The organism is Geodermatophilus sp. SYSU D00814, from assembly GCF_054050055.1.
This window is the reverse complement of the sequence record NZ_JBJGYP010000016.1, coordinates 1-113871: the sequence shown is the minus strand read 5'-3', so window position 1 is coordinate 113871 and position 113871 is coordinate 1. Positions and strand designations below refer to the sequence as shown.

Genomic DNA, 113871 nt, shown 5'->3' with positions numbered 1-113871 from the left:
CGCAACACCGTCGTCGCCGGTGTGGAGGTCGGCGGGCTGTCGCACGCGGCCGCGGCCACCGAGCTCGAGGAGCGCCTCGCGCCACGGGTGTCGGCCGACCACGTCGTCGTCGCCGACGACGTCGAGACGACCCTCTCCCCCGCGGCGGCCGGGATCACCCTCGACGTCGACGCGACCGTCGACGCCGCCGACGACCAGCCGCTGAACCCGTGGACGCGCCTGGTCTCCTTCTTCGACGACCGCGAGGTCACCCCGGTCATCACCGGCGAGGAGACCGCGCTGGCCGCCCAGGTCGACACCATCGCCACGCAGGTCGACCGCGCGCCGGTCGACGCCACCGTCGCCCTCGAGGGCACCACGCCGTCGGTGGTCGAGCCGGCCGACGGGCGGACGCTCGACCGCGAGGGCGCCGCCGACGCCATCACCACGGCCCTGGCCTCCGGCGGGGACCCGCAGACCCCGATCGAGCTGCCGGTCGACGTCACCCCGGTCCGGGTCGGCACCGAGGAGGCGCAGCGGGTCCTCGACGAGACCGTCACCCCCGCGCTGGCCGCCCCGGTCACCGTGACCAGCCAGGACGGCGCGACGTCGGTGGAGATCCCGGTCGAGGCCATCGCGGCCTCGCTCACCTTCACCCCGCAGGACGGCGGCGAGCTCGCCGTCGCCGTCGACCCCGCCGCCCTGCAGACGGCGATGGGCGAGGACTTCGCAGCGTTCGGCACCGCGCCGCAGGACGCCCGCTTCGAGGTCGGCGACGGCGCGGTGCGCGTCGTCCCCTCGGTCGACGGCACCGGGGTGGACCCCGACGCGCTGGCCGGCCAGCTGCTCGAGGTGCTCCCCGACCCCGCGCCGCGGACGGTCACCGCCGAGCTCGGCGCCGTCCCGGCCGACCTGACCACCCAGGAGGCCGAGGCGCTCGGCATCCGCGAGGAGGTCAGCTCCTTCACCACCACGACGACGAACAACGCCAGCGGCACCAACATCCGCGTCGTGGCCGAGGAGGTCGACGGCGCCCTGGTGCTGCCGGGCGAGACGTTCAGCCTCAACGGCTACACCGGCCCGCGCGGCACCGCGCAGGGCTACGTGCCGGCCAACGTGATCAGCGGCGGCGAGCTCTCGACCGCCGTCGGCGGCGGCATCAGCCAGTTCGCCACCACCATGTTCAACGCGGTGTTCTTCGCCGGCCTCGAGGACGTCTACCACAAGCCGCACAGCTTCTACATCAGCCGCTACCCCGCCGGCCGCGAGGCCACGGTGTACGAGGGCCAGATCGACCTGCAGTGGCGCAACGACACCGACACCGGCATCTACGTGGACACCCAGTGGGCGCCCGCGGCCTCCGGCGGGTCGATCACGGTCACCTTCTACGGGACCAAGCGCTACGAGGTCGAGGCCATCGAGGGCCCGCGGACGAACTACCGCCAGCCCGCGGTGCAGGAGAAGGTGGACGACGGTGACTGCATCCCGCAGTCCGGCGTCCAGGGCTTCGACGTCACGGTCACCCGGGTGTTCCGCGACCTGCAGTCCGGCGCCGAGATCCGCCGGGAGAGGTTCGACACGACGTACGCCGCCGAGGCGGTCATCCGGTGCGTCGCGCCGCCCCCGGCCGCCCCGGCGCCGGCCCCGGACGGCGGCACACCCCCGGCGCAGCCGACGGCCTGAGCCCACGTCCCGGACCCGCGGCCCGCGGCGCGGTCGCTCCTCCGACCGGGGGATCGCCGCGCCGCCCGCTCCCGGACGGGAGCGGGCGGCGCGTCCGGGCGTGCACACTGGCCGGGTGAGCACCGTGCGGGCCGGCGGGCCGCCCCGCACCGGCGGGCCGGCCGGTGACGGCCGCCCCGTCGCCGTGCCGGACCCGCCCCCGCCCGGTCCCGACGGCGCCACGGCCTCGGGAGCCACCCGCGCCGAGGCACCGCACCCGGGCCGGCTCGACCACTGGCCGGCGGTGGTCCGGGTGCCGCTGCAGGTGCTCGGCCGCACCGTGGCCAAGGCGTGGCAGGACCAGATCCTGGGCCTGTCCGGTGAGGCGGCGTTCTGGCAGATCCTCTCGGTGCCGCCGCTGCTGATCGCGCTGCTGGGGTCGCTGGGCTACCTCGGGGACTGGATCGGTGCGGCCTCGGTGCAGACCATCGAGGACACGCTGGTCGACGCCTCCAGCCAGGCGCTCACCGCCGACGTCGTCGACACGCTGGTGCGGCCCACGCTCAGCGACATCCTGACCTCCGGCCGGCTCGACGTCGTCAGCCTCGGCTTCCTGCTCACGCTGTGGGCGGGGTCCTCGGCGACGGCGACGTTCATGAACACGATCGTGATCGCCTACGACCAGCGCGACGTGCGCGGGCCGATCGCCACGCGCCTCATGGCGCTGTGGCTGTTCGTCGTCGGCCTGGTGCTGGCGGTGCTCATGCTGCCGCTGCTGGTGCTCGGCCGGGGCGTGCTGGTGGGGCTGCTGCCGCAGGACTGGCAGCAGACCGGGAGCATGCTGGTCAACGCCGTCTACTGGCCGCTGGTGGTCGTGGGCCTGGTGCTGGCGCTGACGAGCTTCTACCACGTGGTCCTGCCCCGGCGGCTGCCCTGGCGGCGGCACCTGCCGGGCACGCTGCTGGCCGTCGGGTTCTTCGTGGTGGCCTCGACGGTGCTGCGGCTCTACGTCTCCGACATCCTGGTGGCCGCGCTGCCCTACGGCGCGCTGGCCACCCCGATCGCGGCGCTGCTGTTCCTGTTCTTCTTCGGCATGTCGGTGCTGCTGGGCGCCGAGCTCAACGCCGCCGTGCAGGAGCGCTGGCCGGCACCGCTGCGCCGGCACACCCGCCGGGCGCAGCGCCGGCGGGCGGCCGAGCTGGCGGCCGAGGCCAAGCGCCTCGGCCTCCGATGACGTCCTGGAACGGCTGGTGACGTGCTGGAACGGCCCCTCTGCAGGGTCCCGCCGCGAGCGTGCGAGCGGTGGGGGGCAGAGGGGTCCTTTCACTTCTTGAGCGACTCGTAGATCTCCTTGCAGGCGGGGCACACGGGGCTGCCGGGCTTCGGGGACTTGGTCACCGGGAAGACCTCCCCGCAGAGCGCCTCGACCAGCGTCCCCATGACCGCGCTCTCGGCGATCTTGTTCTTCCGCACGTAGTGGAAGACCTCGTTCGCGTTGCCGGTGTCGCCCTCGCGGACGTCGGGCTTCTCGAGGATGTCGGTGCTGCTCACGGCTGCTCCCAGGCTGGGCGACGGGTTCCGGCCGGGCGGCCGGCCACGAGGGTGCGGCCGGGCGCCGACCGCCTGCCCACCATGATGGCAGGGTGAGCGCCGAAGCCCGTCATGCCGCCGCCCCCGCCGACCTCGTCCTCTCCCCCGAGGTCGCCGAGGCGCTCGACGCCGGCGCCCCCGTCGTGGCCCTGGAGAGCACGCTGCTCGCCCACGGCCTCCCCCGGCCGGACAACCGGGCCGCCGCCGACGAGGTGGAGGCCGCCGTCCGCGCCGGCGGTGCGGTACCGGCGACGATCGCCGTCCTCGACGGCGTCCCGCACGTCGGTCTGACCGCCGCGCAGGTCGACCGGGTGTGCGCCGACCCGGACCTGGCCAAGCTCGGGGTCCGCGACCTGCCGGTGGCCGCGGCGCTGGGGCTGTCGGGTGCCACCACCGTGTCGAGCACCGCGCTGCTGGCCGCGGCCGCCGGGATCGGCGTGTTCGCCACCGGCGGGCTCGGCGGGGTGCACCGCCAGTCGGCGGAGACCTTCGACGAGTCCGCCGACCTCACCGCGCTGTCGCGGACGTCGCTGGCGGTGGTCTGCGCGGGCGTCAAGTCCATCCTCGACGTCCCGGCGACGCTCGAGCGGATGGAGAGCCTGTCGATCACCGTCGTCGGCTACCGCACGACCCGCTTCCCGGGCTTCTACGTGGCCGACTCCGGCTCGGCCCTCGACTGGTCGGTCGACAGCGCCGAGCAGGCCGCCGCGGTGCTCGCCGCGCGGCGCGACCTGACGCCGGGCGCGGTCGTCGTCGCCAACCCCCTGCCGGCCGACGAGCAGCTCGACCCGCAGCTGCACGACCGCGTCATCGCCGACGCCCTGGCCGCGGCGGAGTCGGCCGGGGTGCGCGGCAAGGCGGTGACCCCGTTCGTCCTGGACCACCTGCACCGCGCCAGCGGGGGCGCGACCCTGGCGGTCAACGTGCGGCTGGTGCTGCGCAACGCCGAGCTGGCCGGGCGGATCGCCGCCGCGCTGGCCGGGACACCCCGCTGAGCACCGGGCGCCCGGCCGTCGTCGTCGGGGACCTCGCCACCGACGTCGTCGCGGTGCTCTCCGGGCCGCCGGCGCCCGGCTCGGACCGGGCGGCGGTCATCCGCAGCCGCGGCGGCGGGGCCGGCGCGAACGTGGCCGTGCACCTGGCCGCGCTCGGGGTGCCCGTGGTGCTGGCCGGCTGCGTGGGCGGCGACCCCGCCGGCGCCGTCCTGGTGGCGGAGCTGACCGCCGCCGGGGTCGGGCTCGCGGTGCGCACGGTGCCCGGCGCGGCCAGCGGCACCATCGTCAGCCTGGTCGAGCCCGGCGGGCAGCGCAGCATGCTGGCCGACCGAGGCGCCAACCTCGAGCTGCGCGCCGACGACGTCCCGGTCCCCGCGCCCGGCGGCCACCTGCACCTGTCGGGCTACACGCTGCTCGACGAGCGGCCGCGGGCGGCCGGGCTGGCAGCGCTGGCCGCGGCCCGGGCGGCGGGGTGCACCGTCTCGGTGGACCCGGCCTCGACCGGACCGCTGGCCGCCTCCGGCGTGGAGCGGTGGCTCGCCGACACCGCCGGCGCGGACCTGCTGCTGCCCAACGCCGACGAGGCGCGGCTGCTCACCGGCTGCGCCGACGTCGCCGACGCCGCCCGCGCGCTGGCCCGCCGGCACCCCGCCGTCGCGGTGACCCTCGGTGCCGACGGCGCGCTGTGGGCCTCCGCCGGCACGCTGGTGCACCGGCCGGCGCACCCGGCCGACGTCGTGGACACCACCGGCGCCGGCGACGCGTTCACCGCGGGCCTGCTGTCGGTCTGGCTGGCCGGGGACGGCGGGGACCCGGCCGCGGCGCTCGACGCCGGGCTGGCGCGGGCCGCCGGCGTCGTGGGGCGGCCCGGGGCGCGGTGAGGCGGGGTCAGCCGTCGATGACCCGGCCGCCCTCGATGACGCGGCGCTCGCGCGCGGGGGCCTCGAGGATGCGGTCGGGCCGCGGCGGCACGTAGCGGTGCGCGTCGAGCTTCTTCTTCGGCGGCCGGTCGTTGGCCATGACGACGGCGATCCAGGGCAGGACCGTGCCGAGCACCGCGAAGAGGATCGCCAGCCAGAGGATCTGGTAGAAGGCCGCGGCCAGCACCAGGCTGACGGCGCGCACGGCCATGGTGATCACGTAGCGCTTCTTCCGGGCGGCGTGCTGCTCGACCAGGCTCGGCTCGGCCTGGGTGATCAGCACCGGCTCGGCCCTGCGGGGTCGCCCGGACTGCTGGCTCGAGGCCACCTGCACCCATCCCTCTCACGGATCGGGGCAGAGACGGCACGGTGTCGCCTGTGCAGGCCGGTTGCCCGTCATCCGGTGGCGGGCTCCCGACTTCCCCCGGTCCGCCCTCCATGGTGCCACCGCGGCAGGACCCGTGCAGGCGGCTGCGCGGACGATCGGGTGCCGGTTCCCGCACTGCTCAGCGGCTCGCCGCGGCCTTCGCGGCCTGCTTCGCCTCCTGCTTGGCGGCCCGGACCTCGGCCAGCGACCCGGGCCCGGTGACGTCGGCGACCGATCGCCGCGACCCCTCCTCGCCGTAGGGCCCGGCGGCCTCACGCCACCCGGGCGGCGTCACGCCGTACTGCTTGCCGAGAAGCGCGACGAGGATCTTCGCCTTCTGCGCACCGAACCCGGGCAGCTCACCGATGCGGCGCAGCAGGGTCGCGCCATCGGGGGCGTCGCCCCACAGTGCCTCGGCTCGGCCGTCGTGGCGTTCCACCAGCAGCCGGCAGACCGCCTGGGTGCGGGCGGCCATCGAGCCGGGGTAGCGGTGCACCGCCGGCGGCCCCTGGAAGAGCCGCGTCAGGTGCTCGGGGTCGGCGTCGGCGATCGCGGCCGCGGACAGGGTGTCCACCCCCATCCGGTCGGCGAGCAGCCGCGGCCCGGCGAAGGCGCGCTCCATGGGGAACTGCTGGTCGAACAGCATGCCGAGAAGCAGCGCGAGCGGGTCACGCGAGAGCAGCTCGTCGGCGGCGTCGTCCTGGGCGATGCGGAGGGTCGGCACGCTCGCCGATCTTTCCTCATCGACAGCCCGGTCGAGGTGCTGGTGAGCGGTACCGACGTGTGTGGGTGGACCGCCACGCACCGCAGCGTGAGGACGTGCACCGACGGGACCGGCGCTGAGGGGAGCTCGCAGGTCCGCCGGTGGGTCGAGCAGCCCTGTCGCGGATCCCGGTCGACGTGTCCGCCGACGTTCCCGACGACCAGCCACCGGGGGCACGAGGAGCGGCGGGAGGTCCGGGTCAGGGCCGGTGGTTGCGGCGTCGGATGGTGATGATCCCGGCCACGACCAGCAGCAGCGGAAGAACCAGGCCCCACATGAGCCAGCCGTTCATCGGTCGCTCCTCTCGCGCGTGTGAGCACGACGGCGCCCCGTGACGCGCCCCGCCCGTCACCGTCAGCCTGCGCCGGATCTCCGCGCGCGGCGTCACCCCACGAGGACGAGCACCGCGCTGCTCGCCGCGACCAGAGCGCATCCGGTCCTGGGACGCCTCCGGCTCGACGTCCCAGCGGTCGTCGCCACTGCGTCGTCGACGCACGTGCTGGTCGGACGCCATGCCCCGGACGAGCGGGAGCGGATAGCGGCCGAGCAGGTCGTCGGCAGCGTCGTCCTGGGCGATGCGGAGGGTCGGCCGACGGGAGTGTGCCGCACGGGGGCCGCGACGACCTCGGGCTCCTGCGGCGGCGGTGGTGCCCCGGGCCGTCGCCGGTCAGGAGGGGACGTGCTGCTCCCGCCCGACGAGCACCCGGACGACGGGGAGGACCACGAGCCAGCAGCAGACGGCCGGCACGAGACCGACGAACGCCGCACCCACCGAGGCGGCGAACACCGCGGTCGTCGCGAAGGCCCGGCGGGTGATGACGGCGGTCGACCGGTCGTCCAGGCGGGGGTCGAGGAGTCCTCGGCGGGCGGCGTACAGCCACGTCGCGGTCAGGGCCGCGCTCGCGAGGGTCAGGCTGGCGGCGTAGAAGACGACGGGGAACGCGTCGTCGGCGGTGGAGTGGGAGCCCAGCAGCGCCGCCGGGAACGGCATGAAGGCCACGGTCATGAGAGCCACCAGGTTGAACCACAGGAGGCCGTGGTCGGAACGGCGGACGTGGCCGAAGGTGCGGTGGTGGGCGATCCAGAACTGGCCGATCACCAGGAAGCTGACGGCGAAGGTCAGGACGGTCGGCCACAGGTCGAGCACCTGGCGGAACAGCCCCTCCTCGTTCTCCGGCAGCTCGATCTCGGCCGTGAGCGGCAGCACGAGCAGGGTGATGACGATGGCGTAGACGGCGTCGCTGAAGAAGACGAGCCGCTCGAAGCCCAGAGGGGACTCCACGAGCGGGGACCCGCCCGGAGGCGCGGTGCCGGGTGCGGGCGGACGGGGGCGGTGCGTGCGTGTCATCCTCGCTCCTCGGGTCGGTCCTCCGGCGCTGACCCGGCCGCGCGACCGGGCGACCATGCTGCCCCGCGACGGGGTCCCGCGGGGACGGACCGGACGCGGTCCCCGACGTCGAGCCGTTCGGCCGTGTCCCCCGGGTCCTCGGTCCCTCCTGGCCGCAGCCCGGACCGGCCACCGTCGGGGGTACCGCGAGCCCCACGGAGGTCGGGCATGGCCACGTCGAGCGACCCCCGCTCTCCCCTGCCGGTCGCCTCCCTGCCGGTGCACTCCGGCGAGGTCGTGCTGGCCGCCCGGCGGTTCGGGTCGTCGGGCGACGTCGTCCTGCTGCTCCACGGCGGACCCGGCTGCCCGGACTACCTCGAGCCGGTCGCGCGGCACCTGGCACCCCGCTTCCGCGCCGTCACCTTCGACCAGCGCGGTGTCGGCGCCTCGACCACCGACGGGCGCTACCGCCTCGACGACCACGTCGCCGACGTCGAGGCCGTCCGCGGGGCGCTGGGAGCCGACCGGGTGCACCTGCTCGGCCACTCCTGGGGCGGTCTGCTCGCACAGCTGTACGCCCGCCGGCACCCGCAACGGCTGCGGAGCCTCGTCCTCGCCAACTCCTCCGCCGGCGTCGGCGCCGACTGGACGCGCATGCAGCGCGAGGTGGTGGCCCACAACCGCCGGAGGAGCGGCCCCGCCGGGTTCGCCGCCCTCGGTGTGTGGTCGCTGGCCGCCCGCCTCCCCGGGCGCCCGGGCGACGCGGCCGGCCGCCGTGTGCTCGCCCGTGTCTGGGCCAACTACTCCCCCGATCCGGCGGCCGCGCCTCCCGCCGACCGCTCGTGGCTGCGCGGCGCGCACAACGCTCCCGCCCGCGGCACCGTCCGGTCGATCACCCGTACACCGGCCGGGGTGCTCGACGACCTCGGCACCGTCACGGACGTCCCCGTCCTCGTCGTCTACGGGGCCGACGACGTCTACGGGCCGAGCACCGACGCGGTCCGCCGCCGGCTGCCCGGAGCGCGGCACCAGGTCCTCGACGGCTGCGGGCACCTGCCCTGGCTGCAGGCACCGGACCGGTTCCTCCCGCTGCTGGACGACTTCTACGACCAGGTGACCCGCCGGAGCGCCACGTCGCGCAGCGAGCGCCGGGGACCCCGCTGAGGTCCCCGCGCACCGGAGGCTGTCACCGACGGACCTGCGAGCTGAGGCCCCTGCAGACCGGTGACCTGCGCGCTGTACACATCATCGTCTCTCTCGGCGGGCTGGTGCCGGGGTGGCTCTGCGCTCCGGCGCCCTCGACCGCACCGGGCGGGCGGCTGCGGTCGACCTCCCCACCGCCCGTAGACCTCGCTCGACCCGACCCTGTGCGGCGACGGCCGGGCACCTCCCGGTCCGTCGACGCGACAGCGCGTGCGGGAGCGAGAGCGGTCCACGGCACCCGGCAGCGTGCCGCACCTGCGCGGGGCCCGGGCTCCGGTGCTCGGTCCGTGGCACAGGGTGAGCGAACGGAGCCATCGGTGCGCCGCGTTCTGGACGGTCTGGTGCCGACCCTCCGGCGTCGGCATGATGCCAACCCCGTTCGCGGGCAACCGCACGAGGGCCGCGCGGGATCGGGCCTGAGACCCGGACCCGGTGCCGCACCGACCGCACCAGGGGCGGAGGGCTGGACATGACGCCGACGCGCGACACGACCGCACAGGGAGTGGGCCGGGCCGACCGGACCGGGATCCTCGCCATGTGGAGCGCCAACGGGATCTCCACGCTCGGCGGGCAGATGACCAACGTGGCCATCCCCTGGTTCATCCTGGAGACCACCGGCAGTGCGGCCAGGACCGGGCTGGTGGCCACGGCCATCACCCTCGGCGGGGTCCTGGCGGCGGTGTTCAGCGGTCCGGTGATCGACCGGCTCGGGTTCAAGCGGTCCAGCGTGATCACCGACGTGGGCGCCGCGGTCGGGGTGGCGGCCATCCCACTGCTGCACGCGGCCGGCGCCCTGCAGTTCTGGCAGATCCTCGTCCTCGGCTTCCTCATCGCCGGGATGCAGGCCCCTGGCGACACCGCCCGCTACTCGATCATGCCCGGCCTGGCGCGCCGCGCGGCGCTGACGATCGAGCGGGCCAACGCCGTGGACCGGGCGATCACCCGCGGGGCGATGCTGGTCGGCCCGATCGTCGGCGGAGTGCTGATCGCGATCGTCGGTCCCGCGAACGTGCTCTACGTCCAGGCGGTGGCGTTCGTCGTCTCCGCCCTGCTCGTGGCGGCTCTGGTCCGTCCCGGCAGTCACGAGGAGGGTGGGGCGGCGCCGGTCCAGGCGGGCCGGCACTACTGGGCCGAGCTCCTCGTCGGGTTGCGGTTCGTCCGGCGCAACAGCCTGCTGGTGTCGATCGTCCTCGTCGTCTCGGTCGCCAACGCGCTGGACGCGTCCCTGGTCACCGTCGTCCTGCCCGTCTACGCCCGCGACGTCTGGGACAGCCCCACCAGCCTCGGCGCGCTCACCTCCGCGATCGGGGCCGGCTCCCTGATCGGTGCCGCGCTCTTCGGCGTGATCGGGCACCGCATGCCCCGGCGGCTGACCATGTTGCTCGGGGGTGCCGGTGGAGCGTTGCTCCTGTACGGCGGCCTGGCGCTGACCCCACCCCTCGGGCTCATGATCGTGCTCGTCCTGCTCGGTGGCGTGGTCGCCGGCCCGATCGTGCCGCTGCTGTTCACGGTGGTGCAGACCGTCACCCCGGCGGAGCTCTACGGCCGTGTCTTCGGCGCGCTGCAGTCCCTGTCGTCGGCAGCGGCCCCGTTCGTCATCGCCGTCGTCGGCTTCGTCGTCGAGGGGGCGGGCCTCGTGCCCACCATCGTCGGCCTCGGCGTCCTCTACCTGGCCGTCACCCTCGGCATGCTGCTGAACCCCGCCCTCCGCCGCCTCGACGACGATCGCACTCCGGCTGCGCCCGCCCTGGTCGCAGACCAGTCGGCGGCCGACCGGAGCGAGCGGGTGTCGTGACCGGCCCCGACGAGGGGACCCCGCCCCTCGGATCACGACAGCCGGTTCTCCTCGTCGTCGGCGGGGATGCACAGGACCTCGCGATCACGGCGGGAGCGCTGGAGCACCGGTTCGCCCGGGACTACCGGGTGCTCACCGCCAGCTCGGCCAGGGCCGCACGAGCCGCCCTCCGTCGCCTGTCGGAGGCCGGAGACCCGGTCGCCCTCGTCGCTGCGGACCTGCACCTCCCCGACGGCGACGGCGTCGCCCTCCTGCAACAGGCCACGGACCTCCACCGCGGTGCTGCCCGCCTGCTGCTGTTCGACATGGACGAGAACCACACCCGGATCCCGTTCGGTGAACTGCCCGCCCTGCAGCGAGCGAGCGCGCTCGGACAGATGGACGCCTGGATGGTGAAGGGCTGGGTCGACCCCGAGGAGTGGCTCTACCCCCGGGTGCAGGAGGCCCTCAGCGCCTGGTCGAGGGCGTACCGCCCGGGCCACCTGGTCTACCGGGTCGTGGGTGAGCAGTGGGACCCGCGCTGCCACGACCTCCGGGACGGCCTGACGGTCAACGGCATACCGCACACGTTCCACCCGCAGGACAGCGAGGCCGGTCGCCGGCTCATCCGCGACCTCGGGCTCGACGTCGGGCGGCTGCCCGCGGTGATCCGCCACGACGGGTCCGTGCTGTACCAGCCGTCGATGGTCGAGCTCGCCCTCTCCCACGGCATCCGGGTCCGGCCCGCCGCCGACGACTACGACCTGGTGGTCCTCGGGGCCGGGCCGGCCGGCCTGGCCGCCGCCGTCTACGGCGCGTCCGAGGGGCTGGGCACCCTGCTGCTCGAGGAGCGGGCCATCGGCGGACAGGCCGGCACCAGTTCCATGATCCGCAACTACCTCGGCTTCCCCGGCGGCATCAGCGGTGGCGAACTGGCCCACCGTGCCTGGCAGCAGGCCACGCTGCTCGGCGCCGAGTTCGTCTTCACCCACCAGGTGTGTGCCTTGACCACCGACGGCGGCCGGCACGTGCTCGGCTTCTCCGACGGCGGTTCCGTGGCGGCCCGGGCCGTGATCCTCGCCGCCGGGGTCCGCTACCGCCGGCTCGGAGTCCCCGACCTGGACCGGCTCACCGGCGCCGGTGTCTTCTACGGAGCGGCCGGGGTGATGGCGCCGGCGGTCGCAGGCGAGGAGGTCTACGTCGTCGGTGGGGCGAACTCCGCCGGGCAGGCCGCCCTGCACCTCGCCCGGTACGCGGCCCGGGTCACCCTCGTGGTGCGCGGCGGGTCCCTGGCCGCCGGGATGTCGGACTACCTGGTCCGGCAGGTCGAGGTCACGCGCAACGTCGAGGTACGGCTGCACACCCAGGTGGTCGGGGGCCGCGGGGACGCCCGGCTGGCGGGCCTGACCCTGCAGGACCGGCGGACGCGGAGGACGGAGGACGTGGACGCGGCGGCCGTCTTCGTCCTGATCGGCGCCGAACCGCGCACCGACTGGCTGGCCCCCGTCCTCCGCCTCGACGAGCACGGCTTCGTCCTCACCGGCCGCGACGTCCCCTCCGCCGACTGGCCGCTGGCCCGCGACCCCTACCCGTTCGAGACGAGCCGCCCCGGCGTCTTCGCCGCCGGCGACGTCCGCTACGGCTCGGTCAAGCGGGTCGCCGGCGCCGTCGGCGAGGGTTCCGTGACCGTCGGATCGATCCACCGCTACCTGGCCCACCTGGCCGCCGGCCCGGAGCACGCGCGGGACCGGGCCCCGGTCTGAGGCCCCCTCCAGGTCGCGCCGGGACGACCCACGGCTCGTCGGCACCCAGGAGCGCCCCGTGTGCGACGAGCCGCTCGACCGGAGGCGACCTGTGCCCGCCCGACACCGGGAGACGCCCGTGAACACCACCGCCACGGATCTGGGGACCCTGAGCTGGGTCGAGCGCACCGGTGGGCAACTCACCCGCGCCGAGCGCCGCTCGCTGCTGGGTCCCCTCGTCCGGACCCACGCCGTCAACGCGGCCGGTCGCCTGTCGATGCTGATCCGTCTCGACCCCGGACGGCGGGCCGCCCCGGTGGCTCTCTCCGTGCTGGTCCCACCGGACTCGGCGCTCACGCGGGCCGCCGTGTCCGAGGCGCGCCGAAGGCTCAGCCCGGCGCTGCTCAACCACTCCTTCCGGACCTTCGCCTTCGGTGCCGTGCTGGGCGCGCTGGAGGGGCTCACCGTGGACACCGGGCTGCTGTTCGCCGCCGCCCTGCTCCACGACACCGGACTGCCCACCAGCGTCGAGCGCGTCGACTTCACCCGGAGCAGCGCCCGCATCGCCCGCGACGTCGCCGAGGAGGCGGGGCTGTCCCCGGCCGCCACCGAGACGCTGTGCACCGCGATCACGCTGCACCTCGGCCCGGACGTCCCGCTCGCGCACGGCCCGGTGGCCCACCTGCTGGCCGCCGGCGCCGGCGTGGACGTCGTCGGGGTGCGTGCCTGGCGGCTGCCGCCGGACCTCCGCTCCGGAGTGGTGGAACGGCATCCCCGGCTCGGGTTCGAGGACGAGTTCGCCGCGGCGCTGCGCGTCGAAGCGGCCCGCGTGCCCCGGGGGCGGGTGGCGTTCCTGCGCAGGTACGGGGCCCTCGACCTCGCGATCAGGCTCGCGCCCTTCCGCGGCTGACCCGCCGTGGCCCCGGTCCACCGCTCCCCGGGGGGGGCGCCGGAGCACTCACCGACCCGGACGGCACCCGCTCGTCGAGGTGGTGCCGGTGCCGGCTGGAGGACACCTCGTCCTCGTGTCCCGCCGCTCGGAGGACCGCTCGGGCGTGGCGTGCGCGAGTACGGTCGGCCCAGCCGACCGTGGGGTGGTGGTGGCCGTGGTGCGTGCTCCTGACGCCCGCGCCGCTGCCAGGAACGGTGCTGGAGCGAGCGGGCTCGGACTCGACGACCTGATCAGGACGGTCGACCTCCTGCCGTTCGGCGTCGCCCTGCTCACCCGCGATCTACGGGTCCTGCACGTCAACCCGGCGGGTCGCGCTCTGGCCGGCGCAGGGCACGACCCGCTGGTGGGACGGACGGCGCCGCCGCTCCCCACAGGGCCATCCCACCCCGGCGACGGACGACGCGTGGTCGACTCCTGCGACACCCCGGTCGACGTCCAGGGGCGACGCCTCGTGGTGCGCGTGTTCCGGGACGCCACCGCGGAACGGCGTGCCGTACGCGAGCGGGCCACGCTCGGCCACGTCGCCGCCCGGGTGGCGACGGCCGAGTCGCTGGAGGCCACGCTCGACACCGTCGCCGCCTGCCTGGTGGAGTCCACCGGGATGAGCGGTGCTGCCGCCATCGTCTTCGACGGTGAGCCGACCCGTCTGCGGGTCGCCGGGACCGCGGGCCTGCCGCCGGACTACGCCGAACGGTTCCAGCGGGCGCTGGCGTCCGGCATCGGCGTCCTGCCCGCGGTGTCGGCCTGGCGCAGCCGCCGCACAATAGTGGTGGACCGGACCCGCGACGAACCGGTCCTCCGGACGCTGGAGGACCTGGACGACGACCTGCCGTGGCGCAGCATCGCCTCCTTCCCGATGATCGCCCGCGGCCATCCGGTCGGTGCCGTCAAGACCTTCTGGCCGGGCCCTCCTCCGGACGGGGACGAGCTCCGCTTCCTCGCCGCCGTCGCCGACCAGGCCGCCACCGCCGTGGACAACGCCCGGCTGGTCGCCGACACCGCCGCGTCCTCCCGCCGGGACGAGGCCCTGATCGCCGCCGGGCTGGCGCTGGCCTCCGAGTTGTCCCTGCCCGCGGTGCTGACCAAGATCGTCGAACTCGCCTGCGAGGTGGCCGACGCCCGGTACGGCGCCGTGGGGGTGCTCGGACCCGACGGTCGCCTCGAGGACTTCATCACCCACGGCATCCCCGCGCAGCAGCGTGCCGCCATCGGCCCCCTGCCCATCGGCCGGGGCATCCTCGGCGCCCTGACCTCCGACGCCCACCCGATGCGGCTGGGCCGCATCCAGGACGGCCCGCGCTCGGTGGGCTTCCCGCCACACCACCCGCCGATGACCTCGTTCCTGGGGGTGCCGATCACCGTGCGCGGCCGGGTCTACGGCAACCTCTACCTCACGGAGAAGCGCGGGGAGTCGGAGTTCACCGACGACGACGAGCGCGCGGTGGTCACCCTCGCCGCGCAGGCCGGTGTCGCGATCGAGAACGTCCGCCTGTTCGACGAGGCGCAGCAGCGACTCGCCCTCGAGGCCCGGCACCGCCTCGCCCGTGAACTGCACGACTCGGTGTCCCAGGCGCTGTTCTCCATGACGTTGGAGACCCGGGGTGCCCAGCTGCTGCTGGAGCGCGCCGGCCTGGCCGCCGACGGGCCACTCGGGGAGCGGTTGGCCAACCTGCGGCAACTGACGCAGGGGGCGCTCGCGGAGATGCGGGCGCTGATCTTCGAGCTGCGCCCGGAGGCGCTGCGGGAGGAGGGTCTCACCGCCGCCATCCGCAAGCAGGCGGAGGGGATCAGCGCGCGCACCGAGATCACCGTCGAGGTCCGCCTACCGACGAGGCCCATCCCCCTGCCGGGCGATGTCGAGGAGCAGGTCTACCGGCTGGTGCAGGAGGCCCTCGCCAACGTCGCCAAGCACTCCGCGGCCCGCCGTGCCGTCGTGCGGCTGCGTTGCCGGCACAGCGGGCACGAGCTGCTGGTGGAGGTGACCGACGACGGCGTGGGCTTCGACGCGTCCTCCTCCCAGCCCGGCCATCTCGGCCTGCACACGATGGCGCAGCGCATGGAGCAGCTCGGTGGCTCCCTCCTGGTGGACTCGCGTCCCGGACGGGGCACACGGATCTCCGCCACGGTCCCCCTGTCCCCCGAGGGACCCGGATGGCCGTGACGGCCGGGACGCCACCGGCGGAGGGACGGCCATGACCGGACCTGCAGGGTGCGGCGACCCCATCCGGGTCTGCCTCGTCGACGACCACGCGGTGGTGCGGCGGGGGCTGCGCGGCTACCTCGAACTCGTCGAGGACGTGGAGATCGTCGGCGAGGCCGCCGACGGACGCGCGGCCCTCGATCTGGTGGCCGCACTGGTCGCCGGCGGAGGAGCTCCGCACGTGGTGCTGATGGACCTGCTGATGCCCGGCACGGACGGGGTCACCGCCACGCGGCTGCTCACCCAGCGGTACGACGGGGTCGCCGTCGTGGCCATGACCAGCTACAGCGAGGTCGACCGGATCCGCAGCGCCCTGGAGGCCGGTGCCTCGGGCTACCTGCTCAAGGACGCCGAGGCCGACCAGGTCGTCGACGCCATCCGCCAGGCCCACCGCGGTGAGATGCCGCTGGGACCGGCGGTCGCCCGCCAGCTCGCCCGCGCCGTCAGCGCACCCGGCCGGACGGCACTCGACACCCTCACCGCCCGCGAGCACGAGGTTCTCGTCCTGCTCGCCACGGGGCTGTCGAACCGGGAGATCGCCCGCCGGCTGTCCATCAGCGAGCGCACTGCCCGCACCCACGTCAGCAACATCCTGGACAAGCTGGGGCTGCGGTCGCGCACGCAGGCGGCGCTGTACGCGATCCAGCACGGCCTGGCACCCGCGTCCCCGTAGTCCGCCTCCGACATTCCTCCCGGCCTTGGCAGGACATTGCGCCGATGTCGCCTGCCCTGGCGCGTGGTGGGCTCGTGGCAGGCACTCCGGTCCAGGGGGCAGTGTGAGGGTGCTGATCGCCGCTCGGGACGTCCGCGTCCGGCGGGCCCTGTCCAGGCTGCTGGAGCTGGGTGGAGGCCACATCGTCGGCGCGACCGACGCGCTGCGCACGTTGCCGGAGCTGGACGCCCGGGTCGGCCCCGACGTGGTGGTCCTGGAGCTGGACCCGCGCGAGGCCCCGCGGGACCTGCAGGTCGTCGAGGAACTCGCCCGTCGGGGGCGCGCGGTGATCGCCGTGTCCAGCGGGTCGGCACGGTGTCCCGACGTCCTGGCCGCCGGTGCCCGGGCCTGTCTGGACGAGGACGTCGACTTCCCCGACCGGCTCGCCCAGGCGGTCCGGGCGGTGGCCGGACAGCCGTCATCCCCTCCCCCGGCGTGAGGGACGGGTCCACGGGACTACGTCAAAGATCCCCCTCCGGTCCGGTCATCACGCCGATGACCGGCCACGGTCGCAGCTCCAGACTGCTGCTGGACACCAGAGCGGACCCCAGGTCACGAGGACCGCCTGCGGCCACTCGCCCTCCGGAGGGCCGGCATGACACGACCGACCGGCGGGCCCCGGTACGACCCCTCCCCCGACCAGCTGATGGACGTGATCGTCGTCGGCGGAGGCCAGGCCGGACTGGCGATGGCCTGGCACCTGGCCCGGCAGGGTCTGCGGTTCGTCGTCCTGGAGGGCGCCGACGAGGTGGGCCGGTCCTGGCGCGACCGGTGGGACTCGCTGCGCCTGTTCACCTCGGCACGGTTCGACTCCCTGCCCGGTATGGCCTTCCCCGCGCCGGCCGACACCTACCCGGGCAAGGACGCGGTCGCCGACTACCTGCAGGCCTACGCGGCCGCCTTCGGCCTCCCGGTCCGCACGGACAGCCGCGTCCTCCGCCTGGACCGGACCGCCGAGGGGTTCGAGCTGCGGACCGCCGACGCGGTGTGGGGGGCCCGCCAGGTCGTGGTCGCCACCGGGCCGTTCCAGGTGCCCGCCGTGCCTCCGCTGGCGGCAGGGCTGGACGCCGCGGTGACCCAGCTCCACAGTGCGGACTACCACCGTCCGGCGCAGCTGCCGGATGGAGCGGTGCTGGTGGTGGGCGGCGGCAACTCCGGCCTGCAGATCGCCGAGGAGCTCGTCGCCGTGCGCCCGGTGGACGTCGCGGTGGGCGCCAGCCTGCCGATGCTGCCCCAGCGGGTCCTGGGCCGGGACCTGTTCTGGTGGCTCACCCGCCTCGGCGCGATGCGGGTGACCACCGGCTCCCGGCTCGGCCGGCGGATGCAGGCGCGCGGTGAGTTCGTCATCGGCACCGACCGCGACCGGCTGCAGCAGGCCGGGGTCCGGTTCCGGCCCCGGCTGACCGGCGCCGACGGGCGCACCGTGCGGTTCGCCGACGGCAGCGCCCTCGACGTCGACGTCGTCGTCTGGGCGACCGGCTACCGCAGCGATCACACCTGGATCCAGGTGCCGGGGGTGTTCCACGACGGACGGATCGTCCACCGGCGCGGCGTCACCGACGTCCCGGGGCTGTACGTCCTGGGCCTGCCCTGGCAGCACACCCGCGGCTCCGCGCTGCTCGGCTTCGTGCAGGAGGACGCCGCCCACCTCGCCGAGCACATCCGCCACTCCGGCACCAGCCGACGCGCGGCGCCGGCGGACGCCCGGAGCCGTCAGCCCCACCCCTGAGAAGGAGAGACGCCATGACCGCGACCATCACCGCCCGGATGCTCGACACCTACCCGAAGGACCTCGGCGGGGTCGACCGGGAACGGATGCGGGTCTGCATCGACGCGTGTCTCGAGTGCGCCGAGGCGTGTACCGCGTGCGCCGACGCCTGCCTCAGCGAGGACATGGTGGCGGAGCTGACCACGTGCATCCGCACCTGCACCGACTGCGCCGACGTCTGCGGGACCACCGGCCGGGTGCTGTCCCGTCACACCGGCTACGACGCCAACCTGACCCGCGCCGTGCTCGCGGCCTGCGCGACCGCCTGCCGCGCCTGCGGCGACGAGTGCTCGCGGCACGCGTCCATGCACGACCACTGCCGCATCTGCGCCGAGGCGTGCCGCCGCTGCGAGCAGGCCTGCCGCGACCTCATCGCCGCGCTGGGCTGACGCGGACGACGCCTTCGTTCCGGACCTGCTGAGAGAGGAACGAGCCGTGACAGAGAACCGAACGCCGTACCCGGTCCGCGTGGACGCGTCCGAGGGCTCCGACGCCTCCCGGGGGCTGTGGCTGGTCAAGTGGTTGCTGCTCATCCCGCACTACGTCGTGCTGGCCTTCCTGTGGTTGGCCTTCTCGGTCGTCAGCGTGATCGCCTTCTTCGCCATCCTGATCACCGCGCGCTACCCGCGTGGCCTGTTCGACTTCAACCTCGGCGTGATGCGCTGGAGCTGGCGAGTGCACTACTACGGCTACGGAGCCAACGGCACCGACCGCTATCCGCCGTTCACCCTCGCCGGCGTGCCCGACTACCCCGCCCACCTGGACGTCGCCTACCCGCAACGGCTCTCGCGGGGCCTGGTCTTCGTGAAGTGGCTGCTCGCCGTCCCGCACTACCTGGTGCTGGCGGTCTTCGTCGGGGGCGGGCTGTGGTTGACCACCCGCGGCGGAACGGACGATGCCTGGGACGACTGGAGCGCCGGCGGCGGCCTGGTCGGCCTGCTCGTGTTCATCGCCGCGGTCGTGCTGCTGTTGACCGGTCGCTATCCGCGGCCGCTGTACGACTTCGTCCTCGGCATGGACCGGTGGGCGGTGCGGGTGGCGGCGTACGTCGGGCTGATGACCGACCGGTACCCGCCCTTCCGCCTCGACCTGGGCGGACCGGATCCCGGCTCCGTCCCCGCGGCGCCGCCCCCGCCGCCGTCACCGGCCGGAGCCCCGGCCGCACCCGGCGGAACCCCGGCCCCCCCGGCCGCGGCCACCCCGGGTGCGACCGGTCCCACCGCCGGCATCCGCGCCTAGCACCCTGCGGGTGGCGCCGAGCGCCGCCGCCTCCGGCGGCGGCCACCGGGCGACCGGCGGCCGCCGCCCACCCCAGGAGAACCACGACACCGGAGGGCTGCGGCATGAGCGCCCCTGTCTCCATCCCGCCGTCGGCGGCACCCGCGACGGACGCGATGCGGCGGACCTCCCTGGCCGCCGGCGTCCTCTACCTCGTCACGTTCGTGTCCGTGCCCACCCTCGCGCTGTACCAGGACGTGCGGGGAGAGGCCGGCTTCGTCCTGGGCGCCGGCAGCGACACCGGGGTGCTCCTGGCGGCCTTCACCGAGGTCGTCGTCGCCCTCGCCGGCATCGGCACCGCCGTGGTGCTGTTCCCGGTGGCGCGGCGGGTCAGCGAGGCGGCCGCCGTCGGCTTCGTGGCCTCCCGGGTCGTGGAGGGCGCGCTGATCGTCGTCGGCGTCGTCAGCGTGCTGACGCTGCTCACCCTGCGCGCCGACGTCGCCGGCACGGCCGGCGCCGACCCGGCCGCGCTGGTCACGACCGGCCACGCCCTGAGCGCGGTCTACGACTGGACGTTCCTGCTCTCGCAGAGCCTGATGCCGGTGTTCAACGCGCTGTGCCTGGGCTACGTGCTGTACCGCGCCCGGCTGGTGCCGCGGGTCCTGCCCGTCCTCGGACTGGTCGGCGCGCCGCTGCTGATGGCGTCCGACGTCGCGGTCTTCTTCGGCGTGTACGACCGCGCGGCGCCGATCGCCGTCCTCGCCGCGCTGCCGATCGCGGTCTGGGAGTTCTCCCTCGGCGTGTACCTGACCGTCCGGGGCTTCCGGCCCGCCGCGGTCACCGCGCTGCGGTCCGCGCCGACCGCCGACCTCGACGATCCCTCCCCGATCCCTCCCCCGCGGACCGGCGAGGAGCCCCTCGCTGAGCGAGGTGCCGTGACCGGATAACGGCGATGAGCCACCCGACGCCGCGGTGGCCGTCTCGCGCTCCCGGCTCCTGGTGTCCCGGGACCGGCGACCACACCGGCCTCCACCCCTGCTCGCTCGACGAGGGGAGACCCGCACCATGATCAGCGCCGGGGACCACGCCGTCCGGGTGACCGGGTCCACCGCCCACGATCCGTGGACCGACGCCCCCGGCGGCGGCACGGTCGAGCGTCCCCTCGCCGACAGGACCGGCGGCGGACGGCGATGACCGCGTCCGCTCGCGCCTCGGACGTGCAGGGGCCGGGAGCCGGCCCCGCCGTCCACGGCCGCGGGCTGCGTACACCGGTGGCCTGGGGCGTCGTCTGGGGCGGCCTGCAGGCCGCATCCCCACTGGGCCTTCCCTGGCTCGACGCGGCGACCGTCTACGCGCTGGGGCTCGTGCTGATCGCCGCGGTCTACATCGGCTTCGCCGTCGCCGACGGGCATCGGCACGTCCTGGTCGTCGAGACGGCCGTGACGGCTTCCTTCGTCGTCGTCGCGGCGGCAGGGGTGACCGGATCGGCCTGGCTGCTCGTGGCCGGTCTGGCCGCCCACGGCCTCAAGGACCTCGGGCAGCACCGCACCGGCTTCGTCGCGAACACCCGCTGGTGGCCACCGTTCTGCGCCACCGTCGACTTCGTCGCGGCCGCCCTCATCGCCGTCGCCCTCATCGCCGACATCCGGATCGGCTGGTGACCCGCACGCCCCGGCCACGACGGCGCCGCAGCACCGCACCACGGAAGGAACAGGACCGCCATGACGACCACCGCACGTCCCGCCCGCCGTCCCCCGTCTCCCGACGGCCCTCCCGCCGTGGGCCACGGGGTGCACACCGGACCCACCCGCCGGATCGTCGCCGGCTCCCACGTGCACCGGCTGGGCGGTGCTCGCCGTGCTGTCGACCCGGATGACCGACCAGCCCCAGCGATGGGCCTCCGTCCCGGCGGCCGGGTGCGGGCGGGCACGGCTCTCCCCACGGCCTGACGCCAACGACCAGGACGGAGTGTCGCCATGACCGACCAGCAACTCAGCAGGGCCCCGCGGCCCTCCGGCGACAACGCCGGCGCCACGATGACCGCGATCGTCCAGGACCGCTACGGGCCGGCCCCCGAAGACGTCCTGCGGATCGCCCGCCTCGCGGTTCCCTCGGTCGCCGACGGCGAGGTCCTCGTCCGGGTGCACGCCGCCAGCGTCGACCGCGGCACCTGGCACGTGATGGCCGGCCTGCCCTATCCGATCCGCCTCGCCGGCTTCGGGCTGCGCCGGCCGAAGTACACCAACCCGGGCCGGGCGCTGGCCGGCACGGTCCAGGCCGTCGGAGCCGGCGTGGACGACTTCGCCCCGGGCGACGAGGTCTTCGGCATCGGCTACGCCACCTTCGCCGAGTACGCCCGCGCCCCGGTCGGCAAGCTGGCCGCCAAGCCGGCGACACTCTCCTCCGCCCAGGCGGCCACCGTGCCCATCTCCGGGCTGACCGCGCTGCAGGCCGTCCGCGACCACGGCCGCGTCCAACCCGGCGAGCAGGTCCTCGTCATCGGGGCGTCGGGCGGCGTGGGCAGCTTCGCGGTGCAACTCGCCAAGTCCGCAGGTGCCGAGGTCACCGGCGTGAGCAGCACCGGGAAGGTCGACGAGGTACGCGCCCTCGGCGCCGACCACGTCCTCGACTACACCCGCGAGGACATCACCGACGGGCGCCGCCGCTACGACGTCGTCCTCGACATCGGCGGCAACCGGCGACTCTCCCGGCTGCGCCGAGTCCTTGCCTCCCGGGGACGGCTGGTCATCGTCGGTGGGGAGAACGGCGGACGGTGGCTGGGCGGGACCGACCGGCAGATCCGGGCCCGGCTGCTGTCGGTGTTCGTCCGCCAGCAGCTGGGCACGTTCATCAACAAGGAGAACGCGCGGGACCTCCACACCCTGCGGGAGATGATCGACGCCGGCACCCTCACCCCGGCCGTGGACCGGGCCTACCCGCTCGACGAGCTCCCCGCGGCCATCCGGTACCTGCTGGACGGCCACACCCGCGGCAAGATCGTCGTGGCGGTCCACGACCCGGACGGGTCCTGACGCCCGACTGGAGCGCCCGGCCGCGGATCGGCCCGGTGCTGACGAGGGCGCGGGGAGTCCTGGTGCTCCGCCGGGTGGATCCACCGCGTGCTTCCCACTGCGTCGACGCCTCCGCCGTCGACCGGCTGCGCCGCGGTCGTCCCTGGGGTGCCCGGGACCCGGGCTGGCGACCCGGATCCCCGACGCAGGCCGTGCGGACGGTGGGGCTGGTGCAGTCCTCCGGGGTCCGGAGCGGGGCCGCCGCCGATCGGTGTCCGGCGTGCACCGACGTGCGGTTCGTCGACGGTGAGCCCGCCTTCTCCCTCCACCGGGACGAGCTCGAGGAGGTCGAGGTCGAGGTCGCGGTCTCCCGGTACCTGGGCAGCTGACCGGACCGGTCCGGGACCCATGCGGGCCGCCCCGGGACAGTTCCTGAACCCCCAGGTCAGGACAGCCTCAGTTTGCTGGCGGGGTCCGCCGGGGGCTGTCACCCTGAGGTCCATGACGACGATGCAGGAACTCCCCCAGGTCCAGGACTGCTCCGTGGCCAGCTGTTCCTACAACGCGGGATCCAGCTGTCACGCCGGGGCCATCACCGTCAGCGGCGACCACGCCCACTGCGGCACCTTCGTCGAGATCTCCTTCCGGGGCGGCCTCGACCGCACCGGCATGGTGGGCGCCTGCCACCGCTCCGACTGCCGACACAACCAGCAGCTCGAGTGCACCGCGCCGGGCGTCCGCGTCGGCCCGGGTGCCGACGCCGCGGACTGCCTGACCTACGAGGCCAGGTAGTCGAACCCGCCCACCGGCTCGAGGGACAGCGCTCCCCCGGCGGAGCGCAACGCCCCGTCGGCGAACGACAGCGCGGCCACCGGGTCGGCGTCGTCCACGAGGACGGCGCGCCCGGGGGCGGCGACCGAACGAACGGCGCTGAGCACCGCGCGCCGGTCGGTCGACGACAGCCCGTCGGTGAGCCGGTCGACCAGCACGATCGAGGCGTCGCCGCGACGGGCCTCCTCCACCGCGGCCAGCCGCGGGCCGACGCCCTCGCCCGGCGTCGGCGACAGCCGCTGGACCGGGACGGAGCCGTGCCCGGAGGCGCAGCGGCCGGTGCTCTCGTCGAGAGCGGTCATGACCTGTCGCCGGGCGTTCTCGGAGCCCATGAGCACGGTCATCTGACCGAGCGGCAGCCGCAGTCCCATCGAGCCTCCACGAATCGGGATAGGCAAGCCTAACCTGCTCTCCGCGGAGGCGTCCAGCGCCCGCCCGGTCACCCGCGGGCGCCCGCGAGGAGTCGGCATGGCACGGGTCCTCCTCGCCGGTGGCACCGGCGCCGTCGGCCGCCCGGTGCTGCCGCTGCTGCTCGCCGCCGGCCACCAGGTCACCGCGACCACCCGCTCGCCCGAGCGGGCCGGGGCGCTGCGCGCCGCCGTCACCGCCGCCCGCCCGGACGTCGTCGTCCACCAGCTCACCGCGCTCGCCACCCCGGCGCGGGACTACGGCTCCTGGCTGGTCGACACCAACCGGCTGCGCGCCGAGGGCCGCTACCCGTTCGTCCACGTCGACGACGCCGCCGCCGTCACCGTCACCGCCGTCGAGCGCGGGGGGCCGGGGGTCTACGACGTGGTCGACGACGACCCGGCGCCGATGCGCGAGTGGGTGCCCCACCTCGCCCGGCTGCTCGGTGGCCCGGAGCCGTCGGTCGTGCCCGCCGACGTCGCCGAGCGGGAGATCGGCCCGCAGGCGGTGTACTACGGCACCCAGCTGCGCGGCGCGTCCAATGCGCGGGCCCGCCGCGAGCTCGGCATGCAGCCGCGCCACCCGAGCTGGCGGGAGGGCTTCCGAGCGGTCTTCGGCGCGGCCTGAGACGGGCGGTCAGGGGCGCAGCACGTGGCCGACGAAGGTGTCCAGCCGCCGGCGCAGCTCGGCGACCCGCTCGGGGACGACCTCCTCGGGGTCGCGCTCGCGCAGCCACGGCGGGATCTCGGTCCGGACGCGGGAGGAGCAGCCGAGGTCGGCGCAGACGTACTGGCCGACCGTGTTGCCGTTGCGGCCGGCCTCCCCGACGCGGCGGGCGGTGAACAGCGAGACGTCCGCGCCGGTCTGCGTGGTCTGGCAGAGCAGGCACATCGCCGACGTGCGGGCGGACATCGCCGTGTCGGCGGCGCGCAGGGCGATGCCGAGCGGGCGGCCCTCCCGCCACAGGACGGCGTAGCCGCGCAGCGGGGCCCGGGCGTCCCGCCAGCCCAGGAAGTCCAGGTCCGCCCACGGCAGGTCGGACAGGCCGGCCGGCAGCGCGGCCGCCGCGGCCTCGCCGCGTGAGCAGTTGACGAACGAGCGCCGGATCTGGGGCTCGGTGAGGGGGTCCACGGTGGTCCTCCGGACGTGGGTCGTGCGCGGGCCGGCCCCCGCGGGGCGGTGCGGCGGGCCCGGTCGGGTCTCCCCCAGGGTGCGGCGCCCCGCTGCGCCGGTCGTCCTCCGCGCGTGCCGTCCTCCCCTCCTCCCCGCGGAGGACGGCGCGGCGCGGCCTCCTGCGCGCGGGCGGCTCAGGAGGTGGAGGGCCGGACGATCCCCCGCTCGTAGGCCAGCACCACGGCCTGCACGCGGTCGCGCAGGCCGAGCTTCATGAGCACGTTGCTGACGTGGGTCTTGACGGTGGTCTCGCTCAGCACGAGCTCCGCGGCGATCTCGGCGTTGGACATGCCCCTGGCCACCAGCAGCAGGACCTGGTGCTCGCGCTCGGTGAGCCCGTCCAGGGACGGCGGGTCCTGCCCGGCGGCCGGCAGCAGCCGGGCGAAGCGGTCGAGCAGGCGGCGGGTGACGCGCGGCGCGACGACGGCCTCGCCCCGGTGGACGACGCGCACGGCGTCGACGAGGTCCTCCGCGGGCACGTCTTTGAGCAGGAAGCCCGAGGCGCCGGCCCGCAGGGAGTCGACGACGTACTCGTCGAGGTCGTAGGTGGTCAGCACCAGCACGCGGGGCGGGTCGGGCAGCTCGGCCAGCCGCCGGGTCGCCTCGACGCCGTCCATGCGGGGCATGCGGATGTCCATGAGCACGACGTCGGGGCGCAGCGCCCGCACCTGGGACAGCGCGACCTCGCCGTCGCCGGCCTCGCCGACGACCTCGACGTCCGGCTCGGACTGCAGGATGAGCCGGAAGCCGGTGCGCAGCAGCGGCTGGTCGTCGACCAGCAGCACCCGGATGGTCACGCGGCACTCCTCGACGTCGGCAGGGTGGCGGTGACGGTGAACCCGCCCCCGCCGCGCGGTCCGGCGCACAGCCGCCCGCCGTAGGCCGCGACGCGCTCGGCCAGCGAGCGCAGCCCCCGGCCCTCGGACTCCCCGTCCCGCGCGCCGCGGCCGTCGTCCTCCACGGCCAGCGACAGGCTCCCGGGGCGCCAGTGCAGCACGACCGTCGCCGCGGCCCGGCCGGCGTGCTGCTGGCAGTTGCGCAGCGCCTCCTGCACGAGGCGGTAGGCGGTCAGGGCGACGCCGGGCTCGACCTCGGCCGCGGTGCCGACGGACACCAGCTCCACCGGCAGGCCGGCGGCCCGGGCCGAGGCCACCAGGTCGTCGATGTCGGCCAGGCCCGGCTGCGGCCGCAGGTCGGCGGCGTCGTCGCTCGGGCGCAGCACGCCGAGGATGCGCCGCATGTCGGCGATCGCGTCCTGCCCCGTCCGCTCCACCGTGCGCAGCAGGTCCTCGGCGGTGTCCGGGTCGCTGCGCAGCAGGCGCCGGGCGGCGGCGGTCTGCACGGTCAGCGCCGTCAGGCCGTGGGTGACCAGGTCCTGCATCTCGCGGGCGACGGCGGCCCGCTCGTCGACCTCTCCGGCCCGGCTGCGGGCCTCGCGGGCCTCCAGCAGGGCGCGGTTGCGCTCCTCCAGGCCGGCGGTGTGCTCCCGCCGCAGCCGCACCGAGCGGCCCACGCCGAAGCCGGTGCCCAGCAGCAGCCCGTTGCCGAACCAGTCCGCCAGCGAGGCCTCGAAGGGGCCGGTGACCAGCACGACGGCGGCCAGCAGGCCCGCACCCGCGGTGGCGACGGCGCTCTGCCGCAGCGGGCGGCCGGCGGCGACCGTGTAGGTGACCAGCAGCGGGGCGAGGGTGGCCACGCCCTGCGCGTAGCCCTGCTGTACGGGCAGCAGGGAGGCGACCGAGGCCACCGCCAGGGCCGCCAGCGGCCAGCGGGTGCGGACGGCCACCGCCGCGCCGGAGAGCACGGCCAGCCCGACGCTGAGGGCGTCGGGCTCCCGGAAGTCGTAGTCGACGAACGTCGGGGCCGACCACAGCGCCAGGGTCGCGAACAGGGCGACCAGCGCGCCGAGGACGACGTCCTCCCGAGCGCCCCAGTGCCAGCGCGGGGTGCCGGGGCGGACACCGGGAGGCTGCACGCGGCCACGCTAGGCGGCGACCGCGCGCCGGCGCCTCCTCCGTGCGGACCGGATCCCCCGCCGGCCTCGTCCCCGAGGAGGAGGCCGGCCGTGTCGAGGTTTCCGTCCGGTGCTGTTCCGCTGGCTATCCTGTGCGGTCGTGGACCACCGGGGCGCCGCCGCGCCCGAGCAGCAGCAGCCGGCGGCGGCCATCCCCGCGCCCCGGACCGGGTCGCCGGCTCCCGACCGCACCGACGGCGGGGCCGTGCTCCGCGCGCTGGGACTCGACGCGCTCGTGGACCTCCTCGAGTCCGCGAACTACGGCGTCTGCATCACCGGGGAGGACCACAGCTGGGTGTACCTGAACCCGGCGGGTGCCGCGGTGATCGGCCGACCGTTCGCCGAGCTGGCCGGTCAGGACTACCTGCAGTCCTTCGCCGAGCACGAGCGGGCCGCGCTGCTGGAGCTCGAGCACGACCAGCGGGCGGGTGACACCGGTTTCTACGCCAACACCGTCGTCCGGCCGGACGGGACCGAGGTCGGGATCACCTGGTCGGGCTCGGTGCTGCGCGTCGGCGACCGGGAGCTGGCCCCGGCGGTGTTCCACCCGACCTTCGGGCTGGGCCCGTCCGACGCCGACGCCGTCGTGCCCGGCGCGGCCGCGGCCGGCATCGCCGAGGGCGCCCCGGTCGAGGAGGTGCTGGCCAGCCTGGCCCGGGAGGCCGTCGACCGCTCACGCGCCCTGGGCTGCCTGCTGCTCGCCGAGGCCGACGAGTCCGACGAGGGCCGGCTGCTGCTGCGCGCGTCGGCCGGCCTCCCGCCGGGGACCGCCGACGCCGTCGCCGAGGCCGGCCCGAGGACGGGCGACCTCCCGGGCGGGGAGCTGCTGACCGCCGGCCGCCTGCTGCTGCTCTCCGACGGGCGGCAGCGGCTGGAGCGCTCGTCGCCCCGGCTGGCCGAGCACCTGGCCGGGCTGTGCTGGCAGGGCGCGGCCGCCCTGCCGCTGCACCGCGGCGGGCGCACCGTGGGGTGCCTGCTGCTGCTCATGCCGGCGTCGGTGACCGCCCCGACCAAGTCGGAGCTGACGTCGTGGTCGGCGCTGGGCGCCCACGCCTCGGTCGCGCTGGCCGACGAGCAGCTGCGCGCCCAGGCCGCCGAGCTGGAACGCCGGCGCCTGGGCCGGGACCTGCACGACTCGCTGAGCGCCTCGCTGTTCTCCCTGCACGCCCGTGCCCAGGCCGTGCGGCGCGGCCTGGCGGCCGGGGACGCAGAGCTCGTCGCGGCGGCGGCCCGGGACCTGGAGGAGCTGTCCCGCCAGGCGGTCGCCGAGCTGCGGGCCACCGTCACCGGTATCCGCGGGGGGTCCCCGGACCTCGCCGGCGCGCTGGGCGACCTGGCCCGCACCTGCACCGCCCGCGACGGCCTGCCCGTGCGCCTGCGGGTGGCCGCGGACCTGCCGGCGGTGGGCGCCGGGCCCACCGAGCACCTGGTGCGCATCGCCGCCGAGGCGCTGCACAACTGCGTCAAGCACGCCCGGGCCGGCAGCGCCGAGCTGGCGCTGGAGGTGCGGGGCTCGGAGCTCGTGCTCACCGTCGCCGACGACGGCCGGGGCTTCCACCCGGCGGCGCCGCGCGGCGGCGGGCACGGGCAGCGGACGATGCGGGAGCGGGCGCTGCTGTGCGGCGGGTGGCTGCACGTGGACAGCGCGCCCGGGCGGGGCACGCGGCTCGTCGTCCGCGTGCCCCTCCCGGGCTGACCCACCTCAGCAGGACCGCCTCAGCGGGACCGGCTCACGCCGTGGCGATGGCGTCGAGCACCTGCAGCCGCGCCGCCCGCCGGGCCGGCCAGACCGCGGCCACCACGCCGATGAGCGCCCCGAGGACCAGGGAGCCGGCCAGCTGAGCACCGGGGACGACCAGCTCGGTGATGCCCTGGTCGGCCAGCGCGCGGGTCAGCCCCACCCCGAGCACCAGGCCCAGGCCCAGACCCAGCACCGCCCCGTACACCGAGATGAGCACCGCCTCCAGCCGCACCGTGCGGCGCAGCTGCCTGCGGTCCATGCCGACGGCGCGCAGCAGGCCGATCTCCCGCGTCCGCTCCAGCACCGACAGCGCCAGGGTGTTGACGATCCCGAGGACGGCGATGAGGACCGACAGCACCAGCAGCGCGTTGATGAGCATCAGCACCTGGTCGACCTGCGCCTTCTGCTCACCGGCGAACTCGTCGCGGTCCTTGAGGCCGACGACCGGGTAGGCCTCGACGACCGTCTCCAGCGCCGCGCGGGCCGCCGCCACGTCGGTCCCGTCGGCGAGGACCACGTAGACGTAGCGGTCCAGGGCCGGCCCGCCGAGGGCGGCGTCGGTGTCCAGGGACAGGACCATCGAGCCGACCGCCTGGTTGGCGGCGTAGACCCCGCCGACGCTGAGCTCGGTCCGCTGCCCGCCGGCCGACTCGGCCGCGACGGTGTCGCCGACCTCCCAGCCGTGCTCGGCAGCGGTGGCCTCGTCGACCAGCAGGCCGCGCCCGGCCAGCCCGTCGCTGCCGCCGGTGAGGTACTCCAGGGTGAGCCCGCGGTCCAGGGTGGCCGCGTCGACGGCGGCGGCGAAGGTCTCCTCCCCGTCCAGTCGCACCTGGGTGAACCGCTGCTGCAGGACGGCGTCGACCTCCGGCAGCCGCCGCAGCCGGTCGGCGACCTCGGGGGTGAACGGCTGACCCACGGCGGTGGAGACGACGTAGTCGGCGAGCACCGTGTCGTCGACGAGGGCCTCGACCGAGGCGTTGGCCGACGCGCCGAGGATGCCGAAACCGGTCACCAGCGTCAGCCCGACCATCAGCGCGGACGCCGTCGCCGCGGTCCGGCGCGGGTTGCGCCGGGCGTTGTCGCGGGCCAGCCGGCCGGCCGTGCCCGCCAGCCGCGGCAGCGGCGCACCCAGCACCCGGACGACGGGCCGGGCCAGGACCGGGCTGAGCGCGACCGCGCCCAGCACCAGGGCCAGCCCGCCGACCCCGACGAACGCCGGGGCGTCGCCGCTGTCGCCGGTGGCCACGCTGCCGGCCAGGGCACCGGCGGCGACGGCGACCAGCGCGACGCCGACCCCGGTCCGGCGGCGCAGCGACCGCTCCACCGCCACGTGGTCGTCGCGCATGGCAGCGACCGGCGGGGTGCGGGCCGCCCGCCGGGCGGGCACCCAGGCCGCGAGCACGGTCACGACGACGCCGACGGCGTAGGACCACACCACCGTGCCCGCCGACAGCACCAGGTCGCCGTCGAGCGTGAGCCCGAACGTGCCGAACAGCGCCCGCAGCCCGGTCGCGATGCCGAACCCGCCGGCCAGGCCGGCCGTGGCGCCGACGACACCGAGGACGACGGCCTCCAGCAGCACCGAGCGGGTGACCTGCCCCCGGCCGGCGCCGAGGGCCCGCAGCAGCGCGAGCTCCCGGGTGCGCTGGGCGACCAGCATCGAGAACGTGTTCAGGATGATGAAGCTGCCGACGAACAGGGCGATGACGGCGAAGGCGGTGAGCAGCACGGTGATGAACGACAGCCCCTCCTCGAGGGCCGCGGACTGCTCGTCGGCCTGCTGCTGCGCCGTCTGGACCGTGTAGCCGTCGCCGACCGCGGCGGCGACCCGGTCGGCGAGCTCGTCGTGGGAGACGTCCTCGGCGGCGGCCACCTGGATACCGCTGAAGCCGTCGCCGACGCCCGTCAGCTGCTGGGCGGTGGCCACGTCGAAGGCGGTGAGCGAGGCGCCGGCCAGGCCGCCGTCCTCCCCGAAGGTGAAGACGCCGACGACGGTGGCCTCGACCCGGGGACCGGGGGTCAGCAGCGTCACCCGGTCGCCGACCGCGTAGCCGGCCTCCGCGGCGCTGCCGCTGTCGAGCGCCACCTCGCCGGCGCGCTCGGGGGCCCGGCCCGCGGTCAGCTCGCCGGTGTCGAGCCCCGGCGCGCTGGTCCAGCTGATCCCGATGCCGGGCGCGCCGCCGGTGTCGAGCACCTCCCCGGCGGGGGTCAGCAGGTAGACGCCCTGGGCCTGCACGTAGCCCTCGGCGGCGGCCACGCCGTCGACGGCGCGCACCTGCCCGACCAGCGCCCCGGGCACCGACAGCGTGCCCGCGGGGCCGTCGACGCCGTCGGTGCCGCCCTCCGGGGTCACGGCGACGTCGGACGCGGTGCTCTCGAAGAGGTCGGTGAAGGTCCGGTCGAGGGTGTCGGTGAAGATCATCGTGCCGGCGACGAAGGCGACGCCGAGCACGATCGCCACCGCCGACAGAGCCAGGCGCAGCTTGTGCGCCAGGAGGCTGCGCAGGGTCGCCCGCCGCATCTCAGCCCACCTCGACGATGCGGCCTGCGGCGTCGAACGCCTTCATGCGGTCGAGGACGCGCTCCGCGGTGGGGGCGGCCATCTCGTCGACGATGCGCCCGTCGGCGAGGAAGAGGACCCGGTCGGCGTAGGAGGCGGCCGCGGGGTCGTGGGTCACCATGACGACCGTCTGGCCCATCTCGCGCACCGAGGTCCGCAGGAAGGACAGCACCGCCGCGCCGCTGCGGGAGTCGAGGTTGCCGGTGGGCTCGTCGGCGAAGACCACCTGGGGACGGCCGGCCAGGGCGCGCGCGCACGCCACCCGCTGCTGCTGCCCGCCGGACAGCTCGGCCGGCCGGTGGCCGAGCCGGGGGCGCAGGCCGACCGCGTCGACGACGTGGTCCAGCCAGGCCTGGTCGGGGGTGCGCCCGGCGATGTCCATGGGCAGCGTGATGTTCTCCAGCGCCGTCAGCGTCGGCAGCAGGTTGAACGCCTGGAAGACGAACCCGATGCGGTCGCGGCGCAGGCGGGTCAGGCCCCGGTCGTCCAGGGCCGAGAGCTCGGTGTCGCCGATCCAGGCGGAGCCGGAGGTCAGGGAGTCCAGGCCGGCCATGCAGTGCATGAGCGTGGACTTGCCCGAGCCGGACGGGCCCATGATCGCGGTGAACTCGCCGTGGTGGAAGTCGACGTCGACGGCGTCGAGCGCCGTGACCCGGGTGTCGCCGCGGCCGTAGACCCGGGTCAGGGCCCGGCCGCGGGCGGCGGGCGTGCCGGCCGCCGTGGCGGGGACGGCCGGGGACGTCTGCTGGACCGGTGTCACGGTCTGGCTCCTCGAGGTGGTCGGGTGCCGCACCTGCTGCGGCGTCCCGAGCCTGGGGGAGCCCGCGCCGGTGCGGATCGGCCTGCGGGACGGTCGCCGGAGGGGTCCTCGAGGAGGAGGGCCGGTCCCCGCTCCTCCTCGCGCAGGAGACCCGGCCGGTCCGGCGGTCCGAGGCGTCCGGCGCACCCGCGGCCGGAGCATCGGGGTCGTGCCCTCCTCCGCTCCCCGGTTGCGGCCGTTCCTGGTGCCCGCCGCCCTGCTGGTCGCGGCCGCCGTGCTGCTGGTCGTGAACGACGTGCCGGGTCCCGACCTGGCCCGCTCGGTGGTGCGGGCGGTGGCCGACCGGCCCGGCTGGGTCCACCGGGGCGTGGAGGTGGTCAGCGAGGGCGGCCTGGTCGCCCTCGCCCTGCTGCTGGCCGCGGCGGCGTGGCGCCGGCGGACCCGGGTCGAGCCGGTGGCCACGGCGCTGCTCGCCGGGGTCGCGGTGGTCGCGGCGCTCGGCGTCAGCGAGGCGCTCAAGGCGGCGGTGGCGCAGGACCGGCCCTGCCGCACGGTCCCGGGACTGACCGCGCTGGTCGAGTGCCCGCCGCCGGGCGACTGGTCGCTGCCGAGCAACCACGCCACCCTGGCCGCCGCGCTGGCCACCGCGGTCGTGCTGCTGGCGCCCGCGTGGTGGCGGGTCGCCGTCCCGCCGGCCCTGCTCGTCGGCGCGTCGCGGGTGGCGCTGGGCGTCCACCTGCCGCACGACGTCGTCGACGGGCTGGTCCTCGGGTCGGCGGTCGTCCTGGTCGTCGTCGTCGCGCTGCGGTGGCCGGCCGTCCGGCTCGCCGGCGCCCTGGCAGGGTCGGCCGGGAGGTCCCCGCTGCGGCGGGCCGGGACGGGGAGGGAGCCGTGACGGGCGCGACGGTCCGCCGCGCGACGACGGCGGACGCGGCGGCCGTGGGGGACGTCCTCGCCGAGGCGTTCGACGCCTACCCGTGGACCCGCTGGGCGTTCGGGGAGCACCGCAGGCGCGAGCGGCTGCGGGAGCTCTACCGGCTGCAGGCCGGGCTGGCCGGTGCCGAGACGGGCGGCACGTGGGTCGCCGAGCGGGACGGCGCCGTCGTGGCGGCCGCGTGCTGGGCGCGGCCGGACGACCCGCCGCCGTCGGAGGCGACCCGGCGGCTCCTCGCCGAGCGGGTCCCCCTGCTGCTCGGCGACCGCGCCGCCGCGCTGGAGGAGGCCGAGACCGCCGCGGCGAGGGCGCGGCCGCCGGGGCCGCACTGGCTGCTGGGCTGCGTGGGCACCCTCCCGCGGGAGCGCGGGCGGGGCACCGCCTCGCAGCTGCTCGCCCCCGGGATCCGGGCGCTCGACGCCGAGGGTGCCGCCGCGGTGCTCGAGACGTCGTCCGCGGCCAACGTGCGGCTCTACCGGCGGCTCGGCTTCGGCGTCCGGGCCGAGCTCGACCCGCCCGGCGGCGCACCGCACGTGTGGGTGATGGAGCGTCCGCCCGGGCGCGGGCAGGCGCCTCCCCGCTGAGGGCGGCCGCGGTCCGCGGCGCAGGATGGGCCGGTGCGCGCGGTGGTGAGCAGGGTGGCCTCGGCGTCGGTGACCGTCGACGGCGCCGTCGTCGGGGAGGTCGGCCGGGGCCTGCTGGCGCTGGTCGGCGTCGGCCGGGACGACGACGCCGACCGCGCCCGCGTCCTGGCCCGGAAGGTCCACGAGCTGCGGGTGTTCCCCACCGACGACGGCGCGCGCTCGGCCGCCGACCTCGGGCTGCCGGTGCTGGTCGTCAGCCAGTTCACCCTCTACGCCGACACGCGCAAGGGCCGCCGCCCGTCGTGGGACGGCGCGGCGCCCGGCGAGGTGGCCGAGCCACTGGTCGGCCAGGTGGTCGCGGAGCTGCGGCGGCGCGGCTGCGAGGTGGCCACGGGGGTGTTCGGCGCCCGCATGGCGGTGGCCTCGGTGAACGACGGCCCGATGACCTTGCTGCTGGAGGTCTGATCCGGCGACGGACCGGGTACGGGTGGTGACAGAAGACACGCTCTGTGCGTTGCCTGTGAAGTCGGGCCGCGCGGAACACCAGGGCCCGTCGGGACCGTTGCACGGGGCGTAACACAACGGACGACAACGGACAACAGCGGGGTCCCGCCCGGACAGCGGCGCCCCACCCCAGACGCGGACGCACCACCGCCTCCGACAGCCGGCCGGTGCATCCGAACCACAGGCAAGGACGAAGACATCCCGTGACGCTCCTGCAGTCCTCCCCCAGTGACGCCCTCGAGGTCCGCTCGCCGCGACGCGAGCCGGACACCAGTGGCCTGGTGTCGACCGACCTGGTGCGCGTGTACCTCAACACCATCGGCAAGACCGCCCTGCTGACCGCCGAGCAGGAGGTCGAGCTGGCCAAGCGCATCGAGGCCGGCCTCTACGCCGAGCGGCTGCTCGCCGAGCGGCAGCTCACCCCTGCCCTGCAGCGGGACTACAAGGCGCTGGCCGTCGACGGCAAGGCCGCCAAGCGGCACCTGCTCGAGGCCAACCTGCGGCTGGTCGTCTCGGTGGCCAAGCGCTACACCGGGCACGGCATGACGTTCCTGGACCTCATCCAGGAGGGCAACGTCGGCCTCATCCGCGCCGTCGAGAAGTTCGACTACACCAAGGGCTTCAAGTTCTCGACCTACGCGACGTGGTGGATCCGCCAGGCGATCACCCGCGCGATGGCCGACTCCGGCCGCACCATCCGGCTGCCCGTGCACCTGGCCGAGCAGGTCAACAAGGTCGTGCGGACCCGCCGGCGGGTGCACCAGGAGCTCGAGCGCGAGCCCACCGCCGAGGAGCTCGGCCTCGAGCTGGACATGACCCCCGAGCGGGTCACCGAGCTGCTCGAGTACAGCCGCGACCTGGTCAGCCTCGACCAGACCGTCGGCGCCGACGAGGAGTCCCGCCTCGGTGACTTCATCGAGGACGCCGACGCCGCGGTGGCGGAGGACGCGGTCGCCTTCCAGATGATGAAGGGCGACGTGCGCACCGTCCTGTCCACCCTGGAGGAGCGCGAGCGCGACGTCGTGGTGCTGCGCTTCGGTCTCGACGGCGGCCAGCCGCGCACGCTGGAGCAGATCGGCAAGCAGTTCGGTCTCTCCCGCGAGCGGGTGCGCCAGATCGAGCGCGAGACCATGGCCAAGCTGCGCGACCCGCAGCGCGCCGACGCCCTGCGCGACTACCTCGCCTGACACCCGGCGACGTCGAGAGCCGGCTCCCCCACGGGGAGCCGGCTCTCGGCGTTGACAGACCCGTGTCGCCGGGCCACGCTGGTCTTCAACCGTTCGGTTGAGGAGGCTGGTCGTGGCGACGACACGGGAACGCTGGCGGCACCTGGCCGACGACCTCGGGCGGCGGGTCGACGGCGTGCCCGCCGGCCGCTGGGACGACCCGGCGCCGTGCGAGGGCTGGGTCGCGCGCGACGTCGTCCGGCACCTGGTGGAGTGGATGCCCGCGCTGTACCTCCCGGCCGTGGGCCGTCCCGTGCCCGCGCTCCCCTCGGTGGACGACGACCCGGCCGCGGCCTGGCGGGCCACCGACGCCGCGATCTCGGCCCTGCTCGCCGACCCGGACCTCGCCCGACGCCCGACCAGCACCCGCGCGGGGGACATGCCGCTCGAGGACCTGGTCGCCATGACCGGGCTGATGGACCTCCTGGTGCACACCTGGGACCTCGCCCGCGCCACCGGGCAGGACGAGTCGCTCGACCCGGAGGAGGCGGCGGCGTTCCTCGCCGGGATCGAGCCGTGGGACGCCGCGCTGCGCGGCAGCGGCCACTACGGCGCGCGCGTCCCGGTCCCCGACGACGCCGACGCCCAGACGAAGCTGCTGGCCTTCACCGGCCGCCGGCCCTGAGCAGGTCCTCCCGGGCCGATGAGTTCCGGCGCCGGCGCCGGTCTCCCCGTCGACACCGAGGAGGACGACGTGGCGCAGTTGCTGAGGGTCCAGAACTTCACCGTCTCGAGCGACGGGTACGGCGCGGGTGAGGGGCAGAGCCTCGAGCGGCCGTTCGGGCACGCCGACCCGCGGGAGCTGATGGCCTGGGCCCTCGCCACCGCGAGCTTCCCCGGGCGCAGCGAGCCGGGCGGCAGCCGCGGCCTCGACGACTACTTCACCCGGGACTTCGCGCACGGCATCGGCGCCGAGATCATGGGCCGGAACAAGTTCGGGCCCCAGCGCGGCCCCTGGCAGGACCACGAGTGGCAGGGGTGGTGGGGGGAGGAGCCGCCGTTCCACACGCCGGTGTTCGTCATGACCCACCACCTGCGGCCGTCGTTCACGCTGTCGGACACCACGTTCGCCTTCGTCGACGCCGACCCGGCCACGGTGCTGGAACAGGCCCGCGCGGCGGCCGGCGGTCTCGACGTCCGGCTCGGGGGAGGCGCCTCGGTGGTCCGGCAGTTCCTCGAGGCCGACCTCGTCGACACGCTGCACGTCGCCGTCGCGCCGGTCGAGCTCGGCGCCGGCTCCCGGCTCTGGACGTCGCCGGACGAGCTGCTCGACCGCTTCTCCCGCGAGGTCGTCCCGAGCCCGAGCGGCGTCACCCACCACCTCTACTGGAGGAGGTGACCGGCTCTGCTCAATCGCGCATGCGGCGCGGGCCCGGCTCCACGCGGGCGGTGGGCGGCCCGACCCGCACCGTCCCGCCCGCGACCACCAGCGAGCGGCCGCCGTGCCAGGGATGGGGCGGGCCGGCGATGACCGGGGACAACGTCAGGCCGAGCACCTCGGGCAGGTCGTCGGCCAGCCGGGCGACCCGCAGCAGCAGCTCCTCCAGCGCGGCGACGTCGACCCGCTCGGCCCCGCGCCAGCCGTCGAGCAGCGGCCACGCCCGCGGCTCGCGCACCAGCTCGGCGGCGTCGAGGTCGGTGAGCGGCAGCGTGCGGTAGGCGCGGTCGCCGAGCAGCTCGGTGGCCACGCCCCCGAGGCCGAAGCTGACCAGCGCGCCGAACGACGGGTCGTCGACGACCTCCACGACCGTCGCCACCCCGGGCGCCGCCATCTCCTGCACGATCACCGGGTCGCCGGCGGGGATCGCCTCGAAGGCGGCCCGGACGGCGTCGGCGTCGGGGAGGTCCAGCCGCACCCCGCCGAGGTCGGTGCGGTGCCGCAGCCACGGAGCGGTGGACTTGAGCACCACCGGGTAGCCGACGGCGTCGGCGGCGGCGACGGCCTCCTCGGCCGTGGTGGCCAGCCGGGTGCCGAGCAGCGGCACGCCGTAGGCGGCCAGCAGCGCCAGCGTCTCGTCGTCGGTGAGCTGCCGGCCGCCGGGCGACTCCAGCAGCGCCCCGCGCACCACCGACCGGGCGTGCTCGGCGTCGACGTCGGGCAGGTCGGGCACCGTGCCCACCGGCCGCCGCCGCCAGCGGGCGTACTCGGCCACCCGGGCCAGCGCGATGACCGCCCGCTCCGGCGAGGAGTACGACGGCACCGAGCCGCGGGCGGGCATGCCGTTCGCGTCGGTCACCGTGAGCTCGGGCGGGAAGCCCTCGGCGGAGAGGAAGGTGGCCAGCACGGGCTTGGCCGACCCGCGCGACACCTCCACCAGCGCCCGGCCGTACTCGTCGGGCGGCGTGTGCACCAGCGGCGGGAGGAACACCGCGACGACGGCGTCGGCACCGTCGTCGTCGACGGCCTCCTGCAGCGCCGCGCGGAAGGCCTCCGGGCTGCCGGTGGCGCCGATGTCGACCGGGGCCTCGTGGGCCAGCGCCAGTCCCTGGTCGAGGACGGCGTCGGCGACGAGCACACCGAGCGCGGTGGAGTTGCCGACGACGGCGACCCGGTCACCGGCCGGCAGCGGCTGGTGGGCCAGCAGCATGCCGACCTCGAAGAGCTGCGCGACGGTCTCCACCCGGATCACGCCCGCCGAGGCGAACAGCGCGGCCACCGACTGCTCGGGCACCGACACCGACGTGCCGGCCAGGCCCGGCGTGAGCCCGCCGTGCCGGCCGCTCTTGACCGCCACCACCGGCTTGGTGCGGCCGACCGTGCGGGCCAGCCGGGCGAACTTGCGCGGGTTGCCGAAGCTCTCCAGGTGCAGCAGCACGACCTCGGTGCCGGGGTCGGTGGCCCAGTACTGCAGCAGGTCGTTACCGCTGACGTCAGCCCGGTTGCCCGCCGAGACGAAGCTCGACAGCCCGATGTCCCGCGAGCGGGCGCGCTCCAGCAGCGCCACGCCCAGCGCGCCGGACTGGGCGAAGAAGCCCACCCGCCCGCGGCCGGGCACGTGCGGCGCGAGGCTGGCGTCGAGCCGGATCGCCGGGTCGGTGTTGACCACGCCCAGGCAGTTGGGGCCGACCACCCGCATGCCCGAGGCCCGCGCCTCGGCGACCAGCCGCCGCTCGGCCTCCCGCCCCTCCGGCCCGGTCTCGCCGAACCCACCGGAGATGACCACCAGGCCGCGGACCCGCTTGCGCCGGCAGGCCTCGACCACCCCGGCGACCTCGTCGGCCGGGACGGCGACCACCGCGAGGTCGACGTCGCCGGGGATGGCCTCGATCGAGGCGTAGGCGGGCACACCGCGCACGTGCCGGGCGCCGGGGTTGACCGGGTACACCGGGCCCTCGAAGCCGTGGTCGAGCAGGTTGCGCAGGACGAGGTTGCCGATCTTGCCCTCGTCGTTGCTGGCGCCGACGACCGCGACCGACGACGGCGTGAGCAGCCGCGCGATGGACCGGGACTCGCTGCGCTGCTCGCGCTCGTAGGCGACCGCCAGCGACGTCTGGGTGGGCGCGATCGGGAAGGTCAGGTGGACGACGCCCTCGTCGTAGGTGCGCGTGGCCTGGTACCCGGCGTCGAGGAAGACCCGGACCATCCGGGCGTTCTGCGTCAGCACCTCGGCGACGAAGTTGGTGATGCCGCGCTCGCGGGCGGCGGCGGCCAGGTGCTCGAGCAGCACCGACCCGAGGCCGCGGCCCTGGTGGGCGTCCTCGACCAGGAAGGCGATCTCGGCGTCGGTGGTGCCGGGCAGGCGGTCGTAGCGGCCGACGGCGATGAGCTGGTCGCCGAGCAGGACCACGAAGGCCACTCGGTCGGAGTGGTCGACGTGGGTGAAGCGGTGCAGGTCCTTGTCGCTGAGCCGCTTCATCGGCCCGAAGAAGCGGTAGTAGCGGGTCTGGTCGGAGCTGCGCTCCATCAGGCCGACCAGCCCGTCGGCGTCCTCGGGGCAGATCGGGCGCAGGTGCACCGTGCCGCCGTCGGCGGCGACGATGTCGGCCTCCCAGTGCGCGGGAGGCCGCGGCGCCTGCTCCTCGGGCGCGGGCGGCGCGGTCCGCTGCTCAGTCACGGGGGTCGTCCGGGTCGAGGCCGAACAGCGGGTAGGACGCCCGCCGGGTGCGGGCGACGGCCCGGTCGACGCGGGACTCGGTGAACGGGTCCCACGCGGCGAAGCCGGTGTAGCCGCCCTCGGTCATGTGCGTCGGCGGCCGGGCGCGCAGCCCGCGGGCGACGACGTCGTCGCGCCAGGACTGCGGGATCGCCGTCACCGGGTCCAGCGGCGCGCCCGCCGCCTCGGCCAGCAGGTGCGTCCAGGCCCGCGGCACGCAGCGCACCAGGCCGTAGCCGCCGCCGCCGAGGGCGATCCATCGGCCGTCGCACAGCTCGTGCGCCAGCTCGTGCACCGCGCGGTAGCTGGCCCGCTGGCCGTCGATGGTGAGCGCGAGGTCGGCGAGGGGGTCCTCGTGGTGGGCGTCGCAGCCGCACTGGGTGACCAGCACCTGCGGCGCGAAGGCCCGCAGCACGCCGGGGACGACGGCGTGGAAGGCGCGCAGCCAGCCGGGGTCGTCGGTGCCGTTGGGCAGGGCCACGTTGACGGCGCTGCCGTGCGCCTTCTCCGGGTCGCCGGTCTCCTCCGGGTAGCCGGTCCCGGGGAAGAGGGTCAGCGGGGTCTGGTGGATGCTCACGGTGAGCACCCGCGGGTCGTCGTAGAAGGCGGCCTGCACGCCGTCGCCGTGGTGGACGTCGAGGTCGACGTAGGCGATCCGCTCCAGGCCCTGACCGAGCAGCCAGGCGATCGCGATCGCGGCGTCGTTGAACACGCAGAAGCCCGACGCCCGGTCGCGCATGGCGTGGTGCAGCCCGCCGGAGATGTTCACCGCGTGCTGCGCGCGGCCGGAGTGCACCAGCTCGGCGGCCTGCACGCTGCCGCCGGTGATGAGCGCGGCAGCCTCGTACATGCCCTCGAACACCGGGTTGTCGGCGGTGCCCAGGCCGTAGCGCTCGTCGGGGTCGGTGGGGGCGCGCCGCACCGCCTCCAGGTATGCCTCGTCGTGCACCAGCGTCAGCAGGTCGGTGCCGGCGGGCGCGGGCCGCACGACGTCGACCCGGTCCGACGCCAGGACGCCGAGGGCGTCGGCCAGGCGCATGGTCAGGTCCAGCCGCACGGGGTGCAGCGGGTGGTCACCGCCCAGCGTGTAGCCGAGCAGCGCGTCGTCCCAGACGACGGCCACCGAGTCGCTCACGGGGCCCTCCTGTCCGCGTCGGGACCCCCCCGCCGGGCCGTCGTCGTCCCGGGGTCGTCCCTGGCCGGGACGCTACCGCCGGTGCCCGGCGGGCGCCCTCCCCCCGGCTCCCGGTCCCGGCCCGGACCTGCGCCGCCACCCCGCGCGGTCCCCGCGGCGGCCGGGCCCGGTCGCTGGTGGCCCGTAGGATCGGGGGCGACACGGAGGAGTGCCAGTGAACGACCTCATCGACACCACGGAGATGTACCTCCGCACGATCTTCGAGCTGGAGGAGGAGGGCATCGTCCCGCTCCGGGCCCGGATCGCCGAGCGGCTGCACCAGAGCGGTCCCACCGTCAGCCAGACCGTCGCCCGCATGGAGCGCGACGGGCTGCTGACCGTCGAGGGCGACCGGCACCTGCAGCTGTCGGAGTCCGGCCGTGCGCTGGCCACCGCGGTCATGCGCAAGCACCGGCTCGCCGAGTGCCTGCTCGTCGACGTCATCGGCCTGGAGTACGCCGACGTCCACGAGGAGGCCTGCCGCTGGGAGCACGTCATGAGCGAGGCGGTGGAGCGCAAGTTGCTGACGCTGCTCGGCAACCCGACGGTCTCCCCGTTCGGCAACCCGATCCCCGGCCTGGACGCCCTCGGCGGGGAGACCTCGGCGGTGCTCGACTCCCTCACCCTGCTGTCCACCACGGCCACCGCCGAGGGCCGCCGGGTGACGATCCGGCGGATCAGCGAGCAGCTGCAGGAGAACGGTGAGCTGCTGCGCCAGCTCGCCGAGCAGGGGGTGCGCCCGGGCGCGACCGTGGTGGCCCGGTCGACGAACGGCACCGTGACCGTCGACGACCACCCGCTGCCGGCCGGCGTGGCCCAGCACCTGTTCGTCGCCGCGGTCGACGAGGAGCTGACCCCGGCGGAGGCCGCCGCCCAGCTCTGACGGCGGGGCCTGCGGCAGGCCCTCCCCGCACGTCACCGGCGCCCGGTGCCCGCTCCCGCGGGTGCCGGGCGCCGCTCGTTACGGTGGGCGGCGTCTGCGCCACGACCCAGCGTCCGCGACCACCCGCGAGGAGTCCCGGTGAGCGAGCCCGACCACCCCACCGACAGTCCTGCGGACGCTCCCCCGGCGTCGCCGTTCGAGCGGCCGGCCGACGTGGCCGCGATCCCGCGGGTGAGCGGTCTGGCACTGTCGGCCGACGGCACCCGGCTGGCGGTCGCGGTGCAGACGCTGAACGGCGAGGGCACGAAGTGGCAGTCGGCGCTGTGGGAGGTCGACCCCGCCGGGCAGCGACCGCCGCGGCGGCTGACCCGCAGCGCCCCCGGCGAGTCCGCGCCGGCCTTCGGCCCCGACGGGACCCTGCTGTTCGTCTCCGCCCGCCCCGACCCCGCGGCCGGCAAGGACGCCGGTGACCCGAAGCCGGCGCTGTGGGCACTGCCCCCCGGCGGCGGGGAGGCACGCCCGGTCGTCACCCGCCCCGGCGGCGTGGCCGGCTTCGCGGTAGCCGCCGACAGCGGCGACGTCGTCGTGGTGGCCGCCACCCACCCCGGCGCGGGGGACGCCGCCGACGACGAGGCCCGGCGCAAGGCGCGCAGCGACGCGGGGGTGTCGGCGATCCTGCACGAGGCCTACCCGGTGCGGTACTGGGACGCCGACCTCGGCCCCGCCGTGCCGCACCTGTTCTGGGCCGGAGCCCTCCCGGCCGAGGACGCGGCGGGCGGGGTGCCCGAGCCGGTCGAGCTGCGTGACCTGACCCCCGACGCCGGCCCCCCCATCGGGGCCGGCGAGTCGGTGACCCTCTCCCCCGACGGCCGCCTCGCGCTGCGGGAGGAGCAGGTGCCCGACGGGCCGGCCGGCCGGCGCACCCGGCTGTTGCTGGTGGAGACGGCGACCGGGAACAGCCGGGTGCTGGTCGACGACCCGCTGGCCGACGTCCACTCCGCCGCCTTCTCCCCCGACGGCGCCGCGGTCGTCTGCGTGCGCGAGACCATGACCACCTACGCCGAGCCGCCGGACTACACGCTGCTGCTGGTCGACGTCGACTCCGCCGAGGCCCGGGAGCTGACCGCCGGCTTCGACCGCTGGCCCAGCGCCCCGCAGTTCGCCGCGGACGGCACGGCGGTGTACTTCCTCGCCGACGACGACGGCCGGCACGCGCTGTTCCGGGTGGAGGTGGCCGGCGGCGAGCCGGTGCGGCTGACCGCCGACGGCGCCCACAGCGACCTGCAGGTGGCCCGCGACGGCAGCGCCCTCTACGCCCTGCGCTCGGCCTACGACGAGCCGCCCGTCCCGGTGCGGCTGGACCCGCGGGCGACCGGCCAGCACCCCGAGCCGCTGCCCGCACCGGGGGCGGTCGGCCGGCTGCCCGGGACGTTGACGGAGGTCCGCGCCACCGCCGCCGACGGCGCGCAGGTGCAGTCCTGGCTGGTGCTGCCCGAGGGCGCCTCCGCGGAGAACCCGGCGCCGCTGGTGCTGTGGATCCACGGCGGCCCCCTGATGAGCTGGAACTCCTGGTCGTGGCGCTGGTGCCCGTGGGTGCTGGCCGCCCGGGGGTACGCCGTGCTCCTGCCCAACCCGGCGCTGTCGCAGGGCTTCGGCCAGGACTTCGTGCGGCGCGGCTGGGGCGAGTGGGGCGGAGCGCCCTACACCGACCTGATGGCCGCGGTGGACGCCGCCCTGGAGCGGCCCGACCTCGACCCGGAGCGCACCGCCGCGATGGGCGGCTCGTTCGGCGGCTACATGGCCAACTGGGTGGCCACCCAGACCGACCGCTTCAAGGCGATCGTCACCCACGCCAGCCTGTGGGACCTCGACAGCTTCGTGGGCACCACGGACGCGGCCTACTACTGGGAGAAGGAGTGGGGCGACCCGCTCGCCACCCCGAAGCGCTACGAGCAGAACTCGCCGCACCGCTTCGCCGACGCCATCCGCACGCCGGTGCTGGTCATCCACGGCGACAAGGACTACCGCGTGCCGATCGGCGAAGGGCTGCGGCTCTTCTACGACCTGCAGAAGCGGGGCGTGCCCTCGCGGTTCCTCTACTTCCCGGACGAGAACCACTGGGTGCTCACCCCCGGCAACTCGACGGTCTGGTACGAGACGGTGCTCGCCTTCCTGGCCGAGCACGTGCTCGGCCAGGAGTGGCAGCGCCCCGCCCTGGTCTGAGGAAGGACCTCCTCGCCCCCACCGCTCGCGAGCTCGCGGCGGGGCCCTGCGAGGAGGCCGTTGCAGCACCTCACCCGGCGCCGGCGCCTGCCTCACCCGGCGGCCGAGCGCGGGTCGGGCGCGAGGATCTCGCTGATCAGGGCGCGCAGCCGCGCGGGCGGCAGGCAGGCGGCCAGGCCGTCGGCCAGCAGCTGCGGCAGCGGCGCGTCGGGGTCGGCCGCCAGCGCCCGGTCGAGCGCGACGTTGGCCGTGGCGCCGTCCCCGCGCAGCCACGCGCTGACCGCCAGCAGCGTCGCGGGTGGCCCGTCGAGCGGTACGGGCGCGCGGCGGGTGCACTCGGTCCACAGCACCTCCGCGGCCGGGGCGTCGTCGCCGAGCGCCAGGCCCAGCGCCCGGTCGCGCACCTCGGAGAGGGTCAGCGCCCACAGCACCTCGGCGACTCGGGTGTCGGGCAGCCGCGCCCCGGCGGTGGCCGGTCCCGGCCGGCAGGCGGCCGCGGCGTCGACGACCAGGGTGGTCGCCTCGGCGGCGACGGCGGCCCGCCCGCGGGCGCGCAGCCGGCCGGCGTGCACCCGCCCGGCGGACAGGCACGCCTCGGCCATCGCCGCCGCGGCCGGCCCGTCCGGCGGCGCGATGCGGGCGGCCAGCGCCGCGCGGTCGGGCGCGAGCACCGCACCGCCGGCCACCGCCGCCGCGGCCAGCGGGCTGGCCCCCTCGGGGACGGGCGTGCCGGCGCTGGGCTCGCAGCAGGCGTACGGGCAGTCGTAGTCCCACCACCGGCCCCCGCGGACCAGCAGCGCCTCGCGGACGGGCACGTCGTGCGCGTCCAGGGCCAGCACCACCTCGTGCACGACGTCGCGGTGCGGCAGCTCCGGCCACGCCTCGACGGCGCCGGACCCGACCGGGAGCACCGGCGGGAGCTCGCGGTCGGGGGTCTCGGAGACCACCGCGAGGAGCACGGCGTCCGGCTCGTCGGTGACGACCCGGGCGGCGAGGGCGCGAGCCAGCGCGGCGGCCGAGCCCGGCGGCGGGAGGTCGGCGCGCACGGTCAGGCCGACCCGGCTGCCGCCGGGTCCGCGCAGGCTGACCAGCACCACCGACTCGGCCGGCCGGAAGCCGAGCAGGTGCGGCAGGGCGGCGGCGACCTCGCCGGTGTCGCCGAGCCGGATGACGGGGATCGGGGGTCTGTCCACGCCGTCGACCCTGCGGTCGCGCACGGTGCGGGAGGCTCCCCGGCGACGGCCTGTGGACCGGGCCGCCCCTGTGGACGGCCGGGTCGCGGAGTGTCAGTGGGCCGCGGCCTCCGCCGGGGGCACCCGGTCGCGCCGCGCGTTCCACGGCAGCCGGCGGAGCTCCTCGGCGAGCGCGCGGACCCCCGACTCGCCGAAGCGACGGGCCCAGTGGGTCAGCCAGTCCTCCTGGTCGAGGAAGAACTTCCAGTCGCCGACCACCCCGTGCCGCACGAACAGGAACGGCACGGGTGACTGGAACGGGCGGAAGCCGTCGTTGTAGATCGCCGTCGAACGGTTGCCCTCGTAGAACGGCCCGAAGACGATCCCGTCCTCGACGTAGGACGGCACGGCGATCTGCTGCAGGACCTCACCGAAGACGCCCTCCGCACGCTCCGCGGGCAGGTCCGGGAAGACGACGACCACCACGTCGTACGTGTCGTCGTCCGCCGCGGCCTCGAGCAGCCGGCGCTTGTGGTCCTCCACCACCTCGACGACGCGCGGCGCGCCCCCGTCGCCGACCTGCTCGGCGGCGAGCCACAGCCGCTGCCGCGCCACGGACGTGGGAACGAAGGGGCAGACGGGCCCGGGGCGGCCGAGTTCCTCGTGCGGCTCGACGACGAAGGTCCTGATCCAGTCGGCGACGGCGCGCAGCGCGTCGCGGTCGCGGTCGGTCAGGCCGCCGGTCCGCCCGTCGGTGGCGAGGTCCTCGAGGAGGAAGAGGTCAGCGGTCCGTGTCGTCATCGGGACCTCCGGGGAGAGGAGCGGGCACCGGTCCTGGCGTCCCGGAGCGTGCCCACCCCCCGCCGGGGGTCGCGCCCGTCAGGAGCCCTGGTCCGCTCCCCGGGCCGGTGACGGTCACCGGGGCGCGTCGGCCACCGGTCGACCGCCGGACCGCGTCCTCCCTCACCGCAGGGCGTCCTCCCTCACGGTGGGCCGTCGGGGAGGACGCCCCACGATCAGGTCACCTGATCGTGGCCCGACCCGCCCGACCGCACCCGACCGGTTCAGTCGAGGACGGCGGCCTGGGTGTCGTGGGCCCGCGCGAGCAGGTCGGTGAAGGCCGTGGGGTCCAGCCGCCCGCCGGAGGTGTCGGTGGTGAGCAGCACGAGGACCTGCTCGCCGTCCTGCACCATCCCCACCAGCGCCGGCACGGTCACCTGCTGCCCGTCGGGCCCGGTCGCGGTGGTGCTGAACGTGACGCCGGCCGAGCCGTCGCCGAGCTCGGGCACGGCGAGCTCGTCGAAGGCGATGGTCACCGTGCCGGCCTGCGGGGAGGTCACCTGCACCGAGCGGCACGCGTCGAGCTGCTGCCCGAAACCGGCCAGCGCGTCCTCGGCGGGGCCGCCGGAGGCCAGCGCCTGCACGGTGGTGACCGTCCCGAGGACGGCGACCTGGGCGGCGACGTCGTCGTACTCGTCGAACGACGGCTGGGTCCCCTGCACCGCGGGCCCGCACTCCGGCGGGGTCACCTCGACGCCCTCCGCGGCGCTGCCGGCGGCCGCCGCGCCCTGCGCCAGCTGGGCCTCGGTCAGCGGGGTGACCTGCGCGCCCGCCCCGAAGGCGTCGGCGGGCAGCAGCCCCGGCGCGAGGTCGGTGCCGGAGGCGGGCGACGACGAGGACGAGGACGACGACGACGCGGGCGAGGCCGTGCCCTCGACGTCGCCGCCGCCGCACCCGGCGAGCAGGAGGGCGGCCGCCAGGCCGGCGGCGGTGCGCAGACGACGGCGGGCGCTCATGCCCGGACGGTAACCGCGGCGCGACGCCGGCGCGGGCCGGTCACCCCGATCGGGTCACGGCTCGTACTGCACGGCGCTGCGCGCGGCGAGGTACGGGCGGACGTGCTCGGCGATCACCGCGAGGTGCACCGGGTCGGTGGCGTAGCGGCGGAACGCCTCGGCGTCGGCGAAGTCGGCGACCAGGACCGTGTGCGCGTTGCCCTCGACGAGGCCGGCGTCGGGGGCGACGGTGAAGGCCAGCGTCCCCGGGACCTGCTCGGGCAGCCGGCGCAGCGCGGCGACGGTCTCGGCCCGGCGGGCCTCGTCGGCGTCGTCGGACCAGCTGAAGTGCACGACGTGTCGGATCACGCCGGTCACCCTGTGAGGCGGGCGGACCGCGGGGGGTCGGTAGTGTCCGGCGCATGGGACGACGGCTGCGGATCGCACTGCTGTCGTACCGGAGCAAGCCGCACAGCGGCGGGCAGGGCGTCTACGTGCGGGCGCTGTCGCGCGAGCTGACCGCCCTCGGCCACGCCGTCGAGGTGTTCAGCGGCCAGCCCTACCCCGAGCTCGACGACGGCGTCCCGCTCACCCGGGTGCCCAGCCTCGACCTGTACCGGGAGCCCGACCCGTTCCGCATGCCGCGGCCCGCGGAGTTCCGCGACTGGATCGACGTCGCCGAGTGGGCCGCGATGTGCACCGCCGGCTTCCCCGAGCCGCTCACCTTCACGCTGCGCGCGGCCCGGCTGCTGCTGCCCCGCGCCGCGGAGTTCGACGTCGTGCACGACAACCAGAGCCTGGGCTACGGGCTGCTGCGGCTGGTCCGCGCGGGGATCCCCACCGTGGCCACCGTGCACCACCCGGTCGCCATCGACCGGCAGCTCGACCTCGCCGCCGCGCCCACCCTGCGCCGCCGGCTGACGCTGCACCGCTGGTACGGGTTCACCGCGATGCAGGCCCGCGTCGCCCCGCGCCTGGACGCGGTCACCACCGTGTCGGAGAGCTCGCGGCGCGACATCGAGACCCACCTGCGGGTGCCCGCCGCCGGCGTCGAGGTCGTCCCGGTCGGCATCGACCCCGACGTGTTCACCCCGCCGCCGGCCGGCCGCCCGCGCGAGGCCGACTCGATCGTGGTCACCACCAGCGCCGACGTGCCGCTCAAGGGCCTGGTGCACCTGCTCGAGGCGGTGGCCAAGCTGCGCACCGAGCGGCCGGTGCGGCTGACCGTCGTCGGCACCGCCCGTCCCGGCGGGCCGGCCCAGTCGGCGCTGGACCGCCTCGGCCTGCGCGACGCCGTCCGGTTCACCGGCCCGCTGCCCGAGGCCGACCTCGTGCGGCTGCTGCAGTCGGCGGCCGTGGCCGCCATCCCCTCCCTCTACGAGGGCTTCTCGCTGCCGGCTGTGGAGGCCATGGCCTGCGGCACCCCGCTGGTGACCACCGACGCCGGCGCGCTGCCCGAGGTCGTGGGCACCCAGGCGGGCCTCCGGGTGCGGGCCGGCGACGTCGACGAGCTCACCGCCGCGCTGCGGATGGTGCTCGAGCAGCCCTCGCTGCAGGACCAGCTCGGCCGCGCCGGCCGTCGCCGGGTGCTGGCCTCCTACACCTGGCGGTCGACCGCCGAGCGCACCGCCGACTGGTACGCCCGCGTGCTGGAGGAGAAGGGGTGCCCGTGCTGACGGTCGACTACGACCTGCTCGACCTGCGGCCCGGCGCCACCGTCCTCGACCTCGGCTGCGGCGAGGGCCGGCACGCCTTCGAGGCCTACCGCCGCGGCGCGCACGTGGTCGCCGTCGACCACGGCGCGTCCGAGGTGGCGACGACGAGACAGTGGCTGGGGGCGATCGCCGAGGCCGGCGAGGCACCGGCGGGCGCCCGCTACGAGGTGGTCCGCGGCGACCTGCTGCACCTGCCCTTCCCCGACGCCAGCGTCGACCGGGTCATCGCCTCGGAGGTGCTCGAGCACATCCCCGACGACGCCCGCGCCATGGCCGAGATCGTGCGGGTGCTCAAGCCCGGCGGGCGGGTCGCCGTCACCGTGCCCCGGTACGGCCCCGAGCGGGTCTGCTGGGCGCTGTCGGACGCCTACCACGCCAACGAGGGCGGGCACGTGCGCATCTACCGCGGCGACGCGCTGCGGGCCCGCCTGCGGGTCGCCGGCCTCGCGCCCGGGCGCAGCCACCACGCGCACGCGCTGCACGCGCCCTACTGGTGGCTCAAGTGCGCGGTCGGCGTGGAGCGCGACGCCGCCGTCGTGCGGGCCTACCACCGGCTGCTGGTCTGGGACCTCACCCAGCGGCCGCTGGTCACCCGGCTGGCCGAGCGGGTGCTCGACCCGCTGATCGGCAAGAGCCTGGTCGTCTACGCGGACAAGCCGGCGGTCCCCGTCGGCGCCCTGCCGGAGCGGGAGAAGACCGCTGCCGCCCGCTGAGCCCCCCGCGCTGCCCGAGCTGCCCGGCGTCCTCGATCGCGCCGCGGTGCGGCAGACGGTGGCCGCGATCGCCGCGGAGCAGGCCGCCGACGGCGCGCTGCCGTGGTTCCGCGGCGGGCAGCTGGACCCGTGGGACTCGATCGAGGCGGCGATGGCCCTGGACGTGGGCGGCGAGCACGCCCGCGCGGTGGCCGCCTACCGCTGGCTGGCCGGCCGGCAGCGCCCGGACGGCTCCTGGGCCGCCGAGTACCGCGGCGGCGCCGAGACCTCCCCCGCCGTCGAGAGCAACCACGCCGGCTACCTCGCCGTCGGCGCCTGGCACTCCTGGCTGGTCACCCGCGACGAGGCGCTGGTCGGCGAGCTGTGGCCGGTCGTGCGCCGCGGCCTGGACCTCGTGGTGCGCATGCAGCTGGCCAGCGGCGCGGTCGGCTGGGCGCTGCGGCCCGACGGCACCCCCGACGGCACCGCGCTGCTGACCGGCAACGCCAGCCTGTTCCAAGCGCTGCGCTGCGGCATCGCGCTGGCCGGGCTGGTCGGGTCGCCGCAGCCGGACTGGGAGCTGGCCGTCACCGACCTCGGGACGGCGCTGCGCAGCGACCCCGCCGCCTTCGCCGACCGGTCGCGGTACTCGATGGACTGGTACTACCCGGTGCTCGCCGGTGCGGTCACCGGCGAGGCCGCCCGCGCCCGGCTGGCCGCCGACTGGGACCGCTTCGTCGTCCCGGGCCTGGGCGCCCGCTGCGTGGCCGACCGCCCGTGGGTGACCGGCGCGGAGACCTGCGAGCTGGCGCTGGCGCTGGTGGTCGCCGGGCAGCCGGAGGCCGCGCGCGAGCAGGTGGCGGCGGTGCAGCACCTGCGCCACGGCGACGGCTCCTACTGGACCGGGCTGGTCTACGCCGACGACGCCCGGTGGCCGGTGGAGCGCACCACCTGGACGGCGGCGGCGGTGGTGCTCGCCGTCGACGCGCTCTCCGGGGCCACGCCGGCGTCGGGGCTGTTCGCCGACCCGGCCGCGCTGCCGGCGCCCGGCACCGTCGACACCCCCGGTTCGGCGGCGCCGTTGCCGGGCAGTCGACGTCCGTGACCAGCACCACCGAGCACCCCGGCGCGACCCCGTCCCCGACCGCCGGCGGCGTCACCGTCGTCGTCATGAGCCGCGACCGCCGCGAGGACCTGCTCGCGACGCTCCCCCGGCACGAGGCGCCGGTGGTGCTCGTCGACAACGGCTCCACCGACGGCACGGTCGACGCCGTCCGCGCCGGGCTGCCGGGGGTGACCGTGCTGGCACTGCGGGAGAACGTCGGCGCCCGGGCGCGCACCATCGGCGCCGGGCACGCCGGCACGGAGTTCGTCGCGTTCGCCGACGACGACTCGTGGTGGGCGCCCGGCGACCTGGCCCGCGCCGCGGCGCTCATGCGCGCCCACCCGCGGCTGGCGGTGCTCAACGCCCGGGTGCTGGTCGGCCCGGAGGAGCGGCTGGACCCGCTGTGCCCGGAGCTGGCGGCCAGCCCGCTCGGCGCGCCGCCGCACCTGCCGGGCCCGCGGCTGCTCGGGTTCATCGGCTGCGCGGCGATGGTGCGCACCGAGGCGTTCCTCGCCGCCGGCGGCTTCGACGCCGTGGTGCGCTTCCCGGGCGAGGAGGAGCGGCTCGCCCTCGACCTGGCCGCCGCCGGGTGGGACATCGCCTACGTCGACGCGGTGACGGTGCACCACCACCCCTCGACCCGGCGGCACGACCCCGCGGCCCGCCGCACGGCGATCTGGCGGTCGCGGCTGCTCACCGCGGTGATGCGGCTGCCGTGGCGCGACGTGGCGCGCACCCTCGCCGCCGGGGCGCGGGCCGGTGCCCCCGAGCGGCGCGGCCTGTGGCGGGCGGTGCCGGACCTGCCGGCCGCGCTGCGCCGCCGTCGCCGGGTGCCGGCGCACGTGCTGGCCGACCTGCGGCTGCTGGAGGCCGGCTCGTGACGGCGACCGCCGGCCGGCCGGTGGACGTGGAGGCGGGGCCTGACGCGCGGATCGCCGTCGTCGTCATCACCCACGAGCGGCGCGAGGAGCTGCTGGTGGCGCTGTCGCGGCTGGTGGAGCTGCCGGAGCGGCCGCACGTGGTGGTCGTCGACAACGGCTCCACCGACGGCACGGCGGAGGCGGTCCGCGCGCGGTTCCCCGCGGTGGAGCTGGTCGCCAGCCCGGTCAACCTCGGGGCGGTCGGCCGCAACGTCGGCGTCGCGCGGCTGTCGACGCCCTACGTCGCCTTCTGCGACGACGACACGTGGTGGGAGCCGGGGTCGCTGCGGACGGCGGCGGACGTCCTCGACGCCCACCCGCGGCTGGCCGTGGTGACCGCGCGGATCCTCGTCGAGCCCGGCGGCCGGGAGGACCCGATCGTGCCGGAGCTGCGCGACTCCCCCGTCCCCGGCGCCGCCTGGCTGCCCGGCCCGGCGCTGGGCTCGTTCCTCGCGGGCGCCAGCGTGGTGCGCCGGGAGGCGTTCGGCGAGGTCGGCGGCTTCTGCGAGCGGCTGTGGCTGGGCGGGGAGGAGGAGCTCATGGCCGGCGACCTCGCCGCCGCCGGCTGGGAGCTGTGCTACCTGCCCGCCCTGACCGTGCACCACCAGGCCTCCCGGGCCCGCGACTCCCACCGCCGTCGCCGCGACGGCATCCGCAACACCCTGTGGACGACGTGGCTGCGCCGTCCCCTGCGCCCGGCGCTGCGCCGCACGCTGCACCTGCTGGCCACCCTGCCCCGCGACCGGGTCACCGCGCAGGGGCTGCTGGCCGCCGCCCGCGGCGTGCCGTGGGTGCTGCGCGAGCGGCGGGTGCTGCCCGCCTCCGCCGAGGCGCGCTTCGCCGCCCTCGACGCCGTCCAGCGCCGCAGCTCGGCGCGCCGCTACGTCAGCTGAGCCCGGGAGGGACGCCCGTGACACCACCGGACCGCCGCGACCAGCCGCCGACCACCGCGGACGAGGCAACGACCCTGACGGCCTTCCTGCGGTACCAGCGGCAGACGCTGGAGTGGAAGTGCGCCGGCCTGACCCCGCAGCAGCTCGCCACCCGGGCCGTGCCGACGTCCGAGGTCACGCTGCTGGGGCTGGTGCGTCACCTCGCCGCCGTCGAGACCGGGTGGCTGGTCGGCTTCGGCGGGCTGCCGTACACGATGTGGCCCGACGTCGTCCGCGACCGCGACGAGCAGTTCCGCGTGGACCCCGTCACGGTGACCGCGGACGACGTGGAGGCGGCCTGGGCCACCTGGCGGGCGGTCGCCGACGCGGTGGGCTCGGTCGCGCGGCAGCTCCCCCTCGACACCACCGACCGGCCCTGGGGGCGCGACGACGGGTTCTCGCTGCGCTGGATCCTGGTGCACCTGGTCGAGGAGTACGCGCGGCACAACGGCCACGCCGATCTCCTCCGCGAGGCGGTCGACGGCGTCACCGGGGAGTGAGCCGCACCCGCACGGGCAGCGTGTGCGCCGCCGAGGCATAGGAAGCTCTCCTCACGTCCGGGGCCCGGATACGTGGGGAGAGCTTCCTATGCCTCAGGGGGTCAGGTCGCGCAGGCGATGCAGGTCCGAGTCGTGGGACGGGCCTCGAGGCGCTCGGGCGCGATCGGCGCGCCGCAGGTCTCGCAGCGCCCGTAGGTACCGGCCTCGACGGCGGTGACCGCGGCGTCGACCTCGGCCAGCCGCCGCCGCGCCTGCTCCAGCAGCGCCGCCAGCTGCTGGCGCTCGAAGGCGATGGTCGCGCCCTCCGGGTCGTGCTCGTCGTCGGCGTTGGACGCCTGCGAGGCGGCGACCACGGCGTCGAACTCGCGGGTCAGCGCCGCGATCTGTGCCAGGGCGGCGGCGCGCTCCGCCCCGAGCCGGTCAGCGCTCACGGCGCAGCAGCCGCAGCGACCCGGTGCCGGGCAGCTCGGTGAAGTCGCCGCCGGCCAGCACCCGCGTGTAGACGCCGAAGGGCGCCTGGCCGCCGTCGGCGGGGTCGGGGAAGACGTCGTGGATGGCCAGCGTGCCGCCCACGGCCAGCTTGGCCACCCAGGCGTCCTGGTCGCGGCGGGCGGACTCCTCGGTGTGGCTGCCGTCGAGGAACAGCAGCGCCAGCGGCGTCGACCACAGCGGCGCGAGCACCTCCGACCGCGCGACGACGGCGACGACGACGTCCTCGGCCCCGGCGTCGGCGACGGTGCGGCGGAACCGCGGCAGGGTGTCGACGAGCCCGACGGCGGGGTCGACCAGCGACGGGTCGTGGTACTCCCAGCCGGGCTGGTGCTCCTCGGACCCGCGGTGGTGGTCGACGGTGACCACCTGCCGTCCGGTCTCGCGCGCGGCGGCGGCGAGGTAGAGCGCCGACTTCCCCATCCACGAGCCGACCTCCAGCAGCGGCCCGGGGACGGCGACGGCGCGGGCGGCCTCGTACAGGGCGCGGCCCTCGTCGTCGGGCATGAAGCCGGGGGCGGCGCGGGCGGCGGCCAGCAGGTCTGAGCTCACCGGGCGAACCTCGCACGCAGCGCCGACATCCGCTTCTCCGGGGCGGCGCCGGCCGCCGTCCCGGCCGCGGTGGCGAAGAACGCGCCGGCCGCCGTCGTCACCGGCACCGCCAGCACCAGCGCGATGGCGCCCACCAGCGTCCGGATGACCTCCTCGGCCAGCGCCGAGCTGGTCAGCACGACCCCGGCCGGCTGCGCGTAGAGCTCGAACAGCAAGAGCAACGGCAGCGCGGCCCCGGCGTAGGCGAACACGATCGTGTAGACCGTCGAGGCGATGTGGTCGCGGCCCACCGCCATGCCGCGGCGGTAGAGGTCGCGCCACCCCATCGCCGGGTCGACCTCCTTGAGCTGCCACAGCGCCGAGGCCTGGGTGATCGTCACGTCGTTGAGCACCCCGAGCCCGGCGACGACGACCCCGGCGATGACCAGCCCGGAGAAGTCGAGCGTCGGGTCGAAGGTGGCCAGCTGGATGGTCTCCTCGTTGGTCAGCCCGGTCAGCCGCGCGACGCCGACCGACACCGAACCGAGCACGGTCACCAGCGCCAGCCCGAACAGCGTGCCCACCAGCGCCGTCGTCGTCCGGGCCGAGAAGCCGTGGGCGAGGTAGAGGACGACGAACATGATCGCCGCGGAGCCGACGAGGCTGACCAGCGTCGGCGAGGACCCCGCCAGCAGGGCGGGCAGCACGAACTGCAGGAGCACGAAGAAGGCGAACGCCAGGCCCACGAGCGCGGCCAGCCCGCGCAGCCGGGCGACGGCGACGGTGACGAGCGCGAAGGCGACGGCGAGCACCAGCATCGGCGTCGCCCGCGCGAGGTCGTAGAACTGGTAGCTCGCGCCGCCCTCGGCACCGGGATCGCGGGTGAGCACGACCGTGTCGCCCTCGGCGACCCCGTTGGCGACGACGTCGGCGGCGAGGTCGACCTGCTGGTACTCCCCGGCGCCGGGCCCCTCGAGCACCTCGACGACGGCGGTCGCGCAGGTGGCCTGCGCGGTGCCGGGGTCCCCGCAGGGGAAGGTCTGCAGCGACACGATCCGGCCGTCGGGGTAGGTGGTGCCCGGCGGCAGGAAGGTCTCGGCCACCTGCTGGGCGCGGGTGGGCTCGTCAGCGGGCCAGAGCACGACCAGGCCGACGACGGTGGCCAGCCCCGCCGGGACCAGGAGCAGCAGCATCAGCCACACCGCCCGGCGACGGCGGGTCAGCGTCTCCGGGGTCGGCGGCGGCGCGTCGGGGTCGGCACCGTGGGAGTGACCGTGGGAGGGAGGTGGCACCCGGTCAGGCTAGGAGCCGCGCCGCTGCGGACCCGGTCCGACACCGGGTCAGGCGCTGCGCCCGTCGGGCCCGTCCGGCCGCCGGGTCTGCGCGCCCGACGGCGGGGAGCCGCCGGCGTCGGCCGGCCCGGCCTCGGGGTCGACGACCTCGAAGCGCCGCCACAGGCCGGTCAGCTGCAGCGGCCGGGCGACCGCGGCCGGCGGGGAGACCAGGGCGACGGTGACCGCGCGCGGCTGCGTCATGCGCTGCAGCTGCACCAGCACCGCCATGCCGGCGGAGTTCATGAACGTCACCCCGCCGAGCAGCAGCTCCAGTCGGGACAGCGTGGGCACCGACAGCAGCTGGTCGGTGACCGCGCGGACCAGGGGGCGCCGGGCGGCCTCGGTGAGCTCCCCGGTGACCGTCACGCGGCTGACGTCGCCGTCGAGCTCGGCGGTGACCTCCGGGGCGGTCCCGTCGGGCGGCTCGGCAGCCTCTTCCTCCTGGGGCGGTACGGACTCGCTCATGTACGCGCACTGCCCGCTGCCCGCGGATCCCATGCCCGGGCCCGCGTCCCGGAGCGCCTCACACGAGCCCGTGGGCGTGCACGGCCTCGGCGACCTGCAGGAAGCCGGCGACGTTGGCGCCGAGGACGAGGTCGCCCGGGGAGCCGTACTCCTCGGCGGTGGCGGCACACCGCTCGTGGATGCCGCGCATGATCTCCTCCAGCCGCGCCTCGGTGTGCTCGAAGGTCCAGCGGTCCCGCGAGGCGTTCTGCTGCATCTCCAGCGCGGAGGTGGCCACTCCCCCGGCGTTGGCGGCCTTGCCCGGCGCGAACGCCGCCCCGCTCTCGCGGAGGACCCGCACCGCGTCGGGGGTGGCCGGCATGTTGGCGCCCTCGACGACGTGGCGGCAGCCGTTGCGGGCCAGCACCACCGCGGCGTCCCCGTCGAGCTCGTTCTGCGTCGCGCTGGGGATCGCGACGTCGCAGGGCACGTCCCAGATGCTGCCGCCGGCGACGAACGACGCCGACGGGACGCGCTCGGCGTAGGCGCCGATGCGGGCCCGCTCGACCTCCTTGACCTGCTTGAGGACCTCGAGGTCGATGCCCTTCTCGTCGACGACGTAGCCGCTGGAGTCCGAGCAGGCGACCACGGTGCCGCCGAGCTGGTGCACCTTCTCGATGCCGTAGACGGCGACGTTGCCCGAGCCGCTGACGGTGACCCGCTTGCCGTCGAAGGACTCCCCGGCGGCCTCCATCATCGCCTCGGCGAAGAAGGCCGCGCCGTACCCGGTGGCCTCGGTGCGGACCAGCGCCCCGCCCCAGCCCAGGCCCTTGCCGGTGATGACCCCCGACTCGTAGCGGTTGGTGATCCGCTTGTACTGGCCGAACAGGTAGCCGATCTCGCGGGCGCCCACGCCGATGTCACCGGCGGGCACGTCGGTGTACTCGCCGAGGTGCCGGTAGAGCTCGGTCATGAAGGACTGGCAGAAGCGCATGACCTCGGCGTCGGAGCGGCCCTTGGGGTCGAAGTCCGAACCGCCCTTGCCGCCGCCGATGGGCATCCCGGTCAGCGCGTTCTTGAACACCTGCTCGAACCCGAGGAACTTCACGATGCCGAGGTTGACCGAGGGGTGGAAGCGCAGCCCGCCCTTGTAGGGCCCCAGCGCCGAGTTGAACTCGACGCGGAAGCCGCGGTTGATCTGCACCTCCCCGGAGTCGTCCTGCCACGGCACCCGGAAGATGACCTGCCGCTCGGGCTCGCAGATCCGCTCCACGGTCTTCATCTCGGTGTACTCGCTGTGCCGGCGCAGCACGACGGCCAGCGACTCGAGGACCTCGCGGACCGCCTGGTGGAACTCCGGCTCCGCGGGGTTGCGGCGCAGCACCTCCTCGTGGATGCGCTCGACCACCGGCGGCAGGCTGTCGGTCACGGGTCCCTCCGCTCTGCGACCGGACCCGTTCCGGATCCGCGACGGGGCCATGATGTCGGGCCGGGGACCGGCGGCCGCGAGGGGGGCCGGTCCGGTCCGGAGGCGGAACACCACGGAGGAGAGGATGTTTACAAAGGTGCCCGAGGGAGGTAATCTCCAGTCACCGCTTGAGGTTCATCCCGAGCGGAGCACACACACCGGATCTCCCAGGAGGTTCCCGAGATGCTGACCGCGTACGACCCGTTCGCCGCCACGTCCGCCGCCTTCCGCGCACTGGACCAGCTCGCCGGCCGTACCGGCACCGCCCGTGCCCTGTCGGGCATGCCCATGGACGCCTACCGGGTCGGCGACAAGTTCGTCGCCCACTTCGACCTGCCCGGCGTCGACCCCGGCTCGATCGACCTGTCGATCGAGGGCACCACGCTCACCGTCAGCGCCGAGCGCTCCGTACCGCAGCTGGAGAACGCCGAGTGGGCCGTCGCCGAGCGCCCCTACGGTGCCTACACCCGCCAGCTGGTGCTGGGCCGCAGCCTCGACACCGACCGGCTCGAGGCCAGCTACCACGACGGTGTCCTGACCGTGAGCATCCCGGTCGCCGAGAAGGCGCGGGCCCGCAAGATCACCGTCACCCGCGCCGACGTGCCGACCCAGGTCGAGGGCCGGACCATCGAGCACGACAGCGAGCAGCGCGCCGTCGAGAGCTGACGGGTGCGCTGATCGGGCGACCCGCACGCGGGGCCGGGCCGGCACGGCCCGGCCCCGCGCCGTTCCCGGGACACCCCCGGCACCCACCCCCACCCGACACCCCCGGCCGACGAGGAGCCCCCCGTGAGCAGCGACGCACGGCCCGGTGCCGACGACGGCGCGCCCGGGACTCCTCGGCCACAGGACACCGCGACCGACACCGCGTCCGACGCCGTCCGCCGGCTCGACGACCCCGACTTCCCCGCGCTCACCATGAGCCAGGCCGCCGCGCTGCTGGGCGTGCAGGCGGCCTTCCTGCGCAGCCTCGACGGGTCCGGGGTGCTGCACCCGCACCGCTCCCCCGGCGGGCACCGCCGCTACTCCCGCCACCAGCTGGTGCTCGCCGCCCGTCTGCGCGGCCTGCTCGACGAGGGGCACCCGCTCGCCTCGGCCGAGGTGATCGTCGGCCTGCAGGACGAGCTCGCCGACGCGCGGGCCTCCAACGACCGGCTGCGCGACACCGTCGACCGGCTGCGCTCGGACAGCCCGGAGAGCCCCACTCCGGACGGGGATCTGCACACCCCTGGGGGGTAGGGGTACAGTGATGGTGTGAGCGACGCGGAGACCACCCCCGGCCACGTCCACGGCTATCTCCACCGCAAGGACGACCACCTCAAGCGGCTGCGCCGCATCGAGGGCCAGGCGCGCGGGTTGCAGCGGATGGTCGAGGACGAGAAGTACTGCATCGACATCCTCACCCAGGTCTCGGCCATGACCTCGGCGCTGCAGTCGGTGGCGCTGAGCCTGCTCGAGGAGCACCTGGCGCACTGCGTCGCCGAGGCCGTCGCCACCGGCGGCCCGGAGGCCGACGCGAAGGTCCGCGAGGCCTCCGCCGCGATCGCCCGGCTCGTCCGCTCCTGACCCGACCCTCCCGGAGGACCCCCGTGAGCACCGCCAGCTACACCGTCACCGGCATGACCTGCCAGCACTGCGTCGCCGCCGTCACCGAGGAGGTCGGCGACCTGCCCGGCGTGACCGGCGTGCAGGTCGACCTGTCCAGCGGCGGGCTGACCGTCACCAGCGAGACCCCGGTGGACGACGACGCCGTGCGCGCCGCCGTCGAGGAGGCCGGGTACGAGCTCGCCGCCCGCTGAGCCGATCCCCCCGAGGAGCACCCCCGTGCGCACCCCCGTCCGGCTCGCCGCCACGACCCTGGGCCTGGCCGCCGTCCTCGGCGCCGGGTGGGGCGTCGGCGCGCTCGTGGGACCGGTGGCCGCCGCGCCGGCCGCCGCGGAGCACGCCGGGGAGACCCCTCACGCCGAGGGCGGGCACGCCGGGGCGGTCCCGGAGGAGCCGCACGACCAGCCCGCCGGCCTGGCCGTCTCCGCCGAGGGCCACACCCTCGACCTCGCCGCCGACGCGCTGCCCGCCGGGGACGCCGTCCCGCTGTCGTTCCGCCTGCTCGGCCCCGGCGGCGCCCCGGTCACCGCGTACGAGACCGTGCACGAGCAGGACCTGCACCTCGTCGTCGTCCGCCGTGACCTGACCGGCTACCAGCACCTGCACCCGGTCCTCGCCCCCGACGGCACCTGGACGGCGACGGTCGCACTCACCCCCGGCCCGTGGCGGGTGCTGGCCGACGCCACGCCGACCGCGCACGGCACCGGGCTGGTGCTGGGCGCCGACCTCGCCGTCGGCGGCCCGTGGGAGCCGGTGCCACCGCCCGACCCGTCGGCGACCGCCGAGGTCGACGGCTACACCGTCACCCTCGACGGCGAGCTGGTGGCCGGGCGCGAGTCGGAGGTCGTCCTCACCGTGACCCGCGACGGCGCGCCGGTGACCGACCTGCAGCCGTACCTCGGCGCGCGCGGCCACCTGGTGGCACTGCGGGCCGGGGACCTCGGCTACCTGCACGTCCACCCGACCGGCGGTGCCGGCGGTGCGGTGCGCTTCGCCGTCGAGGTGCCCGCGGCCGGCGAGCACCGGCTCTTCCTCGACTTCCGGCACGGCGACGTCGTCCGCACCGCCGTGTTCCCCGTGACCGCCCGGAGCGCCCCGTGACCACCCCCACGCAGATCGAGCTGTCGATCGGCGGCATGACCTGCGCGTCCTGCGCGGCCCGCATCGAGAAGAAGCTCAACCGGCTCGACGGCGTCACCGCGACGGTCAACTACGCCACCGAGAAGGCCCGCGTCACCTTCGGCGGCAGCGTCGTCCCCGAGGACCTCGTCGCCACCGTGGAGAAGGCCGGCTACACCGCCGCGCTGCCTGCGCCGCCGCGGGAGGACGTCCCGGAGGCCGACCCCGACGCCGCGTTGCGGCAGCGGCTCGTCGTCTCGGCGCTGCTCAGCCTGCCGGTGGTGCTGCTGGGCATGGTCCCGGCGCTGCAGTTCGAGTACTGGCAGTGGCTGTCGCTCGCGCTGGCCGCGCCGGTGGTCGTCTGGGGCGGGCTGCCCTTCCACCGCGCCGCGTGGACCAACCTGCGCCACGGCGCGGCCACCATGGACACCCTCGTCTCGCTGGGCACCGGCGCGGCGTTCCTGTGGTCGCTGTACGCGCTGTTCCTCGGCACCGCCGGCGAGCCCGGCATGACCCACGGCTTCTCCCTCGCCGTCACCCGCACCGACGGCAGCGGCGACGTCTACCTCGAGGCCGCCGCCGGGGTGACCACCTTCCTGCTGGCCGGCCGGTACGCCGAGGCCCGCGCCAAGCGCCGCGCCGGCTCGGCGCTCCGCGCCCTGCTCGAACTCGGCGCCCGCGAGGTGTCGGTGCTGCGCGGCGGCGCCGAGACCCGCGTCCCGGTCGAGCAGCTGCACGCCGGCGACCTGTTCGTCGTCCGGCCGGGCGAGCGGGTGGCCACCGACGGCGCGGTCGTCGAGGGTTCCTCGGCGGTCGACGCCTCGATGCTCACCGGCGAGTCGGTGCCGGTGGAGGTCGGCCCGGGCGACCCCGTGGTGGGCGCGACGGTCAACGCCGGCGGCCGGCTGGTCGTGCGGGCCACCCGGGTGGGCTCGGACACCCAGCTCGCGCAGATGGCCCGGCTGGTCGAGGAGGCGCAGAACGGCAAGGCCCAGGTGCAGCGCCTGGCCGACCGCGTCTCCGGCGTCTTCGTGCCCGTGGTGCTGGCGCTGGCCGCCGCCACGCTCGGGTTCTGGCTGGGCACCGGCGCGGGGATGACCGGGGCGTTCCCCGCCGCCGTCGCCGTGCTGATCATCGCCTGCCCGTGCGCGCTCGGGCTGGCCACGCCGACCGCGCTCATGGTCGGCACCGGCCGCGGCGCGCAGCTGGGCATCCTGGTGCGCGGCCCGGAGGTGCTGGAGTCCACGCGCCGGGTCGACACCGTCGTCCTCGACAAGACCGGCACCGTCACCATCGGCCGGATGAGCCTGACCGGCGTCGTCGCCGCCGACGGCGAGGACCCCGACGAGGTGCTGCGCCGGGCGGGCGCGCTCGAGGACGCCTCCGAGCACCCGATCGCCGCCGCCGTCGCCGCCGCCGCCCGCGCGCGGCTCGGCGCACTGCCCGCCGTCACCGGGTTCGGCAACGAGGCCGGGCGCGGCGTGCGCGGCGCCGTCGACGGCGTGCCCGTGGTCGTCGGGCGCCCCGCGCTGGTCGGCCCGCTGGCCCCCGAGCTGGCCGGGGCCGTGGCCGCCGCGGACGCGGCCGGCCGCACCGCGGTCGCCGTCGGCTGGGACGGCGCGGCGCGCGGCGTGCTGGTCGTCGCCGACACCGTCAAGCCGACCTCGGCCGCGGCCGTGCGGCAGTTCCGCGACCTGGGGCTGCGCCCGGTGCTGCTCACCGGCGACTCCGCCGCCGCGGCCGCCGCGGTGGCCGCGGAGGTCGGCGTCGACGACGTGGTGGCCGAGGTGCTGCCGCAGGACAAGGTCGAGGCCGTCCGGCGGCTGCAGGCGCAGGGCCGCACCGTGGCGATGGTCGGCGACGGCGTCAACGACGCGGCCGCGCTGGCCCAGGCCGACCTCGGGCTGGCCATGGGCACCGGCACCGACGTGGCGATCCAGGCCAGCGACCTCACCCTGGTGCGCGGCGACCTGCGCGCCGCGGCCGACGCCGTCCGGCTGGCCCGCCGCACGCTCGCGGTGATCAAGGGCAACCTCTTCTGGGCGTTCGCCTACAACGTCGCGGCGATCCCGCTGGCGATGGCCGGGCTGCTCAACCCGATGATCGCCGGTGCCGCGATGGCGCTGAGCTCGGTGTTCGTCGTCACCAACAGCCTGCGGCTGCGGCGGTTCGCGCCGCTGCCGGGCAACGCGAGCTCCGCCGTCCCGGACTGACCCGCGCTCAGCGGGGCCGCAGGCCCTCGAGGAGGGCGTCGACGGTCTGCACGAGCAGCGCGTCGACGTCGCCGCCGCGCAGCACGCCGCTGACCGACAGCGCGGCCACCCCGTGCAGCGCGGCCCACAGCGCCGTGGCCAGCGCGGCCGGGTCGCCGGCGCGCACCTCGCCCCGGGCCTGCGCGTCGGCGACCACCGCGTCCGGCCCGGACAGTCCCGGGCCCTCGTGCGACTCGCCGGCGGCCTTGCCCGCGAACATCAGCTCGAGCAGCGCCGGCTCCCCGGTGGCGAAGTGCACGTACGCGCGCCCCAGGGCGAGCAGCCGGGGGCGCAGCCCCGCGCCGGCGCCGGGGTCGGCGGTGGCCAGGGCGGTGTCGAGCCGCTCCCACCCGGCGCGGGCGAGCGCGGCGAGGAAGGCCTGCCGGTCGGGGAAGTGCCGGTTCGGGGCCGCGTGGCTGACGCCGAGGTCGCGGGCCAGCGCCCGCAGCGACAGGTCGGCCACCGTGCCGGTGCGCAGCTGCTGGGCCGCCCGGTCCAGCAGGGCGGCCCGCAGGTCCCCGTGGTGGTAGGGCTGCTCGGCGGTGCGCACGTCGCGGGAGCGTACTCGGAGTAGACGTTGACCACATTGTTGACGGCGACTACATTCACTCGGCATGACGATCCCCTCGTTCCCCATCCCCTCCCAGGCCGGCCGCACCGCCGTGGTCACCGGCGCCACCAGCGGGCTGGGCCTGGCCACCGCCCGCGCACTCGCCGGCGCCGGCGCCCGCGTGGTGCTCGCCGTCCGCGACGTCGCCCGCGGCGAGGCGGCCGCCGCCGGCCTGCCCGGCGAGGTGGAGGTGCGGCGGCTGGACCTCGCCGACCTCTCCTCGGTGCGGGAGTTCGCCGCCGGGTGGCGCGGCCCGCTCGACCTCCTGGTCAACAACGCGGGGATCATGATGGTCCCCGAGGGCCGGACCGCCGACGGCTTCGAGCTGCAGTTCGGCACCAACCACCTGGGGCACTTCGCGCTCACCGTGCAGCTGCTCCCGCACGTCACCGACCGGGTGGTCACGGTCGCCTCGACGGCCCACCGGGTCGGCTCGATCGACCTCACGGACCTGAACTGGGAGCGCCGCGGGTACTCCCCGGAGCGGGCCTACGGCCAGTCGAAGCTGGCCAACCTGCTGTTCACCCTGGAGCTGCAGCGCCGGCTGACCGCGGCCGGCTCACCGGTGCGCGCGATGGCGGCCCACCCGGGCTGGTCGGCGACCAACCTGCAGGGCCGGACCGGGAACCGGGTCAAGCACGCGGTGATGGCGCTGGGCAACCGCGTGATCGCGCAGTCGGCCGCGCAGGGCGCGCTGCCCACGCTGTTCGTGGCCACCGCGGACCTCCCCGGCGGCAGCTACGCCGGCCCGGACGGCGCCTTCGAGGTCCGCGGCGAGCCGACGCTGGTCGGGCGCACCCGCGCGGCCAGCGACCCCGACCTCGCCGCCCGGCTGTGGGCGGCCTCGGCCGAGCTCACCGGCGTCGACCTCCCCGCCGTCCTGCCGGCCGCCGTCTGAGCACGTCCGCGGACGTGCACGGCCCACCCCGCCCGCCGGCCGGGCACGTCCGCGGACGTGCACGCTCACAGCGCCGGGAGGAGCAGCAGGGCGGTCGGGACGAGCAGCAGCAGGCCCGCGCACAGCAGCGCGCCGGCGCGGGCCGCGGGCGGCAGCGGCGCCGACGGGGACAGCAGCCGCACGACCCGGGCGCCGACGGCGCTGCCGCCCACCGACAGCGCCCCGCTCGGCACCCCTCCGCCCGCGCCACCGGCCGCGACCACGATCGCCTGGGCCAGCGTCCGCCGCGGGTCCGGGCCGCGCAGCGAGGCCAGCGCCCGGTCGTCGGCGCGCATCTCCACCAGCTCCCGGACGGCGGCGTGCGCCCGGGCCGCCGCCGGGAGCACCGGCAGCGCCGCCTCCCAGGCCACGAACGGCAGCAGGTAGAGGTGGTGGTGCTCGGCGAGGTGGGCGCGCTCGTGGGCGACGACGGCGGCGAGCTGGTCGTCGTCGAGCTCGGCGACCATGCCCGAGGAGAGCACCAGCAGCGGCCGGGCGCCGGGGATGCAGAACGCCACCGGCGCGGGGTGCTCGAGCAGCCGGGCGTCGGGGACGGCGTCGGCGGGCCGCACGACCAGCTCGAGCAGCGCGCGGTGCCGGCGGCGGGTGCGGGCGGTGCGGGCCCAGGACAGCGCGAGCACCCCGAGCAGCTCCACGGCCAGGACGGCGGCCAGCGTCAGGGTGACCCAGTGGTCGCCGCGGACGGGGTCGCGGGCCGGGTCGCCGGTGAGCACCGCCGCGCCGGCCTCGGGCAGCGAGTGACCCCACGGCGCCAGTCCGTGCACCAGCAGCGCGCCGATGATCGACAGGCCGCCGGCCAGCCCGATCGCCTGCCAGCACACCAGCGCCACGAGCGGGTCGCGGCGGGGCCACCGGGCGCGGCCGAGCAGCGCCGGCACCGGCCAGGCCAGCGCCGCGGCGAGGACCGCGAGCGCCGCGGCGGTGGCGGGCAGCACGTCAGCGGGAGCCGGCGTCCGGCGCGCTCCCGTCCAGCAGCTGCCGCAGCATCCGGGCCTCCTCGGGGTCGACGCCGCCGACGAACCGGGCCAGCACCGCCTGCCGGTCACCGGAGCGGCCGAGCACCTCGTGCATGAGCTCGGCGGCGTGCTGCTCGCGGGTGGCCCGCGGGCGGAAGCGGCGCGGCCGGGCGTCGTCGTGCTCGACGAAGCCCTTGCCCTCCAGGCGGGACAGGACGGTGTGCACGGTGGTCAGCGCCAGCTCGCGGTCGGCCAGCGCGTCGCGCAGCTCCGCCGCCGCGACCGGCCCCTCGGCCGCCCACAGCACGTCCATGACGGTGCGCTCCAGGTCCCCCAGCGACGCCACGACCCCTCCTGTCCGACGGTTCTACCCAGCGTAGAACGCGCCCGCCACCGGGTGCACGCACCCTGTCGCGCACATCACCCCCGACCTCTTCTACGGGTCGTAGAGAAGTAGTTCTACGAGGCGTAGAAAGGAGGTGTCGCCGGGGGTACCGGCAGGTGAGGAGCAGGTGGCGTGGACGTCCTCGACATCGCCCGGTGGCAGTTCGGCATCACGACCGTCTACCACTTCCTGATGGTCCCGCTGACCATCGGCCTGGGCATCCTGGTCGCGGTGATGCACACGATGTGGGTGCGCACCGGCAAGCCGGAGTGGCTGCGGATGACCCGCTTCTGGGGCCGCGTGTACCTGGTCAACTTCGTGCTCGGCGTGGCCACCGGCCTGGTCCAGGAGTTCCAGTTCGGCCTGGCGTGGAGCGAGTACTCGCGCTTCGTGGGCGACGTCTTCGGCTCGCTGCTGGCGATGGAGGCGCTGCTGGCCTTCTTCCTCGAGTCGACGTTCCTCGGCCTGTGGATCTTCGGCTGGGGCCGCATCCCGAAGAAGCTGCACCTCGCCGCCCTGTGGGCCGCGGTGATCGGCTCGATCGTCAGCGCGTACTTCATCATCGCGGCCAACTCGTGGATGCAGCACCCGGTCGGCGTCACCGTCGGCGCCGACGGCCGCCCGCGGCAGGTCGACTTCCTCGCCGTCCTGACCAACAACACGGCTCTGGCCGCCTTCACCCACGCGATCGTCGCCGCGCTGATGGTCGCCGGCGCCCTGCTGGTCGGCATCGGCCTCTACCAGCTGCGGAAGCGGAAGCTGGCCCAGGCGCCCACCACCGACGTCGACCACTCGGTGTGGCGCCGCTCGGTCCGGCTCGGCGGGTACGTCTCGCTGGCGGCGTTCGTGTTGGTCGCCGTCACCGGTGACTGGCAGGGCAAGCTCATGTACCACCAGCAGCCGCTGAAGATGAGCTCGGCCGAGGCCCTGTGCGAGACCGAGGCACCGGCGCCGTTCTCCGTCTTCGCCTGGGCCAAGCTCGGCAGCAACGAGTGCGACGACGTGCACAGCTACACCATCCCGGGGCTGCTGTCCTTCCTGGCGCACGGCGACCTCTCCTCCCCCGTCCCCGGCATCGAGGAGCTGCAGGAGGAGTACGCCGCCGTCTACGGCGAGACCTACCCCGACGACCCGTCCTTCGGCGACCGCGCCGGGCAGCCGATCGACTACACCCCGGTGCTCGCGGCCACCTACTGGAGCTTCCGCCTGATGATCGGCATGGGCGGGGTGTCGGCGGGGGTGGCGGCCTACGCCCTGTGGGCCACCCGCCGCGGCCGGGTCCCGACGTCGCGGATCGGGGTCTACGGCTCGCTGGCCGCCGTCGGCGCGCCGTTCGTGGCCAACGCCGCGGGCTGGGTCTTCACCGAGATCGGCCGCCAGCCCTTCGTCGTCTACCCCAACCCCGACGTCCCCGTGGCCGAGCAGGTGTGGTTCTTCACCGCCCAGGCCGTCTCCCCCGGCGTCACCGCCGCCGAGGTGTGGACCTCGCTGATCAGCCTGGCCCTGCTCTACGGCGTGCTCGCCGTCGTCGAGCTGGCCATCCTCGTCCGGCTGTTCCGCCGCGGCGTCACCACCGGGGACACCACGGCGACGCCACCGGCTGTCGGGTCGTCCCGGGAGGACGACGACCGGCCCGACGACGACCGCAGCGACGACGACGTCCTCTCCTTCGCGTACTAGGAGCTCCTGACCATGGACCTGCAGACCCTGTGGTTCGCCGCCGTCGCGGTGCTGTGGACCGGTTTCCTGCTGCTCGAGGGGTTCGACTTCGGCGTCGCGGCGCTGCTGCCGGTGCTCGGCCGGCGGACGGCGGACCGCCACCTCATGCTGCGGACGATCGGCCCGGTGTGGGACGGCAACGAGGTCTGGCTGATCACCGCCGTCGGCGCGGTGTTCGCCGCCTTCCCCGGCTGGTACGCGACCTGGCTCCCGGCCCTGTACCTGCCCTTCGTCGTGGTGCTGCTCGGCCTGATCGTGCGGGCGGTGGCCTTCGAGTGGCGGCACTCCTCGCACGACCCGCGCTGGGACGCCGCCTGGACCCGCGTCATCACCGGCGGCTCGCTGGTGGCCGCGGCCGGCGTCGGCGCGGCGCTGGGCGCCACCACGCTGGGGCTGCCGATCGACGGCGACGGCGCCCGGGTCGGCGGGGCGTTCGCGGGCCTGGGCTGGTCCTCGCTGCTCGGCGCGGCCGCGGTGCTCGGCTTCTCGGCGGTGCACGGCGCGCTGTTCCTCGCGCTCAAGACCGACGGCCCGGTGCGGCTGCGGGCGCGGGCGTTCGCGCTGCGCTGGTCGCCGGTGGCCGCGCTGCCGCTGCTGGCCTGGGCGGGGCTGGTGCAGCTGCGCTCGGGCACGCCGGTCACCGCGGTGCTGTGGCTGCTGGCCGCGCTGGCCGTCGTCGTCACCTGGACCCGGGTGCGGCTGGACCGCGAGGGGCAGGCCTTCGCGGGCTGGGCCACCGTGCTGCTGGCCTCGGCGGCCACCCTGTTCGGCTCGGCGTTCCCGGTGGTCGTGCCCTCGACGCTCGACCCGGCGTTCGACGTGACGATCGCCGCGGCCTCGGTCAGCGACTACACGCTCACCGTCATGACCTGGGTGGCCGCGGTCGGCCTGCCGGTGGTGCTGGCCTACCAGGCGTGGACGTACTGGGTGTTCCGCCGGCGGCTGACCGCCGAGCCCGTGCACGAGCCGGTCGCCGCGTGACCGCGCGGGGTCCGCTGGCGCCGCTGGCCGGTGTGCCGGGGCTGCCCGGCGCGCTCGCCCGGGCGGCGGCCGCCGCCCTCGGGTCGACGGCGGGGCTGGTGCTGCTCGCCGCCGGCCTGGCGCACGCCGTCGCCCGGGCCGCGGGGTACGCCGACGGCGCGGTGACCGGACCGCTCGCGCTGGCCGCCGCCGGGGCGCTGCTGCGCGCGGTCGCCGGGACCCTCGGCGAGCGGGCCGCCGCCCGCGACGCCCGCCGCGCCGAGGACGCGCTGCGCCGCTCCCTGCTCGACCGGCTGGCCGCCTCCCCGGCCGCGGTCGCCGCCGCCGGCGGTCCCGCACCCGCCGCGGTGCTGGCCACCACCCGGCTCGCTGACCTCGCGCCCGGCCTGGCCGGCTACCTCCCCGCGCTGGCGCAGGCCGCCGTCGTCCCGCCGGTGCTGCTGGTGGTGCTCGCCGCCACCGACCTGCTCTCGGCCGGCCTGGTCGCGGTCACCCTGCCGCTGGTGCCGCTGTTCCTGGCGCTGGTCGGGCTGGCCACGCGCGACGGCACCGCCGGCGCCGCCCGGGCGCTGGACCGGCTGGCGGCGCACGTCGCCGAGCTGGTCCGCGGGCTGCCGGTGCTGGTGGGCCTCGGCCGCGCCGCCGAGCAGGTGGCCGCGCTCGCCGAGCTGGGCGAGGCCTCGCGCCGGCGGACCCTCGCCACGCTGCGGCTGGCCTTCCTCTCCGCGCTGGTCCTCGAGCTCATCGCCACGCTGTCGGTCGCGCTGGTCGCGGTCACCGTGGGCCTGCGGCTGGTGCACGGCGACCTCGACCTCGCCGTCGGGCTCACCGCGCTGCTGCTGGCGCCCGAGGCGTTCGCCCCGCTGCGCGCTCTCGGCACCGCCCACCACGCCGGGGAGGCGGCGACGCTGGCCGCCGCCGAGGCCCGGGCGGTGCTCACCGCGCCCGCCGGCCGCTCGCCGGTGACCCCGGCCGACGGCGGGGACCCGCGCGGCGCCGACGTCGCCGTCACCGGGCTGACCGTGCGCCACCCCGGCCGGGCGGTACCCGCGCTGCCGCCCACCGACCTCGCGCTGCACCCCGGCGAGCTGGTCGTGCTGCGCGGCGCCAGCGGCTCGGGCAAGTCGACCCTGCTGGCCGCCCTGACCGGCGCCCTCGACCCGGCCGCCGACGTCGCCGGCACGGTCACGGGGGTCCCCGACGGCGGCGTCGCGCTGGTCGCCCAGCACCCGCGGACGACGGCGCCGACGGTCGCCGACGAGCTGCGCCGGCACGGGGCCGGCGCCGACGACCTCGTCGCCGAGGCCCTGGAGCGGGTGGGCGCCGCCGACCTGGCCGGCCGCGACTGCACCACCCTCTCCCCCGGCGAGCTGCAGCGCGTGGCGGTGGCCCGGGCGCTGGTGCGGGTCCGCCGCGGCGCCCGCCTGCTGCTGCTCGACGAGCCGACCGCGCACCTCGACGGGGCCTCGGCCGCCCGCGTCGCCGCCGTCCTCGCGGGCCTCCGCGGGACCGTCACCGTCCTGCTGGTCACCCACGACCCGGCGCTGGCCGGGCTCGCCGACCGCACGGTTGCGCTGCCCGCGGTGCCGGCCGTCCCCGCCGCTGCGCCCCCTGCCCCCGCGAGATCGGCGGTCTCGTGGCGATCAGCGCCCGATGGCCACGGGAGCGCCGATCTCGCGGGGGACGCAGCCGGGCCGACGACGGCGCTGGGCTGGCCGCGGCGGGCGCTGCTGCGCGCGGTCGCGGCCGGCACCGCCTCGGCCGGCGCGGGCGTCGCGCTCACCGCGGTGAGCGGCTGGCTCATCGTGCGCGCGGCGGAGATGCCGCCGATCCTCACGCTGCTGGTGGCCATCGTCGGCGTGCGGGCCTTCGGCCTGGGGCGGGCCGGGATGCGCTGGGTCGAGCGGCTCACCGCGCACGACGCCGCGCTGCGGATGGCCGCCGACCTGCGGGTGCGGGTGTGGCGGGCGCTGGCCGCGCAGGGCGTGGCCGCCGACCGGACGCCGGGCAGCGCGCTGGCGCGGGTCGTCGGCGACGTCGGGCTGGTGCAGGACCTCTCGGTGCGCGTCGTGCCGCCGGCCCCGGTCGCCGCCACCGTCCCGGCGCTGACCGTCGCCGCGCTGGCGCTGGTCTCCCCCGCCGCCGCGGGCGCCGCCGGTCTCGTGCTGGCCGGCACCGCCGCGCTGGTGCTGCTGGTGCACCGCCGGGTCGACGCCGGCGCCGCCCGCGCGGAGGGCACGCTGCGGGTGGCCGCGCTGCGCGACGTCACCACGGCGCTCGAGGGCGCGGCGGACCTGCGGGCCCACGGCCTGGCCGCCACCACCGCCGCCGACCTCGCCGCCGTCGCCGCCCGGCGCTCCGCCGTCGCCGCCACCGGCGCCCGCGCCGGCGCCCTGGGGAGCGGGCTGGTCGTCCTCGGCACCGGCCTGGCCGCGGTGCTGGCGACCGCGGTCGGTGCCGGTGCCGGGCTGCCCGGCCCGCAGGTCGCGGTGCTCGGCCTGGCGCCGCTGGCCCTGGCCGAGCCGCTGGCCGGGCTGGTGTCCGCGCTGCAGCGTCGCGGCGCGCTGACCGACGCCCGCGGCCGCCTCGACGCCGTCCTCACCGCCCCGGTGCCCGCCGACCCCGCCGAGCCGCGGCCGGCCCCGGCGCCGGTGCGCGACCTCGCCGTCACCGATGTGACCGCCGGCTGGCCCGGGGGGCCGGACGTGCTGCGCGGGCTGACCGCGTCGGCGGCGGCCGGCGGCGGCTGGCTGGTCGTGCGCGGCCCGTCGGGCGCGGGCAAGTCGACGTTCCTCGCGGTGCTGCTGGCCGCCCTGCGCCCGCGCGGCGGCCGCTACACCCTCGGCGGGGTCGACACCGCCGCGCTGACCGGGGACGCCATCCGCTCGCGGGTGGCCTGGCTGCCGCAGGAGGCGCACGTGTTCGCCTCGACCGTCCGCGCGAACCTGGCGCTGGCCGCGCCGCGCGGCGAGCTGACCGGCGCCGACGGCGAGGCGCGGATGACTGCCGCGCTCACCGCCGCCGGCCTCGGCCCGCTGCTGGCCGGGCTGCCGCAGGGCCTCGACACCCCGGTCGGCGCCGGCGGCACCGCGCTGTCGGGCGGGGAGCGGCGGCGGCTGGCCGCGGCCCGGGCGCTGCTGGCCGACCGCGACGTCGTCCTGCTCGACGAGCCCACCGCGCACCTGGACCCGCCGACGGCGGCCGCGCTGGTCGCCGACCTGCGCCGGGCGCTGGCCGGCCGGGTGGTGGTGTGCGTGACCCACGACGACGCCGTCGAGCGGGACGGTGACACCGTGCTGCGGCTGGGCGCCGGGGCCGCGACTCCGGCACTCGTCTAGCGCGGCGGGACCCGGCGGACCTCGAAGCCGGGGCTGCGGGGCAGGCCGGCGTCGGCGACCAGCGGCACCCCGGCGGGGTCGCCGAGCAGGCCGGGGGCGCCGCCCCCGAGGTGCGCGGCCAGGCGGTCGAGCAGCTCGGGGCGCACCCGGATCTCCCGCGGCGGGGCGGCGCCGGGCTCCCAGGCGACGGCGAGCAGGTGCCGGCTCAGCAGGTCGCCGGCGGGGCGCAGCGGAGGGAGCGGAGCAGCCGGGGCGGTGCTGCGGACGGCGAGGGTGGCGGTGGCCATGGCGAGCCTCCTGGGCGGTTCCCCGTGCTCGGTGCAGCTGTCTTCTCTGAGGTCCTGCCTACCCCTGAGGTGTGACGGTTCCGGGCTGATACCGGGTCAGCCGGCGGGGGCGTCGACCGGGACGTCGACCGGGACGTCGACCGGGATCTCGGCGCCGAGCGTGGCGCCCTGCAGCAGCCGCAGGTCGTCGCCGGACCAGAAGCTGCCCGGGTCGTACCAGTTGCGCGGCCGGTCGGCGGGCAGCAGCCCCATCGCCGTGTAGGTGGCCGCGACCAGCTCGGCGCAGAACACCGTCTCGGCCGCCGTGCCCCGGCGCAGCCGCCCGTTCAGCCAGCCGCCGACCAGCCCGCGGGTGGTCGGGAAGGGCCGGCCGTCGAAGCGCGCGACCGTCCGCAGGACGGCGTCCTCCATCTCCCGGGTCACCCCGCCGTCGTCGGCGGGGCCGACCAGCTGCCGCAGCCAGGCGCGCTGCCCGTAGCGCTGCCGCCACGTGAGGACGGCGTCGCGCAGGTCGTGCAGCTGCACGCCGCGCTGGTGCTGCCCGGTCCAGGCGTCGGGCAGCGAGCGGCCGAGCTCGGCGTGCCACAGCAGCGGCGGGAGGTCGTCGAGGACGACGGCCATGCCGACGTGGTTGACCGGTGCGTTGGTCAGCGCCCGGATGGCGCGGTCGGCGACCGAGGCGCCGCGGAAGACCCAGACGTCGCCGGTGCGGGTGAGCTCGACCGCCTCGTCGAGCGGCAGGGGGCGCGGCGGGGTCACGCGGCTACGGTAGGCGACCGTGCACGTCCCGAAGCGGCTCTGGAAGGTCCTCGGCCTGGCCGGGCTGGCCGGTGTCGCGGCCACCGGCGCGGTGCTGGTCCGCGACGAGCGGCAGCGCCGCGCCCACACGCCCGACGAGGTCCGCGCCCGGCTGCACGAGCGGCACGCCGCGGCGGGCGGCGGTCCCGACGACGAGCCGCCCGGCCCGGTCGAGGTGCCGCCCCGCCGCCGGCTCCCCCGCCTGCCCCGGCTCAGCCGGCGCCGGGCGGCAGCGCCGGGCCCTCGTCCTTGAGCACGACGCCGGACGCCCCGAGCTCGCGGGCGGCGGTCAGCAGCGCGGCGACGGTGTCGGCGGCCTGCGCGTAGGACATCCCGTGCGGCGGGCGGACGTTGGACACGCAGTTGCGCTCGGAGTCCACCCGCCCCGGGCGCGGGTCCCAGGTCAGGTAGACGCCGAGGGAGTCCGCCGACGACAGTCCCGGCCGCTCCCCGACGAGCACCACGACCGCGCGGGCGCCGAGGGCCTCCCCCACCGCGTCGCCGAGCGCCACCCGCGCCTGGGTGGCGACCACCGGCGGCGCCAGCGACCAGCCGGGCAGCCGCTCGCGCAGCGCGGCGACCAGCCCGGGCCCGTGCTCGTGCACCGCGCGGGGGGAGAGCCCGTCGGCCAGCACGACGGCGAGGTCGGCGTCGACCCGCGGCAGCGCCGTCCCCTCGGCCGGCCGGCGACCGAGGTCGGGGCGCTGCAGGTAGGTGGCCCGGTCGGGCGCGGCGGAGGCGACCACGAGCACCTCGCCGCCCAGCTCCGCCGTGAGCGCCTCGACGTCCAGCGGGGAGTGCACGGCGTCGCGGGCGGCGGCGTGCGCGGCGCGGAACTCCAGCTCGCGGTGCGTGGGCAGCGCGTCCCCGGCCCGGCCGAGCGCCACCCGCGCGCGGGTGGCCGACCGCAGCACCGACCACGGGTCGTCCCCGACGACGGTCACGGCGTCGCTCACGGGGTCGCCGCCGCGAGCAGGGCCCGCGCCGCCGGCGCGTCGGGGGCGAGCTCGCGCACCCGGCCGGCGTCGTCGAGCAGGTCCATGCGGGCCAGCCACGCCTCGAACTCCGGCGCCGGCCGCAGCCCCAGCACCGAGCGGGTGGTCAGCACGTCGGAGAACGACAGCGACTGGTAGTGCAGCATCACGTCGTCCATCCCGGGGACGGCGATGAGGAACGAGCAGCCGGCCGTGCCGAGCAGCAGCATGAGCGAGTCCATGTCGTCCTCGTCGACCTCGGCGTGGTTGGTGTAGCAGACGTCCACGCCCATCGGCAGGCCGAGCAGCTTGCCGCAGAAGTGGTCCTCCAGCCCCGCGCGCAGCACCTGCTTGCCGTCGTAGAGGTACTCCGGGCCGATGAACCCGACGACGGTGTTGACCAGCAGCGGCGAGAACTGCCGGGCGACGGCGTAGGCACGGGTCTCCAGGGTCTGCTGGTCGACCGGCCGCCCGCCGATGCCGAGGTGCGCGCCGGCCGACAGCGCCGAGCCCTGCCCGGTCTCGAAGTACGTGACGTTCTCGCCCACGGTGCCGCGGCGCAGCGCCAGCGCCCCGGCGCGGGCCTCGGCGAGCAGGTCGAGGGTGACGCCGAATCCGCGGTTGGCCTCCTGGGTGCCGGCCACCGACTGGAACACCAGGTCCACCGGTGCCCCCTGCTCCAGCGCCCGCAGCGTGGTGGTGACGTGGGCCAGCACGCACGACTGGGTGGGGATCTCGTAGCGGCCGATCACCGCGTCGACCAGCTCCAGCAGCGCCACGGTGCGGGCCGGTGAGTCGGTGGCCGGGTTGATGCCGATGACCGCGTCGCCCGAGCCGTGCAGCAGCCCGTCGAGGATGGAGGCGGTGACCCCGACCGGGTCGTCGGTGGGGTGGTTGGGCTGCAGCCGCGACGCCAGCCGGCCGGGCAGCCCGATCGTGCTGCGCAGCCCGGTCACCACCCGCGTGCGCCGGCCGACGGCGACCAGGTCGGCGTTGCGCATCAGCTTCGACGTCGCGGCCACCATCTCCGGGGTCAGCCCGGGCGCCAGCGCGCTGATCGCCGCCTCGTCGCCGGCCGCCGCCCAGGCCAGCAGCCGGTCGCGGAACTCCCCCACCGTCAGCGACGCCACCGGCGCGAAGGCCGCGGCGTCGTGGGTGTCGAGGACGAGGCGGGTGACGTCGTCCTCGTCGTAGCCGACCACCTGCTCGTCGAGGAAGGTGGCCAGCGGCAGGTCGGCGAGCACGGTCTGCGCGGCCACCCGCTCGGCGGCCGACCCCGCCGCGCACCCGGCGAGCACGTCGCCGGAGCGCAGCGGGGTGGCCTTCGCCATCAGCTCGACCAGCGTCGGGAACTCGTACGTGTGCCCGCCGAGCGTCGTCCGGCGGATCACCGGACGTCGTCCTCGGCCTCGGCGAGCAGCTCGAACTCCTCCTCCGGCGCGGAGGCGACCAGGTGGTGGCGGCTGTAGAGCGCGAACCAGGCGAGGAAGACCACGTAGGCCGCGAGCGTCCACAGCGCGGCGGTCACGTCGACGAGGAAGGTGGCCACCACCGCGGCGGCCGCCAGCACGAGCGCGACGCCGGTGGTCGCCGTCCCGCCGGGGGTCCGGTACGGGCGCGGAAGCGCGGGCTCGCGGCGGCGCAGCACGATGTGGCTGACCATCATCAGCACGTAGGAGACCGTCGCCCCGAAGACGGCCATGTTGAGCAGCATCGCGCCCTGGCCGGTCAGCGACAGCAGGAACCCGATCGCGCCGGGGACGAGCAGCGCCAGCACCGGCGCCTTCCGGGAGTTGGTCACCGACAGCGCCCGCGGCAGGTAGCCGGCGCGGGACAGCGCGAAGGTCTGCCGCGAGTAGGCGTAGATGATCGAGAAGAAGCTGGCCACCAGGCCGAACAGGCCGGCGTAGTTGACGACGTCGGTCAGGCCCTCGGAGGCCCCTGCCCCGGCCAGCGAGTCGACCGGCGGGTTGCCCGACTCCATGATCGCCGACGAGCCGGCCGCGCCCGGGGTGAACACCAGCATGAGGACGGCGAGCACGACCAGCACGCCCATCGCGGCGACGATCCCGCGCGGCATCGACCGGGCCGGGTCGCGGGCCTCCTCGGCGGCCAGCGGCACGCTCTCCACGGCGAGGAAGAACCAGATCGCGAAGGGGAACGCCGCCCAGATCCCCATCAGCCCGTACGGCAGGAACGACGAGGCGCCGGCCGCGTCGGTGGGCGCGATGTCGAGCAGGTTGCCGGCGTCGAACTGCGGGACGGCGCCGACGAGGAAGACCACCAGCCCGGCCAGGGCGACGACGGTGACGGCGAACATCGCCTTGAGCGCCTCGCCGACGCCCATCAGGTGGATGCCGATGAACAGCGCGTAGACGACGAGGTAGACCCACCAGCCGTCGGTGATCCCGAACAGCCCGAGGGACTCGACGTAGGCGCCGATGAACGTGGCGATCGCCGCCGGCGCGATGGCGTACTCGATGAGCACCGCGACGCCGGTGGCGTACCCGCCCCAGGGGCCCAGCGCGCGGCGGGCGAAGGTGTAGCCGCCGCCGGCGGTCGGCAGCGCCGAGCCGAGCTCGGCCAGACCGAAGACCATCGCGGTGTACATGACCGCCATGAGCACGACGGCGACCAGCAGGCCGCCGAAGCCGCCCTCGCCCAGGCCGAAGTTCCAGCCGGCGTAGTCACCGGAGATGACCGCCGACACGCCGAGCCCCGCCAGCAGCAGCCAGCCCGCCGTGCCGGTGCGCAGCCGGCGCTTCTCGAGGTAGCCGGCGTCGACCCGTTCGGCCTCCACGCCGCCGTGGGCCGGCCGGGCGGAGGTGGAGCGGGCGGTGGGATCGGCGGTCATGGGCGCTCCCGCGGTCGGCCCGCCGTCGGCGGGGAGCGCCAGCCTGGCGCTGCGCCGGGCGCCCGGTCAACGGGCTGCGACGGAACGGAACACCCCGTTCACCAACGCCGGCTCACGGGATGCCGTGCCACCGCCCCTCCTCGGCGTTGCCGGCCGGCCGCGACTCGAACACGTTGCCCTCGGTGGGCTCGGTCCGGTGGTCGTCGGCGAGGGCGAACACCCGCAGCAGCGGCCCGACGAGGGCGTCGTAGACCGCGGGGAACAGCCGGAAGCCGAGGATGACGACCGGGTTGGCGAACCCGGACTGGACCAGCCGCCGCGGCCGGTCCAGCCGGGCGACGACCGAGCGGGCCACCCGCTCCGGGGAGTAGATCGGGATCGGCGGCCGGCCCTTGAGGCCGATGTAGCTGCCGGCCTGCGAGTAGATGGGGGTGTTGACGCCGCCGGGCGCCACCGCCGACACGGAGACGCCCGGGACGTCGCGGGTCTCCTGCTGCAGCACCCGGACCAGGCCCAGCTGACCCCACTTGGCGGCGATGTAGCTGCCCATGAGCGGCGTGGTCACCGACGCCAGCAGCGAGCTGACGACGACCAGGTGCCCCTCCTCCTGGCGGCGGAACACCGGCAGGACCACGCGGGCGAGGTTGGCGGTGCCGTGCAGCGCGGTGTCGACCACCCGCTCGTAAACCGCCCTGGGCACGTCCTCGACGCGGCCGTAGGCCACCACCTGCGCGGCGTGGACGACGACGTCGAGGCGGCCGAAGCGGGTCACCGCGCCGTCGACGGCGGTGCGCAGCGCCTCCTCGTCGAGCACGTCGGCCGGGCACACGACGACGTCGGCCGCGCCCTGCTCCTTCACCTCCGCCGCGGTCTCCTCCAGCGCCTCGCGGCCGCGGGCCAGCAGCAGCAGGTGCGCGCCCCGCTGGGCGAAGAGGCGGGCGGTGGCGCGGCCGATGCCGCTCGAGGCACCGGTGATCAGGACGGTCTGCGGCATGCGGGGCGTCTCCTCGGCTCGGTGGACGGCTCCCGGCTACCCAGGTCCGTTGTCCGCCATGCGATCGGGCACGTCGAGCCGGTCGAGGACGTCGAGCAGCCGGCCCGGTCCGGTCACCGCCGTCCCCTCCGCCAGCCGGGCGCGCAGCCCCCGGTCGGCGGTCACCGCGAGCACCGCGCGGCCCCGCGCGACCAGGTCGGCGGCGGTGGCGGCCAGGGCGTCGTCACCGCTGCCGGGTGCGCGCACCAGCCGGACGCCCCCGGGCGCCTCGACGTCGCGGGCGGCGCCCTCCACCACGACCACGACCTCGTCGACGACCGCGCCGTCCACGCGCCGGCCGGGCACGCGGGCCAGCCGCCGCAGCAGCCGGGCGGTGGCGCCGGCCCGGTCCCGCCACCAGCCGTCCGGGCGGGCGCCGACGACGTTGGCCGCGTCGACCAGCAGCACGGTCACGGCGTCCTCCTGTCGGGTGGACCGGGCGCCGCCCGGTTCGGGGTGATCACGATCGGGTACCCGCAGGTGAGACGCACGTTTCCCGAGACGAGGAGGACCGGTGGCGAGTTCCGACCGCACGCAGTACGACCACGACGCGACGGTGACCAGCGAGGGGGCGCACGCCACCCGCGGCCCCGCCCGCGACGCCGTCGACGCGCAGCGCGACCGCTTCGGCGGTATCGCCTGGGGAGCGGCGTTCTTCGGCTGGCTGTCGGCCAACGGGCTGGCCGTGCTGCTCATCGCCCTGGTGTCGGCGGCCGGGGTGGGCCTGGGCCTCGCGCAGGGCGTCGACAGCGTCGACGAGGCCACCGACCAGGCGGCCGGCATCGGCCTCGGCGGCGGGATCGCCGCGCTGGTGGTGCTGTTCCTCGCCTACCTCGCCGGCGGGTACGTCGCCGGCCGGATGGCGCGCTTCGACGGGATCAAGCAGGGGCTGGCGGTGTGGGTGATCGGCCTGCTGGTCGTCGTGTTGCTGGCCGGGCTCGGGTACGCGTTCGGCTCGGAGTACAACGTGCTGCAGCAGCTGGACCTGCCGCGCATCCCGGTCGACGAGGGCACCGCCACCACCGCCGGCATCGTCACGCTGGCCGCGATCCTGGTGGCCACGCTGGTCGGCGCGCTGCTCGGCGGCAAGCTCGGCACCCGCTACCACCGCAGGGTCGACCGCGTCGGCTACCGCGCCTGAGGTCCCGGAGGGCCCGGTCCCCGGATCGGGCCCTCCGGTCCTACCCCGGTCATACGCTGCGGGCATGTGCCGCAACATCCGCCCGCTGTCGAACTTCGAGCCGCCGGCGACCCACGACGAGGTCCACGCCGCGGCGCTGCAGTACGTGCGCAAGATCAGCGGCTCGGCCAAGCCGTCGCGGGTGAACGCCGAGGCCTTCGACCGCGCCGTCGCCGAGGTGGCCGCCGCCTCCGCCCGGCTGCTCGACGCGCTGGTCACCACGGCCCCGCCGAAGGACCGCGCCGTCGAGGCGGAGAAGGCCCGCGCCCGCGCCGCCCTCCGCTACGGGACCTGACGCGGCAGCGGGTCGTGCACGACCCAACTGCCGTCCGCGGGCATGGGGCGGGTCGGAACGGGTAGGTCGGGAACTCCGATCCCCCGAGCACCTGGAGTTCCGACATGGCCCGCAACACCCTGTCCCGCGCGCTGCACGACCTCGGCCTGTCCGCCTGGTTCGGTGGCACGCTGGCCAACGCCGTCGCCCTGAACGCCGCCGCGGCCGAGGCCGGCAAGGACACCGGCCGGGTCGCCAACGAGGGCTGGAACCGCTGGACGCCGGTCAACGCCGTCGCCATCGGCGCGCACCTCGTCGGCAGCGTGGGCCAGCTGATCGGCAACCGCGGCCGGGTGGCCCAGCAGCAGGGCGTGGCCGGCATGTCGGCGGCCAAGACGCTGCTGACCGCCGCCGCCCTGGGCGCCACCGCCTACAGCCGCTCGCTGGGCATGGTCGTCAACAGCCAGGACAACCCCTCGGCGAAGTCGGGCACCAAGCCGACCAAGCGCACGAAGGCCGAGATCGCCGCCGCGCAGGAGCAGCTGCAGACGCTGCAGTGGGTCATCCCGGCCCTGACCGGCGCGCTGGTGTGGGTGAGCTCCTACGCCGGTGAGCAGCAGCGCCCGAGCGAGGTCCTCAAGGGCGTCTCGCGCTGACCGCACCGCACACCGCACCGCGACCCACCGGGGGGACCGTGGACCGCACCGACACCCGCAGCGTGACCTTCGCCGGCAACCGGGCCGACGACCGGACCGACCACGGCAGGCGCCACGACGACGGCCCGCGCGGGGCGACCCGCTGTCCCGACTGCACCGACGGGTTGGGCCAGCCGCGTCCGGTGGAGCCGGGCTCGTGGCGCGACCGGGTCCGGAAGAACCCGGCGCTGGCGCTGCCGTACCGGATCGCCGTCTTCGTCGTCGGCCTGCTGTTCGTGCTGCTCGGCCTGGCGCTGACGGTGCTGCCCGGCCCGCTCACGATCCCGCCGATCCTGGTCGGGCTGTGGGTGTGGTCCACGGAGTTCGAGTGGGCGCGGCGGATCTTCGCCACCTTCCGCCGCAAGGCGGTCGACACCTGGCGGCACGCGAAGCAGCACCCGGTCAGCTCGCTCGCGGTGACCGTCGGCGGCCTCGCCGCGGCCGCGCTGGTGTTCTGGGCGGTCGGCCGCTTCGACCTGGTGGACCGCGCGACGGGCGCCCTCGGCCTCGGCTGACCCCGGTGTCACCCGGCCGCCGTCCGCGCACCGCGGACGGCGGCCGGTGCGTGTCCGGCCCCGGTGCGGGGAACACCGGCACCCGTGGCCGGATCGCACGCCCTGCCGCGCCGGCTGCCGCGGCTGGTGCGCCGGGGACGCACCCCCGGCCTGCGCACCGCCAAGACCGTGCTGGCCGCGGTGCTGGCGTTCCAGCTCGCGACCTGGCTGGACACCAGCAGCTCGCCGGTCCTCGCCCCGCTGACCGCGCTGCTGGTCGTCCAGCTGACGATGTACGAGACGCTCACGACCGGGTGGGAGCGGATCGCGAGCGTGACCGCCGGTGTCCTCATCGCGGCGCTGTTCGCCTCCGTCGTCGGTCTCACCTGGTGGAGTCTCGGCCTCGTCGTCGCGCTCTCGCTGGTCGTCGGCCGGCTGCTGCGCCTGGGGCCCAACCTGCTCGAGGTCCCGATCAGCGCGATGCTCGTGCTGGCCGTCGGCGGCGCGGAGAGTGCGGCGCTGGACCGCGTCACCGAGACGCTGGTCGGCGCGGCCGTCGGTGTCCTGGTCAACCTCGTGATCGCGCCGCCGCTCTACGTCCAGCCGGCCGGTGAGGCGATCGCGGAACTGGCCGAGCGCATGGCGGAGCTCTGCGAGGACCTCGCGGCGTCGCTCCGGGGCCCGTGGTCGCGCCGCCTCACCGACGAGCTGCTGACCCGCGCCCGCGGGCTGGGGACGGAGGTGGCCCGGGCCGACCGCCGGCTGGCCCGCACCGAGGAGAGTGCCCGCCTCAACCCGCGCGGCCGGGCGGCCCGCGAGGCCCAGCCCCGGCTGCGCAACACGCTGACCGCCCTCGAGCGGGTCCACGTCAGCCTGCGGACCGTCGCCCGCGTGCTGCTCGATCGCACGTACTTCGTGCCCGAGGACGAGGCCGACCGCGCCTGGGCGGGGCCGGCACGGCAGGCGCTGGCCGACGTGCTGCTCGCCGTCGCAGCCACCGTCCGCGACGCCGGGGCCGTGGCGAACGGCACCGGGCCGACCTCCGGCATCGACCCGGCGTGCCTGGACACGCTGCTGGAACTGCGCGGCCGGCTGGCCGACGCGCTGCTGGTCGATCCCCGAGCGGACCCGGCTGCCTGGTCGCAGCACGGCGCGCTGCTCGACGCCGTGGACCTGCTGCGGGTGGAGCTGGCCACGGCCCTGCAGCCGCCGTCGACGTCGTGGGCGCCGCCGCCGCTGGGTGCGGCCTCGCGGCGCGCCGTCCGCCGGGCGGTGACCCGCCGCCGGCGCCGGTGACCGTCAGGGGCGGGTGAGGACGACCGGCCCGTCGTCGGTGACCGCCACGGTGTGCTCGACGTGCGCGGCGCGCCGGCCGTCGGCGGTGACCACCGCCCAGCCGTCCTTCTTGTGCCGGTAGCGGTCGGCACCGGCCAGCAGCATCGGCTCGATGGCCAGCGTGCTGCCGGCGTGCAGCCGCACCCGTTCCAGCCCGGTCTGCGGGCGGTTGGGCACGAACGGCGGCTCGTGCATGGCGCGGCCGATGCCGTGCCCGCCGTGGTCGGGCAGGTGCGCGAAGCCGTGCCGGCGGGCGACGGCGTCGACGGCCTGCGCGACGTCGAGCAGCGTGGCCCCGGGGACGGCGGCGGCGATCCCGGCGGCCAGCGCCTCCTCGGTGGCGGTGACCAGGCGGGTGTCCTGCTCGGTCCCGCCCGACCCGATCGGGATGGTGATCGCGGCGTCACCGTTCCAGCCGTCGACGACGGCGCCGCAGTCGATGCTCAGCAGGTCGCCGTCCTTGAGCCGCTGGCCGCTGGGCCGGCCGTGCACCACGACCTCGTTGGGCGACAGGCACAGCGCGCCGTTGTAGGCCGTCGGCGCCCAGGCCGGCTTGTAGCCGAGGAACGACGACGTCGCCCCGGCCTCGCGGATGCAGGTCTGCGCCAGGTCGTCGAGGTCGCGCAGCCGGACGCCGGGGACCGCCGCGTGGCGCACGGCCGCGAGCGTCTGCGCCACCACCCGGCCGGCGTCGCGCATGGCGTCGAGTTCGTCGGCGGTGCGGGGGGTCAGCACGAGCAGGTCCACACCCCGACGGTACGAGACCGGCCGCCGCGGCCCGCGCGTCCACGGCCGTCGCCCCGGCGGGACCGTCAGCCGGCCGGGTCGCGGCGGACGTCGGCGGGATCCGGCGTCCGGAAGACGGTGTCCACGTCGGCGGGGTCGGGCGCGCCGGACTCGTCCGCGGGGTCGGTCCCGGCGGTCCGGTCGGGCTCCTCCCCGGCGACGCCGAAGCCCTCGGCCGGTGCCGGTGCGCCGGCGCCGGGGTCCGCCGCGGCGATCTCCTCGGCCGGGCCGTTCGCGTTGGGGGTCATCGGTTCCCACATCGACGTCATGGCGGTCCGGTACCCGCCGGTCGGCCGATCCGGTGACCACCGGGCGACCGACGGGTGACCGGCCGGGGGCCGGCAGGTGACGAACGGGCGTCCGGCGGGCATACAGGCCGGATCACGGCAGGGCCGTGGGCGGGGACGGACGGAGGAGGTGCCAAGGAGATGGCCACCACGGGATCGGGGCAGCGGGCACGGGCGGGCGTGCGGCGGGCTGCCGCGCAGCAGGACGGGCGGGGCGCCGACGGCCGGGACGAGTCCCACGCCGAACGCATCGACCGGGAGCTCATGGAGCTGCTCAACGAGCTGCGGATCGCCCTGCCCGGCGTGCAGTTCCTGTTCGCGTTCCTGCTGGTGGTGCCGTTCCAGCAAGCCACCGAGCGGGCGACGGAGTTCCAGCGCGACGTCTACTTCGTCACGCTCATCGCCGCCGTCGTCGCCACGGCGCTGCTGATCTCGCCGGCCGCCCAGCACCGCGCGCTGTTCCGGCAGCACGACAAGGAGGACCTGCTGCGGCGGAGCAACCGCCTGGCCTTCTCGGGCCTGTGCGTCCTCGCGGTCGCGATCGTCTCGGCGGTGGTGCTGGTCGTCGACTTCCTCTTCGCTCTCCCCCAGGCGCTCGTCACCGGCGGCGTGGTCGCCGCGCTGCTGGGGTGGCTGTGGATCGGCAGCCCGCTGCTGCAGCGCGCCCGCGGGAGCACCGCCGGCGAGTGATCCGGCGGCGCTCAGCCCGTCCGGGCCGTCAGGACGCGGGGGCCGTCGTCGGTGACGGCGACGGTGTGCTCGGCGTGGGCGGCGCGGCTGCCGTCGACCGTGCGGATGCTCCAGCCGTCCCCGTCGACGCGGTGGTCGTCGTCGCCGCCGGCCGTGAACCAGGGCTCGATGGCGACGACCAGGCCCGCGCGCAGTCGCAGGCCGCGGCCCGCCCGGCCGTCGTTGGGCACGTAGGGGGCCTCGTGCATGGTGCGCCCGACCCCGTGCCCGCCGTGCTCGGTGTCGACGCCGTACCCGGCGGCCCGGCCGACCGCGCCGACGGCGGCCGAGACGTCCCCCAGCCGGCCGCCGGGGACGGCGGCGGCGATCCCGGACCGCAGGGCCCGCTCCGTCGTCGCGACCAGGGCCGCGTCCGCCGGGCTCACCGTGCCGATCGGGACGGTGACGGCGGAGTCGCCGACCCAGCCGTCGAGACTGGCGCCGGCGTCGACGCTGAGCAGGTCGCCGTCGACGAGGCGCCGGTCGGTCGGGATGCCGTGCAGGGCCACGTCGTTGACCGAGGTGCAGATGACCGCGGGGAACGGCGGCATCGACCGGTGCGGCCGGTAGCCGAGGAACGGTGACCCGGCGCCGGCCTGCTCCAGCACGTCCCGGGCCACCTCGTCGAGGTCGCGCAGGCGCACCCCGGCCGCGGCGTGCCGGCAGACGGCCGTGAGCACCTGGGCGACGACCTGCCCGGCGGCGTGCATGGCGTCGATCTCGCCCGGGGTCCGCAGCTCCACCATCGTCCGGGCCTCCTCGCCGACCGGTATTGGTATGCCGGTATTAGTATCACGGCATGGTGCGCCCGCCGCTGTCCCCCGCCGAACGCGACCGCGGCCGCCGGCTCGGGGAACTGCTCCGCTCTGCTCGCGGGCCGCGCAGCCAGGCCGCGGTGGCCGCCGCCTCGGGAGTGAGCCTCGAGGCGCTGCGCAAGATCGAGTCCGGCCGGATCCCGATGCCGGCCTTCTTCACCGTGGCGGCACTGGCCGGGGCACTCGGCCTGTCCCTGGACCGGGTCGCGTCGGCGCTGTCCGCGAAGTCGGACGACGTCCGGCGCACCGCCTGACCTCGAGCGGTCGCGACTCCCCCGGGCACCTGACGGAGACAGGGGCGGGCATCTGGATGTCGCCGTCGGGCGTGGCCGTAGGTTCCGGCCGGGCGCATCCTCGACCGCTGGCGGCAGCGCCTCCCCTTCTTCGGGAGCTGCTCGTCCTGCGGGCACGACAGCCGCGAGCATCCCGGCACACCAGGAGTCGACGGCCCGGAGTGCGGTGAGTGCGTCTACGAGGTGCAGCACGAGCAGCGGCCGGAGGGCGCCGGCCCGCTGTGCACGAGACCCGCGCCTGGACCGCCCGGAGGACCGTGACGCCGTAGCCATGGTGGCCAGCAGGGACACGGGTCGAGGCAGCGTCGTCCGCACGGACGGGATCGGGACGGCTGCAGGTCGTCAGAACGGCGGCGGGTCGTCGTCCGGGGCGGCCGGTTCTTCTGCTCCAGGTGGTTCGGGCTCCGGCGGCGGTGGTGGTCGCAGGCCCGGTGGCCGGGTGGTGCGGGTGATGCCCGACGGGGTGGTGACGGTGAGCGTCCCGTCTGCGGCCATGTGGAAGCGCCAGCCGCGGGCGAAGGTCTTCACCCGGTGATGCGAGCGGCACAGGCAGCACAGGTTGGCGCAGTCGGTGGCCCCACCGGCGGCGTGCGGGAGGACGTGGTCGGCGTCGGCCCAGCCCACCCGTTGGCCGCAGGTGGGGAAGCGGCAGGTGCGGTCGCGGGTGCGGACGAACGCCTGCTGCGCCGCCGAGGGCGTGTAGCCGTCCCGGCCCGCCGGCCGGTCGAGCACCGGGCAGTCGCACTCGGTCTCCGCATGATCAGGGCAGCCTCGGGTGGCCAGCTTCCGTAGCCGGTTCAGCGTCGCGGTCGCCCGGAGCGTCCCGTCGCCCTCGGTCAGCGCCACCGTCACCGTGCCGCCCTCGGGGGTCTGCACGCCGAGCGCGTCGAGCTGTCGCAGCAGTTCGCGCAGGTGGGCGGCGGTGATCGGCAGTCCGTTCACCGCCCCGGCCTGGTCCGAGCGGCCGGCCAGGGCGGCGAGGGTGGCGATGATCTGCAGGTGCGCGGTCACCGCCGGCCCGGCCTGCCAGGGCCGCTGCAGCAGGTCGGCGAACACCAGCGTGCGCAGCTGCCCGATCGGGCGGGGATCGCCGTCGGCCTTCAGCATCCGGGCCAGTGCATCGACGGTCGCGTGGCAGGCGGCGGCCACGTCGGTGGGCAGGTCGGCGGCCAGCGTGCTCATCCCGTCCGACGGCGACGCGTAGACCCGCACGTCCGAGCGCCGTTCGGCGGTGTTGCGCCGTTCGTCGATGGCCTCCGAGTCGGCTTCCAGCAGGAGTTCGAGGGCGCGCTTCTTCAGCTTGCCGACGGTCAGCTGCGCGGCCTCGGGCAGCACGGCGGCCTCGATGCGGCGGGCCAGGGCCGGGGCGGTGTGCTGCAGCACGTCGACCAGCGCCTTCGCGCGGGCCTCGTCCAGCTCCCCGGCGGCCAGCGCGGCCCAGGTCGCGGGCAGCCGTTCGCGGTAGGTCCAGGCGCGGGTGGCCAGGTGGTTGGCCGTACCCCGGCCGCAGTTGAGGACCACCGCCAGCTCGGCGGTGAAGAACTCCGAGACACCGGGCAGCTCGGTGTCCGGCGCCCACGACCCACGCCGCCTGGCACCCGGCGTGCCCGGTGCGGGGTCGTCGTCGGCCGGGCGGGCCTCGGCCAACCGCAGCACCAGCTCCGCCTCGTAGGCCGCCTCCATCGCCCGACGCTGCTGCACCCGCTGCAACTCAGCGGCGGCCTGCTCGTCGGACAGCACCGCCACCGGCAGCCGCGGCACCTGTACGGGCCGCTCGACGAGCCACCCGGCGAGCGCCCGCTCCACCGGCGACACGTACTCCACGACCTCCACGACCCCAACCTACGCACGGGGTACGACAGAAACGGGGCCCTGACCAGGAGCAACGCGACCGAGGGCCGCACAGATCGCGTCGGCGACGTCGTCGGGGTCCTCGTGCTCCCAGAACCGCAGCACCCGCCACCCCAGCCCGGTGAGGACGGCGTCGGCGCGGCGGTCGCGGGCGGTGTTGCCGGCCAGCTTGGCCGCCCACCACTCCTGGTTGGCCTTCGGAAGGTGTCCGCAGGTCGAGCACCCGTGCCAAAAACAGCCGTCGAGGAACACGACCAGCCGCCGGCCCTTCCACACGATGTCGCCTCGGGCGCGGGTCTCGGGACAGGGGCGCACATCGACGCGAAAGCGGACTCCCCGCGCGTGCAGCCGTCGGCGGACGGCCAGCTCGTGGCGGGTGTCGCGCCGGCCCTGCCGGCGGAACCGGGCAGCCACCACCTCGGAGGACGGCGGCGGCGCCGGCCCCGGCCCGGCCGTCGGGTCGGAGCCGGCCGAGGTCACCCGGACGTGCTCCACCGCCCCACCGACACCGACCGGCAGGTGAGGTTCGCCTACCCTTCCTCCCCGTGACCGCGACGGCCGACCGGACGCTCGACGCCCCGTCAGCGACCGCACCGCCGCGCTGGTCGCCCGTCGAGCTGCTGCCCCCCGCGGTGCTGGGGCTGCTGTGCGCCGTCCTGCTCGCCCCCGGCCACGGGTTGTGGTTCGACGAGGCGTTCACCTCCGAGGTGGCCCGCCGCCCGCTCGGCGACATCCTGCGCGCGATCGTCACCGGCGAGGGCGTCACCAGCTACCTCGCCGACGTCCCGCCGTCCTACAACGCCCCGTACTACCTCGTCGTGCACGCCTGGGTGTCGCTGCCGGGGCTGGGCGGCGACACGTCGCTGCGGGTGCTGTCGGTGCTGGCCACCGCCGGCGGCCTGGCGCTCGTCACGCGGGCGGTCACCCGGCTGGCCGGGCGCCCCACGGGCGTGCTCACCGGGCTGGTGCCCGCCTGCGCCCCGCTGCTGCTCGAGCAGGCCGTGGAGGCCCGCAGCTACGGGCTCGCGGTGCTGGCCACCGGCGGTGCGGTCCTGGGCCTGACCCGCTGGCTGCAGGAGCGCCGCGGCCTGCTGCTGTTCGGTCTGGCCGGCGCCGGGATGGGCCTGGCGCACTGGTACGCGGTCACGGTCCTCGCCGCGTTCGTCGTCGCGGCGCTGCTGCTGCGCGGCCGGGCCGCCACCAGGGTCGCCGTCGTCGGCACGCTGGCCGCCCTGCCGGCCGTCGGCCTGGTCGGGGTCAACCTGCTCAACGGCACCGGCGGCCGCAACGCCGAGCACCTGCGCGACACCGGCGGCACCCTCGCCGACCTCGCCGTCGCGGCCTGGTCCGGCGGCCGCACCCCGCTGCTGTACCTCACCGTCGGGCTGGCCGTGGTCGGCGCGCTGCGTGGCGCCGGGGTCCGCGCCGTCGGCGCCTGCTGGCTGCTGGTGCCGCTGCTGCTCCTGCTGGCCGCCGAGACCGTCCGGCCGGTGTACCTGCCCCGCTACCTGCTGGCCGGGCTGATCGGCCTGGGTGTGCTGGCCGCGGCCGGGGTGACCGCGCTGCCCCGGGGCGCCCGTACGCCGGTGGCCGCGGCCCTGCTCGGCCTGTCGCTGGTGGCCTCCGCGCCACTGGCCGTCCGCGAGCCGCGGGAACGCTCCGACGACGTCGTCGCCCTGCTGCTGCGCGAGCAGCGTCCCGGCGAGCCGGTGGTGGCCGCCGACCAGCGGGCCGCGATGGGGCTCGACCACTTCGTCCGCACGGAGGGCCCGCGGCTGCGCCCCGACGTCGTCCTCCCGCCCGACGACGCCCCCGCCGACGCCGACCGCGTCTGGCTGGTCCGGCGGCTGGTCGACGGCGAGCCGGTGCCCACCGACGACGACGCGATCCTCAGCGACGCCGGGCTGTCGCTGACCCGGACCTGGGACCTGCCGGCCGTGAAGACCGACCTGGTCGTGCAGCTCTGGACCCGCTGACCGCCCACGCCAGCGACCGCAGCGACTGCCGCAGTCGCGCGCGGGCGGTCCACGCCGACTCCCCCACCGGCCGCCGGTCGCGCGCGACGGGCACGCTGGTCAGCGGCGTGCCGGCCAGGCCCGCGGCGAGGACGACGCTGGGCGCGTCGCCGCCGAGCACCGCGCCGACGACGGCGTCGCGCACCGTCGGCCCGAGGGCGAGGAACGCGCCGGCGTCGGGCGGCAGGCCGGTGAGCGCGGCGGCGACCCGCCGGTGCAGCCCCCCGGTCAGCCGCCGCGCCGGCGACTCGTAGCGGCCGCGGCGGCCGGCGAACACCGCACCGACGTCGCCGCGGGCCAGCCGGTCGAGCAGCGCCGGCACCGCCTCGGGCGGGTCCTGCAGGTCGGCGTCGAGGCAGACCCACGCGTCGGCGTCCTCGGCGGCCAGCCCGGTGGCCAGCGCCCGGTGCTGGCCGACGTTGACCGCCAGCGCGGTCACGGCCACCCGCGGGTCCCCGGCGGCGAGCGAGCGCGCGACCGCCAGGCTGCCGTCGGGCGAGGCGTCGACCACCAGCCGCAGCCGCCAGTCCCGGCCCGCGAGCGCCGCGGCCAGCCGGGCGTGCAGGGGCCGCAGCGTCGCCTCGTTGCCGTGCACGGGGACGACGACGGCGACGGCGACGCGGAGCGGGGTCACGCCGCCCACGTGCGGGCCAGCCCCTCGGCCAGGTCGACCGTCGGCGTCCAGCCCAGCAGCGCGCGGGCCGCCCGTGGGTCGCACACCCAGTCGGCGGTGTCCCAGTGCCGGCCCGGGTGGGCGCCCCGCACGGTGGCGATCGGGCGGCCGGTGACCCGCTCCGCGGTGGCGACGAGCTCCGCGACGTCGGTCTGCACGCCGGTGCCGACGTTGACCACCGCGCCGGGCGGGAGGTCGTCGGCCAGCGCGGCCCGCACGCACGCGTCGACGACGTCGCCCACCCACACCCAGTCCCGTCGGCTGACCGCGGCCGGCAGCGGCACCGCCGCGCCGGTGCGGGCGGCGGCGAGCACCACCGGCACCAGCCGGGTCGGGTGGTCGCCGGGGCCGTAGACCTGGAAGGCGCGCACCACTGCGGCGCGCACCCCCCGCTCGGCCGCGGCGGCCTGCAGCAGCAGCGAGCCGGCCGCCTTGGTGGCGCCGAAGAAGCCGCGCGGGCGCAGCGGCGCGTCCTCGTCCAGCGGCGCCGGACCGGCGGCGTACTCGGTCGACGAGCCCAGCCGCACCACCGCGCGGCACCGGTCGGGCAGGGCGTCGACCAGCCAGGGACTGGTGTTGACGGCCACCGTCGCCGCCCGTTCGGCAGGGGTCGCCTTCGCCCGCCCCGCAGCGAGGGAGAAGACGACGTCGGGGTCGGCGGCCCGCACCGCCGCCGCGGCGGCGAGCGGGTCGGCGAGGTCGACGTCGGCCCGGGTCAGCCCGGTGACCGCCCAGCCGTCGGCCTCCAGCCGCGCCACCAGGTGCCGGCCGACGAAGCCGCCGGCGCCGGTGACCAACGCCCGGCCGCTCACGCGGGGACGGGCACGGGGGCGGCGGCCTCCTCGACCGCGGCCACGAACGCCTCCCGCCGGCCGGCCGCGGTCAGCGGGTCGGCGTCGGCGAGGTCGGCCAGCGAGGCGAGCAGCCGGGGCACCTCGGTGAACGGGTCGCGGCCGGCCATGTCGGCGGTGAACGAGCGGCGCAGGAAGGTGAAGTCGGTGCCCAGCCGGACCAGCTCGGCGGCCAGCAGCTCCCCCGGCACGGGGAACCCGCCGCCGGGCAGGGTCAGCCCGCCGACGCCGAAGGGCACCGGGACGGCGGCGCGGACGGCGTCGATCGTGCCGTCGACCAGCGGGCGGAACAGCTCGGTCGACCGCCGGTCGATGCGCAGGTCGTTGAGCCCGACGTACACCCGCGACAGCGGCCGCGCGGCCAGCTCGGCGACCCGGTCGACGGCGTCCTGGGTCTCGACCAGGATCCCCAGCCCGCAGCGGCCGGCGACCAGCTCGAGGGTGCGGTCGACCTCCTCGGGCGTGCGCACCATCGGCAGCAGGATCTCGTCGGCGCCGGCCGCGACGGCGTCGGCGACCTCGCGCGGCGTCCACGGGCCGGCGGCGTTGACACGGCACAGCAGCCGGCCGTCGGTGGCCGCGCGCACGCGGACGAGATCGGCGAGGGTGTCGCCGTTGATCTGGGTGCCCTCGCCGGCCTGCCGCCGGTGCTTCCCGCGGCGCTCCCAGTCGACGACGATCCCGCTCGCGCCGGCGGCGACGACGTCCCGCCCCCAGGCGGCGTCCACGGTGAAGAGGAACAGGTCCACGGCGGTGAGCTTAGGCACACCTAACTCGGACCCGGCGCCCAGGGTCAGGCCGGCGTCGGCTCCGAGGTCCGCGGCACGCCCGGGGCCGCCGCCGGGAAGGGCACCGCGGGGCCGGCGACGACCACGCCGACCTGCGTCCCCTCGGCCGGCAGGTCGCCGCCCTCGGTGCGCGCGCTCACCCGCAGACCCGAGGGCAGCTCCAGCTCGATGCGCGCGTCGTGGCCGTAGAAGTCGACGCCGCGGACCCGCGCGGGCACCCCCGCCCCGGGCGAGAGCCGCAGCTGCTCGGGCCGCAGCATCACCCGGACCGGCCCGTCGGGGCAGGGCCGCCCGAGCGCCAGCTCCCCGAGCTCGGAGGCGACCCGCCCGCCGGTCGCAGCGCCGTCGAGGACCACCGCCTCCCCGACGAACGCGGCGACGTCGAGGTCGCGGGGCTCGCGGTAGAGCGTGCGCGGGTCGGCCAGCTGCGCCAGCGTGCCGCCGCGCACCACCGCCACCTGGTCGGCGGTCGACAGCGCCTCGGCCTGGTCGTGGGTGACCAGCACGGCCGTGGCGCCGGTGGCCCGCAGCGCCTCGGCGACCGCGCGGCGGGTGTCCTCGCGCAGCGCGGCGTCGAGGGAGGAGAACGGCTCGTCGAGCAGCACCAGCGAGGGCTCGGGCGCCAGCGCGCGGGCCAGCGCCACCCGCTGCTGCTGGCCACCGGAGAGCTGGTGCGGCGCGCGGTCGGCGAGGGCGGCGTCGAGGCCGACGAGGGCCAGCAGCCCGGCGATCCGCGTGCGGTCGCGGCGCAGCCGGCGGGGCAGCCCGAAGGCCACGTTGCCCGCCACGCTCAGGTGCGGGAACAGCCCGCCCTCCTGCGGGACGAAGCCGATGCCGCGCGACCGGGCGGGGACGCCGCGGCCGGCGCCGGCCACCACCCGCCCGCCGAGCTCGACGGTGCCGGCGTCGGGGTCGTCGAAGCCCGCGACGATCCGCAGCAGCGTCGTCTTGCCGCAGCCGGAGGGGCCCAGCAGCGCGGTGGTCGTCCCGGCCGGGACGTGCAGGTCCACCCCGGTGAGCACCGGGGTGCGGCCGTAGGACTTCGCCAGGCCGGAGACGGTCAGCGCGCTCATGGGGTCGGACCTCGTCGGGGGAGGGCGTCTCGGGACAGCAGCACCGTGGCCGGTGCCGAGAGCAGCACCATGACGACGGCGTAGGGGGCGGCGGCGCCGAACTCGAGGGCACTGCTCGCCGACCAGAACGCCGTGGCGAGCGTCTCGGTGCCCGTGGGGGCCAGCAGCAGCGTGGCGGTGAGCTCGGTGACCACCGCGAGGAACACCAGCGCCGCGCCGGCGCCGATGCCGGGGGCCAGCAGCGGGAGGGTCACCCGCCACAGCCGGGCCGGCGCGGAGACGCCCAGGGAGGCGGCGACGTCGTCGTGCACCGGCGGGGACTGCTCGACCGCGGCGCGCACCGTGACGATCGCCCGGGGCAGGAAGAGGATCGCGTAGGCCGCCAGCAGCACCGGCACCGTCTGGTACAGCGCCGGCAGCACCCGGATGCTCACCGCCACCAGCGCCAGCGCGACGACGATCGCCGGCACCGCGCTGCCGAGGTAGGTGGTGCGCTCGAGCAGGGTCGCCACCGGCCCGCGGCGGCGCACGGCCAGCCACCCGGTGGGCAGGGCGAGCACGGTGGTGACGGCGGCGGCCGCGGCGGCCAGCGCCAGCGTCGTCCCGGTCGTGGTGGCCAGCGCCGCCCAGTCGACCCGCGCGGAGGTGCCGGTGCGGAACCACGACACCAGCGCGGCGAGCGGCACGAGCAGCGACAGCGCCACCACCGTGGTGAGGGCCAGCAGTGCGGGGCCGGTGAGCGCGCCGAGCCGGACCGGGCGCACCCGGCGGGCGGCGCCGGCCCCGGTGCGGGCGTAGCCGCGGGTGCCGCGCAGCCGGATCTCGGCCAGCAGCAGCACCAGGCACAGCAGCACGAGCACGCCGGCGAGCATGGTGGCGGCGGGTCCGTTGAAGGTGGCGCGGTACTGGTCGTAGACGGCGGTGGTGAAGGTCGGGTAGCGCAGCATGGCCAGCGCGCCGAACTCGGCGAGCACGTGCAGGGCGACCAGCAGCGTCCCGCCGAGTACGGCCACCCGCAGCTGCGGCAGCTGCACCCGCCGGAACACCCCCCACGTCGACAGGCCCAGCCCCCGGGCGGTCTCCTCCAGCGCGGGGTCGAGCCCGCGGAACGCCGCGACGGCGGGCAGGTAAACGAACGGCGCGTAGGCCAGCGACACGACCAGCAGGGCACCGCCGTAGGTGTCCAGGCCGGGCAGCAGCGAGATCCACGCCGAGCTGCTCACGAACGCCGGCAGGGCCAGCGGCGCGACCAGCAGCACGTGCCAGACGCGGCGGCCGGGCAGCGCGGTGCGCTCGACCAGCCAGGCGGCGCCGACGCCGAGCACCGCGGTGACGGCGACGGTGCCCGCGACCAGCCGGACGGTGTTGCCCAGCAGCTCGGCGACCCGCGGCCGGAACACCAGCTCCGCCACGCCGCTCCAGCCGACCTCGGCGACGGCCACCGCGATGTGCACCAGCGGCAGCAGCGCGAGCGCGGCGACGGCCGCCGCCAGCGCCACCGTGACCGGGGCGCGGCGGGCCCGGGACGCGCGGTGGCCCCGCGACGCCCGTGCGGTCGGCGTCGCGGCGGCCGGTCCGGCGGTGAGGCTCAGAGCAGCCCCACCTCCTGCATGAGCTCGGTGACCTGCTCCTGGTCGAGGGAGGCGGGGTCGACCGCGGGGGCGCCGAGGGTGTCCAGCGGCGGCAGCGCCTCGGCGGACGGCACCCCGACGCCGACGGCGTACTCGAGGGCGGTGCTCTCGGCCAGCCGGGCCTGCGCCTCGGGCGCGGTCAGGTAGGCGACCAGCCGCTGGGCGTCGTCCTGCTGGTCGGAGGAGGCGAGGACGCCGGCGCCGGAGGTGCTCAGGAAGGCGCCGGGGTCGCCGTTGCCGAAGAGGTGCAGCCGGGCGTCGTCGCCCTTGAGGCCGCCCTCGGCCTGGTCGCGGTACCAGTAGTAGTGGTACATGACGCCGGCGTCGATCTCGCCCTCGTCGGCGGCGACCATCACGGCGGTGTTGCTCTGGTAGACGGCGGCGTTGCGCTCGAGACCCTCGAGCCAGGCGCGGGTGGCCTCCTCGCCGCGCAGCGCCAGGACGGCGGCGACGATCGCCTGGAAGTCCGCGCCGCCGGCGGCGATGCCGATGCGGCCCTCCCAGGCCGGGTCGGCCAGGTCGAGGATCGACGCCGGCAGCTGGTCCTCCGGCAGGGCCGTGGGGTCGTACACGAGCACGGTGGAGCGGGCGGCGAAGCCGGTCCAGGTGCCCGAGGAGGGCCGGAACTGCTCGCCCACCTGGTCGAGCGTCTCCTGCTCCAGCGGCGCGAGCAGCCCCTCGCGGTCGAGCACGGCGATCGACGGGCTGTTCTCGGTGAGGAAGACGTCGGCCGGGGAGGCCTCGCCCTCCTGCACGATCTGGTTGGCCAGCTCCGCGTCGTTGCCGTCGCGGAACTCCACCTCGATGCCGGTCTCCTCGGTGAAGCCCTCGAGCATGGTGCGCACCAGGCTCTCGTGCTGGGCGCTGTACACGGTGAGCGTGTCGGCGTCGGCGGCCCCCGCGCTGCCGCAGGCGGCCAGCGCCCCGGAGAGGCAGACGGCGGTCAGCGCAGCAGCGGTCGCCCGGCCGGGCCTGGTCACGGGTCCTCCAAGAGACGTGGGACGGCGGTGTCGTCAGCCGCCCAGGGTAGGCACACCTAAGCAGACGTGCCGAGGGTGCGGGACCGATGAGTCACCGGTGCCGCCCCGGTCCTCCTGTCAGACCCGTGCGGGACCGTGCGGGCACCGACACGGGAGCGGGAGGTGGGGCACGTGACGGCGTACGTCGGCGACACGGTGCCGGCCGGGGACCAGGCAGCGGGCGGCGGGGACGTCCCGGCCATCGAGGCCACGGGACTGGTCAAGCGGTTCGGCGCGACGACGGCGGTGGCCGGTGTCGACCTGTGCATCCCGCAGGGCGGCGTCCACGGCTTCCTCGGGCCCAACGGTGCGGGCAAGACCACCACCATCCGGATGCTGGCCACCCTCATCCCGCCCGACGGCGGGCGGGCGCGGGTCTTCGGCCACGACGTCGTCACCGACGCCGACGCCGTCCGCGCGCGGGTGAGCCTCACCGGCCAGTTCGCCTCGCTCGACGAGGACCTCACCGGCGCGGAGAACCTGCTCCTGCTGGCCCGGCTGCTCGGCTACTCCCGGGCCGCGGCGCGCCAGCGCACCGACCAGCTGCTGAGCGCCTTCGGCCTCACCGAGGCGGCCGGCAGGCAGGTCAAGCACTACTCCGGCGGCATGCGGCGGCGGGTCGACATCGCCGCGAGCATCGTCGTCCGGCCCGACCTGGTCTTCCTCGACGAGCCGACCACCGGCCTCGACCCGCGCAGCCGCAACCAGGTCTGGGACGTCGTCCGCGCGCTGGTCCGCGGCGGGACGACGGTGCTGCTCACCACCCAGTACCTCGACGAGGCCGACCAGCTCGCCGACCGCATCTCGGTCATCGACGCCGGCCGGGTCATCGCCGAGGGCACGCCGGGGGCGCTGAAGGCGTCGGTGGGCTCGGGCACGCTGCACGTGCGGGTGCTCGACCCGGCCCGCCGCGGCACCGCGCGCGAGCTGCTCGAGCGGGTGCTGGGCGTGCCGGTGGCCGAGGACGGCGACCCGGCGGCGCTCACCGCCCGCGTGCCCGAGGCCGGACCGGCGGCCCGGGCGCTCACCGCACTCGAGGGCGCCGGCATCGAGCTGGCCCAGTTCGCGCTCGGCCAGCCGAGCCTCGACGAGGTGTTCCTCGCCCTGACCGGCCGGCCCGCCGAGGACGCCGGCACCCCCGCTCCCGACCCGGAGGACCGACGATGACCGCTCTCGACAGCGCCCCTCCCCCGCTCGCCGCACCCGACACCGCCGCGGTGCTGGCCGCGCTCGGCTCCGGGGAGCGCCCGCGGCCGCAGGGCCCGCTGGCGGCCTCGGCCACCTTCGGGTGGCGCACGCTGCTGCGGATCAAGCACGTACCCGAGCAGCTGTTCGACGTCACGGTCTTCCCGGTGATGCTGACGCTGATCTTCACGTACCTCTTCGGCGGCGCCCTGGCCGGCTCGGTCGAGGCCTACGTGCAGTTCTTCCTGCCCGGGATCCTCGTGCAGAGCATCCTCATGATCACGATGTACACCGGCGTCGCCCTCAACACCGACATCGAGAAGGGCGTCTTCGACCGCATCCGCTCGCTGCCGGTGTGGCGGCCCTCGGCGCTGGTCGGCGCGCTGCTGGGCGACGTCGTGCGGTTCACCCTCGCCTCGGTCGTCGTCCTCGGCCTGGGCATGGTGCTGGGGCTGCGTCCCGGTGGCGGGGTCGTTGGCCTGCTGGCCGCGGTCGGGCTGCTGCTGGTCTTCGCCTTCGCCCTCGGCTGGGTCTGGACGTACCTGGCGCTGCGGCTGCGCACCCCGCAGGCGGTCATGGGCTGGTCGATGATGGTGCTGATGCCGCTGACGTTCGGCAGCAACATCTTCGTCGACCCCGCGACGATGCCGGGCTGGCTGCGGTCCGTCGTCGAGGTCAACCCGGTCAGCCACCTGGTCAGCGCGGTGCGCGGCCTGGTGCACGGCGGGGTCGACGTGGCCGACGTCGGGTGGGTGCTGGTCTGGGCCGTGGCGCTGGTCGCCGTCCTCGGGCCGCTGACGATGCGGCGCTACCGCGCCCGCGCCTGAGCCCGCCGCGGCGGTGCGCTACAACGGGCGGGTGGCCCCGCTCCTGCGCACCGCCGGCTTCGCCGAGCTCACCCCGTTCGAGGTCTACGAGCTGTGCCGGCTGCGGGTCGACGTGTTCGTCGTCGAGCAGCAGTGCCCCTACCCCGAGCTCGACGGCCGCGACGTCGAGCCGGGCACCCGGCACCTGTGGTTCGAGCAGGACGGCGAGGTGCTGGCCACCATCCGGGTGCTCGACGACGGCGCCACCCGCGCGATCGGCCGGGTCGCCACCGCCGCCGGTGCCCGCGGGCGCGGGCTGGCCGCGCGGCTGGTCGAGGCGGGCATCGAGCTCTGCGCGGGGTTCCCGGTCACGCTCGGCGCCCAGGCGCACCTGCAGGGCTGGTACGAGCGGCTCGGCTTCCGGGTCAGCGGCCCGGGCTACGTCGAGGACGGCATCCCGCACGTGCCGATGCGCCGCGAGCCGGCCTGAGGGCGGCGTTCAGGTGGCTGCCACCGGGGCGAGGTCGGCGGCGCCGAAGGCGGCGTCGAAGCGCTCGCACCAGATGACGACGCTGACGTAGCCGGTCGCGTCGAAGCCCTCCGGGACGACGTAGTTCTGGTCGCCGACGTTGCCCTTGAGCGGCCCGAGGTCGACGAAGTCGTCGTCGAAGGCGGCCTCCTCGCCCGTGGCGGCGTTCTGCGAGAGGTAGACGAACAGCGCCGGCCCGTTGGTGGTCTCGAAGCCCTCCAGCCGGACGACGGTCGACCCGTCGGGCAGCCGGACCACCCGCGCGGTGCCGACCGTCTCGTGCTCGAGCGAGACGAACGTGCCGGTGGCCAGGTCGACCGGGTCGGCCGGCAGCGCGCTGCCGATCCTGCCGGTCGTGTCCGCCGCCCCGGCCGCCGCCGAGGGCAGGGCCTCGTCGACCCGGCTGTCGTAGAACAGCCGCTGCGGCTGGAACCACGCCAGGGTGACCACCCCGAGCACCACCGCGACGACCGCCGCTCCCAGCCAGACCCACGTCCTCCGCCGCATCGACACGGCGGCGGACCCTAGCCGCGCGGCCGCGATCCGTGGGGCGTCCGGCACGCGGCGGCCGGGCGTGACCGGCGGGCGGGCGGGTACGGGCCCGGGCATGGCGGACGACGGCGACGTGGGCGGCTTCGCCGGAGGGCTCGGCGCCCGGCTGGCCGAGAGCGACGATGGCGCGGCCACGCTCGCGTTCGAGGTGCGCGAGGAGCACCTCAACCCGGCAGGCACGCTGCACGGCGGGGTCGTCGCGACGCTGGTCGACACGGCCATGGGTCAGGCGGTGCGCACCACCACCACCGACGGCCAGGTGCCCGCGACCAGCCAGCTGACGGTGACCTACCTGCGGCCCGGGAAGCCCGGCCGGCTCGAGGTGCGCGGCCGGGTGCGTACCCGCGGGGAGCACCTGACCGTCTGCGAGGCCGACGTCGAGCAGGACGGGGAGGCCCTGGCGCACGCCGTGGCGACCTTCGCCCTCCTCGAGCGCTGACCCAGGACCGCCGGCGGGTCAGACCCTCGCCGGCGCCGCGCCCTGCTCGACGACGACGGTGGGAGTGGGGCCGATCGCGCCGTCGTCGTCCTCGTCCGCGCTGCACTGGCTGACCAGCAGGATGAAGCCGAAGACGAGCACGATCAGGCCGAGGAAGGTGCCCAGCAGCACCGCGCGCCCGCGCTTGGGACGCGGCTGCATCCCCCGGCGCGGGTCCTGGGGGTCGGGCGGACGGGCGGCCTGGGACATCGGTCGCGCTCCTCGTCGTCGGGGACGGGCCGGACCGGCGGCGGGGCCACCGGGGGCGACGCGGTCGGCGCGCCTCCCGGTCACATGCCCAGCCCACCGGCTCGTACGCGTGGTGCACGCCACCCGCACCGGTGTCCGGTGGGGGACGATCGCGGCATGACCACAGCGACCTGGAACGGGACCGTCATCGCCGAGTCCGACGACATCGTCACCGTGGAGGGCAACGCGTACTTCCCGCGAGAGTCCGTGCGGAGCGACGTGCTGCGCCCCTCCTCCACGCACACGACCTGCCCCTGGAAGGGCCAGGCGTCGTACTACACGCTCGAGGTCGAGGGCCGGGTCAACCCCGACGCCGCGTGGTTCTACCCCGAGCCGAAGGACGCCGCGAAGGAGATCACCGGCCGGGTGGCCTTCTGGCGCGGCGTCGAGGTGAGCTAAGCGGGACGGTCCCCGGCCTGGGCGCGGGCGTCCGCGGCGTCCTGCGCGTCCAGGACGCCCGCGCGCTCCTGGCTGTCGATGACGCGGTGGTAGGCCGCCCACGCCTCGGCCGGGGCGAGGTCGAGCGCGGCGGCGATCGCCTCCCAGCCGGCCCCGCCCCGCAGCGCGGCGCGGAAGCCGACGAGCTGGCTGTCGTGGGCCTTGCGGGCGACGACCTCGCCGAGGGCGAGCAGCTCCAGGGACTCGGCGACGTCGAGGGAGGTGGAGTCGTCGAGCAGCGAGCTCCAGGAGTCCTCGTCGCTCCCGGTCGCCCGGGCGCGGGGGGTGGCCCCGGAGTCCCGCCGGCTCAGGAAGTCCAGGCGGGTGACGGCGGTCTGGAGCGAGAACTCCTGCTCCAGGGCCTCGGGTGTGATCTGCATGCCGTCACGATCCCCGACCGCCACGGCGGGTCAAACCCGCTGCGACCGGGATCTCCCCGAACGCCGGACGGCCCGCACCCGGGGTGGGGTGCGGGCCGTCCGGCGAGCGGCGGGTGTCAGTTGTCGACGCCCACGGCCTCCTTGGCGACCGCGGCGAGGGCGACCTGGGCGGCGCTGATGACGCTCGACCGGTTCTTGTGGGTCTCCTCGTAGCGGATGAGCACGCGGATGTCGTGCGGCTCGCGCAGGGCCTTGGCGGCCTTGGCGGCGTCGGAGGTCGACAGCGAGTCGTAGCCCTTCACGGGCAGCTCGTCGGCGGAGACGTCACCGAGCTCCTCGCGGGCGGCCTTGGCGGCGTCGGCGGCGGTGCGGTTGCCCTCGCGACGGGCGATCCGCTCGGCCCGGCGCAGCGTGGCGGCGCGGCCGACGGTCAGCGTCTCGCGGACGGCGTCGGTGAGGGTGGAGGCGCGGCCGGCCACCTGACCGAGCTTGTCACCGGCGGCCTCACGGCGCTGCTGCGCGGTGTCGAGGGCCTCGTTCACCCGGTTGGCGACGAAGCGGTACGGGGCGTTGGCGGCCCGCGCGGCGACGCCGGCGACCTGCTGGAACGGGGTGGCCTGCAGCGCGGCGGGGCCGCCCAGGGCCTCCTCGGCCAGCACGACGGTCAGCCACTCGATGGTGGCCTCGTGGGCGCGGATCAGGCCCTCGGCCAGGCGCTCGACCTTGGCCAGCCCGGCCGCCTGGCCGAGCACCTTGAGGTAGGTGGCGCGGTCGTGCAGCTGGTGCTCGAGGGAGAGGTCCTGCAGCAGGGCCTCCTCGATCGGCTCGGCCTGCTCGACGGCGGCCTTGACGACGGCCGACAGCCGGCCCACGACCGGGGTGACGACGTCGGGCACGCCGCCCAGCTCGCGCAGCTCGGCGGTGATCAGCCGGGTGCGCTCGGCGGCGTTGTCGGCGTTCTGGGTGAGCTCGCGGCGCACGGCGTCGGTGCGGGCCTGGGTCACCCGGGTGCGGGCGACCTGCTCCTCGGTCTGGGAGAGCAGGACCAGCGCGCGGAGCTGGTTGACGATCTTGGCGTGGTCGGTCACGACGGGGGAACTCCAGACATCGGGGATGACCTGACGTCTCGGTCATGCCCCGCACCCCGCGCCTGCTAACTCCTGCAAGCGGATTGCTAGCGGTGAGGTGCGTCACGCCGTGCCGGCCCGGCCGGGGCCGGCACGGCCGGGGCCGGCACGGCGGTGGGTCAGCGGGCCGGGGCGGCCGGGGGCACCGGCGGACGGCGGCGCGTCTGCAGCCGCAGCACCGGCTGGGTCAGCTGCGCCAGCGCGGCACAGCGGGGGCACACCGGGCCGGGGTGGGCCTCGGCGGCGCAGGTGTCACAGGGCACGCGGGTCTCCTCGTACGCGCGAGTCCGTCCGGACCCGGGGAGTCAGGACCCTGCCACCCGGGGACGGCGTCGCCGTGCCGCGTGGGGCGGGTGGGACGACTCGTCAGCGATCCGTCACCTGGTCGCCGGAGCCGGTGTCCAGCGCGGGCGCCGTCGCACGACCGCGGTGGCGACCGGGCGGGACGCGGGCGCGCAGGTGCAGGCCTGGCCGGCGGAGGGGGACGAGGAGCACATCGGACCTCCCGGGGACGGTGGCCGCCGAGAGTGGCAGCCGCCACCGCTCCGTGGGGGTCTCGGCACGCTCCGGAGTCCGGATGTCACCCGATCGACCCGCGCCGTTCCCCCGTCCGGCGCCCGGTGTCGACCTGCTGCTGCCTCGGGGCCCGGGAGGCAGCCGCAGGTCGACAGGGGGCGGCGTGGACCGCCGCGGGTCAGGCGGCGCCGAGGGACCGCCAGTAGGCGTTGAGCGCGCCGTTGGTCTTGACGAACCAGACGATCGGGCCGACCAGGATGAACACGCCGGGCAGGTACCACAGCCCCGTGGCGCCGCTGACCGGCTTGGCCCGGCCCGCGCGCTCGTAGAGGGCGCCGACCTCGCTGCTGGTGACGAACGGCGAGACGAACCCGAGGAAGAGGGCGATCACCAGGGCCAGGCCGCCGCCCAGGCCGTTGCCGGTGTGCCGCTTCATCTCCTCGTGGACCGAGTAGTACCAGACGAGGGAGTAGATCCCGAGGGTCACGATCGTCAGCAGGATCGCGACGCCGGTGCCGCGCACCCGGCCGATCGGGCCGGACGGCGGGAAGTGCGCCCCGGCCGGGACCGGCGGCATCGGCTGCCCCGCCCAGCCCGGCGCCTGGCCGTAGGGCGCCTGGCCGTAGGGCGTCTGGCCGTAGGACGCGTACGGCGCGGCGCCGGGCTGCTGCGCGGACGCATCCTGGTACGGAGAGGTGGTCATCGGTCCCCCGCTTCGACTGGGCCGGCGGACGGTCCGCCGGCGCGCAGGAAGCTAGGCCGCGACCGGGCTCGTCGGGGGCACGCGCATCGCGACACCACCCGACCGGCACCCGCCGCCCCCGTCGTCCCACCGGCCACGCCCGTGCGGCGGGCGCGGGCTCAGCCGGCGAGCAGCTCCGCCAGCCGGTCGAGGTAGGGCACCTGCCCCTTCACGAGCTTCGCGCGGGCCTCGTCGAGGCCGAACCAGGCCGCACGGTCGACCTCGGGGAAGTGCTGCACCCGCCCCGACCGCGGCGGCCACTCCAGCGGGAAGGTGCCGCTGACGACCGCCGCGGCGTCCAGGTCGCCCTCGCCGGCCCACACGGTGAGCACCTTGGCGCCCGCCCGCAGCTCCCCGAGCGGGGTCAAGGACGTCGCCGGCACGGGGCTGCCGAGCTCCTCCTCGAACTCCCGGCGGGCGGCCGCGAGCGCGTCCTCGGCGTCGTCGTGCTCGCCCTTGGGGATCGACCAGGCGCCGTCGTCCTTCCGGGCCCAGAACGGCCCGCCCATGTGGCCGAGCAGCACCTCGGGGGCGCCGCCGGGGCCGCGCCGGTACAGCAGGATCCCCGCGCTCCGTCTCGGCACCCGGCCACCCTCGCACGGCGGCTCAGCCGCAGTCGCCGCCCTGGTGGCCGTGCCCGTGGCCGTTGCCCCGCCCCGGCTTGTCCCGGCAGGGATCGGCGGGCGGCTCCGGCGCCGGGGGCTCGGCGGACGGCGGCGCGGGCGCCGGGGTCGTCGCCACGGGCACCGGCGCCGGGAGGACCTCGGCCGGCGGCGGCGCGGCCGCCTCCACCGGCTCCGGCGACGGCGCGGCGGACGACGGCGGCACCGACGACGGCGCGGCCGACGGCGGCACCGCGGTCGGACCGGCCGACGGCGAGGGACGGGCCACCGGCGGCGCGTCGACGGGGTCCCCGCCCCGGACCGCCGGCGCGACCAGCGCCGCCAGCCCCGCCACCGCCAGCACCAGCGCGAGCGCCCCGGCGACCACCCAGCGGCGGCGCAGCGCGGAGCGGGCGGCGTGCCGCGAGCGGCTGGGCAGCACGTCGGTGTCGCCGAGGTCCAGCGCGGCGTCGAGGGCGCCCAGGGCGTCGAGGGTGTCCAGGGACGAGGGGAGGCGGCCGGTGTGCATCCGGGCGAACCTACGCACGCGGCGGCGCGCAGCCCGGTCCGCGACCCGCCCCGCCGTCCCCCGTGTCACTCCTGTCCCGGCGGGTGCCGGGACGGCGCCTCCCGAGGGGGGACACCCGGGAGGCGCCGTCGTCTAGGCGGGGCGCTGCAGGTGGGGCAGCGCCTCGGTGAGGTCCACGACGTCGGCGTACTTGGCGTCGAGGTCGGCGAGGTTGTTCTCGTGCAGGGCGGGGCTGCGGTCGGCGCAGGCCTGGCGGACCACCTGCGGGCGGAACCCGGAGTTGAGCGCGTCCATCGCGGTGGCCCGGACGCAGCCGGAGGTGGAGACGCCGGCGACCACGACGGTGTCCACGCCGAGGCCGGCCAGGGTCGGCGCGAGCGTGGTCCCGAAGAAGGCCGAGGCGTACTGCTTGACCACCACCGGCTCCCCGGGACCCGCCTCCAGCGTCAGCTCGCCCCACTCCCCCGGCGCGTCCTCGGCGAAGGCGGCCAGCGCCGGCACCTTCCGCACGAACAGCCCGCCGTCGGCCAGGCCCCGGGCGTAGCGGACCGCCGTCCACACCACCGGGTGCCCGCCGGCGCGGGCGGCGTCGACCAGCGCCCCGGCGGCCTCGACCGCCGGGCCCGGGTCGGGCAGGGCGAACGGCCCACCCGGCTCGGTGTAGGCCCGGCACAGGTCGACGACGACCACGGCCGGGCGGGCGCCCCAGCCCAGCCGCCCGGAGAACGCCGTCCCGTGCGGGCCGGGCTCGGGAACGCTCACCCGGCCGCCCACACCGGGCGCTTGGGGGCCGGCAGCCCGGTCTCCTCCTCGCAGCGGGCGAGCAGCTCCTCGATCGGCGGCCCCATGTCGAACACCGGCAGCTCGGCCGGCCGGTCGGCGCGCATGGTGTCGCGCAGCGTCTCGGTGGCCTCGGCGTCGACCTCGCCGTCCTCGGTGAGGCAGACGCCGTAGCGCTCGGCGCCCCGGGGCGTGACCAGCCCGCGCCGGACCTCCCGCGCGACGAGCTCCGGGTCGCGCTGCAGCGGGTCGCCCCACCCGCCGCCGCCCCAGGTGACGAAGTGCAGGACGTCGCCGGGGCGCACCGGCACGCCGTGGCACTTGCTCGGCAGCACCTCCCGGGTGCCGTCGGCCCGGTCGATCCACTTGCGGCCGCGCGCGCCGGGCTCGCCGCCGTTGACGCCCCACGGGTAGGTCAGCCAGCGGTCGTCGTGGATGGCGATCTCGCCGGGTTCCTCGAACACGTAGGCGACGTCGACGCCGTTGCCGCCGCGGTGCAGCCCGGCGCCGCCGGTGTCGGCGACGGTCTCCCACGTCTCGATCCGCAGCGGGTAGTAGGACTCGAGGTACTCGCAGGGGATGTTGACGAAGCTCGGCCACAGCGAGTGCCCGTCGGGCCCGTCCCCGAGCGGCCGCCCGGGGATGCCGCCGAACCCGATCGAGTACAGCTGGAACCACTCGCCCTTGCGCTCTCCGGACGAGTAGTGGCCGGAGTACATGAAGTGCGGCGAGGAGGAGAAGCCGGCCGCGTTGAGCAGCGCCGGGTTGGTCTGCCCGAGCAGCCCGCCGAACAGGTCGAACACCCGCCCGATGCCGTGGTTGCGGCCGTTGAGCGCCGCCGGGTGCTCCGGCTTCCAGTACGACCCGTCCGGGATGGTGACGTCGATCAGCGGGTAGAAGCCGTCGTTCCACAGGATCTGCGGGTCGGCGACGGTGATCATGTAGATCCCGAAGAACATCCGGGTCAGGTTCTCGTTGATGTAGTAGTTGATCGGCCCGGCCGCCTGCGGCGAGGAGCCGGTGAAGTCCAGGTGCACCTTCTCGCCGGTGCGGGTCAGCGACAGCTTGAGCTCGTAGGGGCCGTTGCCGACGCCGTCGTCGCAGATGTAGTCGGTGAAGGAGAGCGTGCGGCCCTCCTCGAACACCATCTGCAGCAGCACCTTCATGGCGTCGTGGTTGCGCTGCAGCAGCGCGTCGAGCGCCGACAGGTAGGTGGCCGTGCCGAACCGCTGGCACATCTCCACCACCCGCCGCGCGGCGGTGCGGCACGCGGCGACCAGGCCGTTGAGGTCGGCGCGGTTCCAGTCGGGCATGCGGACCTGGTTGAGGATGATCCGCAGCGCGTCGTCGTTGAGCACGCCCCTGCGGTAGAGCTTGAAGGGCGGGATGACCACGCCCTCCTCGTAGATGGTGCGGGCGTCGGTGGGCATCGACGACGGCGTCTTGCCGCCCACGTCGGACATGTGCCCGAACATCGACGCCCAGCCCACGACCCGGCCCTCGTGGAACACCGGCATGACCAGCAGCCAGTCGTTGGCGTGGCTGATCGCCGCGCCGCAGGCGTAGGGGTCGCTGGTCAGCAGGACGTCGCCCTCCTCGACGGTGTCGTCGAACCCGTCGAGGAAGTCGGGGATGGACAGGCCGAACTGGCCGACGACCATCTTCCCGCTCGGGTCGCCGATCAGCGGGAACTCGTCGTGCTGCTCGCGGATGCCGGGCGAGAGCGCGGTGCGGAAGAGCACCTCGTCCATCTCGTAGCGGGCGTTGCGCAGCCCGTTCTCGATCAGGTCGAGGGTGACCGGGTCGACGTCGACCCGCTCCACCTCGCCGGTGGCGGTCTCGATGATCCGGGCCATGCTCACGCCTCCGCGTCGTCGGTCAGGGGGGTGATCAGGAGGGAACCCGAGGCGTGCACCGCGGCCGCGTGCCCGGGCAGGACGAGGGTGGTGGAGTCCATCTCGGTGACGATCGCCGGGCCGCGCACCACGTCCCCGGCCCGCAGCCGCGCCCGGTCGTAGACCGCGGCGGTCACCTGCTCCCCGCCGACGTGCACCGGCGCCTCGGTGACCAGCGCCGACTTCGGGTCGCCGTCGCCCTCCTCCAGCTGCACCGGGGCGACGTCGGGGCGCGGGCCGGTGACGGTGGCCCGGGCGTTGACCAGCTCGTGGTCGACGTCGAGGAGGAAGGAGAACAGCCGGTCGTGCTCGGCGTCGAAGGCCTTCCCCAGCTCGGCCAGCGCACCGTCGCCGTCGAGCCAGGCGGGGTCGACCTCCACGGGGATCTCGAAGCCCTGCCCGTGGTACCGGACGTCGACCTGGAAGCCGACCCGCTGGTCGGCCCGCGCCAGGCCCTGGGCGGCCAGCCGCTCGCCGGCCTCGTCGGCGAGCTCGCGCAGGATCTGCCGGAGCTCGCCGTCGGTGAGCTGGCCGAAGCGGCGCAGCACCGTGCGGGCGGACTCGTCGCGCCGGCTGGTGGTGGCGTCGCCGAGCGCGCACAGCAGCCCGGGCCCGGGCGGGATGATCACCGGCCACGCCCCGGTGAGCCTCCCCAGCGCGTTGGCGTGCAGCGGGCCGGCGCCGCCGAAGGCGACCAGCGCGAAGTCGCGCGGGTCGAAGCCCTGTTGCACCGACACCAGCCGCAGCCCGCCGAGCATGTTCTCGTTGACGATGTCGACGATGCCCGCGGCCGCGGCCTCCGGGGAGTCCAGCCCCATGGCCTCGGCGACCTTGCCGACCGCCGCGCGCGCGGCCTCGACGTCGAGGGTGATCTCCCCGCCGGCCAGCGCCGAGGGCAGGTAGCCCAGGACGACGTTGGCGTCGGTGACCGTGGGCTCCACCCCGCCCTTGCCGTAGGCGGCCGGACCGGGGTCGGCGCCGGCCGACTGCGGGCCGACCCGCAGCGCGCGGGTCAGCTCGGGCACGTGCGCGATGGAGCCGCCGCCGGCGCCGACGGTGCGGACGTCGACGCTGGAGGCCCGCACCGACAGGTCGCCGACCTTGGTCTCGCGGCCGATGCGCGGGAACAGGTCGCGCACCAGCGCCACGTCGGTGGAGGTGCCGCCCATGTCGAAGGTGATCAGGTCGCGGTGGCCGCACTGCTCGGCCACCCACACCGCGCCGGTCACCCCGCCGGCCGGGCCGGACAGCAGCATGGTCACCGGCGCGGCGACCGCGGCGTCGGCGGACTGCAGGCCGCCGTCGCTGCGCAGGATCGACAGCTCGCAGGCCACCCCGCCCTCGCGCAGCCCGTTCGAGAGGTGGCGGACGTACTTGTCCACCTGCGGCTGCACGTAGCCGTTGGCGACGGTGGTCAGCGTGCGCTCGTACTCGCGCAGCTCGGGGAGCACGTCGGAGGACAGCGACACCGGGACGCCGGGCAGCACCTCGCCGGCGATCTCGCGGATGCGGCGCTCGTGCGTCGCGTCGGCGAAGGAGTTGACCAGGCTGACGGCGAGGGCCTGCACGCCGCGGCCGGCCAGGTGCTGCAGCCGCGCGCGGACGTCGGCCTCGTCGAGCGGGCGGACCACCGACCCGTCGCTGGCGATGCGCTCGGCGACCTCGACGGTGTCCTCGAGGTCGGCCAGCGGCTCGGGCTTGGGCCAGATGATCCAGCCGGCCAGCCCGCCGGGGACGAAGGAGCGGGCGATCTGCAGCACCTGGCGGAACCCGCGGGTGGTGACCAGGCCGACGCGGGCGCCCTTGCCCTCGAGGATCGCGTTGGTCGCGACCGTGGTGCCGTGCAGCACCTGCGCCACCTCGCCCAGCGAGATGCCGGCGTCGGCGCACACCTTGCCGATGCCGGTGAGCACCCCGACCGCCTGGTCGGCCGGGGTCGAGGCGGTCTTGGCGCGCCACGTCGCGCCGCTGTCCTCGTCCACGAGCAGGACGTCGGTGAAGGTGCCCCCGACGTCGACTCCGAGCCGGTAGCTCATGCGGTCTCCTCCTGGCGGATCGCGGTGGCGGTCATCTGCAGCCGGGCCGCGCGGACCATGACGGCGCGGGCGTTGGCGATGTGCGAGGTCATGACGGCGCGGGCCCACGCGGGGTCGCCGGCGCGCAGCGCGGCGACGATCTCGCTGTGGTGCGCCAGGCTGCGGCGCAGCGACGCCTCGTCGTAGGTGAGGAAGTTGCGCCGCACGATCGGCGGGTGGATGGCCGCGGCGAGCGCGGCGGCCAGCGCGGGCTGCGCGGCGAGGGCCACCAGCCGGTCGTGGAAGGCGCGGTTGAGCGGCACCAGCGCGTCGAGGTCCTGGTCCGGCCCGGGCGCGCCGACCTCGTGCATGCGCCGGGCCAGGCCGTCGAGCTCCTCGACGTCGGCCGGGCGGGCCCGCGGGACGGCGTGCGCGGTCAGCTGCGGCTCGAGCACCGACCGCAGGTCGAACACGCCCTCGAGCTCGGCGACGGTCCAGGTGGCCACCCGGGCACCGCGGTTGGGCACCACCTCGACCAGGCCCTCGGCGGCCAGCCGGGACAGCGCCTCGCGCACCGGCGTCCGGCTGACCCCTAGCCGCTCGGCCAGCTCGACCTCGCCGAGCCGCGCACCGGGCGCCAGCTCCCCGCCCATGATCAGCTCGCGCAGGGTCGACAGCGCCCGCTCCGCGGACGTCTGTGCACGTGTCACCCGTCACACCTCCCTGGCGATTGCATGCAAGGTAGGGGCGCCCCGGTCGGTGCACAAGGGCCGCGAAACAGACTGCCGTGTTCCGTTTCGGTCGTTGCCGTGCACGTCACGGGGGGTGCAGACTGCTCCCGACCCGGAGAGGGCCCGACCAGGGTCTGTATGCAACCGAGGGGGCACCGTGGGTGATCTGCTGGGGAACGGCCCGGCGCCGCGGGCGCGGCTGCGCGAGCTGCTCGCCGGGCCGGGGCCGCTGGTCGCGCCGGGCGCCTACGACGCGCTGTCGGCCCGGCTGGTGGAGCAGGCCGGCTTCGACGCCGTCTACATGACCGGCTTCGGGACGACGGCCTCGCTCATCGGCCGCCCCGACGTCGGCCTGCTCACCGGTGCGGAGATGGTCGACAACGCCCGCCGGATCGCCGCGGCCGTCGAGGTCCCGGTCATCGCCGACGCCGACACCGGCTACGGCAACGCGCTCAACGTCGTCCGCACGGTGCAGCTCTACGAGCAGGCGGGGGTGGCCGGGATCCAGCTCGAGGACCAGGTCATGCCCAAGAAGTGCGGGCACATGAGCGGCAAGGCGCTCATCGGCGCCGACGAGATGGTCGGCAAGATCCGCGCGGCGGTCGCCGCCCGCCGCGACCCCGACCTGGTGATCGTCGCCCGCACCGACGCGGTCGCCGTCAGCGGCACCGGCGACGCCCTGGAGCGGGCCCGGGCCTACGCCGACGCCGGCGCGGACCTGCTCTTCGTCGAGGCGCCCACCACCGAGGCCGACGTCGAGCGGGTGGCGACGGCGCTGGCCGGCGTGGCGCCGCTGGTGTTCAACTGGGCCGAGGGCGGCCGCACGCCCCCGCTGTCGCTGCAGCGGATGACCGAGCTGGGGTTCGCGCTGGTCATCTACCCCATCGGCACGCTGCTGGCGGCCACCGCGGGGATGCGCTCGCTGCTGGCGGCGCTGCGGGCACAGGGCGTCCCGCCGCTGGAGGGACTGCCCACCTTCGGCGAGTTCACCGACCTCGTCGGCCTGCCCGAGGTGCAGGACCTGGAGCAGCGCTTCAGCAGCTGAAGGCGCTTCCCATCGGCAGTCGTGGGAGGGCTCCGGACAACGTCTCGGCGCTCCTGTCACACCCGTCCCAGACGCTCGCGGCGATGACCGGACCGGTCCGTCCGGGCCGGTAGACAGAGCGCCGTGAGCACCACCGACGCCCGGCCGCATCCGCACGACGGTGCCCCCCGGGTGGCCGTGGCGATCACCGCCACGAGCACCCCGGTGCTCTCCCACGCCCTCGCCCACAACCGCGTCCCGGTCGTCTCCCGGCTGGCGTTCGCCACCCACGGCGCGGCGGTGTCCGGCGCGCTCGTCCGCATCGGGGTGCGCGACGCCGAGGGACCGATCGGGCGCCCGGTGGAGCTCACCGTCGACCTCGACGCCGACGCGACGACGGTGCTCAGCGACGTGGACCTCGTCGTGGACGCCGCGGCGGTGCTGCAGATCGAGGAGCAGCGGCCCGGCGTCATCGAGATCGACGTGACCGTCGACGGCGCCGACGTCGGCGGCACGGCCGTCCCGGTGCAGGTGCTCGCCGCCGGCCAGTGGCTGGCCGCCCCCCTGCCCCTGGCGCTGGAGATGCTCGCCGCGCACGTGCTGCCCAACCACCCGGCGGTCGGTCCGCTGCTGGAGGAGTCCGCCGCGCTGCTCGGGGAGCGCACCGGCGATCCCTCGCTGGAGGGCTGCGCGGCCGGCCCGGAGCGGGTCGACGCGGTCGTCGCCGCGGTCGCCGCCGCGGTGCGCGCCCGCGGCGTCCGGTACGGCGAGGCGGCCGCGGACTGGGCGCACATCGCGCAGAAGGTGCGCACCCCCGGCGACGTCCTCGACGGGCGGGTCGGCACCCCGCTGGACACCACCGTCGTGCTGGCCGCCGCGCTCGAGGCCGCCGGGATCCGCACCCTGCTGTGGCTGACGGAAGGGCACGCGTTCCTCGGCTACTGGCGGGAGGAGCGCAGCGCGGAGAGCGCCGCCACCACCGACGTCGCGCCGCTGGCCGACCTCGTCGACCTCGGCCTGGTGCGGCTGGTGGAGACGACGCTGCTGACCAGCCGCGAGCCGGCCGACCCCGACGCCGAGCAGCTGCACCGCGCCGCCCGCGACGCGTGGCTGGCCGGCGGCCCGGACCGGGTGCTGGGCGTCACCGACGTCCACCGCGCCCGCCGCGACGGCATCCTGCCGCTGCCGGCCCGCACCCGCGGCCCCGGCGGGGCGCTGCAGGTGGTCGAGTACCGCCCGCCCGCCGCGCACCCGGCCGGCCGCCACGCCGCCCCCGCCCCCGGCGCGCCGGCCGGCGTGCCGTCGCGGGTGCGGCAGTGGCAGGACGACCTGCTCGACCCCGCGGCGCGCGACCGGCTGCTCGACCTCCCCGAGGGCGCGGGCCTGCCGCTGGTCGTGCCCGGCCTCTACCTCGCCACCCTCACCGAGCTGCTCGCCGAGGAGGGCGGGGTCTCGCTGCTGCCCAGCGACCGGCTCACGGACTCCGACGAGGAGGGCGTGTCCTCGGCCCGCGGGTTGCCGGTCGGCGTGCTCGGCGAGGTGCTGCACGAGCGGCGCGCCGTGCACGCCGACGTCACCGACGGCGGCTACCTGCCGCGGCTGCGCGGGCTCGCGCACCGGGCGCGCACCACCCGCGACGAGACCGGCGCCGGCGACCTGCACCTCGCCGTCGGCACCCTGGCGTGGGAGCACGACGGACGGCGGCTGCGCTCGCCGCTGGTCCTGCTGCCGGTGGTCCTCTCCCCCGACGGCGACGGCGACGGCTACCGGCTGACCGCCGACCCCGCCGCCGGCGCCCACCCGAACGGGCTGCTGCTCGACGAGCTGCGCCGGGCGCACGGCCTGACCGTCCCCGGGCTCGACCCCGAGGACGGCACGGACGTCGACGGCGTGCTCGACGCGGTCCGGCAGTCGCTGGCCGAGGCGGGCCTGCCCTCCCGCGTCGAGGCCACCGCCGACCTCGCCCTGCTGCGGCCGGCGGCGCACCGCCGGTGGCGCGACCTGGACGCGTCGTGGGCCGAGCTGACGGCCGCACCGCTGGCCGACCACCTGGCGCGCGCGACCGCCGCACCGTTCCGCGACCCGGTACCGGCCGCGGCGGTCGACGTCGACCTCGACGAGCTCGCCGCCCGGTGCCCGCTGCCCAGCGACTCCTCCCAGCTGCGCGCCGTCGCCGAGGGGGTGGCCGGCCGCACGTTCGTGCTCGAGGGCGCGCCGGGCACCGGCAAGTCGCAGACCGTCGTCAACCTGGTCGCCCGCGCCGTCGCCGAGGGGAAGCGGGTGCTGGTCGTGGCCGCGAAGCGGGCCGCGCTCGACGTCGTCGCCCGCCGGCTGGAGGCGGCCGGCCTGGGCGGGGCCACCCTGCCGCTGCACGACGGGCGCGCCCACCCCGCCGAGGTGCGCGCCCGCGTCCTCGCCGCGCTCGACGACGCCCCGCGGGACCCGGAGGACGAGGGTGCGGCCGCGGACCTCGCCGACCTGCGCGCGGCCCGCCGCACCCTGGCCCGCTACGCCGACCGGCTGCACGCCCCCAACGCCGCGGGCCTGTCCTGCTACTCGGCGCGGACCGCGCAGCTCGCCCTCGGCGACGGCGTCCCGCCGCTGTCCCTGCCACCGGCCTTCGCCGCCGCCGCGCCCGCGCAGACGATGGCCGCGGTGCGCCGCGCGCTGGCGCTGCTGCCCGACGTCGCCGACCTCGTCCGCCCCTCGCCGCGGCACCCGTGGGCCTTCGTCGACACCGCCGACGTCGACCTGCGCGCCGCGCACGCCGCCGCCTCCGCCGTCGACGCCGCCATGCGCGCGCTGCCGGCCGAGGAGCACCTGGCGCGGGCGCTGCGCGAGGTGCGCACCCCCGCCGACCTCGACGACCTCGCCCACCTGCTCGCCGGCCCGCCGGTGGGCCTCGACGTCCTCGACGAGGTGCCGACCGCGCGCTGGACCGCGGCGACGACGGCGGTGCTCGCCGAGGTCGCCGCGTTCACCTCCGCCGTCCACCCCGGCCTCGAGCTGGCCGGTCCGGAGGCGCTGGCGCTGCCGCTCGCCGACCTCTACGTCGCCGCGCAGACCGCGCAGGCCGCCCGCACCTGGGCCCGCCGGCAGGGGCTGCGCGCGGTGCGGGACCAGCTGGCGCCGGCGCTGCGCCCGGGCGTGACGGTGAAGCTCGGCGACGTCCCGGAGCTGACCGCGTCGCTGTGGCGGCTGCAGACCGCCGCCGCGGGCCTCGCCGCGCGCGCCGCGGTGATCCCCGGGCTGTCGGTGCCGGCGGGGTGGAACCCGCTGCTGGACCCCACGGTCCTCGACGGGCAGGTGGCGTGGCTGCGGCGGGCCGGCGCGGTCGTCGACAGCGCCCGCGGCTTCGCCGTCGCCCTGCGCCGCCACGTCGTCGCCCGGCCCGGCACCGACGCCGCGGCCGCGACGGCCGTGCGGCGGCTGCGCGACGAGCTCGACCGGCTGCTGCGCGTCTGCCGCAGCACCCCGGCGCGGCTGGCCGAGTGGTGCGGCGACGACGGCGTCCTGCTGCGCTGGGCGATGACCCGCCCCGAGCGCGGCGTCGAGCACAGCGGGCTGATCTCGCTGCGGCGGTGGGCGGAGCTCCTCGACACCCTCGAACCGCTGCGCGCGGCCGGCCTGACCGAGGCCCGCGCCGCGCTGGTCAGCGGCCGGCTGCCCGCCGAGGACGCCACCCGCGCCCTCGAGCACGGCCTGGCCGCCGCCTCGGCGGCCGAGCGCCAGGCGGCCACCGGTCTCGACGCGTTCGACGAGGACGCGCACGACCGGGCCCTGGCCCGCCACACCGCTGCCGCCCGCGCGGTGCGCCACCACCTCGTCGCCGCGCTGCCCGCCGCCGTCGCGGCCCGCCGTCCCGAGGACGACGAGCGGGTCGCCGCCCTCCGGCACGCCCTCGACGAGTCACCGGGAGTGGCGACCCTGCTCGCCGAGCACGGCGACCTGGTCACCGCACTGCTGCCGTGCGTGCTGGCCGGCCCCGACGCGGTCGCCCGGTTCCTGCCGGCGCGGGCGGGCCTGTTCGACCTCGTGGTGGTCGAGGAGGCCTCCCAGCTGCGGGTCGCCGACGCCGTCGGCGCGCTGGGCCGGGCCCGCGCGGCCGTGGTCGTCGGCGACACCCGCCAGCTCCCCCCGGCGCCGCCGGCCGAGTCCGGTCCCGCGGCCGGCGAGGACGTGCCCGGGCTGCCGGGCACCGCCGTGGAGGACGCGGAGTCGATCCTGTCGGAGTGCCTGCGCGCGGGCGTGCCGCGGCACCGGCTGTCCTGGCACTACCGCAGCCGCGACGAGTCGCTGTTCGCGTTCAGCAACGCCCACTACTACGGCAACCGGCTCTCCTCCTTCCCCGCGCCCACGGCCGGGCGGGCCTCGGCCGACGTCGGCGGGCACGGGATCTCGCTGGTCCGCGTGCAGGGCACCTTCCACCGCACCGGCGCCGGCCGGCTGCTGCGCACCAACCCGATGGAGGCCAAGGCCGTCGTCGCGGAGATCCGCCGCCGCCTCGACGCCGACCCGGACGCGGTGCCCTCGATCGGCGTGGTCACCTTCACCACCCAGCAGCGGGCCTACGTCGAGTCGCTGCTGCGCGACGCCGGCGACGAGCGGCTGACCGCGGCGCTGGAGCGCACCGACGGCGAGGGCGTCTTCGTCAAGGACATCGAGGACGTCCAGGGCGACGAGCGCGACGTCGTGCTGCTGTCGACCGCCTACAGCGCCGACGACCGCGGCGTGCTGCCGCTGAACTTCGGCCCGCTCAACCGGGCCGGCGGCGAGCGGCGGCTCAACGTGGCGATCACCCGCGCCCGCCGGCAGGTCGTCGTCTTCACCTCCTTCGACCCCACCGCGCTGCGCGCCGAGCAGACCTCGTCGCTGGGCGTCAAGCACCTGCGTGCCTACCTCGACCTGGCCGCGCTGGGCACCGACGCGCTGCCGCGGGAAGCCCGGGCGCCGCGGGTCCCCGACCGGCACCGCGAGGAGATCGCCGCCGCGCTGCGGGAGCGCGGGCTGGGCGTGCGCACCGACGTCGGCCTGTCGGACTGCCGCGTCGACCTGGCGCTGGCGCGCGCCGACGCCCCGGAGACCCCGGTCGTGGCCGTGCTGCTCGACGGTCCGGGCTGGGCCCGTCGGCCCACCGTCGGGGACCGCGACGGCCTGCCCGCCGAGGTCCTCACCGGCGTGCTCGGCTGGCCCGCCGTCGAGCGGGTGTGGCTGCCCGCGTGGCTGCGCGACCGCGAGGCCGTGCTCGACCGGCTGGCCGCCGCGGTCGCCGCCGTGCCCGCGCCCGCCGCCGCTCCCCCGGCGCTGTCCGTGGTGGACGACGCGGTCGACGCCGAGCCCGAGCCCACGCCCGCCCCGGACCCGGCGCCGCGTGGGCCGGTGCTGCGGTCGGTGGCGTCGGCCGCCGTGGCCGCGCTGCCGGCGCCGCGCCCGCTGCCCGACCCGGCGACCGACGAGCCCGCCCCGGTGACCCCGCCGGTGACGCTGAGCGTGGTCCCGCCGGTGCCGGAGGTGCCGGAGGAGCCGCCGGCCGACGAGGTGGCCCCCGCGCCGGTCGAGCAGCGCTTCCGCGCCTGGGCGCCCAAGCCGGCCGGTGACCGCAAGGTCCTCGACGGCCTCGCCGACCCGCGCAACGCCCGGCTGGTCACCCGGGTGCTCGGCGCGGGGCTGCGCGCCGAGGGACCGGTGCACCGCGACCGGCTGGTCCGGCTGGCCGCCGGCGCGTTCGGCCTGACCCGGGTCGGCGAGGCCCGGCGCGACGCGCTGCTGGCGCTGCTGCCCGCGCACACCCTCGACGGCGACGTCGTCTGGCCGGCGGCGCTGGACCCGGCGACCTGGACCGTCTACCGCCGCCAGAGCGCCAGCAGCGTCCGGCCGCTGGAGCAGGTGCCGGCGCAGGAGGTCGGCAACGCGATGGTCGCGCTGGTCCGCGACTCGGGTGGCCTCGGCCGCGACGAGCTGTTCCTGCGCACCGCCGAGGTGTTCGGCTACCGCCGTCGGACGCCGTCGCTGGCCCCGCTGCTCACCGCGGCGCTCGACCGCGCGGCCGCCGCCGACCGGCTCACCGTGCACGACGACGGCCGGGTCACCTCCTGAGGAAGGACCCTCCTGTCCCCGCCACTCGCACGCTGGCGGCGGGCCCCTGCAGGAGGGCCGCCGCGGACGGGGGGGGGGGGGGGGGGGGGGGGGGGGGGGGGGGGGGGGGGGGGGGGGGGGGGCGGGGGGGGGCGCGGGGGGGGGGCTGGTGCCCACCAACCACCCGCAAC

At 76.4% G+C, this 113871-nt stretch carries 115 protein-coding genes and 1 pseudogene (1 of these 116 only partly in view); 61 read left to right on the top strand and 55 right to left on the bottom strand.

The features are described 5' to 3' along the window. Positions 1 to 1662, top strand: the 3' portion of a protein-coding gene (locus ACI780_RS14375; protein ID WP_457003688.1) for a VanW family protein. It extends 723 nt beyond the left edge of the window; the window shows 1662 of its 2385 coding nt (coding positions 724-2385); its start codon lies off the left edge, out of view; it ends in the stop codon at positions 1660 to 1662. Between the two features lie 115 nt (positions 1663 to 1777). Then, positions 1778 to 2875 carry a YihY/virulence factor BrkB family protein gene (locus tag ACI780_RS14370; RefSeq protein ID WP_457003686.1) on the top strand — a complete coding sequence of 366 codons (1098 nt, stop codon included), beginning with the start codon at positions 1778 to 1780 and terminating at the stop codon, positions 2873 to 2875. Positions 2876 to 2964: 89 nt separating this feature from the next. Here the strand turns inward: ACI780_RS14370 and ACI780_RS14365 are convergent, their stop codons facing one another. Beyond that, complete coding sequence (locus ACI780_RS14365; RefSeq protein WP_456872204.1) at positions 2965 to 3192, bottom strand: DUF3039 domain-containing protein; 228 nt, start codon at positions 3190 to 3192, stop codon at positions 2965 to 2967. A 92-nt stretch (positions 3193 to 3284) separates the two neighbouring features. Here ACI780_RS14365 and ACI780_RS14360 point away from each other — a divergent pair, with 92 nt between their 5' ends. Both ACI780_RS14360 and ACI780_RS14355 read left to right on the top strand, forming a co-directional pair. Continuing rightward, positions 3285 to 4226: a pseudouridine-5'-phosphate glycosidase gene (locus ACI780_RS14360; RefSeq protein ID WP_457003684.1), complete on the top strand. Its 942-nt coding sequence runs from the start codon at positions 3285 to 3287 to the stop codon at positions 4224 to 4226. Next, on the top strand, positions 4223 to 5107 hold the full coding sequence (locus tag ACI780_RS14355) for a carbohydrate kinase family protein (RefSeq protein ID WP_456872227.1): 885 nt from the start codon (positions 4223 to 4225) through the stop codon (positions 5105 to 5107). The genes ACI780_RS14360 and ACI780_RS14355 overlap by 4 nt, the downstream gene beginning before the upstream one ends. A 7-nt stretch (positions 5108 to 5114) precedes the next feature. Here the strand turns inward: ACI780_RS14355 and ACI780_RS14350 are convergent, their stop codons facing one another. From ACI780_RS14350 to ACI780_RS14335, 4 genes are all read right to left on the bottom strand, one after another. Further along, positions 5115 to 5474, bottom strand: a complete 360-nt coding sequence (locus ACI780_RS14350; protein ID WP_456872202.1) for a DUF3099 domain-containing protein — start codon at positions 5472 to 5474, stop codon at positions 5115 to 5117. 178 nt (positions 5475 to 5652) lie between these two features. Continuing rightward, positions 5653 to 6237 (bottom strand): HhH-GPD-type base excision DNA repair protein, encoded by a 585-nt coding sequence (locus ACI780_RS14345; RefSeq protein WP_457003682.1) that lies wholly within the window; start codon positions 6235 to 6237, stop codon positions 5653 to 5655. Positions 6238 to 6475: 238 nt separating this feature from the next. Further along, positions 6476 to 6568 carry an LPXTG cell wall anchor domain-containing protein gene (locus tag ACI780_RS14340; RefSeq protein WP_456870579.1) on the bottom strand — a complete coding sequence of 31 codons (93 nt, stop codon included), beginning with the start codon at positions 6566 to 6568 and terminating at the stop codon, positions 6476 to 6478. A gap of 375 nt (positions 6569 to 6943) precedes the next feature. Continuing rightward, complete coding sequence (locus ACI780_RS14335; protein WP_456870578.1) at positions 6944 to 7558, bottom strand: TMEM175 family protein; 615 nt, start codon at positions 7556 to 7558, stop codon at positions 6944 to 6946. Between the two features lie 273 nt (positions 7559 to 7831). On the opposite strand from ACI780_RS14335, the gene ACI780_RS14330 reads away from it, so the two are divergent. From ACI780_RS14330 to ACI780_RS14260, 15 genes and pseudogenes are all read left to right on the top strand, one after another. After that, a complete protein-coding gene (locus ACI780_RS14330) occupies positions 7832 to 8767 on the top strand; it encodes an alpha/beta fold hydrolase (protein ID WP_457003679.1) in 936 nt (311 codons plus the stop codon). Between the two features lie 508 nt (positions 8768 to 9275). After that, positions 9276 to 10601 (top strand): MFS transporter, encoded by a 1326-nt coding sequence (locus ACI780_RS14325; protein ID WP_457003677.1) that lies wholly within the window; start codon positions 9276 to 9278, stop codon positions 10599 to 10601. Then, the gene (locus ACI780_RS14320) at positions 10598 to 12343 is read left to right on the top strand and encodes an FAD-dependent oxidoreductase (protein ID WP_457003675.1); all 1746 of its coding nucleotides are present in this window, start codon (positions 10598 to 10600) and stop codon (positions 12341 to 12343) included. Before ACI780_RS14325 ends, ACI780_RS14320 begins: the two co-directional genes overlap by 4 nt. A gap of 118 nt (positions 12344 to 12461) precedes the next feature. Then, positions 12462 to 13232, top strand: coding sequence for an HD domain-containing protein (locus ACI780_RS14315; RefSeq protein WP_457003673.1), 771 nt, complete (start codon positions 12462 to 12464; stop codon positions 13230 to 13232). Positions 13233 to 13311: 79 nt separating this feature from the next. Beyond that, positions 13312 to 13638, top strand: a pseudogene (locus tag ACI780_RS14310) (PAS domain-containing protein); the annotation flags it as partial. 39 nt (positions 13639 to 13677) lie between these two features. Next, complete coding sequence (locus ACI780_RS14305) at positions 13678 to 15435, top strand: GAF domain-containing protein (protein WP_456870635.1); 1758 nt, start codon at positions 13678 to 13680, stop codon at positions 15433 to 15435. A gap of 31 nt (positions 15436 to 15466) precedes the next feature. Continuing rightward, complete coding sequence (locus tag ACI780_RS14300; protein WP_456870573.1) at positions 15467 to 16147, top strand: response regulator; 681 nt, start codon at positions 15467 to 15469, stop codon at positions 16145 to 16147. A 103-nt stretch (positions 16148 to 16250) separates the two neighbouring features. Continuing rightward, positions 16251 to 16625, top strand: a complete 375-nt coding sequence (locus tag ACI780_RS14295) for a hypothetical protein (protein WP_457003671.1) — start codon at positions 16251 to 16253, stop codon at positions 16623 to 16625. Positions 16626 to 16781: 156 nt separating this feature from the next. After that, positions 16782 to 17915, top strand: a complete 1134-nt coding sequence (locus tag ACI780_RS14290; protein ID WP_457003669.1) for a flavin-containing monooxygenase — start codon at positions 16782 to 16784, stop codon at positions 17913 to 17915. 14 nt (positions 17916 to 17929) lie between these two features. Beyond that, positions 17930 to 18343, top strand: a complete 414-nt coding sequence (locus ACI780_RS14285) for a four-helix bundle copper-binding protein (RefSeq protein WP_456870570.1) — start codon at positions 17930 to 17932, stop codon at positions 18341 to 18343. Between the two features lie 79 nt (positions 18344 to 18422). Further along, complete coding sequence (locus tag ACI780_RS14280) at positions 18423 to 19193, top strand: DUF4389 domain-containing protein (RefSeq protein WP_457003666.1); 771 nt, start codon at positions 18423 to 18425, stop codon at positions 19191 to 19193. A gap of 104 nt (positions 19194 to 19297) precedes the next feature. Beyond that, complete coding sequence (locus tag ACI780_RS14275; RefSeq protein WP_457003664.1) at positions 19298 to 20119, top strand: DUF4386 domain-containing protein; 822 nt, start codon at positions 19298 to 19300, stop codon at positions 20117 to 20119. Between the two features lie 243 nt (positions 20120 to 20362). Beyond that, a complete protein-coding gene (locus ACI780_RS14270; protein WP_457003662.1) occupies positions 20363 to 20833 on the top strand; it encodes a hypothetical protein in 471 nt (156 codons plus the stop codon). A gap of 315 nt (positions 20834 to 21148) precedes the next feature. Next, complete coding sequence (locus tag ACI780_RS14265; RefSeq protein WP_457003660.1) at positions 21149 to 22204, top strand: NAD(P)-dependent alcohol dehydrogenase; 1056 nt, start codon at positions 21149 to 21151, stop codon at positions 22202 to 22204. Positions 22205 to 22684: 480 nt separating this feature from the next. Continuing rightward, on the top strand, positions 22685 to 22975 hold the full coding sequence (locus ACI780_RS14260) for a DUF1540 domain-containing protein (protein ID WP_456870565.1): 291 nt from the start codon (positions 22685 to 22687) through the stop codon (positions 22973 to 22975). On the opposite strand, the gene ACI780_RS14255 is transcribed toward ACI780_RS14260, so the two are convergent. Next, entirely contained in the window at positions 22960 to 23385 is a 426-nt protein-coding gene (locus ACI780_RS14255; RefSeq protein ID WP_457003658.1) for a hypothetical protein, read from the bottom strand. The genes ACI780_RS14260 and ACI780_RS14255 overlap by 16 nt on opposite strands. Positions 23386 to 23482: 97 nt before the next feature. Here ACI780_RS14255 and ACI780_RS14250 point away from each other — a divergent pair, with 97 nt between their 5' ends. Next, entirely contained in the window at positions 23483 to 24049 is a 567-nt protein-coding gene (locus tag ACI780_RS14250; protein WP_457003656.1) for an NAD-dependent epimerase/dehydratase family protein, read from the top strand. Between the two features lie 9 nt (positions 24050 to 24058). Here ACI780_RS14250 and ACI780_RS14245 read toward each other — a convergent pair whose 3' ends face one another. From ACI780_RS14245 to ACI780_RS14235, 3 genes are all read right to left on the bottom strand, one after another. Continuing rightward, positions 24059 to 24553, bottom strand: a complete 495-nt coding sequence (locus ACI780_RS14245) for an FBP domain-containing protein (RefSeq protein ID WP_457003654.1) — start codon at positions 24551 to 24553, stop codon at positions 24059 to 24061. 176 nt (positions 24554 to 24729) lie between these two features. After that, complete coding sequence (locus ACI780_RS14240; RefSeq protein WP_457003652.1) at positions 24730 to 25392, bottom strand: response regulator; 663 nt, start codon at positions 25390 to 25392, stop codon at positions 24730 to 24732. After that, complete coding sequence (locus tag ACI780_RS14235) at positions 25389 to 26570, bottom strand: sensor histidine kinase (RefSeq protein WP_457003650.1); 1182 nt, start codon at positions 26568 to 26570, stop codon at positions 25389 to 25391. The genes ACI780_RS14240 and ACI780_RS14235 overlap by 4 nt, the downstream gene beginning before the upstream one ends. Before the next feature lie 139 nt (positions 26571 to 26709). On the opposite strand from ACI780_RS14235, the gene ACI780_RS14230 reads away from it, so the two are divergent. Further along, complete coding sequence (locus ACI780_RS14230; RefSeq protein WP_457003648.1) at positions 26710 to 28305, top strand: sensor histidine kinase; 1596 nt, start codon at positions 26710 to 26712, stop codon at positions 28303 to 28305. A 34-nt stretch (positions 28306 to 28339) separates the two neighbouring features. Here the strand turns inward: ACI780_RS14230 and ACI780_RS14225 are convergent, their stop codons facing one another. Next, positions 28340 to 30871, bottom strand: coding sequence for an ABC transporter permease (locus ACI780_RS14225; RefSeq protein WP_457003646.1), 2532 nt, complete (start codon positions 30869 to 30871; stop codon positions 28340 to 28342). A gap of 1 nt (position 30872) precedes the next feature. Continuing rightward, complete coding sequence (locus ACI780_RS14220; RefSeq protein WP_456870557.1) at positions 30873 to 31670, bottom strand: ABC transporter ATP-binding protein; 798 nt, start codon at positions 31668 to 31670, stop codon at positions 30873 to 30875. Between the two features lie 208 nt (positions 31671 to 31878). On the opposite strand from ACI780_RS14220, the gene ACI780_RS14215 reads away from it, so the two are divergent. The 6 genes from ACI780_RS14215 (at position 31879) to ACI780_RS14190 (ending at position 36257) form a co-directional block, all read left to right on the top strand. Beyond that, on the top strand, positions 31879 to 32565 hold the full coding sequence (locus ACI780_RS14215) for a phosphatase PAP2 family protein (RefSeq protein WP_457003644.1): 687 nt from the start codon (positions 31879 to 31881) through the stop codon (positions 32563 to 32565). Further along, entirely contained in the window at positions 32562 to 33188 is a 627-nt protein-coding gene (locus ACI780_RS14210; RefSeq protein WP_457003642.1) for a GNAT family N-acetyltransferase, read from the top strand. Before ACI780_RS14215 ends, ACI780_RS14210 begins: the two co-directional genes overlap by 4 nt. Before the next feature lie 33 nt (positions 33189 to 33221). Continuing rightward, positions 33222 to 33653, top strand: coding sequence for a D-aminoacyl-tRNA deacylase (gene dtd, locus ACI780_RS14205; RefSeq protein WP_457003640.1), 432 nt, complete (start codon positions 33222 to 33224; stop codon positions 33651 to 33653). 242 nt (positions 33654 to 33895) lie between these two features. Next, a complete protein-coding gene (gene sigB, locus ACI780_RS14200; RefSeq protein ID WP_089404146.1) occupies positions 33896 to 34879 on the top strand; it encodes an RNA polymerase sigma factor SigB in 984 nt (327 codons plus the stop codon). A 112-nt stretch (positions 34880 to 34991) separates the two neighbouring features. Next, a complete protein-coding gene (locus ACI780_RS14195) occupies positions 34992 to 35543 on the top strand; it encodes a TIGR03086 family metal-binding protein (protein ID WP_457003638.1) in 552 nt (183 codons plus the stop codon). Between the two features lie 69 nt (positions 35544 to 35612). After that, positions 35613 to 36257, top strand: coding sequence for a dihydrofolate reductase family protein (locus tag ACI780_RS14190; protein ID WP_457003636.1), 645 nt, complete (start codon positions 35613 to 35615; stop codon positions 36255 to 36257). A gap of 10 nt (positions 36258 to 36267) precedes the next feature. Here ACI780_RS14190 and ACI780_RS14185 read toward each other — a convergent pair whose 3' ends face one another. Together ACI780_RS14185 and ACI780_RS14180 are read right to left on the bottom strand one after the other, a co-directional pair. After that, the gene (locus ACI780_RS14185; protein WP_457003634.1) at positions 36268 to 38973 is read right to left on the bottom strand and encodes a bifunctional acetate--CoA ligase family protein/GNAT family N-acetyltransferase; all 2706 of its coding nucleotides are present in this window, start codon (positions 38971 to 38973) and stop codon (positions 36268 to 36270) included. Then, complete coding sequence (locus ACI780_RS14180; protein ID WP_456870550.1) at positions 38966 to 40147, bottom strand: acetoin utilization protein AcuC; 1182 nt, start codon at positions 40145 to 40147, stop codon at positions 38966 to 38968. The genes ACI780_RS14185 and ACI780_RS14180 overlap by 8 nt, the downstream gene beginning before the upstream one ends. A 214-nt stretch (positions 40148 to 40361) precedes the next feature. Between ACI780_RS14180 and ACI780_RS14175 the strand changes: the two genes are divergently transcribed. Next, positions 40362 to 41069, top strand: a complete 708-nt coding sequence (locus tag ACI780_RS14175; RefSeq protein WP_089404149.1) for a metal-dependent transcriptional regulator — start codon at positions 40362 to 40364, stop codon at positions 41067 to 41069. Positions 41070 to 41207: 138 nt separating this feature from the next. Beyond that, positions 41208 to 43292 (top strand): S9 family peptidase, encoded by a 2085-nt coding sequence (locus ACI780_RS14170; protein WP_457003632.1) that lies wholly within the window; start codon positions 41208 to 41210, stop codon positions 43290 to 43292. A 92-nt stretch (positions 43293 to 43384) separates the two neighbouring features. Here ACI780_RS14170 and ACI780_RS14165 read toward each other — a convergent pair whose 3' ends face one another. The 4 genes from ACI780_RS14165 to ACI780_RS14150 form a co-directional block, all read right to left on the bottom strand. Beyond that, a complete protein-coding gene (locus ACI780_RS14165) occupies positions 43385 to 44485 on the bottom strand; it encodes a DUF4192 domain-containing protein (protein WP_457003630.1) in 1101 nt (366 codons plus the stop codon). 93 nt (positions 44486 to 44578) lie between these two features. Then, on the bottom strand, positions 44579 to 45265 hold the full coding sequence (locus ACI780_RS14160) for a DUF6875 domain-containing protein (protein ID WP_457003628.1): 687 nt from the start codon (positions 45263 to 45265) through the stop codon (positions 44579 to 44581). A gap of 263 nt (positions 45266 to 45528) precedes the next feature. Then, positions 45529 to 46260 (bottom strand): hypothetical protein, encoded by a 732-nt coding sequence (locus tag ACI780_RS14155; protein WP_457003626.1) that lies wholly within the window; start codon positions 46258 to 46260, stop codon positions 45529 to 45531. Between the two features lie 54 nt (positions 46261 to 46314). After that, the gene (locus tag ACI780_RS14150) at positions 46315 to 46608 is read right to left on the bottom strand and encodes a Dabb family protein (RefSeq protein WP_457003624.1); all 294 of its coding nucleotides are present in this window, start codon (positions 46606 to 46608) and stop codon (positions 46315 to 46317) included. A 53-nt stretch (positions 46609 to 46661) separates the two neighbouring features. On the opposite strand from ACI780_RS14150, the gene ACI780_RS14145 reads away from it, so the two are divergent. From ACI780_RS14145 to ACI780_RS14120, 6 genes are read left to right on the top strand one after another with little or no spacing between them, the layout of a single operon-like run. Then, positions 46662 to 47915 (top strand): glycosyltransferase family 4 protein, encoded by a 1254-nt coding sequence (locus ACI780_RS14145; protein WP_457003622.1) that lies wholly within the window; start codon positions 46662 to 46664, stop codon positions 47913 to 47915. After that, positions 47903 to 48667 carry a methyltransferase domain-containing protein gene (locus tag ACI780_RS14140; protein WP_457003620.1) on the top strand — a complete coding sequence of 255 codons (765 nt, stop codon included), beginning with the start codon at positions 47903 to 47905 and terminating at the stop codon, positions 48665 to 48667. The genes ACI780_RS14145 and ACI780_RS14140 overlap by 13 nt, the downstream gene beginning before the upstream one ends. A gap of 46 nt (positions 48668 to 48713) precedes the next feature. Then, positions 48714 to 49751: a prenyltransferase gene (locus ACI780_RS14135; protein ID WP_457003618.1), complete on the top strand. Its 1038-nt coding sequence runs from the start codon at positions 48714 to 48716 to the stop codon at positions 49749 to 49751. Further along, positions 49748 to 50632, top strand: a complete 885-nt coding sequence (locus ACI780_RS14130; protein ID WP_457003616.1) for a glycosyltransferase family 2 protein — start codon at positions 49748 to 49750, stop codon at positions 50630 to 50632. The genes ACI780_RS14135 and ACI780_RS14130 overlap by 4 nt, the downstream gene beginning before the upstream one ends. Beyond that, the gene (locus ACI780_RS14125; protein WP_457003614.1) at positions 50629 to 51564 is read left to right on the top strand and encodes a glycosyltransferase family 2 protein; all 936 of its coding nucleotides are present in this window, start codon (positions 50629 to 50631) and stop codon (positions 51562 to 51564) included. The genes ACI780_RS14130 and ACI780_RS14125 overlap by 4 nt, the downstream gene beginning before the upstream one ends. A 17-nt stretch (positions 51565 to 51581) precedes the next feature. Next, complete coding sequence (locus ACI780_RS14120) at positions 51582 to 52103, top strand: DinB family protein (RefSeq protein ID WP_457003612.1); 522 nt, start codon at positions 51582 to 51584, stop codon at positions 52101 to 52103. Positions 52104 to 52204: 101 nt separating this feature from the next. On the opposite strand, the gene ACI780_RS14115 is transcribed toward ACI780_RS14120, so the two are convergent. The 5 genes from ACI780_RS14115 to gdhA are packed head-to-tail and all read right to left on the bottom strand — an operon-like array spanning position 52205 to position 56330. Further along, positions 52205 to 52534 carry a TraR/DksA family transcriptional regulator gene (locus ACI780_RS14115; protein ID WP_456870539.1) on the bottom strand — a complete coding sequence of 110 codons (330 nt, stop codon included), beginning with the start codon at positions 52532 to 52534 and terminating at the stop codon, positions 52205 to 52207. Continuing rightward, positions 52524 to 53144: a class I SAM-dependent methyltransferase gene (locus tag ACI780_RS14110; RefSeq protein WP_457003610.1), complete on the bottom strand. Its 621-nt coding sequence runs from the start codon at positions 53142 to 53144 to the stop codon at positions 52524 to 52526. The genes ACI780_RS14115 and ACI780_RS14110 overlap by 11 nt, the downstream gene beginning before the upstream one ends. Beyond that, positions 53141 to 54415 carry a YibE/F family protein gene (locus ACI780_RS14105; RefSeq protein ID WP_456870537.1) on the bottom strand — a complete coding sequence of 425 codons (1275 nt, stop codon included), beginning with the start codon at positions 54413 to 54415 and terminating at the stop codon, positions 53141 to 53143. The genes ACI780_RS14110 and ACI780_RS14105 overlap by 4 nt, the downstream gene beginning before the upstream one ends. Before the next feature lie 48 nt (positions 54416 to 54463). Then, the gene (locus ACI780_RS14100; protein WP_456870536.1) at positions 54464 to 54922 is read right to left on the bottom strand and encodes an STAS domain-containing protein; all 459 of its coding nucleotides are present in this window, start codon (positions 54920 to 54922) and stop codon (positions 54464 to 54466) included. A 58-nt stretch (positions 54923 to 54980) separates the two neighbouring features. After that, a complete protein-coding gene (gene gdhA / locus ACI780_RS14095) occupies positions 54981 to 56330 on the bottom strand; it encodes an NADP-specific glutamate dehydrogenase (protein ID WP_457003607.1) in 1350 nt (449 codons plus the stop codon). 222 nt (positions 56331 to 56552) lie between these two features. Here gdhA and ACI780_RS14090 point away from each other — a divergent pair, with 222 nt between their 5' ends. From ACI780_RS14090 to ACI780_RS14065, 6 genes are all read left to right on the top strand, one after another. Further along, positions 56553 to 57035, top strand: coding sequence for an Hsp20/alpha crystallin family protein (locus tag ACI780_RS14090; RefSeq protein WP_456870534.1), 483 nt, complete (start codon positions 56553 to 56555; stop codon positions 57033 to 57035). A 123-nt stretch (positions 57036 to 57158) separates the two neighbouring features. Continuing rightward, positions 57159 to 57608 (top strand): MerR family transcriptional regulator, encoded by a 450-nt coding sequence (locus ACI780_RS14085; protein ID WP_457003605.1) that lies wholly within the window; start codon positions 57159 to 57161, stop codon positions 57606 to 57608. Between the two features lie 15 nt (positions 57609 to 57623). Further along, a complete protein-coding gene (locus tag ACI780_RS14080) occupies positions 57624 to 57935 on the top strand; it encodes a metal-sensitive transcriptional regulator (protein ID WP_456870532.1) in 312 nt (103 codons plus the stop codon). A 23-nt stretch (positions 57936 to 57958) separates the two neighbouring features. Next, the gene (locus tag ACI780_RS14075) at positions 57959 to 58168 is read left to right on the top strand and encodes a heavy-metal-associated domain-containing protein (RefSeq protein WP_457003602.1); all 210 of its coding nucleotides are present in this window, start codon (positions 57959 to 57961) and stop codon (positions 58166 to 58168) included. A gap of 25 nt (positions 58169 to 58193) precedes the next feature. Next, on the top strand, positions 58194 to 59075 hold the full coding sequence (locus ACI780_RS14070) for a hypothetical protein (RefSeq protein WP_457003600.1): 882 nt from the start codon (positions 58194 to 58196) through the stop codon (positions 59073 to 59075). Continuing rightward, positions 59072 to 61306 carry a heavy metal translocating P-type ATPase gene (locus tag ACI780_RS14065; RefSeq protein WP_457003598.1) on the top strand — a complete coding sequence of 745 codons (2235 nt, stop codon included), beginning with the start codon at positions 59072 to 59074 and terminating at the stop codon, positions 61304 to 61306. Before ACI780_RS14070 ends, ACI780_RS14065 begins: the two co-directional genes overlap by 4 nt. Positions 61307 to 61313: 7 nt before the next feature. Here the strand turns inward: ACI780_RS14065 and ACI780_RS14060 are convergent, their stop codons facing one another. Further along, entirely contained in the window at positions 61314 to 61895 is a 582-nt protein-coding gene (locus tag ACI780_RS14060) for a TetR/AcrR family transcriptional regulator (RefSeq protein WP_456870528.1), read from the bottom strand. A gap of 64 nt (positions 61896 to 61959) precedes the next feature. Here ACI780_RS14060 and ACI780_RS14055 point away from each other — a divergent pair, with 64 nt between their 5' ends. Beyond that, a complete protein-coding gene (locus ACI780_RS14055) occupies positions 61960 to 62853 on the top strand; it encodes an oxidoreductase (RefSeq protein WP_457003596.1) in 894 nt (297 codons plus the stop codon). Positions 62854 to 62918: 65 nt separating this feature from the next. On the opposite strand, the gene ACI780_RS14050 is transcribed toward ACI780_RS14055, so the two are convergent. Together ACI780_RS14050 and ACI780_RS14045 are read right to left on the bottom strand one after the other, a co-directional pair. Next, positions 62919 to 63848 (bottom strand): M56 family metallopeptidase, encoded by a 930-nt coding sequence (locus tag ACI780_RS14050; RefSeq protein WP_457003594.1) that lies wholly within the window; start codon positions 63846 to 63848, stop codon positions 62919 to 62921. 1 nt (position 63849) lies between these two features. Next, a complete protein-coding gene (locus ACI780_RS14045) occupies positions 63850 to 64215 on the bottom strand; it encodes a BlaI/MecI/CopY family transcriptional regulator (protein WP_456872700.1) in 366 nt (121 codons plus the stop codon). Between the two features lie 171 nt (positions 64216 to 64386). Between ACI780_RS14045 and ACI780_RS14040 the strand changes: the two genes are divergently transcribed. Genes ACI780_RS14040 through cydC form a run of 3 tightly spaced genes read left to right on the top strand, consistent with a single transcriptional unit; the run spans position 64387 to position 70292 of the window. Further along, a complete protein-coding gene (locus ACI780_RS14040) occupies positions 64387 to 65934 on the top strand; it encodes a cytochrome ubiquinol oxidase subunit I (protein ID WP_457003592.1) in 1548 nt (515 codons plus the stop codon). Positions 65935 to 65946: 12 nt separating this feature from the next. Continuing rightward, positions 65947 to 66954 (top strand): cytochrome d ubiquinol oxidase subunit II, encoded by a 1008-nt coding sequence (gene cydB, locus ACI780_RS14035; protein ID WP_457003590.1) that lies wholly within the window; start codon positions 65947 to 65949, stop codon positions 66952 to 66954. Then, positions 66951 to 70292: a thiol reductant ABC exporter subunit CydC gene (cydC, locus tag ACI780_RS14030; protein WP_457003588.1), complete on the top strand. Its 3342-nt coding sequence runs from the start codon at positions 66951 to 66953 to the stop codon at positions 70290 to 70292. The genes cydB and cydC overlap by 4 nt, the downstream gene beginning before the upstream one ends. On the opposite strand, the gene ACI780_RS14025 is transcribed toward cydC, so the two are convergent. Further along, positions 70289 to 70579: a hypothetical protein gene (locus ACI780_RS14025; protein ID WP_456872696.1), complete on the bottom strand. Its 291-nt coding sequence runs from the start codon at positions 70577 to 70579 to the stop codon at positions 70289 to 70291. The genes cydC and ACI780_RS14025 overlap by 4 nt on opposite strands. Before the next feature lie 96 nt (positions 70580 to 70675). Beyond that, complete coding sequence (locus ACI780_RS14020; protein WP_457003585.1) at positions 70676 to 71338, bottom strand: hypothetical protein; 663 nt, start codon at positions 71336 to 71338, stop codon at positions 70676 to 70678. 19 nt (positions 71339 to 71357) lie between these two features. Here ACI780_RS14020 and ACI780_RS14015 point away from each other — a divergent pair, with 19 nt between their 5' ends. Then, positions 71358 to 71630: a hypothetical protein gene (locus tag ACI780_RS14015; RefSeq protein WP_457003583.1), complete on the top strand. Its 273-nt coding sequence runs from the start codon at positions 71358 to 71360 to the stop codon at positions 71628 to 71630. Here ACI780_RS14015 and eutC read toward each other — a convergent pair. The 5 genes from eutC to ACI780_RS13990 all read right to left on the bottom strand — a co-directional run bounded on the left by eutC (position 71590) and on the right by ACI780_RS13990 (position 76652). Then, entirely contained in the window at positions 71590 to 72333 is a 744-nt protein-coding gene (gene eutC / locus ACI780_RS14010) for an ethanolamine ammonia-lyase subunit EutC (protein ID WP_457003581.1), read from the bottom strand. The two genes, ACI780_RS14015 and eutC, sit on opposite strands and share 41 nt — an antisense overlap. Beyond that, positions 72330 to 73742, bottom strand: coding sequence for an ethanolamine ammonia-lyase subunit EutB (locus ACI780_RS14005; protein WP_457003579.1), 1413 nt, complete (start codon positions 73740 to 73742; stop codon positions 72330 to 72332). Before ACI780_RS14005 ends, eutC begins: the two co-directional genes overlap by 4 nt. Further along, positions 73739 to 75205: an ethanolamine permease gene (gene eat, locus ACI780_RS14000; RefSeq protein WP_457003577.1), complete on the bottom strand. Its 1467-nt coding sequence runs from the start codon at positions 75203 to 75205 to the stop codon at positions 73739 to 73741. Before eat ends, ACI780_RS14005 begins: the two co-directional genes overlap by 4 nt. A 112-nt stretch (positions 75206 to 75317) precedes the next feature. After that, entirely contained in the window at positions 75318 to 76199 is an 882-nt protein-coding gene (locus tag ACI780_RS13995; RefSeq protein WP_456872690.1) for an SDR family NAD(P)-dependent oxidoreductase, read from the bottom strand. A gap of 36 nt (positions 76200 to 76235) precedes the next feature. Beyond that, positions 76236 to 76652 carry a hypothetical protein gene (locus tag ACI780_RS13990; RefSeq protein ID WP_457003574.1) on the bottom strand — a complete coding sequence of 139 codons (417 nt, stop codon included), beginning with the start codon at positions 76650 to 76652 and terminating at the stop codon, positions 76236 to 76238. 100 nt (positions 76653 to 76752) lie between these two features. On the opposite strand from ACI780_RS13990, the gene ACI780_RS13985 reads away from it, so the two are divergent. The 5 genes from ACI780_RS13985 to ACI780_RS13965 all read left to right on the top strand — a co-directional run bounded on the left by ACI780_RS13985 (position 76753) and on the right by ACI780_RS13965 (position 80177). Continuing rightward, positions 76753 to 77379, top strand: a complete 627-nt coding sequence (locus ACI780_RS13985; RefSeq protein ID WP_456872688.1) for a hypothetical protein — start codon at positions 76753 to 76755, stop codon at positions 77377 to 77379. A gap of 64 nt (positions 77380 to 77443) precedes the next feature. Then, positions 77444 to 77713, top strand: coding sequence for a DUF2277 domain-containing protein (locus tag ACI780_RS13980; protein ID WP_457003572.1), 270 nt, complete (start codon positions 77444 to 77446; stop codon positions 77711 to 77713). 104 nt (positions 77714 to 77817) lie between these two features. Beyond that, complete coding sequence (locus ACI780_RS13975; RefSeq protein WP_089404181.1) at positions 77818 to 78348, top strand: hypothetical protein; 531 nt, start codon at positions 77818 to 77820, stop codon at positions 78346 to 78348. 38 nt (positions 78349 to 78386) lie between these two features. Further along, the gene (locus ACI780_RS13970; RefSeq protein ID WP_456872686.1) at positions 78387 to 78902 is read left to right on the top strand and encodes a PGPGW domain-containing protein; all 516 of its coding nucleotides are present in this window, start codon (positions 78387 to 78389) and stop codon (positions 78900 to 78902) included. An 84-nt stretch (positions 78903 to 78986) separates the two neighbouring features. Next, complete coding sequence (locus ACI780_RS13965) at positions 78987 to 80177, top strand: FUSC family protein (RefSeq protein WP_457003569.1); 1191 nt, start codon at positions 78987 to 78989, stop codon at positions 80175 to 80177. 3 nt (positions 80178 to 80180) lie between these two features. Here ACI780_RS13965 and map (ACI780_RS13960) read toward each other — a convergent pair whose 3' ends face one another. Together map (ACI780_RS13960) and ACI780_RS13955 are read right to left on the bottom strand one after the other, a co-directional pair. After that, positions 80181 to 80963, bottom strand: coding sequence for a type I methionyl aminopeptidase (gene map, locus ACI780_RS13960; RefSeq protein WP_457003567.1), 783 nt, complete (start codon positions 80961 to 80963; stop codon positions 80181 to 80183). Between the two features lie 65 nt (positions 80964 to 81028). After that, positions 81029 to 81250: a hypothetical protein gene (locus ACI780_RS13955; protein WP_456872683.1), complete on the bottom strand. Its 222-nt coding sequence runs from the start codon at positions 81248 to 81250 to the stop codon at positions 81029 to 81031. Positions 81251 to 81430: 180 nt separating this feature from the next. On the opposite strand from ACI780_RS13955, the gene ACI780_RS13950 reads away from it, so the two are divergent. After that, positions 81431 to 81979 (top strand): DUF6328 family protein, encoded by a 549-nt coding sequence (locus tag ACI780_RS13950; protein ID WP_457003565.1) that lies wholly within the window; start codon positions 81431 to 81433, stop codon positions 81977 to 81979. Between the two features lie 11 nt (positions 81980 to 81990). Here the strand turns inward: ACI780_RS13950 and map (ACI780_RS13945) are convergent, their stop codons facing one another. Next, entirely contained in the window at positions 81991 to 82764 is a 774-nt protein-coding gene (gene map / locus ACI780_RS13945; protein ID WP_457003562.1) for a type I methionyl aminopeptidase, read from the bottom strand. 53 nt (positions 82765 to 82817) lie between these two features. Between map (ACI780_RS13945) and ACI780_RS13940 the strand changes: the two genes are divergently transcribed. Next, positions 82818 to 83087, top strand: a complete 270-nt coding sequence (locus ACI780_RS13940) for a helix-turn-helix domain-containing protein (RefSeq protein WP_457003560.1) — start codon at positions 82818 to 82820, stop codon at positions 83085 to 83087. Between the two features lie 381 nt (positions 83088 to 83468). Here the strand turns inward: ACI780_RS13940 and ACI780_RS13935 are convergent, their stop codons facing one another. Together ACI780_RS13935 and ACI780_RS13930 are read right to left on the bottom strand one after the other, a co-directional pair. Further along, positions 83469 to 84959 (bottom strand): DUF222 domain-containing protein, encoded by a 1491-nt coding sequence (locus ACI780_RS13935; RefSeq protein ID WP_457003558.1) that lies wholly within the window; start codon positions 84957 to 84959, stop codon positions 83469 to 83471. Positions 84960 to 84968: 9 nt separating this feature from the next. Continuing rightward, positions 84969 to 85472 carry a very short patch repair endonuclease gene (locus tag ACI780_RS13930; RefSeq protein WP_457003556.1) on the bottom strand — a complete coding sequence of 168 codons (504 nt, stop codon included), beginning with the start codon at positions 85470 to 85472 and terminating at the stop codon, positions 84969 to 84971. Between the two features lie 50 nt (positions 85473 to 85522). On the opposite strand from ACI780_RS13930, the gene ACI780_RS13925 reads away from it, so the two are divergent. Then, entirely contained in the window at positions 85523 to 86953 is a 1431-nt protein-coding gene (locus tag ACI780_RS13925) for a hypothetical protein (protein ID WP_457003554.1), read from the top strand. Here ACI780_RS13925 and ACI780_RS13920 read toward each other — a convergent pair. The 6 genes from ACI780_RS13920 to ACI780_RS13895 form a co-directional block, all read right to left on the bottom strand. After that, on the bottom strand, positions 86868 to 87626 hold the full coding sequence (locus ACI780_RS13920) for a glycosyltransferase (protein WP_457003552.1): 759 nt from the start codon (positions 87624 to 87626) through the stop codon (positions 86868 to 86870). The two genes, ACI780_RS13925 and ACI780_RS13920, sit on opposite strands and share 86 nt — an antisense overlap. Beyond that, positions 87623 to 88477 (bottom strand): NAD-dependent epimerase/dehydratase family protein, encoded by an 855-nt coding sequence (locus ACI780_RS13915; protein ID WP_457003550.1) that lies wholly within the window; start codon positions 88475 to 88477, stop codon positions 87623 to 87625. Before ACI780_RS13915 ends, ACI780_RS13920 begins: the two co-directional genes overlap by 4 nt. Beyond that, a complete protein-coding gene (locus ACI780_RS13910; protein ID WP_456872674.1) occupies positions 88474 to 89265 on the bottom strand; it encodes an aldolase/citrate lyase family protein in 792 nt (263 codons plus the stop codon). Before ACI780_RS13910 ends, ACI780_RS13915 begins: the two co-directional genes overlap by 4 nt. 44 nt (positions 89266 to 89309) lie before the next feature. Next, positions 89310 to 90377 carry an ABC transporter ATP-binding protein gene (locus ACI780_RS13905; protein WP_457003548.1) on the bottom strand — a complete coding sequence of 356 codons (1068 nt, stop codon included), beginning with the start codon at positions 90375 to 90377 and terminating at the stop codon, positions 89310 to 89312. Next, positions 90374 to 91876, bottom strand: coding sequence for an ABC transporter permease (locus ACI780_RS13900; protein WP_457003546.1), 1503 nt, complete (start codon positions 91874 to 91876; stop codon positions 90374 to 90376). Before ACI780_RS13900 ends, ACI780_RS13905 begins: the two co-directional genes overlap by 4 nt. Before the next feature lie 89 nt (positions 91877 to 91965). Further along, complete coding sequence (locus ACI780_RS13895; RefSeq protein ID WP_457003545.1) at positions 91966 to 92988, bottom strand: iron ABC transporter substrate-binding protein; 1023 nt, start codon at positions 92986 to 92988, stop codon at positions 91966 to 91968. A gap of 171 nt (positions 92989 to 93159) precedes the next feature. Here ACI780_RS13895 and ACI780_RS13890 point away from each other — a divergent pair, with 171 nt between their 5' ends. Genes ACI780_RS13890 through ACI780_RS13880 form a run of 3 tightly spaced genes read left to right on the top strand, consistent with a single transcriptional unit; the run spans position 93160 to position 95508 of the window. Then, the gene (locus ACI780_RS13890; RefSeq protein ID WP_456872670.1) at positions 93160 to 94194 is read left to right on the top strand and encodes an ATP-binding cassette domain-containing protein; all 1035 of its coding nucleotides are present in this window, start codon (positions 93160 to 93162) and stop codon (positions 94192 to 94194) included. Then, positions 94191 to 95039, top strand: coding sequence for an ABC transporter permease (locus tag ACI780_RS13885; RefSeq protein WP_456872669.1), 849 nt, complete (start codon positions 94191 to 94193; stop codon positions 95037 to 95039). The genes ACI780_RS13890 and ACI780_RS13885 overlap by 4 nt, the downstream gene beginning before the upstream one ends. Before the next feature lie 31 nt (positions 95040 to 95070). After that, complete coding sequence (locus tag ACI780_RS13880) at positions 95071 to 95508, top strand: GNAT family N-acetyltransferase (protein ID WP_457003542.1); 438 nt, start codon at positions 95071 to 95073, stop codon at positions 95506 to 95508. Positions 95509 to 95517: 9 nt separating this feature from the next. Here the strand turns inward: ACI780_RS13880 and ACI780_RS13875 are convergent, their stop codons facing one another. After that, a complete protein-coding gene (locus ACI780_RS13875; protein ID WP_456872702.1) occupies positions 95518 to 96054 on the bottom strand; it encodes a DM13 domain-containing protein in 537 nt (178 codons plus the stop codon). Positions 96055 to 96154: 100 nt separating this feature from the next. On the opposite strand from ACI780_RS13875, the gene ACI780_RS13870 reads away from it, so the two are divergent. Continuing rightward, the gene (locus ACI780_RS13870) at positions 96155 to 96538 is read left to right on the top strand and encodes a PaaI family thioesterase (RefSeq protein WP_456872667.1); all 384 of its coding nucleotides are present in this window, start codon (positions 96155 to 96157) and stop codon (positions 96536 to 96538) included. An 18-nt stretch (positions 96539 to 96556) separates the two neighbouring features. Here the strand turns inward: ACI780_RS13870 and ACI780_RS13865 are convergent, their stop codons facing one another. Continuing rightward, positions 96557 to 96787, bottom strand: coding sequence for a hypothetical protein (locus ACI780_RS13865; protein ID WP_457003540.1), 231 nt, complete (start codon positions 96785 to 96787; stop codon positions 96557 to 96559). A gap of 156 nt (positions 96788 to 96943) precedes the next feature. Here ACI780_RS13865 and ACI780_RS13860 point away from each other — a divergent pair, with 156 nt between their 5' ends. Then, positions 96944 to 97225 carry a DUF427 domain-containing protein gene (locus tag ACI780_RS13860; RefSeq protein ID WP_456872665.1) on the top strand — a complete coding sequence of 94 codons (282 nt, stop codon included), beginning with the start codon at positions 96944 to 96946 and terminating at the stop codon, positions 97223 to 97225. On the opposite strand, the gene ACI780_RS13855 is transcribed toward ACI780_RS13860, so the two are convergent. From ACI780_RS13855 to ACI780_RS13810, 10 genes are all read right to left on the bottom strand, one after another. After that, complete coding sequence (locus ACI780_RS13855) at positions 97222 to 97644, bottom strand: hypothetical protein (protein WP_456872664.1); 423 nt, start codon at positions 97642 to 97644, stop codon at positions 97222 to 97224. The two genes, ACI780_RS13860 and ACI780_RS13855, sit on opposite strands and share 4 nt — an antisense overlap. A 116-nt stretch (positions 97645 to 97760) precedes the next feature. Next, positions 97761 to 98732 (bottom strand): ferritin-like domain-containing protein, encoded by a 972-nt coding sequence (locus ACI780_RS13850; RefSeq protein WP_456872663.1) that lies wholly within the window; start codon positions 98730 to 98732, stop codon positions 97761 to 97763. A 158-nt stretch (positions 98733 to 98890) separates the two neighbouring features. Then, complete coding sequence (locus ACI780_RS13845; RefSeq protein WP_457003537.1) at positions 98891 to 99034, bottom strand: hypothetical protein; 144 nt, start codon at positions 99032 to 99034, stop codon at positions 98891 to 98893. Positions 99035 to 99465: 431 nt separating this feature from the next. After that, positions 99466 to 99990 (bottom strand): DUF4234 domain-containing protein, encoded by a 525-nt coding sequence (locus ACI780_RS13840; RefSeq protein WP_457003535.1) that lies wholly within the window; start codon positions 99988 to 99990, stop codon positions 99466 to 99468. Between the two features lie 158 nt (positions 99991 to 100148). After that, positions 100149 to 100613, bottom strand: a complete 465-nt coding sequence (locus ACI780_RS13835; protein ID WP_457003533.1) for an NUDIX domain-containing protein — start codon at positions 100611 to 100613, stop codon at positions 100149 to 100151. A gap of 22 nt (positions 100614 to 100635) precedes the next feature. Continuing rightward, positions 100636 to 101160 (bottom strand): hypothetical protein, encoded by a 525-nt coding sequence (locus ACI780_RS13830; RefSeq protein ID WP_456873022.1) that lies wholly within the window; start codon positions 101158 to 101160, stop codon positions 100636 to 100638. A 132-nt stretch (positions 101161 to 101292) separates the two neighbouring features. Beyond that, complete coding sequence (locus ACI780_RS13825; RefSeq protein WP_456873021.1) at positions 101293 to 101922, bottom strand: isochorismatase family protein; 630 nt, start codon at positions 101920 to 101922, stop codon at positions 101293 to 101295. Beyond that, on the bottom strand, positions 101919 to 103796 hold the full coding sequence (locus ACI780_RS13820) for a hydantoinase B/oxoprolinase family protein (RefSeq protein WP_456873020.1): 1878 nt from the start codon (positions 103794 to 103796) through the stop codon (positions 101919 to 101921). The genes ACI780_RS13825 and ACI780_RS13820 overlap by 4 nt, the downstream gene beginning before the upstream one ends. A 2-nt stretch (positions 103797 to 103798) precedes the next feature. Continuing rightward, entirely contained in the window at positions 103799 to 105871 is a 2073-nt protein-coding gene (locus tag ACI780_RS13815; RefSeq protein ID WP_457003530.1) for a hydantoinase/oxoprolinase family protein, read from the bottom strand. Beyond that, positions 105868 to 106560: a GntR family transcriptional regulator gene (locus tag ACI780_RS13810; protein WP_456873018.1), complete on the bottom strand. Its 693-nt coding sequence runs from the start codon at positions 106558 to 106560 to the stop codon at positions 105868 to 105870. The genes ACI780_RS13815 and ACI780_RS13810 overlap by 4 nt, the downstream gene beginning before the upstream one ends. A 178-nt stretch (positions 106561 to 106738) precedes the next feature. On the opposite strand from ACI780_RS13810, the gene ACI780_RS13805 reads away from it, so the two are divergent. Both ACI780_RS13805 and ACI780_RS13800 read left to right on the top strand, forming a co-directional pair. Further along, positions 106739 to 107626 (top strand): isocitrate lyase/PEP mutase family protein, encoded by an 888-nt coding sequence (locus tag ACI780_RS13805; RefSeq protein ID WP_457003528.1) that lies wholly within the window; start codon positions 106739 to 106741, stop codon positions 107624 to 107626. Positions 107627 to 107749: 123 nt separating this feature from the next. Next, positions 107750 to 113701, top strand: coding sequence for an AAA domain-containing protein (locus ACI780_RS13800; RefSeq protein WP_457003526.1), 5952 nt, complete (start codon positions 107750 to 107752; stop codon positions 113699 to 113701). Positions 113702 to 113871: the final 170 nt, after the last annotated feature.

Excerpts from the sequence above, each read along its gene's own strand:
- ACI780_RS14340 (WP_456870579.1), bottom strand. The coding sequence starts at position 6,568 with ATGAACGGCTGGCTCATGTGGGGCCTGGTTCTTCCGCTGCTGCTGGTC.
- ACI780_RS14330 (WP_457003679.1), top strand. The coding sequence starts at position 7,832 with ATGGCCACGTCGAGCGACCCCCGCTCTCCCCTGCCGGTCGCCTCCCTG.
- ACI780_RS14325 (WP_457003677.1), top strand. The coding sequence starts at position 9,276 with ATGACGCCGACGCGCGACACGACCGCACAGGGAGTGGGCCGGGCCGAC.
- ACI780_RS14300 (WP_456870573.1), top strand. The coding sequence starts at position 15,467 with ATGACCGGACCTGCAGGGTGCGGCGACCCCATCCGGGTCTGCCTCGTC.
- ACI780_RS14290 (WP_457003669.1), top strand. The coding sequence starts at position 16,782 with ATGACACGACCGACCGGCGGGCCCCGGTACGACCCCTCCCCCGACCAG.
- ACI780_RS14285 (WP_456870570.1), top strand. The coding sequence starts at position 17,930 with ATGACCGCGACCATCACCGCCCGGATGCTCGACACCTACCCGAAGGAC.
- ACI780_RS14275 (WP_457003664.1), top strand. The coding sequence starts at position 19,298 with ATGAGCGCCCCTGTCTCCATCCCGCCGTCGGCGGCACCCGCGACGGAC.
- ACI780_RS14270 (WP_457003662.1), top strand. The coding sequence starts at position 20,363 with ATGACCGCGTCCGCTCGCGCCTCGGACGTGCAGGGGCCGGGAGCCGGC.
- ACI780_RS14265 (WP_457003660.1), top strand. The coding sequence starts at position 21,149 with ATGACCGACCAGCAACTCAGCAGGGCCCCGCGGCCCTCCGGCGACAAC.
- ACI780_RS14260 (WP_456870565.1), top strand. The coding sequence starts at position 22,685 with ATGACGACGATGCAGGAACTCCCCCAGGTCCAGGACTGCTCCGTGGCC.
- ACI780_RS14255 (WP_457003658.1), bottom strand. The coding sequence starts at position 23,385 with ATGGGACTGCGGCTGCCGCTCGGTCAGATGACCGTGCTCATGGGCTCC.
- ACI780_RS14250 (WP_457003656.1), top strand. The coding sequence starts at position 23,483 with ATGGCACGGGTCCTCCTCGCCGGTGGCACCGGCGCCGTCGGCCGCCCG.
- ACI780_RS14225 (WP_457003646.1), bottom strand. The coding sequence starts at position 30,871 with ATGCGGCGGGCGACCCTGCGCAGCCTCCTGGCGCACAAGCTGCGCCTG.
- ACI780_RS14160 (WP_457003628.1), bottom strand. The coding sequence starts at position 45,265 with ATGACGACACGGACCGCTGACCTCTTCCTCCTCGAGGACCTCGCCACC.
- ACI780_RS14155 (WP_457003626.1), bottom strand. The coding sequence starts at position 46,260 with ATGAGCGCCCGCCGTCGTCTGCGCACCGCCGCCGGCCTGGCGGCCGCC.
- ACI780_RS14145 (WP_457003622.1), top strand. The coding sequence starts at position 46,662 with ATGGGACGACGGCTGCGGATCGCACTGCTGTCGTACCGGAGCAAGCCG.
- ACI780_RS14100 (WP_456870536.1), bottom strand. The coding sequence starts at position 54,922 with ATGAGCGAGTCCGTACCGCCCCAGGAGGAAGAGGCTGCCGAGCCGCCC.
- ACI780_RS14090 (WP_456870534.1), top strand. The coding sequence starts at position 56,553 with ATGCTGACCGCGTACGACCCGTTCGCCGCCACGTCCGCCGCCTTCCGC.
- ACI780_RS14055 (WP_457003596.1), top strand. The coding sequence starts at position 61,960 with ATGACGATCCCCTCGTTCCCCATCCCCTCCCAGGCCGGCCGCACCGCC.
- cydB (WP_457003590.1), top strand. The coding sequence starts at position 65,947 with ATGGACCTGCAGACCCTGTGGTTCGCCGCCGTCGCGGTGCTGTGGACC.
- ACI780_RS14025 (WP_456872696.1), bottom strand. The coding sequence starts at position 70,579 with ATGGCCACCGCCACCCTCGCCGTCCGCAGCACCGCCCCGGCTGCTCCG.
- eat (WP_457003577.1), bottom strand. The coding sequence starts at position 75,205 with ATGACCGCCGATCCCACCGCCCGCTCCACCTCCGCCCGGCCGGCCCAC.
- ACI780_RS13995 (WP_456872690.1), bottom strand. The coding sequence starts at position 76,199 with ATGCCGCAGACCGTCCTGATCACCGGTGCCTCGAGCGGCATCGGCCGC.
- ACI780_RS13980 (WP_457003572.1), top strand. The coding sequence starts at position 77,444 with ATGTGCCGCAACATCCGCCCGCTGTCGAACTTCGAGCCGCCGGCGACC.
- ACI780_RS13975 (WP_089404181.1), top strand. The coding sequence starts at position 77,818 with ATGGCCCGCAACACCCTGTCCCGCGCGCTGCACGACCTCGGCCTGTCC.
- ACI780_RS13955 (WP_456872683.1), bottom strand. The coding sequence starts at position 81,250 with ATGACCCCCAACGCGAACGGCCCGGCCGAGGAGATCGCCGCGGCGGAC.
- ACI780_RS13950 (WP_457003565.1), top strand. The coding sequence starts at position 81,431 with ATGGCCACCACGGGATCGGGGCAGCGGGCACGGGCGGGCGTGCGGCGG.
- map (WP_457003562.1), bottom strand. The coding sequence starts at position 82,764 with ATGGTGGAGCTGCGGACCCCGGGCGAGATCGACGCCATGCACGCCGCC.
- ACI780_RS13940 (WP_457003560.1), top strand. The coding sequence starts at position 82,818 with ATGGTGCGCCCGCCGCTGTCCCCCGCCGAACGCGACCGCGGCCGCCGG.
- ACI780_RS13905 (WP_457003548.1), bottom strand. The coding sequence starts at position 90,377 with ATGAGCGCGCTGACCGTCTCCGGCCTGGCGAAGTCCTACGGCCGCACC.
- ACI780_RS13885 (WP_456872669.1), top strand. The coding sequence starts at position 94,191 with ATGACCGCTCTCGACAGCGCCCCTCCCCCGCTCGCCGCACCCGACACC.
- ACI780_RS13875 (WP_456872702.1), bottom strand. The coding sequence starts at position 96,054 with ATGCGGCGGAGGACGTGGGTCTGGCTGGGAGCGGCGGTCGTCGCGGTG.
- ACI780_RS13870 (WP_456872667.1), top strand. The coding sequence starts at position 96,155 with ATGGCGGACGACGGCGACGTGGGCGGCTTCGCCGGAGGGCTCGGCGCC.
- ACI780_RS13865 (WP_457003540.1), bottom strand. The coding sequence starts at position 96,787 with ATGTCCCAGGCCGCCCGTCCGCCCGACCCCCAGGACCCGCGCCGGGGG.
- ACI780_RS13860 (WP_456872665.1), top strand. The coding sequence starts at position 96,944 with ATGACCACAGCGACCTGGAACGGGACCGTCATCGCCGAGTCCGACGAC.
- ACI780_RS13855 (WP_456872664.1), bottom strand. The coding sequence starts at position 97,644 with ATGCAGATCACACCCGAGGCCCTGGAGCAGGAGTTCTCGCTCCAGACC.
- ACI780_RS13840 (WP_457003535.1), bottom strand. The coding sequence starts at position 99,990 with ATGACCACCTCTCCGTACCAGGATGCGTCCGCGCAGCAGCCCGGCGCC.
- ACI780_RS13830 (WP_456873022.1), bottom strand. The coding sequence starts at position 101,160 with ATGCACACCGGCCGCCTCCCCTCGTCCCTGGACACCCTCGACGCCCTG.
- ACI780_RS13820 (WP_456873020.1), bottom strand. The coding sequence starts at position 103,796 with ATGGCCCGGATCATCGAGACCGCCACCGGCGAGGTGGAGCGGGTCGAC.
- ACI780_RS13815 (WP_457003530.1), bottom strand. The coding sequence starts at position 105,871 with ATGAGCTACCGGCTCGGAGTCGACGTCGGGGGCACCTTCACCGACGTC.